This is a genomic window from Trinickia sp. (genome assembly GCF_051954495.1).
Classification (GTDB): Bacteria; Pseudomonadota; Gammaproteobacteria; order Burkholderiales; family Burkholderiaceae; genus Trinickia.
Genome location: NZ_JBQCHR010000033.1, coordinates 1 through 82,905, shown reverse-complemented (window position 1 = coordinate 82,905; position 82,905 = coordinate 1). Strand labels below are relative to the sequence as shown.

Here is an 82,905-nt window from a genome sequence, read left to right as displayed (position 1 = left end):
CAGCGGATAACGCTCTTGTACCTGCGGGTGCCATGCAAGGTCCGAGTTTGGCACCAGCGCGCCGACGCGAAGCCCTCCGCCGGGCGTTTCCTCGATCGTTCGCAGTGGCAGATGCGAAATATCGATTAAACGCGCAGGCCGCTCAACTTCGTATTTCATCAGGTCAACGAGATTGGTGCCGCCGGCGATGAACTTGGCTGATCCGTCGGCGGCAGATTGCCGGACGGCGTCGGCGACGTCTTGCGCCCGTGAATACTGGAAGCTGTTCATGTCGCCTTCATCGCCTCCTCGATTGCAGCGATGATATTGGGATAAGCCCCGCAGCGGCAGATGTTGCCGCTCATCGCTTCACGGATTTCGGCGCGGGTTCTGGCTCTTCCGTCACTGATGAGACCGACCGCCGAGCAAATTTGGCCCGGGGTGCAGTAGCCGCATTGAAAGGCGTCGTGTTCGACGAACGCCCGCTGTATCGGACTGAGCGCTTCTCCTTCGGCGAGTCCTTCGACCGTCGTGATCGATTGACCCTCGTGCATGACAGCGAGCGTCAAACAAGCGTTGATCCGCCGGCCGTCGACGAGCACCGTGCACGCCCCGCACTGCCCGCGATCGCATCCTTTCTTCGTGCCTGTTAAGCCGACGTATTCGCGCAGTGCATCGAGCAGCGTCACGCGCGGTTCGAGCGGCAGCACATAGGGACGCCCGTTGATCGTGAGGCGCACCGGGCGCGCGGGCGGCGTGGGGTAGGCGGCGGGCAGGGGCGGGGGCGCGCTCTGGGCCATTGGCTGTTCCTCTGCGGACAGATGCGGCGCGGCACCGACAGTGGCGGCCGCGGCGGCAGATTGCAGAAAACGTCGGCGCGCGAGGTTCGGCTTGCGTTGCTCGTCGTCGTCGGGGGAGGCGGGCTTGGACATGGCGGATGAACGAAGCTCCGTGAAGGTCGGCGTGCGGCGCGAAGCACAGTGCAGCGACCGCGGCGCCGGATCGAACACGAGCGAGCAAGCGCGATGCCCGGGCGAAGCCCCCGACGTCAGTCGATGCCGTGAAACACCGCGTCGTCGGGCCCGAGGTAGGCGGGCGGCCGCCATGCCGCGTCGCGCATCGAGTGCTGCACGAGGTGATCGACGCCGAGCAGCACCGCGAAGATGGCCATGCGGATAGGAATTCCGTTGTCGGTTTGCCGGAAGATGGCGAGCCGCGCATCGTGGTTGAGGTCGGTGCTCAAATCGTTCGCGCCGGGCCGGCTGTCGCGCGGCAGCGGATGCATGATCAGCGTTTCGCGTCCGCAGACCGTATCGACGAGCGCTTGATTGATTTGAAATTCGGGCGTGTAGCCTTCGAACGATTCGTCGGTGAAGCGTTCTTTTTGAATGCGCGTGGCGTAGACGACGTCGGCGCCGCGCATGCCGGCGGTCAGATCGTTCGACTGCTCCACCACGTGACCGTTGCGTGAAATCTGCTCGACGATGTAGGCCGGCATCTCGAGCGTGGGCGGCGAGACCAGCGTGAATTTGATGCCGCGATACAGCGCGAGCAGCTTCACGAGCGAATGGACGGTGCGGCCGTACTTGAGATCGCCGACGAGCGCGATATGCGCGCCGTCGACAATTTTTCCAAGCCGTGAAAATTCGCGCTGAATCGTATAAAGATCGAGCAACGCCTGGCTCGGGTGCTCGCCGGGGCCGTCGCCGCCGTTGATGACGGGCAAATTCGTCGCCCGGGCGAATTCCGCCACCGAGCCCTGCTCGGGGTGCCGCACGACGAGCGCGTCGACGTAGCCGCTCATGACGCGGCTGGTGTCGTAGATCGACTCGCCTTTCGCCATCGATGAAAACGTGAACCCGGTGGTATCGCAGACCGAACCGCCGAGGCGGCAGAACGCCGCGCCGAAGGACACGCGCGTGCGCGTGCTGGCTTCGAAGAACAAGTTGCCGAGCACCGCGCCCTCGAGCACGCGCGATATCTTCTGGCGGCGGGCGATCGGCTGCATGACGTCGGCCACGCGAAACAACGCTTCGACCGATTCGCGAGAGAACTGATCGACCGACAGCAACTGCGGTTTCCCCTCGAACAGAATCTGGCTAGCCAGCGATGACGTATCTACGCGATGCGTATATCCCTCGTCTCGCGCGACGTTGACGACGATCTCCGAAACGAAGCGTTCGACGATCTCGGGCATCGACCGCGATTCTTGCGAATCCTCGGGCAAAAGCCACGTGTCTAGGGCCCGGCGGCTGACGCCGATACGGTTGGCGAACGCATCGCGCGTCAGGTTCATGCGACGCATGGCGTCGCGCAGGAAGGCTTGCTGGGGAACGGTCATCGGCGGGCCTCGGCAGGGTGGGGTGTGCGCGCTGCGTATAGTACGTCGCGGTCGGCGGAAGTCAAGCCCTATTCATAAAACCGTTGTCCTTGGCCCGCGCAACCCTGTACACTGCGCGGCATGGAAACGCGCCCCGTTTATTTCTCGTCGGTTGTTGCAACGCCCGCTTCGTGCCACGTGCATGACGCAGCGGCGGTGCTTGCCGTTTCCAAAGCGAAAAAACAGTCGCACGTCTGACCGGTGCGCTGTGCCGTCGGACGCGCGACGGGACAGCAACAACGCACCACCTCTTCATTTCTCTGCCGCCCCGGCGCCTCCCTCGGATTCGATTCGGTCACGTCTCGAGGTAAGGCAATGTCGATTTTTTCAGGTATTTGGATTCCGCTCATTACGCCGTTTCAAGCCGGCGCCGTGGATCATCGCGCGCTCGCGGCGCTCGTCGAGCACTATCGCGAAGCGGGCGTGGCCGGGTTTGCCGCGCTCGGCACGACGGGCGAGCCCGCCGCGCTTTCGGGCGAGGAGCAAGACGCCGTGCTGGCGACGGTGCTGCGCGCCGCGCAAGGGTTGCCGGTAATTGCCGGGATCACCGGCAACCGAGCGGTGGCGTTGCGCGAACGCGTGCTGCAGCTGAACGACCAGGACATCGCCGGGGTGCTCGTGTCCGCACCCTATTACATCCGGCCGTCCCAGGGCGGACTGATCGAGCACTTCACGACCTTAGCCGATGCGAGTGCGAAGCCGATCGTCCTGTACGACATTCCCTATCGAACCGGCGTGCGGATCGAACTTGAAACGCTGCTTACGCTTGCGGGGCATCCGCGGATTCAGGCGATCAAGGATTGTTCGGGCGTGTCGGAGACAACGCTGGCGCTGATTCTCGATGGTCGGCTGAAGGTGATGTGCGGCAACGACGACGCCATCTTCACCACCTTGTGCATGGGCGGCGCGGGCGCCATCGCGGCGACGGCGCATGTTCGCACGGACCGCTTCGTTGCGATGTACCGAGCGTTGGCCCAAGGCGACCTGAATACGGGCCGCGCGATCCATCACGAACTGGCGCCGCTGCTGCGCGCGTTGACCTCAGAGCCGAACCCCGCGCCGGTCAAGGCGGCGCTCGCGGGGCAAGGGTGGCTGGCGAACGAACTGCGTTCGCCGATGATGCCCGCGAGCGCGGGGCTGGCTCGTCAGTTAGCGGCGTTGTCGGCGGTGTGAAGCAACGGGCGACGCCGATGGATGACGCGTGAGACAGGCGCGTGAGCGCGGTGCGCTATGCGGTCCGCCCGGCATGGCGGATCGGCTCGGATCGCGCTTCCTCGCGCGTCAACGCGAAGCCTTCGTCGAGCCAACCGGCGATCCCGCCGATCATGACCTTGACCGGACGCCCGAGGCGGGCGAGGCGGATCGCGCCGCGCGTCGCGCCGTTGCAATGCGGGCCCGCACAGTAAGTGACGAACACCGTTTCGGGCGCATATTCGGCGAGCTTCGAGGCGATGATCTTGCCGTGCGGCAAATTGATGGCGCCCGGCACGTGGCCTTCGGCGTAAAGGGCGGGGCCGCGTACGTCGAGCAGCACGAAGTCCGCTTGACCTTTGACGATGAGCGCGTCGTGCACGTCGGAACAATCCGTTTCGAAGCGCAGGCTCGATTCGAAGTGGGCCAGCGCAATTTCGCTCGGTGCGGGGGCGACGACGGTGACGGACGATGCGGTAGGCATAGGCTGTTTCTCCTTGTTAGTTGCATGGGTCGTTGTGCGCTTATCGTTGCTCGCATCGAACCGATCGAGCGGATGGAGACAGTATTGCGCCTGACCGTTGCGCGAGACAGTGGCGCAATCGACAACATCCGGTAACATCGCGCCATGCGCTCTCATCTCGTCGCCGCCGTTGCCTACGATCGGCTTTGCACATTCGAGTTCGGCTGTGTGGTCGAACTGTTCGCGTTGCCTCGCCCCGAACTGGGCGTCGATTGGTATCGCTTCGCCGTTTGCGCGGCGGAGCCCGGACCTATCCGCGCCGCCGGCGGCGTGAGCTTGACCGCTTCTCATACGCTCTCGCTGCTCGACCGCGCCGATACGATCGTGATCCCCGGCTGGCGCGATGCGGACGAAGAGCCGCCCGAACCGCTGCTGCGCAAGCTGCGAGCGGCGGCGCGGCGAGGGGCGAGAATTTGTTCGATTTGCTCCGGGGTATTCGTGCTGGCGGCAGCGGGTGTGCTGGAAGGCAAAACCGTGACGACGCACTGGCGTTACGCCGATAAGCTCAAGGCGCGCTATCCGTCGCTGCACGTCGAGGCCGACGCACTGTATGTCGACGAAGGCGCGATCGTCACGTCGGCGGGTTCGGCGGCGGGACTGGACATGCTGCTGCATCTCGTGCGCCGCGATTACGGCGGCGCCGTGGCCAATCGCGTGGCGCAGCGCCTGGTCGTGCCGCCGCATCGAGAAGGCGGGCAGGCTCAATTCGTTCCGAGGCCCATGCCGCCTGAGGACGACGGCGGGCGGCTCGCCCGTCTCATCGACTGGATGCGCGCGCATGCGGCTTCGCCGCATACGATCGAATCGCTCGCGCGGCGAGCGGCGATGAGCGCAAGGACGTTGCAGCGCAGATTTCGCGAGGCGACGGGGCTAGGGCCTTACGAGTGGTTGATTCGCGAGCGGGTGGCGTTGGCGAAAGACATGCTCGAGACGCGGCCGCGGCTGTCGATCGCGCTCGTCGCGCAGCGCGCGGGTTTCGGCTCGGAGGAATCGATGCGCCGTCATTTCCGTCGCATCGTGATGACGAGCCCCGCGGCGTATCGACAGCAATTTGGCGGGAGTCGCGCAAGCCTTTGAGCGGGCGGGCGCGACGGCCGCAAGTCAGTGTGCGCCCGAATGTTCGTGCCCGGTCGCGAGCGCCGCCAGCGCGTGCGCGACGGCATCGATCACGCTGTCCCAATCGCCGAGCGTGGGCTGCCGAAACAGACGTGCGCTAGGGTACCAGGGGCTGTCTTGCCGTTCGAGCATCCATCGCCAGCAGGTGTCGAGCCGGTTCAGAATCCACACGGGCTTGTTCATCGCCCCGGCCAAATGCGCCGTCGACGTATCCACGGAAATCACGAGATCGAGGTTGTCGACGAGCGCCGCCGTATCGGCGAAATCGTTTAGTTCGTCGGTCCAGTCGATCACGCGTGCACTCGCCGCGTGACGCTCGCGCATCTCGGTCAGCTGCCTTGCGGCGTTTTCTCCCTTTTGCAAGCTGAAGAACTGCACGCCGGGTGTCTCGACGATCGGCGCGAATCGATCGAAAGTCAGCGAACGTCGCGCGTCGTTCTTGCGCAGTTCCGGCACATGCGGCCGGTGGCCGCCGGCCCAGACGAGGCCGACTTTCAGCGCTCGCGGCGGCGCCGCTTCCGCGATCCGCGTGCGCCAGTGCGCCGACGCCGCGGAATCGGGGAAGAGATAGGGCGTGCGCGCCGGAATCGTTTCGATCGTCGTTTGCAATGCGAGCGGCAGGCTCAAGAGCGGACTATGGCAATCGAAAGCGGGCAGCGGGTCGCCTGCCGCGACCCGCTGCGCCACGCCTTCGAGCCCGGCGAGCAGGCGCATGAGTTCGGGCTGAGCCTCGAGCACGACGCGGGCGCCTTGCGCGGCGACGAGCCCAGCATATCGGCAGAATTGCAGCGTATCGCCGAGGCCTTGCTCGGCATGCAGCAAGATCGTCTTGCCCTGAAGCGGCGTATCGCCGAGCCATAGCGGTGCGTCGAACGAGCGCTTGCTCGGCGCGATGCGCTTGCGTTTCCAGCGCCATTCGTATTCGTGGAAACCGCGGGCGAGCTCGCCCGTCTGCAACAGGCAGAGCGCGCGATTCCAGTGCGTTTCCGCTGCATCGGGTGCGATGGCGAGCGCGCGCTCGTAGCAGGCGAGGGCATCGGCGTGTCGATTCATGTCGACGAACGTCAGCCCGAGGTTGTTCCAAGCGTCGGCCAGCGCGGACGACGCGGCCAACGCGCGCTCGTAGCTGGCTTGCGCCTCGAGCGGGCGATTGAGGTCGGACAGCGCATTGCCGCGATTGCTCCACGCTTCGGCATAGTTGGGCCGCAACGCGATGGCGCGGTCGCAGCTCGCCACGGCTTGTTCCGGCTCGCCGAGGTCGCGCAGCGCGCAACTGCGGTTGCTCCACGCTTCCGGAAAATCCGGCTTCGCCGCCAACGCTTTTTCGAAACTGGCGAGCGCCTCAGCGGGGCGATTCAATCCCGCGAGCGCCATGCCGCGATTGTTCAACGCGTCGACGAAGCCGTTCTTGAGCGCGAGTGCTCGATCCGCCGCGGCCAGCGCGGCATCGTGCCGGCCCAGCGCGTTCAGCGCAAACGCTAAATTCGAATGGACGTGCGCCTGCCGCGCATCGACCACGGCGGCCTTGTTCAGCAGCTCGGCGCCTTCCTCGTAGCGCCCCGACTGCAACGCGAGCGCACCGAGCAATTGCAATGCATCGAAATGGCGCGGGCGCAGAGAGAGGATCTCGCGATAGACGCTTTCGGCCTCCACGAAGGCGCCGTTTTGCTGAAGCTCGACGCCTTCCTGAAGCAAGGCGTTGAGGTGTTGCGGCGTGCCGGGCTTGCTGCTCATGGGGGGCGGATAACCTCTTACAACGCGCGGATGTCCGCGATCGGCGTTTCGCCGAATGCATCGGAGAGCAAGTAGCCGACGAATTTGCTCGCGGCATGCTCGGGCGAGCTCAGTTGTCCGGAACGCTTCATTTCCTCGAACCGGCCGCGCAGCGGGAAGCGTGCGTCGTCGGTACCGCGAATCTCGCCTTGCATGTCGGTGTCGACGACACCCGGCGCCACGCTCGCGACACGCAGGCCGCGCTCGGCGTCGAGGGCGGCGGCCCGCGCATGATGATCGAGCGCGGCCTTCGTCGCGCAGTACACGTTCCATCCGGCATACGCATTGCGAGCCGCGCCGCTCGAGACGTGAGCGATGCGCCGGTCCGGCGTCTCGCCCGTGGCTGCGGCGAACGCGCTCGAGAGCATGAGCGGCGCCGCGACGTTCAGCGCGACGGCGCGGCCGACGTCGCCCACCGCTTGCATCGAGCAGGGGCCGATCGGACCGACCATACCCGCGTTATTGATGAGCAAGGCACGGTCGGCGCCGCGCAGAAAGGCGGCGAGCGTGTCGCCGGCCAGCCACTGCGCGAGCCGGTGGCTATCCGCCAGATCGAGTTCGACTTCGGCGAACGCACCCGGCGCCCGAGAGCCGCCCGACAGCGGCGCTCGGCTGGAGCGCGCGAGGCCGAGTACGGCGATGCCTTGCGCAAGCAATGCATCGACGAGGGCAGCGCCCAAGCCCCGCGTGTGCCCGGTGACGATCGCTTTGGTGACGAGACTCGATGTGGCGGTCATATCGATTCAACTCGGGTATGGATCGTTTGGATTTCGCTCAAGCCGTTTCGAGCGCGGGGTAGTCGACATAGCCGACAGGGCCCGTGCTGTAGAACGTTTCCGGATTCGGCTTGTTCAGCGGCGCGTCGAGCTTGAAGCGCGTCGGCAGATCGGGGTTCGCGATGAAGAGCTGGCCCCAGGCGATCGCATCGGCTTCGCCCGCATCGAGCGTTTGCTGCGCCGTTTCCTTCGTAAACTTCTCGTTCGAGATGTAGACGCCGCCGAACGCCGCCTTCAGCGTGGGCCCGAGGCGGTTTTCGCCGAGCGATTCGCGTGCGCAAATGAATGCGATGCGGCGCTTGCCGAGTTCGCGCGCCACATAGCCGAACGTTTCGGCCGGGCTCGAATCGCCCATTGTATGCGCATCGCCGCGCGGCGCGAGATGAACGCCTACGCGAGCGGCGCCCCACACGGCGATACATTCGTCGACGACTTCGAGCAAGAGCCGTGCGCGGTTCTCGATCGGGCCGCCGTAGGCGTCCGTGCGGCGGTTCGTGCTGTCCTGCAGGACTTGGTCGAGCAGATAGCCGTTCGCGCCGTGCACTTCCACGCCGTCGAAGCCTGCGGCCTTGGCGTTTTCCGCGCCCTTGCGGAACGCGGCGACCACGTCGCGGATCTCGTCGAGTTCCAGCGCGCGCGGCGTGACGAACGGACGCTGCGGCCGCACGAGGCTCACGTGACCGCTCGGTGCGATCGCGCTCGGCGCGACGGGCAAATCGCCGTTCAAAAAGATCGGATCGGACACGCGGCCCACATGCCAAAGCTGCAGGAAGATCCGGCCGCCGGCGGCGTGCACGGCATCGGTCACGATCTTCCATCCGGCTACCTGCTCATCCGACCAAATGCCGGGCGTGGCGGCGTAGCCCACGCCCTGCGGCGTGACCGACGTGGCTTCGCTCAGAATCAGGCCCGCCGATGCGCGCTCGGCGTAGTACTGGGCCATCAGCGCGTTCGGCAAGCGTTCATCGCCCGCGCGCTGACGCGTGAGCGGCGCCATGATGACGCGATTGGGCAGGGTCAAGTCGCCGACGACGAGCGGATCGAACAAAGTAGGCATGGCAAGTTTTCCTTTTTTACGCGAGTACGGCGCGCGCGAGTGCGCCGGTCAGCGTGCAAGCAACATAGGTGTGCATCGGGCGCGGCCCCTAGGAGGCCCAACGGGGCCTCCCACGTTCAAAGGTCGTCGCGCAGCGATGCGAGAAACGCTTGAATGACGGTTTCGTTTCGCTTGAAAAAGCTCCACTGACCCATCTTTTTCACGGTTACGAGCCCCGCGCTCTGCAGCGTCGCGAGATGGGCCGACACCGTGGACTGCGACAAGCCGCAGCGCACGTTGATCTGCCCGGCGCATACGCCGCATTCGAGCGGCACTTCCTGCTCCGGAAAGTAGACGCTCGGCTCCTTCAGCCACGCGAGAATCTCGCGCCGCACGGGATTGGCGAGCGCCTTATGGATGGCGTCGATGTCTATCGTCATGTCGAGCGGTCGGGCGAGCCGCACCCCGCGCGGAAAGCGCGGAACCGATACGAATCGCCGTTGACAGAAGTTTATATCGGATTTCGACGATATGAAAAAATCCCGCACTGGCTAAGGGGGTGATAGCGCGGCAATAGCGCCGGGCGATGGTTGCGGCAGCGAAGGTCTGGCCTACTCGAAGGCCGCCGATGGGCGGCCCGGCGACAGCGGCTCGCACTAGGATGGTGCGGAGGAGATGAAATAAAGGGTGGTTAGGCGCGCTCAATGGCATATTGTTAGTGGAAAACGCTACATGACAATTGATTGACGTCATATTTAGCGCAAAATCCCTCCGCATCGCACGGCAAAATATCGGTCCAACACGTCCCAAATTCGAGGTTGCCGTGGTTTCCGCCGATTTGCTTATTGCCTTCATCGCCGCGCTCATCGTCGTCTATGCCATCCCGGGGCCCGACATGGCGCTGATTCTTCAAACGAGCATCGCCCGCGGGACGCGAACCGGCCTGGCTGCCGCGGGTGGGCTGGCCGTGTCGCGCGCGACGCACGTCACGCTTTCCGCCTGCGGCGTAGCGGCACTGCTCAAGGCCGCGCCTTGGCTGTATGAAGTGGTGCGGTATGGCGGCGCGCTATACCTTGCTTACATCGCCGTTCAGATCTTCCGCTCGCCCGTTTTCGCATTGAAGGCCGGTGAGGCGCCGGCGGCGGCTCAAGGAGAGGGCGCGCTGCGGCAGGCGTTCGTCAAGGGGCTGCTGACGAATCTGCTCAATCCGAAGGCACTGTTGTTCTGCTCGGTGCTGCTGCCGCAGTTCATCCGCCCGGCGGCGGGGCCCGTTGCGCTGCAGGTAACGGAACTGGGCGTCGTTCTTCTCGCCGTGGGGATGCTCTTCGACACGCTTTATGCCGTTGGCGCCGCCCGCATCGCCACTGTTTTGCGCAAATATCCGCTTGCCCAAACGTTGCAGCGCTGGACGTTCTCGGCGGCGCTGATCGGCTTCGCGGTGCGCCTGTCGCTGGACTGACCGACGCCGGGTTCGTTCGACGGCGGCTTGCGCGAAAATCACCGGCAAGCCGCCGCCAGTCGTGACGAGAGTCGTTACGACATCCGCCCCAGGTAATCGAACTTGCCCAGTTCGACGCCGTTGTGGCGCAAGATTGCGTAGGCCGTCGTCAAATGGAAAAAGAAATTCGGCAACGCGAAGTGAAGTAGATAGACCTGGCCGGCGAATTCGTGCTTGCCGCTCGGCACCGTCAAGGTCACGGTGCGTGACTCGCTCCCTTCCAACTGCTTTTCGTCGAACCCTTGCAGGTACGCGAGCGTCTTGTCGATGCGCGCATAGAGTTCGTCGAACGTCGTTTCGGTGTCTTCCCACTTGGGCGGCTCGACGCCCGCCAGCCGGGCGATGCAGAATTTCGCGGCGTCCGAGGCAATCTGTACCTGGCGCGTCAGCGGATGCATGTCGGGATACAACCGGCTCGACAATAGGATCGACGGCTCGAAGTGCTTCGTCAGCGCGTGGTCGTGCGCCTTTTGCAGGACCGTACGGAGGTTCGTCAGCCCGCGTGTGAACACGGGCACCGAGGCTTGATAAGCAGACAGGCTCATTGACAGGTTCTTCCTTTTTTCGTTGGCGTCTTACAACGGTTCCGACGGGGGACGAAACGGTAGCGCGATGTTGGCCGGGCGCTGCCGCGGGCGCCATGATATGCCGATGCGACGATCTTTGCTGGCGGCCCAAGCGGACGTTTTCTTCCGCGTCGCCCATTGGCGCAACGGCTAACGACGGACGTTCATCGGCCCTTGCACGGCCGCGATGCACTACACTTTGATCAGTTGTCCGACGAATGCCTTTTTGCCCGTTTGCAGCGTTCGCGTCGTCGCTGGTAGGCAGGCGGCAGGCCGACAGGAACTGTACGACCCAGGCATGTGTCGGAGCTTCGACGTACCCACTACGTGAGGAGCGTCACACATGACCAAAGCGAGGCAACATCTCGCCGGCAGCGATCGCGCGGCCGTGAAGGATTCGAAGTGCCTCGGGCCAGTCGACCCGAGTCAAACGTTGCGCGTCGTCGTGACCTTGCGACGGCGCGGCGCCCGCGAACTGGAGGATCTGGCCCATCGAATCGTCCACGAGCAGGCGGCCCCGCTTTCGCGCGAGGCATTCGCAAAAAGCTTCGCGGTCGCGCCCGAAGATTTCGCCAAGCTCGAGGCTTTCGCGCGCGAATACCAATTGAGCATCGAACGGCACGATCTGAACGCGGCCAAGGCCGTGTTGGGCGGCACCGTCGCCAACTTCCAAGCCGCATTCGGCGTCGAGCTTTCCCACTACGAGCACCCCGCGCTCGGCCGCTTTCGCGGCCGTATCGGCCCTATCACGGTTCCGGCTGAAATTGCCGATGTCGTGACGGCCGTGCTGGGCCTCGACGACCGGCCCCAAGCGCGGCCGCACTTCAGGCTCCGACCCGCGCCGGGGATCATCGCGGCGCGCGCGGCGGGGCAGGCGTTCACGCCTCTGCAACTGGCTGGTCTTTACGATTTTCCCGACGGAGACGGCGCCGGCCAGTGCATCGCTTTGATCGAACTTGGCGGCGGGTATACGCAGTCGGACCTGTCCGCCTACTTCGATTCGCTTGGGCTTCCCGCGCCGGACGTGGTCTCGGTGCCCGTCGACGGCGCGCGCAACAATCCAACCGGCGATCCGAGCAGTGCCGACGGCGAGGTGACGCTCGACATCGAAATCGCCGGCGCCATTGCGCCGAAGGCGAAGATCGCCGTGTACTTCGCGCCGAACAGCGATGCCGGCTTCATCGATGCGGTGTCCCATGCGCTGCACGATTCGGCGAACAAACCCTCGGTCGTGTCGATCAGTTGGGGCGGCCCCGAAACCTCATGGACCGAGCAGGCGCTCACGAGCTTCAACGACACGTTGCAGTCGGCAGTCGCGCTGGGCGTGACCGTGTGCGCGGCGTCGGGCGACAGCGGCTCGAACGACGGGGCGCCGGATGGCGCAGACCACGTCGATTTTCCCGCGGCGAGCCCGTACGTGTTGGCCTGCGGCGGCACGCACGTGACCGCCGCGAAGGGGGGCAAGTCGATCGCGAGCGAAGTTGTCTGGAACGACGGCGCGGCCGGTGGCGCGACAGGAGGCGGCGTCAGTGCGTTGTTCGCCGTGCCGGCATGGCAGCAAGGGCTCAAGGCGGCCCGCGTGGACGGCGCCGCCGTCTCGCTTTCCAATCGCGGCGTGCCGGATGTCGCCGCCGATGCTTCGCCCGCCTCGGGCTACGAAGTGTTGATCGACGGTCAAAGCGTGCCGGTCGGCGGTACGAGCGCCGTCGCACCGCTCTTCGCGGGGCTCGTCGCACGCATCAACGCGCTGGCCGGCAAACCGGCGGGGTTCGTCAACGCGAAACTGTACCGGTCGGGCAGCGCGTTCAACGACATCACGTCGGGCAATAACGGCAGCTTCGCCGCGGCGTCCGGGTGGGATGCGTGCACCGGCCTCGGAAGCCCGAACGGGCGTGGCATCGCGGCCGCGTTGGGCGCTTCGTCCGCATCGGCTGCATCAGCCGCTAGCGGCGGCGCCGGCGGTTCGAGCTAGCGCGTCGCAACGATTTGCCTTATCACTCGCGCGCTCCGGGTGTCGCACCGGGGCGCGCGAGAAAAGCCGCAGTAGTTCGCCAACGCAGCCTGCGCGTGCGCTCGGACTCGCACGCCGGCCACAACAGATGGAGCGATTACGATGAATTCCGATACCGGCAGCCCGCAATCGTCGCCTCACAATGCTCACGCGCCGTCGGCGGGCAGAGCCTCGATGCCGCATGCGTTTCTGAATCGCGCGCAGGACGACCAGCCGTTTTACGATGAAGTCGCTTACGGGAAGGGGCCCGACGACTCCGTGACGGACGCAAGCGAGACCGCCGCGATTACGCACCACACGATCACGATCGGGGGCAGAAAGATCAACTACACGGCGACGGCGGGCCACCTCGTCACCGTCGACGAATCGAGTTCGAAACCGAATGCGAAGATGTTCTACGTCGCATTCACGGAGGACAATCAGACCGAAGAGCGCCGGCCCGTGACGTTCTTCTACAACGGCGGCCCCGGGTCTTCCGCGGTGTTCGTGCTGCTGGGATCGTTCGCGCCCAAGCGCATCAAGACGTCGATGCCGGGCTTCACGCCGCCCGCGCCCTATTCGCTCGAGGACAATCCCGATAGCCTGCTCGACAGGAGCGACCTCGTATTCATCAATCCGGTCGGCACGGGCTATTCGGCTGCGATCGCGCCGAACAAAAATCGCGATTTCTGGGGCGTCGATCAGGACGCGCGCTCGATCAAGCAATTCATCAAGCGGTTCCTGACGAAGAACAGCCGGTGGAATTCGCCCAAATACTTGTTCGGCGAATCGTACGGCACGGCGCGCAGCTGCGTGCTCGCGTACATGCTGCATGAAGACGGCATCGACCTGAACGGGATCACGTTGCAGTCGTCGATTCTCGATTACAGGCAAGCCGGCAATCCGGTCGGCGCATTGACGACCGCCGCGGCCGATGCTTGGTATCACAAGAAGCTCGGCGTAGCGCCGACGCCCACCGATCTCGGCGCCTTCGTCGAGGAAGTGGCGCAATTCGCGCGTACCGACTATCTCGCCGCGCTGCGCAAATTCCCGCAGACGGACGATGCGGTTGTCGAAAAGCTCTCCCAGTACACCGGCATCGACAAGACCACGTTGCTGGCTTGGAGTCTCGATATCGCCGGGTATGACAGCCGAGGCAATTCGTTGTTCTTGACGACGCTGCTCAAGTCGAAGGGCGTCGCGCTCGGCGCCTACGATGGCCGAGTGACGGCGATCGATACGGGCATTGCCGGGCAAATCGATCCGAACTCGGGCGGCAACGATCCGACCATGACAGCCGTCTCCGGCGTCTATACGACGATGTGGAACGAATACTTGAACGAGCAGTTGAAATACACGTCGACGTCGTCGTTTACCGACTTGAACGACCAGGCTTTCCAGAATTGGGATTTCAGCCACATCGATCCGACCGGTGCGCAGAAGGGCAAGGACGCGCAGGGGAACATCATTTTGTATACGGCGGGCGACCTGGCCGCGGTGATGGCGCTCAACGTCGATCTCAAGGTGCTGTCGGCCAACGGCTTTTATGACTTCGTGACGCCGTTCTATCAAACGGTGCTCGATCTGCAGCAAATGCCCCTGATCGAACAAACCGTGCGTAACAATCTGTCGGCGCGTTTCTACCCGTCCGGGCACATGATCTACTTGGACGGCGGCTCGCGCACGGCGCTCAAGGCCGATCTGGCGAAGATGTACGACACGGTCGGCGCCGACGCGCCGGCCATGGCGCGCGTCCGGATGCTGCAGGAGCGGCGTCGCGCATAGCAAGTAGGGCTAGGGCATAGGCGGCGAGCGGCGAGATCGACTCGGCCGCGAAGTACGAGCGGCAGCGTCAAGATGCTTGGCGCTGCCGCTTTTCTTGTCGGCGATAAAGCCTTGTTGCGCCCGCCAAGTACGGGTCTTGCTTGAACGCAGGAGGCAAGCACTTCCTACGATCCCAATTGATGAATGAAGCAAAACTTTCCTGCCCGCTCGTCGCATCCTCCCGAGGTGCGGAACTCGAAAACGGACATGTGTCGGGTAGATGGCCCTATCGACGAAACGATGCCCGGCCAAGACGCGGGCGCGCTGTCGCCATGGCCGTTTGCTGGACGGTATGCACGGTTTGCCTGTGGCCTGCGGTGACGCTGGCAGCGGCCCCGGCGCCGGTCCTAGCCGCAGCCGAGGCGGCCGCGAAGGCCGCGGCGCCCGGCGCATCGAAAGGGCAGGCGGTGGCGACGGCCGCGCCTGGCTCGGCGGCGTCGGCACCGAAGCCCTCATCGGCGTCGTCACCGGCTGATGCGCTCGCTTCCCCGGCCGCAGCCGCGTCCACCGCTTCCGCAGCGGAGGCGGCTTCGGCAGCCGAGGCTGCCTCCGCCGCTTCCGCTGCCGTCGCGGCCGCGGCCAAGCGCGCCGCGGACGTCGCCGCGCACTTGGATCCGCGCGATGCGCTCAAGCTGCGCGATCAATTCGAAAGCGACGTGACGCGACGCCTGGCGGTCCCCCCGGCCGACCAGCAGGCTTATGCGCAACGGCTGCAGGCGGCCTTGGCGGAAAAGGGGCTCGGCGCGCTCGCACGGCAATACGTCGTGCTCGTCGACCGCAACCCGAACGTGCAAGCGCTCTTCCTCTACTTTCGCGGGAATCCGACCGATTCTTGGGCCCTGATCGGCGCCTCGCCCGTGTCGACTGGGTTGCCAGGCCGCTATGACCACTTCGTCACGCCGATCGGCGTGTTCGATCATTCGCCGCAAAACATGGATTTTCGCGCCGAGGGAACGCTCAACGAAAACGGTATCCGCGGCTACGGCGCACGCGACATGAGGATTTTCGATTTCGGCTGGACCGACGCCGAGCGAGGCTGGGGGAAGGGCGGGATGTCGTCGATGCGCTTTCAGATGCACGCGACCGATCCGGAGAAACTGGAGCCGCTGCTCGGGATACGCCATTCGAAGGGCTGCGTCAGAATCCCGAACTCGCTCGATCGCTTCCTCGATCATCACGGCATTCTCGACGCGCAATACCAAGCAATCGCCGATGCGGGCATTGCGCTTTGGGTGCTGCATGCCGACCGGGCGACGACCCCTTGGGCGGGCCGCTATCTGGTTGTCGTGGACTCAGGCGCCACGACGCGGCCGTCTTGGTCGCCGCAGCCTAAGCGCGAGATCCGCGCGCGCATGCCGGATGCGGCCGACACCGCCGATTGAGTGACGGTCGCGAGGGTAACGGCGGGCGAAGGCAGGCAACGGTGTCGCGAAGCGATGCGCGGGGGCGCCGCCGCTATCGCATGAGCCAGACGGCCCCCGCACCGAGCAAGGCTCCGGTCAGGGCGCAGCTCCACAGTAGGCGCCGCGTGGTGCGCTGCTCCTTCCGAAATTGCGCGAACCACGCCATCGTATCGTGCTGGACGCGCGCGTCGTGCCGGTGTTGCAGCCGCTGGACAGCCAGCGTCGGCAGGCGCGGCATCATCGCTAGATGCGGCAGTTCGCGCGAGAGGCGCTTGATCCAGCCGCGATGCCCTACGTCTTCGCGGGCCAGCGCTTTGAGCGTGCCTTTGACGATTTGCCAGGTGTCGATGCTGGGCGATAACGTGCGCGCCAGCGTTTCCGCCCGCACCAGTGCATCGTGGGCGAGTGCGAGCGATTCGGAAATGCCGCCGCCGAAGGGCTCCACAGCGCCCAGCAGATGCTGCAGCAAGGCCCCAGCCGAGCGCTGCTCGCTGGGCACGGAAAAATGAGGTTCGGCGCGCGTGCGCAGCTCGGCTTCGAGCACCTCCTCGCGCGTGTGCGGCGCAACGTGGCCCGCTTCGCGATGCATCGCGGCAAGCCGTCCGTAGTCCTGCTCGATCAGCGCGTTCGCCCCATGAATGAAGAAGGCGCGCTCGGGCTCGGAGAGCGTCGCCATGATCCTGCAGTCGCCGAATACGAGCCTACCGAGCGATTTCGGCTCGACGCTCACGCGAAGCCGCTCGGCATCGAGTGCGGCATGGAAGAAACCGTGCGAGAACGCTTGTTCGACGACGACCTCGACCACGCGCTCGGCCAGCGCTTCCAGATCGACGCCGCGTCGACGCAGCGATTCGATATCGGTGACAGCCAAGGTGTCGATGCGCTCGATGACGAGTGCGTGCTCGGTGGACAGGCCCCAGACGACCTCGGGGACGACGACGCGCTCGTCGTCGTTGAAGCGCTGGCCGGTCTGCGACAGATTCGCGGCTTCCACGCGCAAGTCGAATCGGCGCTGAAGCTCCGCCGCGAGCGCCTGCGTCATGGCGTAAAGCTGCAGCTCCCGCGCGGAAGGCAGTAAGCGCTCGAGTAGGCGCGCTACCCAGTTCAGGACGGCCACGTCGTCGCCGAGTCGCTCCACTTCGTGCACGCGCAGCAGCTTGACCGCCACTTCGCTATACCCGCCGTCTCGCCGGGCCGCATGTTCGGCGGTGCGCAACCGCGCACCGTGCACCTGCTCGGCGATGCCGCTTTCGAGCGCCGTGGGGTCGAGGAACGCGAACGCCGCCTCGGGCGCGCGCCCCATGGCGGCGCCCAGGGCGGGAACGACTTCGGCCGGCGCGAGCGGTTTCACCAAGGACGCTTCGATGCGGGAGACCAAGCCGAAGGCGTCGTGCAGCGAACGGACGACCGCTTGTGGATGTTGCACCGCGTTAGCGGCGAGCGCACTCGCGAGCGGGCCAAGTTGCGGGAGCGCTCTATGCAGGGCTTCTCGTGCGTCCGACGAAGTCCGCAGGCGCGCCGTCAGGCTCGCGATCCAGCTCAGCTTGTGCCCGCGAGGCGCGGCGCGCCAGAGCAGCGCCGCCCCGTAGCGCAGCACGCAATAAAGAAGGAGCAGCCTGCGAAGCGTAATGTGCATGTAAGAGAAAAAAAGCCCAACGAAAGTCGAACGGGTGAGAACGATAAGCATGCCATGCGCACGATGACGCCGTCGCGCCGCCCGTTCGATGCGGGATGGCTACCGCATCGCACAACGGTAAAAAACCAACGTACCCCTAAAGTTGCGGCAAATGCTGCCGTAAAGGGGGCATCGGCCCGGCCGTGCTATCCGCAACGAGCACAGCGTGCGCCTCGCCCGCCGCGACGGGACGCATGTCGTTGTTGTCATCCACGAGAGAGTCAACGATGTCGCATCATGCATTCTTCAATCGGCTATTCCCGCAAAGCGTGGCGGTCGATCTGGGCACGGCCAATACACTCATCTATACGCGCGGGCAGGGCATCGTGCTGAACCAGCCGTCGGTCGTCTGCTTTCAAAAGACGACCGATGCAGGCAAGGGCCGCGTGACCGCCGTGGGCGATCAAGCCAAGCAACTGCTCGGGCGCTCCCCCGGCAACGTCGAGGCCGTTCGGCCGATGCAGCATGGCGTCATCGCCAATTTCTCCGCCGCCGAGCGCATGTTCCGCGAATTCGTCGACATGGCGCGATTGCGTTCGATGTTCGGACGCCGCGCGGAGTTCACTATTTGCGTGCCGTCCAATGCGACCGCCGTCGAGCGGCGCGCGATCCGCGAGGCCGCGTTGGCCGCCGGCGCCGCTAGAGTCACCTTGATCGGCGAATCGCTTGCCGCGGCGGTAGGCGCGGGCTTGCCCGTCGCGGAGGCGCGGGGCTCGATGATCGTGGACATCGGGGGCGGCACGACGGAAGTCGGCGTGGTTTCGCTGGGCGGCATGGCGTATCAGACGTCGGTGCGGGTCGGCGGGGACCAGTTCGATGCGGCCATCATCGCCCACGTACGCAACGTGTACGGCGTGATGCTGGGCGACCAAACCGCCGAGGTCGTCAAAAAAACGATCGGCACGGCGACGATGAACGTACCGCGCGAGCGCATGTGCGCCGTCGGCCGCAGCTTGGCGGACGGCTTGCCGCGTACGATCGAGCTGTCGAACCACGACGTGGCCGAGGCGTTGGCTCTGCCGCTGAAGACTGTGATCGGCGCGGTCAAGAGCGCGCTCGAGAACGCGCCGCCCGAACTCATCACCGACATTGCCGACACCGGCATCATGTTGACCGGCGGCGGCGCGCTGCTGGCCAATCTCGACAAACGACTCGTGGAAGAGACGGGGCTCGCCGTGCGCGTGGCGAACGAGCCGCTGACCTGCGCGGTGCGCGGCGCGGGTGCGGCCGCGGGGTGCGTCGATTCGGCTTCGTTCCTGCAATAGTCGGGGCGTGCGCCGCGGCGAATGCGACGCGGCCGAAGGTGTTTCAAAAGGCGAACCTGCCGCTTTGCGCGCGCCGGCGCATTGACCGTTCGGCTTGGCCGTCCCCGCGCGGCAGCGCCCTCCTCGTGCCGGTGGTACCATCCCCGTTCCGCTATCCGCGTTCCGCCGGCGCCGGCCTTTCATGCCTTCGATCAGCCAACTCAACGTCTTTCCCATCAAATCGTGCGCGGGGATGTCGCGCGACAGTGTCCGTCTCACGCCTCATGGCCTCGAACACGACCGCAATTGGATGGTAGTCGACCTGCAAGGGCGCTTCGTGACTCAGCGTACGCATGCCCGTCTCGCGCTCGTTCGCCCTTCGCTCGAAGGCGATGCGCTGACGGTGCAGGGGCCCGGCATGCCCGCGCTGGCGTTGCCGGTCGATGCTGCCGAGCTGGCGAATAGCCCGACGATCCGGGCGACAGTATGGAAAGACACCGTGGCGGCGCTCGACGCCGGTGACGAGGCCGCGCGCTGGTTCTCCGATTTTCTCGATGCGCCCGTGCGGCTCGTCCGGTTCAATCCGGGGAACGAACGTACGGCCAGCGCCAACTGGACGGGCGACGTGAGGGCTCAGGTGCGCTTTGCGGATGGATTCCCATTGCTCGTCCTCGGCGAAGCGTCGTTGGGCGATTTGAACGCACGCTTGGCGGGCAAGGGCGTCGACCCGATTGCGATGAACCGATTCAGGCCGAACCTGGTGCTTGCCGGCATCGAGGCGTACGAAGAGGACTTCACCGAAACGCTTCGCATCGAGGCCGAGGGCGGGGAGGTTCAGTTGCGCCTCGTTAAACCCTGCACCCGTTGCCCCATTCCGACGATCGATCAAGCCCATGGCGCTCCCGATCCGCGCTGGCCCAACGAGCCGACCGATACGATGAGCGCCTACCGCGCGGATAGTCGCGTCGATGGCGCCGTTTCGTTCGGACAGAATGCGATCGTGATCGCGGGGGCGGGCGATACGCTCACCGTCGGCCAAACCGTGGACGCCGAACTGCGTTTCGATGCGTGAGCGCAGCCATGACCGCTAATCCCCCCGGCCTGCGTCGCGCGGCTTTGGTTCCGGACGACGAAGTTCGTTTCATCGAGGTCGAAGGCGGGTTACGAATGGCTTACGTCGATCGCGGCGCCGGCCCGCTCGTGCTGTTCGTGCACGGATCGCTCTGCGATTATCGATATTGGCAGCCGCAGCTTGCCGGATTATCGAGCCGATACCGGTGCGTGGCCGTGAGCCTCACGCACTATTGGCCGCTCGCCGCTCTGGCGCGCACGGTTCCGTTCAGCTGGAGCAAGCATGCCGACGAGCTGGCGCAATTCTTGGAAAAACTGGGCGGCGGGCCGGCGCATGTCGTCGCGCATTCCCGTGGCGGAGCCGTGGCTTTTCAGTTTGCTACGCGCCATCCCCAGTATCTGCAAACGCTGACGCTCGCCGATCCGGGCGGCCCGCTTTCGTCTCCCGGGCAACCGCACGCCGTGCTGCCCGACACGGTCAATGCGCTTCGCGCCAAGGCCGCCCAACTGATCGAGACGGGCCAAACGGAAGCCGGATTGCAGTTGTTCGTCGATTCGGTGAGCCGCGTGGGCTCGTGGGCGAAGAGCACGACCGCGTTCCGTGCGATGGCGCTCGACAATGCGCCGACGCTGCCGCTTCAATTTCAAGATCCGTTGCCCGCCTATACGCGCGAAGCGGCATGGAGCCTGCGTTGTCCGACGCTCTTGATCGACGGCGAGAAGAGTCCCGACCTGTTCAGGCGCAACGTGAACATGCTCGAAAGCTGGTTGCCCGACGTCCGGCGCCACACCATCCGCGGCGCGTCCCACGGGATGAACCTGGCGCACCCGAGCGCCTTCAATCGGCACCTCGATGAATTTTTCGACGATCATGCGTGAACCGGGGCGCGGGCGTGACGCGCGGGCATCATGCTTGCGCGGCTCGCCCTGTTGTTTCTTTCACGCATCGCTTCCTACAATCGAGGCAGGTCCATTTTCGTAAAGCATTCGGTTGGCGCGGCGCGTGAAAGCGCGGCGCCCACACTCGCACCGATAGGAGCTAGACGATGCTCGACACCGAAGCATTGAGCGACACCCCCTCTCAAGCCGGCGCCCCGCTGCAGGGCGGCCCCGACGGCGCATTCATCGCGCCCGAGCATCCTTACATCGCGCGTACGAGCCAGTACGTGCTGAAGTCCGGCGATACGTTCGTCGTGAACGATCCGCTCGGCGATATCAACGGCCTCGACGACGGCTTGTTCGTCAACGACACGCGGATGCTGTCGCAGCTGCGCCTGACGTTCGGCGGGCGCGCGCCGTCGCTGCTGTCGGGCAACGTCAGCAACGACAATGCTTCGTTCACGGCGCATCTCACGAATCGCCCGCTGCCGCCGATCGGCGGCGAGGGCACGCCCGAAGGCGTGATCCACGTCGAACGGCTGCGCGTGCTGTGCGGCACGGTGCTTTATGAAGCCATTACGTTGACGAACTACGGCTATTCCGACGCCGTCGTGCCGCTGTCGATTTCGTTCGCCAGCGATTTCAAGGATATGTTCGAAGTGCGCGGGCTCAAGCGGACGCAGCACGGAACCACCGAGGCGCCGCGCGTGGGGCGCGACGATGTGCGGCTTGCTTATGTCGGGCTCGACGATGTCGAGCGGCACGTCGACATTTCGTTCGCCCCCACGCCGAACCAGCTGTTCGCCGATCGCGCCGACTATACGATCGATCTTTCGGCGCATGCATGCGTGTCGATCTACTTGTCCGTCGCCACGCACACGCAAGCGATGCCGGCGGCGCGCGGCACGGAGCAGCCGGGCGCGCAGATCGCGCAGCCGCCGCACAGTTCCAACCCCTCGCATTTCACGCAGATCGACGCGGTGCGCCCGCGTGTGGGACGCGCGGCCGTGCGCGCGGCGCTCGCGGACACGCACTTGTCGATGCGCGAGCGCCGTCGCGCCACGGCGCGGCTGCGTTCCAGCAATCCGCTGTTCAACGCTTGGCTCGACCGCTCTTTCGCCGATCTGAGCCTTTTGACGACCGATCTGCCGACGGGCCCTTATCCGTATGCGGGCATTCCGTGGTTTTCGACGCCGTTCGGGCGCGATGCGGTCACGACGTCGCTGCAGACGCTATGGCTGCAGCCGTGGCTGGCTCGCGGCGTGTTGCGCTTTCTCGCCGAGCATCAGGCGCGGGAGGATTCGAAGTTCCGCGACGCGGCCACGGGCAAGATCATGCACGAGATGCGCAAGAGCGAGATGGCCGCGACAGGCGAAGTGCCGTTCGCGCTTTACTACGGCGGGGTCGATACGACGCCGCTGTTCATCGTGCTGGCGGGCGCCTACGCGGCGCGCACGGGCGACGATGCGTTCATCGCGGAACTGTGGCCCGCGCTCGAGCGCGCGGCGCAGTGGGTGTCGAATGTCTGCGACAAGAATCGTCATGGGCTCGTCGACTATCGCTGCGAGTCCGATCGCGGGCTGGCGAACCAGGGCTGGAAGGACAGTCACGATTCGGTCTTCCATGCGGATGGGCGCATGCCGGAAGGCCCGATCGCACTCGTCGAAGTTCAGGCCTACGCCTGCGCGGCCTTCGACACGATGGCCGAATTCGCCACACAGCGCGGGCTGACCGAGGACGCCGCGCGCTATGCGTCGCGTGCGACGGCTTTGCGCGAACGCGTGGAGGCGTTGTTCTGGATGCCGGAGCTCGATTTCTACGGCATTGCGCTCGATGGTCACGGCGAGTTGTGCCGGGTGCTCGCGTCGAATGCGGGGCATCTGCTTGCCTTTGGGCTGCCCGCGCGTGCTCGGGGCGAAGCGGTCGCGCGGCAGTTGCAGTCCACTTTGTTTCATACGGGCTGGGGCGTGCGCACGCTGGCGGCGGGGCAGGCGCGCTTCAACCCGATGGCCTATCACAACGGTTCGGTCTGGCCGCATGACAATGCGCTGTGCGCGCGCGGACTGGCGCGCTACGGCAATAAGCAGGCTGCCGTGCATTTGCTGCAGGCTTTGTTCGAAGCGGCCGTGAGCTTCGATATGCGCTTGCCCGAGCTTTTCTGCGGTTTTACGCGTCAGCGCGGCGAACCGCCGACGGCTTATCCCGTGGCGTGCTTGCCGCAGGCCTGGGCGGCGGGTGCGCCGTTCATGATGCTCGAGGCGTGTCTAGGCGTGACGGTCGACGCGGTGCGCGGTGAAGTGCGCATCGATCAACCGGCGTTGCCCGAGGGCATCGATTGGCTCGAAGTGCGCAACCTGCGTGTAGGGGAAGGCGCTGTGACGATCACGTTCCGGCGTGTGGGAGAAAAGGTCGTGCCCTCGACCGATAGCGGGAACGTGCGGGTGGTGGCGATGTTGTAGGGCGTCGAGAGGCGCAAGGCGGGCCTGCGCTCGTCAAGCCTCCAATGCCAACAACGCAAACGTCGCGAGCCAATGCTCGCCCATGTAATCCCCGGCGACGTGAGCGAGCCCTGCTTTCAAGTGCGCTTGTGCCGCTTGCGAAAGTTCGAACTTGCGGGGATCGCCGTCGGGCAGCGCCGCCGCGAGGGAGCGCTGGCACCAAGCGCGGCTCAAATTGAGCCCGTCGAGATGCGCGATTTTGCCGTCGGCGCGATCGGTGACGGTTGCCGGCACGAATAGCGTGGCCGGCTCGCGCTGCGCCAATCGGGGCAAAAATCGCTCGAACCAGATTCCGAATGCATCGAGCGGCAGCACACGCCGCATCAATTCGGCTTCCATCAGCGAAGGCGATAGAAACTCGTCCCCGCTCGGCTCCCATGCCTGACAGTCGACGTCGCGCTTATGCCAGCGCCAGGCCGTTTCTTCAATCAGCGTCGCCAGGTCGGTGCGTCCGGTATTTCTCGCGAAGTCGAGCGTCAGCGCAAGCGCGAACGCCGTATTGAAATGCGTCCCGACGCGCAACGGATAGGTCGCCTTCGGCAAGAACTCGGTAAAGCGTTCGATGACCAGATGCGTCAACGGCGCAAGCGTCGAGCCCCATCGGATGGCTTCGGGCGAGCGCATGCCGTCGAGTTGCCCCGCTAACGCAAGCAGCCACGCCCAGCCATAGGGCCGTTCGAACCCTCGGTTGTGAGGCAGACTCAAGTAAGCCACCTCGCCGGCCACGTTAGCCTCGGTGAAATGCTTATCGACGACGTCGCGTATTTGCTGCGCCTGCGGCAGCCCCGGATAGCGGTCGAGCAGCCGCAGCAGCAGCCAATAGCCGTGGACACACGAATGCCAATCGTAGCTGCCGTAGAAGATCGGGTGCAATTCGCGCGGCGAGCGCACGTCTTGTGGCCCCGCCAGGGAATGCGTCAGCTTGTTCGGATATTCGCGTGTGAGATGGGACAGGGCGATCGCGGCGAATTTCGAGGCGATCGCGGGGGTGAGTCGGGTGGTCATCGAGGCGGAGAAAACGTCAGGAGCAGTAACGATAGTCGCGTGACGGGCGTTCGGCAAGCGAACGAAGGCCCGGTTACCGTCGTCCGCGCTCCCCGTCTTCGATGTCCCGCTTCAATTGCCCGTCTTGATGGGCTGATCCGCGTGCTTTTTATTCTCTGCGCCGGCGGGCTCGCGTCCCCGTTCGCTGAACTGCACCGCGGCTTCATAGCGCCGCATGGCTTCGTCCAGATCCTCCTTCAACCGCACGAGCGAAGCGAGCGCGGGCGCGGGCGGCTGCAGGGCGGTCCATAGCGTATCGGCGAGTCGATCGGCCGTGACGTCGATATCGAGCGTGCGGTGCGCGAGCGTCGCATCCCACAGCACGTGCTCCATCGGGCCGAACACCATCGAGCGCATCAAGCGCAACGGCAGGTCGGGCCGAATTTGCCCAGTTTGCTGCGCTTGAGACAGCACGCGCATGAGCGGGGCCGTGTAGCGGCGCTGCAAAGAGGTGAGTTCGGCGCTGAGTTCGTGATGTTTCGCGCGCCCCTCGGATAAAACCAGCGAGCACATGCCCGTGCCGTGCACGAGCATCAGGCGCAAGTGCGTCCGGACAATGAAGGAGAACTGCTGACGCGCACTGCCGTCGCGCGGCAATCCCGTTTCGATCGCGGCGATGATTTCGTCGTACCAATCGGCGATCACCCGCGCGCAAAGCTCCCGCTTGCCGCGAAAGTAGCTGAATACCGTGGCCTCGGACACGCCGAGCCGCTGCGCGATCTCCGCCGTCGTCGCGCGCTCATACCCTTTTTCCGAAAACACGTCGCGTCCCGCCTGAAGGATGTCCTTCACGCGTTGCTGAGACTTTCGGCCGGCCGGCTGACGCCGCGCGCCGGCGGTTTCCGCCTTCGATTCTTCCGCCGGTTGAGTCGTATTCAACTTTGGTGTATCCGCTAGATCGTTCGCCTGGATAGTAGCACTGCCAAGCCTGTTCAGCGCTCGATCGCATAAAAATGAGCGTCACTCAAAAAATAGTTGACGCGTACGTAAATGTGGCGTGAAATGCGCGTTGACCGAGCGCACGCGCCGCTCGCAGGCCGCGACCGGCCCCATCGGACATTCGGAATTCGAGGAGACATTTCATGAGCAACGTGCCTGGTTTGCAGTTCGCGCTCGGCGAAGACATCGACATGCTGCGCGACGCCATCGCCAACTTCGCCGCCAAGGAAATCGCGCCGCGGGCGGGCGAAGTCGACCGCACCGATCAATTCCCGATGGACTTGTGGCGTAAATTCGGCGAACTGGGCGTGCTCGGCATGACCGTGTCGGAGGAATACGGCGGCGCCAACATGGGCTATACGGCGCACATGGTGGCGATGGAGGAAATCTCGCGCGCTTCGGCGTCGATCGGCCTGTCCTACGGCGCGCATTCGAACCTGTGCGTGAACCAGATCCACCGCAACGGCACCGAAGCGCAGAAGCGCAAGTACCTGCCCAAGCTGGTGTCGGGCGAGCACGTCGGCGCGTTGGCGATGAGCGAACCGAACGCGGGTTCCGACGTCGTCAGCATGAAGCTGCGCGCCGACAAGCGCGGCGATCGCTACGTGCTGAACGGCACGAAGATGTGGATCACGAACGGCCCCGATTGCGACACGCTCGTCGTCTATGCGAAGACGGATGTGGAAGCCGGCGCGAAAGGCATCACGGCCTTCATCGTCGAAAAGGGCATGAAGGGTTTCTCGGTCGCGCAAAAACTCGACAAGCTCGGCATGCGCGGCTCGCACACCGGCGAACTCGTGTTCCAAGACGTGGAAGTGCCCGAGGAAAACATCCTCGGCCAGCTGCACGGCGGCGTGAAGGTGCTAATGAGCGGGCTCGACTACGAGCGGGCCGTGCTGGCCGGCGGCCCGACGGGCATCATGCTCGCGTGCATGGACGCCGTGGTGCCCTACATCCACGACCGCAAGCAGTTCGGCCAGCCGATCGGCGAATTCCAGCTGATTCAAGGCAAGGTGGCCGATATGTACACGACGCTGCAAGCCTGCCGTGCGTACCTTTACGCCGTCGGCCGCCAGCTCGATACGCTCGGCAAGGAACACGTGCGCCAAGTGCGCAAGGATTGCGCAGGCGTCATTCTCTACACCGCGGAAAAGGCCACGTGGATGGCGGGCGAAGCCATTCAGGTCCTTGGCGGCAACGGCTACATCAACGAATACCCGGTCGGCCGCCTCTGGCGCGATGCGAAGCTCTATGAGATCGGCGCGGGCACGAGCGAAGTGCGGCGCATGTTGATCGGCCGCGAGCTGTTCGCCGAAACCCTTTGATTGCGATCCTCATCAAGCGCGAGACGGAGCATCGAGCCTTATGCCGATCATCGAAAGTAAGTTGAACCCGCGCTCGGACGAGTTTCGAGCGAATGCTGCGGCGCTGGAGGCGGTCGTCGCCGACCTGCGCGCGAAGGTGGCGCATCTCGCGCTCGGCGGCGGACAAGCCGCGCGCGACAAGCACGTTTCGCGCGGCAAGCTGCTGCCGCGCGATCGCATCGCGCAGTTGCTCGATCCGGGCACGCCGTTCCTCGAGTTCTCGCAGTTGGCGGCCTACGGCATGTATCACGATGCCGCGCCCGGTGCGGGCGTCATTACGGGCATCGGCCGTATCGCCGGCCAAGAGTGCGTGATCGTGTGCAACGATGCGACGGTCAAAGGCGGTACGTACTACCCCATGACGGTCAAGAAGCACGTTCGCGCACAGGAAATCGCGTTCGAAAACCGGTTGCCGTGCGTGTACCTCGTCGATTCGGGGGGCGCCAATCTGCCCAATCAAGACGACGTCTTCCCCGATCGCGATCATTTCGGCCACATCTTTTTCAATCAGGCCAACATGTCGGCGGCGGGCATCGCGCAGATCGCCGTCGTCATGGGCTCGTGCACGGCGGGCGGCGCCTACGTGCCGGCCATGAGCGACGAGTCGATCATCGTCAAGAACCAGGGCACGATTTTCCTGGGCGGCCCGCCGCTCGTGAAGGCGGCGACGGGCGAGGAGGTCAGCGCCGAGGATCTCGGCGGCGGCGACGTGCATACGCGTCTGTCGGGCGTGGCCGATCACCTCGCGCAAAACGACGCGCATGCGCTCGGTTTGGCGCGCGGCATCGTCGGCAAGCTGAACCGCACGAAGCAACCGCCCGTGGCGATGCGCGAAGCCAAGCCGCCGCGCTACGACGCGCAAAGCCTCTATGGCGTGATTCCCGTGGATACGCGCAAGCCGTTCGACGTGCGTGAAGTCATCGCGCGCATCGTCGACGATTCCGAATTCGACGAATTCAAGGCCCGCTTCGGCACGACGCTCGTCACCGGCTTCGCCCACATTTGGGGCCACCCCGTGGGCATCATCGCGAACAACGGCATTCTGTTCTCGGAATCGGCCGTGAAGGGCGCGCATTTCATCGAACTGTGCTGCCAGCGCAAGATTCCGCTCGTGTTCCTGCAGAACATCACGGGCTTCATGGTGGGCCGCAAGTACGAGAACGAGGGTATCGCGCGCAACGGCGCGAAGATGGTCACGGCGGTCGCCACCGCGAAGGTGCCGAAATTCACGGTCATCATCGGCGGCTCCTTCGGGGCCGGCAACTACGGCATGTGCGGCCGCGCTTATTCGCCGCGTTTCTTGTGGATGTGGCCGAACGCGCGCATCTCGGTGATGGGCGGCGAGCAAGCCGCGTCGGTGCTGGCGACGGTCAAGCGAGACGGCATCGAAGCAAAGGGCGGCACGTGGAGCGCCGAGGAAGAGGAAGCATTCAAACAGCCCATTCGCGATCAATACGAGCATCAGGGCCACCCTTATTACGCCAGCGCGCGGCTGTGGGACGACGGCGTCATCGATCCGGCCCAAACGCGCGACGTGCTCGGCCTGGGGCTATCGGCGGCAATGAATGCGCCGATCGAGGAAACGCGTTTCGGCGTGTTCAGAATGTAATGCGCGGCGAAACGAACGAGAAAGTAGAGCAGCGCAAGTCGCCCGAGTAGCAGGCACTGGAGACGATCAATGCAATACAGCATGCTGGAAGTGGCGTTCGCCGGACATGTCGCGACTGTGACGCTCAACCGCCCGGACGTGCGAAACGCGTTCAACGAAACGACGATCGCCGAGCTGACCGATGCATTCGCCCAGCTCGATCGCCGCGAGGACGTGCGCGCGATCGTGCTCGCCGCCAACGGTCCGGCGTTTTGCGCGGGGGCGGATCTGAACTGGATGAAGAAGATGGCGACGTTCTCCGACGAAGAGAACTGCGTCGATGCGCGCCGTCTTGCGGACATGCTGTCGGCCATCTACCGAGCCTCGAAGCCCGTCATCGCGCGTGTGTCGGGTGATGCTTACGCCGGTGGCGTCGGCCTCGTCGCCGCGAGCGACATCGTCGTGGCCGTCGACTCGGCGCGGTTTTGTCTATCGGAAGCGCGCCTCGGCCTCATTGCGGCGACGATCGCGCCTTACGTCGTTCGCGCGCTGGGCGAGCGCGCATCGCGGCGCTACTTCACGACGGCCGAGCCGTTCGATTGCGCAACGGCGCAGCGGCTCGGGCTCGTGCATGAGGTCGTGGCGTCCGACGCGCTCGACGCCGCGGTCCAGAAAGTCGCGGCCGCGCTGTGCGCCAACGGTCCGCGGGCCGTGCGCGAATCGAAGCGCCTGGTGCAGGACGTAGCGGGCCGCGCGATCGACGAAGCGTTGATCGACGATACCGCTCGCCGCATCGCTCAGATTCGCGCCGGCGAAGAAGGGCGCGAGGGCGTCGCATCGTTCCTCGAAAAGCGCGCGCCTGCCTGGCGCGATTGATCCGTTCTCGACGGTAGCCGATTCAACCGATTGCAACCGATAGCCGCTTCATTGCGAGATTATTCATGTTCAACAAGATTTTGATTGCGAACCGCGGTGAAATCGCTTGCCGCGTGGCCGCGACCTGCAAGCGGCTCGGGATTGCGAGCGTCGCGGTGTACTCCGACGCCGACGCGAACGCGAAGCATGTCGCCGCATGCGACGAAGCGGTGCATATCGGCGGCTCGGCCGCGGGCGAAAGCTATCTGCGCATCGAGCGCATCATCGAGGCCGCCTTGAGCACGGGTGCGCAAGCCGTGCATCCGGGTTACGGTTTTCTTTCGGAAAACGAAGCGTTCGCGCAAGCGTGCGAGGCAGCCGGGCTCGTCTTCATCGGCCCGCCGGTTTCGGCCATCGCCGCGATGGGATCCAAGGCCGCGGCGAAGGCGCTCATGCAAGCGGCCGCCGTGCCGCTCGTACCGGGCTATCACGGCGATGAGCAAGACGCCGAACTTTTGCACCGCGAAGCCGACGCGATCGGCTATCCGGTGCTGCTCAAGGCAAGCGCGGGCGGCGGCGGCAAGGGCATGCGCGTGGTCGAAAAGAGCGAGGATTTCGCCGCGGCGCTGGCGTCGTGCAAACGCGAGGCGGCCAGCAGCTTCGGCAACGATCGCGTGTTGATCGAAAAGTATTTGTTGCGCCCGCGTCACGTCGAAGTGCAGGTCTTCGCCGATCGACTCGGCGGCGCGGTCTACCTGTTCGATCGCGATTGTTCGGTGCAGCGCCGTCATCAGAAGGTGCTCGAGGAAGCCCCCGCGCCGGGCCTATCGGACGAGGTGCGCCGCGCCATGGGCGAGGCCGCGGTGGCTGCTGCCCGGGCTGTGTCGTACGTGGGCGCGGGCACGGTCGAATTCATCATGACCGACAGCGCGTTCTACTTCATGGAGATGAACACGCGGCTGCAGGTCGAGCACCCGGTCACGGAGATGATCACCGGGCAAGACCTCGTCGAATGGCAGTTGCGCGTCGCCGCGGGCGAGCCGCTGCCGTTGCGGCAGGATCAACTGCGCATCGACGGCCACGCGATCGAAGCGCGCGTGTACGCGGAGAACCCGGCTCGCGGGTTCCTGCCGTCGACGGGCACGCTAAAGTATCTGCGGATGCCCGAAGCCGTCGAATTCTCGCTTGGTGCGCCTTCGCGCGCGCCGGTGCGGATCGACAGCGGTGTGCGCGAAGGCGATACGATCACCCCGTTCTACGATCCGATGATCGCGAAGGTGATCGTGCACGGCGCCGATCGCAAGGAAGCGCTCGCGCGCATGAGCCGCGCGCTGCAAGGTTGCGAAGCGGTCGGTCCGCAGACGAATGTCGCGTTCCTGCAGCGTATCGTGGAATGCGAGCCGTTCGCCACGGCCGATCTCGATACGGGGCTCATCGAGCGCAACCACGCTCAATTGTTCGCCCCTGCCGAGCGGCCCTTCAAAGAGGCGCTGGCGCTGGCTTGCGCCGCGCTGCTGACGCGCGAGGGCGGTGTCGCGCATGGGGCGTCGCCGTGGGATGCGCTCTCGCATTGGCGCCTGAACGGCGGCTATCGGCAAACGATCGAATGGCGCGACGTCGAAAACGACGCGACGTTCAAAGCGACCTACGTGCGCGAGAACGGGACGCGCTCGCTCGAGCACGACGGCGTATCGGAAACGTTCGACTGGTGGCAAGGCAACGAGCCGCATACGTTCGGCGCGCGTTTCGGCGAGCGGCGCGTGACGGGGCGGGTATTTCTCGACGGCGACGTGTTTCATGTCTTCTGTCAGGGCTTTGCGCTCTCGTTCGAATGGCAAAATCTGTTGGCCCACGCGGCCGATGCCGAGCATGGCGAGGGACGCCTGACCGCGCCGATGCCGGGCAAGGTCATCGCGGTGCTCGTCGAGCCCGGCGCGGTCGTGGAAAAGGGCGCGCCCTTGATCGTCATGGAGGCGATGAAGATGGAGCACACGATCGGCGCGCCGGCTTCGGGCAAAGTGGCCGAGGTGCTCTATGGGGTCGGCGATCAGGTCGCCGACGGGGCGCAGTTGCTCGTCATGGAAGCGCAGTGAGGGCGTAGCCGATCATCGATGCCCGATGGCGTCGATGTCGTATCGGCACGTCGCGGCTAGCCCGGCCGGTTGGCTTCCATGTCTTCCGTAGCCCCTACTGCAACGTCCCCCATCGGTCGACCGCGGGTTCCGCCGACGCCCATTTCCACCGTCCGCCTTGCCGGCACGCGCTTGCGGTAAACCAGTCCACCGGCGCGTTCGGTTTGTCGCCGTCGACGACCGAGAACGCAAATTCCTTGCAGCTCGTCAGCGCCGTGTCGAATACGCGGGTGACGCGCACCTCGCCGTGGCCGTTTTCGATCGGCAGGGTATGCTCGACTCGCCATGGCTGGGACGCACCCAGCGGCATCTCGCCCACCAGCATCGCGATCCTATCCTGCTGGTCGCGGTGCATGCTTCGCATGTAGCGATTCACGGCTTCGTCCGTCGCGGACTGCACAGCGATGCCGACGCCGATTCCCACCGCCGGGTTTGAAGTGACGGCGCCCGTCGCGACGCCCGCCACCGCGCCGCTTGCCGCGCCGATCGACGAACAGCCCGTCATGGCAGCGCTTGCGCCCACGCAGGAAAGCACGAGGGCGATCAGCCTCATGCGCGCGTTCATTGCAGTGCACCCCAGCGTTCGGTTGCCGGCTCCGCCGACGCCCATTTCCATGCGTTGCCGTCGCGGCAGACCGAGGCCACATAGAACGCGCTCGTGGCCGGCTTGTCCTTGGTCGCGTCCGCGTCGACCGAGAAGACGATTTCCTTGCAATCGAGCGCACCGGTGCTGATGGCGCGGCTAACGGTCACGCGGCCATGTTCGTCGGGCTCGATCGCCACGGTGTGCTTGACGCTCCAGGGCGCAACCGCGCCGACGGCCAGCGGCCCGGCGGCGGTCGCGATCATGTTTTGCGTATCCCGGTGCACGACGCGTTCGGTGTATTGCACGCCGGCCTTCGCGGCGGCGACGGCGCCAAGGCCGATACCGGTCGCGACAGCTGCGTTGCGTGTGACCTTCGACGCGAGCGCTGCGCCGGCGATACCTGCGCCGGCCGTGGCGCTTTCGGTATAGACCGACGTGCAACCGTTCAAATTGGCGATGGCCGCCGCCGCGAGCGCGGCGACCGCAAATCGGCGCGTAATGTTTTGCATTGTCTTTGCCCTAATCGCTTGCCTGTCTTTATCGATGGCGAATTGCTGTCCCACCGCATGTAGCACGCCTCGCGCCGCCGGCTGGCTTCAACTCGCGGCACGCGGCGCGACGCCGCCATGCGGCGGCATTTTGCAGCATGGCGTTTGACAAAGGCATTCAAAAAAGTGCAAAAAATTGCAAACGAGCGGTGCAATGCGCCGATTCGATAGAAAACAACGTGAAATCGTGCGGCGACCGGTAGTGCGGCCTCCACGTCTACTTACAACCTGCAAGCATCAGGACGACTGCCCGCATCGATGATCGAGCAGCGTTTCGGCCGAGCCGGTCCCGCCATCGGTATCGAGGCTGCTGTTGACGATGAACCATCCGGCGTCTGTGCCTTGCGCTCCCGCACCGGTGACGAGAATCGTCTGCGACGCCATCCTGTCGGGGCCCGCTCGATCTCGCGCGACGATGTCGAACGGATTGAAATCGAACGCACCGCCCGGTATGCGCATGACGCGGTAGCGTGCGCCGTCGATCGCGGCGTCGGTCCAGACCCGCGGCGGGTCGTTTCGATGCGAGGCCAGCGCGGCCGTGGCGCTCGCACTCATGCAATCGATGTGAATATGAAGCTGCTCTTGCGAGCGACGCATGGCCGAATTGATTTCGAGCCCGATCTCGTCGTCGGGCAGCGGCGCCCGCCGAGCTTTTTGCAGCGCGCGTTCCACATAGCGCCGCGCATTCCAAGCATCGGCCCAATAGTTCGGGGCATCGGGTGCGAGCAGCAGGGGGCTTTCAATGCCGGAGACGCGATCGGTCGGAATCAACAAATGCTGTGCCGCGCCATTGCGATCCCGCAAGATGGCGAAGCGCCCCGGAAGATCGACGCTCGCGCAGATCCCAGGATTGCCTTTCGTGCGCGCAGCCGGCACGCAGTCGAGACTGACGATTTGCCAGAGCGCGTTAGGGTCTGCCGCGGCGAGGATGGAGCACCCGGCGGCGACGAGCGCCGCGCAGGCAGCGAGGACGAGAGAGCGGCGACGCTTGAGGGGAGGATCGACCGAACGGAGTGAGTCTGACATGGCCTTTGGCGTGTTGGCGGTAGCACGACGCGGCCATTCTGTCATGGAAACAAAAACGGACGGCGCGAAGTCCTACCCGCGCCGTCCGTGCTTGGCGGCAAGACTCAAAAGACCTTCGTAATCGTCGCAAAGAACGTCGTTTTCAACGGATTCGATACGGCGATGTTGCCCGATGAATCCGGCGCGCCGGTTGTGTAACGGTCGTAGACGTTGGTGGCGCCCCAAGCCTTCGTGACGGCTCCGGTCAGCGTCCATCCGCCATCGAATGTTTTGGACACCGCAATCTTCCCGTCTTGCCAGTTGTAGGCCGAGAAGTTCTGCACGCGCTCCCAGCCGTAGTGCAGCAGCAGCGAGAAGCCGTGCGTGAGATCGATGTTCGTGTTCAGGTCGAGGTAGCCCGAACCGCGGCTGCCTTTGCCGTTGCCGATGCCGAGCGATTGGCTGTCGTAGCCGAAGTAATTAGGCGTGTAGGTGAGCCAATACTTCGCCGTGAACCACTTGTACGTGAGCCCCGCGACGAATTCGCCGTAGTTGTAGCTCGTATTGGCCGCCGACATGCGCGCGCCCGGATACACGTAGTAGTAGATCGTGCCGGTGTACGACAGATCGCCGAGCGCGCCGCCGTACCCGCCGTAGAGATCCCATTCGACCGTGCCGCCTTCGATGAACTTGCCGCTGACGCTCGACAGCCAAGTGCCCGCGAATAATCCGCTCGGGTGGGTGTAGTCGAAACCGCCTTGGATTGCGGGTTTGCCCCAGGTTTGACGGAAACCGCGCGACACGTACTGCGAGGCAAGCGTAACGTTGGCGGTAAACGGCGAGGCGGGCGGCGCTGCCGCCGGAGCCGCCGGAGCCGCGGCTGTCGCCGGCGGCGTGGCCGAAGCGGGATCGGCGGCCGCCGTGGCGGTGGCCGCGGCCGGAGCGCTCGCGGCGGCGCCGCTCGCATCGGCGGCTTGCGCGAGCGCCGCCGGCGCATGGAGCGATCCGATCAATAGCGCCGCGGCGCCGAGCGCCGTGGACGTTAGGCGTGACTGTATCTTCGGGTGAGTCATCGTGCGCTCCGTCGTCGTTATAGTCGGTACGGCCGGCTGGCTGCCCGGCTCGCCTGGTCGGATTCCATTCGGGTACGGATCCGGTTGGGCTGAGTATTGCCAGCCGATATGCGCACTGCTGACGCGTTTTCGGACGCGAATCTGCCGTTTCGCGACATGCGCTTCGCATGCGGGGATTGCATTCGTCGCGCAGAGCCTTATGCTACGGCCCTCCGCCGGGAAAAATGCTCGGCGAGGCGACATGCTCGTGTCGCTTTTTCGCAAGCGTGCGTCGGAATTCGTCGGCTACTTGGGGATTTTTCTGGCAACCATGTAGGCAGACTGTGCAGGCATTGGCCTGCCGCAAGGAGACGGAAGAGATGAGTTCACCGAAGGTAAGAGTGCAGGGGCTTTGCAAGGTATTCGGCGCAAATCCCAAGCAAGCGCTCGACATGCTGGCCGGCGGCGCGACGAAGGACGAGATCTTCGCCCGCACGGGGCAGGTCGTCGGCGTGCACGACGTGTCGTTCGATGTGCCCGAGGGCGAGATTTTCGTGCTGATGGGGCTGTCCGGCTCCGGTAAATCGACGTTGATTCGTCTGGTGAACCGTCTGGTCGACCCGACCGCCGGCAAGGTGCTGATCGACGGGCGCGATGTCGTCACGGCGCGGCGCGGGGAGCTGACCGCACTGCGCCGAAAAGACATGAGCATGGTGTTCCAATCGTTCGCGCTCATGCCGCAGCGCACCGTGCTGTCGAACGCCTCGTTCGGGCTCGAAGTGGCCGGCGTGGGCCGCAAGGAGCGCGAGGCGCGGGCGATGACCGTGCTCGAGCAAGTGGGCCTTGCGCCGTTCGCGCACAAGCTGCCCGCCGAGCTGTCCGGCGGCATGCAGCAGCGTGTCGGCCTGGCGCGCGCGCTGGCGGTCAACCCTTCGCTCATGATCATGGACGAAGCGTTTTCCGCACTCGATCCGCTCAAGCGCAAGGAAATGCAGAACGTGTTGCTGCAGCTGCAAAAGGAGCAGCGGCGCACGATCATGTTCGTTTCGCACGACTTGGAAGAAGCGCTGCGCATCGGCAACCGGATCGCGATCATGGAAGGCGGCCGCCTCGTGCAGCTCGGCACGCCGCAGGAAATCATCAGCAATCCGTCCAACGAGTATGTGCGCGCGTTCTTCGAGGGCGTGGACACCAGCCGGTATTTGACGGCGGGCGATCTGATGCAGACCGATGCCGTGCCGCTCGTGCGGCAGTTCGATGCGGCAGGTGTAGCGGCGTCGCTGAACGGCAGCGCCGACTATGCGTTCGTGCTCGATGCACAACGCAAGATTCGCGGCTTCGTGACGCGCGAGGCGCTCGGCGACAGTGCGCCTCGTCTCGCGCAGGTCGAGTGCATCGCGCGCTCCGCGACGCTCGAGCAGGTCGTGTCGCGCGTCGTGGCCCACCCGCGCGCGCTGCCGGTGGTCGACGACGACGGCTGCTACTGCGGCTCGGTCGATCGCGCCGTCGTTCTTCAAGCCATCACCCGTACGCGAGGTTCTCATGTCTGAAATGATCCCACTCGGTACTTGGGTCGACCAATCGGTTCACTATCTGCTCGACCATGACAGCCGTGCGTTCGACGCGGTCGGTCGCGCGATCGAAAGCCTTGCCGCGCTCGTCGAGCATGGCTTGCAGGCCATTCCGATGTGGGCGCTCATGGCGTTCTTCATCTGCATCGGGCTTTGGCGGGTAGGCTGGCGCTTCGGATTGTTTACGACGCTTTCGCTGTTGTTGATCTACGCAACGGGCTTCTGGGATCAAACCGTCATCACGCTCGGGCTCACGCTCTCATCCACGTTGATCAGCCTGCTGTTCGGCATTCCGCTCGGCATTTGGACGGCCAAGAACAAGCACGTGGCGCTCGTCGTGCGTCCGATCCTCGATCTGATGCAGACGATGCCGGCCTTCGTCTATCTGATCCCGGCCGCGATGCTGTTCGGGCTCGGCCGTGTCCCGGGTATTTTGTCGACCGTGATTTTCGCCATGCCGCCCGCCGTGCGTTTGACGAGCCTCGGCATCCGCCACGTCAATCGCGAAATCGTCGAAGCGGGGCAGGCGTTCGGCTGCACGCCCTGGCAATTGCTCTATAAGGTGCAATTCCCGAACGCATTGCCGTCGATCATGCAAGGCGTCAACCAGACCATCATGATGGCGTTGTCGATGGTGATCATCGCGTCGATGGTGGGCGCGGGCGGGTTGGGCAACGACGTTCTGGCGAGCATTCAGCGGCTCGACATCGGGCTCGGCTTCGAAAGCGGCTTGTCGGTCGTGTTGCTCGCCATCATTCTCGATCGCATCACGGAAAGCTTCGGCCGCGCGCCGGGTACGGTGAAAGCGCCGCTCTTGAGCGGGTTGCGCAGCGCCATGCGCTCGCGCAGCGGGGCCCAGCAGCCCGCGGCGCAGAGCTGAGCCAGGCGAGGGCAAGCATGACGCCGGCTACCGTGATGCAGCCTGACCTTGCAGAGTCGACGCCCGCTCACTTCGGGTTCTTGACGCTGCCGAACTTCTCGATGATCGCTTTCACGAGCGCCGTCGAGGTGTTGCGAATGACGAACTACGTCAGCCGCGCGACGCACTACCGATGGTCCGTCGTGTCGGCGGACGGCGTCCCGGTGCGGGCGAGCAACGGCGTGACCGTCACGCCTACTCGAACGCTCGAGGAGGTGGGCATGCCGGACGTGCTCATCGTCTGCGGCGGCACGCAGATCCGCAGCGCCGTGGATACGCGCGTGAAGGCGCTCCTGGCCGATCTCGGCGACCGCGGCGTGCGGCTCGGGGCGATTTGCACGGGCGCTTACGCGCTCATGAGCGCCGGGCTGCTCGACGACTACCGGTGCACCGTCCATTGGGAGGACATGTCGTCGCTGCACGCCGAGTTTCCGCGCGTGAAATTCACCGACGAACTGTTCGTCATCGATCGCGACCGATTGACTTGCACGGGCGGCACGGCGCCGCTCGACTTGATGCTGCATCTGGTCGGTCAGCGTTTGGGCACCCATCTGGCCGCGCAGGTGTCGGCACAATTCATCCTCGAGCGCATTCGCAGCGCGTCCGATCATCAGCCGATTCCGGTCGACGCGCGCATCGGCTTCTCGCGCGCCGAACTGATCGAAGTCGTGCGCCTCATGGAAGCCAACATCGAAGAGCCGCTTTCCCTCGAGGAACTCGCGCGGCTCGTCCGGCTGTCGCAACGCCATCTGCAGCGCATGTTCAAGGTGTATCTCGACGTATCGCCCACCCACTACTATCTGTCGCTGCGATTGCGCCGAGCGCGCGACTTGCTGCGCACGACCGACGCATCGGTCGCCCGTGTGACGACCATATGCGGCTTTCAGTCGCCGTGCCATTTCAGCAAGGCCTATCGCGCGCAGTTCGGTTATGCGCCGAGCCGGGAACGCCGGCAAGTGAATTGATTCGAAGGCAACGATTGAGAGTCCTCCGGCTGTGTAGTTAGGACTCCTTCGTATTTGGATGGACGTTTTCCGAAAACGGCGCTAAGCCGATATAACTGTACGAACCGTACGAAATGAGGAGAGTCTGATGAATCGACGCTTGATGAAAGCCGGCTGGGCTTGCGCGGCTGCCGCGCTGGTGACGACGAGCGCCTATGCGGCCGATCCGGCCGTGTGCCGCAATGTGCGGTTCGCCGATGTGGGATGGACCGATATCGCGGCGACGACCGGGCTCGCCTCGGCCGTTTTCCAAGGGCTCGGCTACAACCCGACGAAGACGATCGCCTCGGTGCCGATTACGTTCGCGGGCATCAAGAGCAAGCAGATCGACGTCTTCCTCGGCTACTGGTCGCCCACGATGGATCCGATGATCGAGCCTTTCGTCAAAGCCAAGCAAATCGAAGTGCTCGGCACGCCGAATCTCACGGGCGCGAAATATACGCTGGCCGTACCCGATTACGTTTATAACGGCGGCTTGAAAACGTTCGCCGATATTCAAAAGTACGCCGATAAGCTCGACGGCCGCATCTACGGCATCGAGCCGGGCAACGACGGCAATGCGTTGATCGACAAGATGATCAAGGGCAACCAATTCGGTCTGGGCAAGTTCAAGCTCGTGGAATCGAGCGAAGCCGGGATGCTCGTGCAGGTGCAGAAGGCCATTCGCGAAAAGCAATGGATCGTATTCCTCGGGTGGGAGCCGCATCCGATGAACGTGCAGATGAAGATCGACTACCTGAGCGGCGGCGACGCGGTGTTCGGGCCGAACTATGGGGAGGCGAAGGTCTTCACGGCCACGCCGCCCGATTATGCGGCGCGCTGCCCGAATGCGGCGAAGCTCGTGTCGAATCTGCGGTTTACGACGGATATCGAGAACCACGTGATGATGCCGATCATGGATAAGGAAGATCCGAACAAGGCCGCGGCGCAGTGGCTGAAGAAGAACCCGCAGGTGCTGGACAAGTGGTTGGCAGGCGTGACCACGATCGACGGCAAGGATGGGTTGGCGGCGGTCAAGTCGTATATCGCGGCGCATTGAGGCGTGGGCCGGCCGAGTTCGGCCGGCAGTGGGGCGAGGTCAAGACATCGCCCCCGACGCCGAAAAATACGCTTCGTACTCTTTGTCTTCCGATTCGCTGCCGGTGCGTTGTTCTCGGAACGCCACCGGCGGCATGCCGTATTGCTTGCGGAATTCCCTGCCCAGATGCGACGCATCGGAGAACCCGCAGCTCGATGCGATATCGGCCACGGATCGATCCGAACTCGTCAGCAGCCAGGCAGCCGTCCGCAGGCGCACGTGCTTGGCGAACGTCTGCGGCGTCTTGCCCGTCTGCGCTTTGAACAAGCGCTCCAACTGACGCGGCGAAAGATCGAGCTTGCAAGCGAGTTCCTCCAACGGCAACGCCCGCCCCACATGCTGTTCCATCAACAGAATCGCCCGCTTGATTTTCGGGTGCGTCGCCGGCTCCAACCCCGGCGGATGCGGCTGTGGCGCATTGCCTTTCTGCATCTCGCCGACGAGCAGAATCCGTAGCGCTTTTTGCACCGTCGCGTGATCGAAATGCCGCAACAAAATTGCGGCGGCCACGTCGATCGAAGCGCGTCCGCCGGAGCACGTAATCCGGCGTCGATCGATGACGAAAAGGCGATCCGCCACGAGCATGTCGGCATTCGTCGACGGAAAGCGCTCGATGAAATCCCAGTAGTGAAACCAGCTCACGCACACCCGGTAGCCGTCGAGTACGCCCGCCCGCATGAGCGAGAACACGCCGGTACAGATCCCGACGATCGTCGCCCCCGCGGTTGCCGCGCGGCGAACGAAAGCAAGCGTTTCATCGTCGGCTTGCGGCCCGGAGTGCAGCAAGCCCCCTACGACGACGACGTAATCGAACGGCTCGGCCTCGTCGAAGGTTTCCCATGGAGTGATCTGAATGCCGCAGCTGGCCCGCACGGGCGAGAGGGTCTTGCCTACGACGCTCCACGCGCAGCGAACCGGCTTGCTGAAATCGCTGTCGTCTGCCGAAAGCCGCAGCATGTCGACGAAGCCGGAAAACGCAGTCAGCGTGAAATTCGGCAGCAGCACGATCCCGAAGCGAATGCGTTCGCGCGAAGCGGGGGCGGGGGAAACCAGCGGTGAGGGATCGACGGCGTTCATGCGAAAGAAGAATAGGGGTGCAACCGGTGATGCATACGTCCAGCGTCGCCGATAGCGACCGCGCTCGTTTGTGTTTTTCCGCCGCGAATCATAGTGGAAACGCACGTGGCCGCCCAGCGGCCGGACGTTTGGCGACGGCATCCCACGGCGATGCCGTTTTTGTTCTATCGGTGGATTTTACGCTTTGGTGTACTGGCGTCCATGGGTGGCGGTGCGTGCGCCGCCCCAGGATGTCCCCCACGAACACTTACTTGCGAGGCAGACACATGAACGTGAGCGTCTTCGATCTGTTCAAGATCGGCGTCGGCCCCTCCAGCTCGCATACCGTCGGGCCGATGATTGCCGCGTGCCGCTTCGTGCAGCATGTCGAGGATGCCAACCTGCTCGCTTATGTGCGTCGCATCAAAGCCGAGCTCTATGGCTCGCTCGGCGCGACCGGCAAGGGCCACGGCACCGACAAGGCCGTGTTGCTGGGCCTCGAAGGCAACCTTCCCGATACGATCGATCCCGACTTGATCGAGCCGCGGCTGGCCGCGATTCGATCGGGGAAATCCCTGAAGCTGATGGGCAGCACCGAGATCCGCTTCGAGGAAAAGGAGGATATCTCCTTCTTCCGCAAGATGATGAGCGGCACGACGATCGTCCATCCGAACGGCATGCGCTTTCAAGCCTTCGACGAACACGGGCAATTGCTCGTCGAAAAAGAGTATTACTCCGTGGGCGGCGGTTTCGTCGTCAACCGGGAGGGCGACCGCGTCAACGGCGTGCGTGCGGGCGCCGAGGTACCGCATCCGTTCCGCACGGGTGCGGATCTGATGCGTGCGTGCAACGACAGCGGTTTGTCGATCGCGCAAGTGGCGTTCGAAAACGAATGCGCTTCGCGTTCCCCGGCCGAGGTGAGAGAAGGTTTGCTGGCCATTTGGCGCACGATGGCCGCCTGCGTCGAGCGCGGCTGCCGCACCGAGGGCGAGCTTCCGGGGCCCATGCGCGTCAAGCGCCGCGCGGCGGAACTTGCAAAGAACCTGCGCGCACGTTCCGAGGAATCGCTGCGCGATCCGCTGTCCATGCTCGACTGGGTCAACCTCTACGCCATGGCGGTGAACGAGGAGAACGCGGCGGGCGGGCGCATCGTCACGGCGCCGACGAACGGCGCGGCGGGCGTCATTCCGGCCGTGCTGCATTACTACGTCAAGTTCGTGCCGGGAGCGAACGAGAACGGCATCGTCGACTTTCTGCTGACGGCCGCGGCGATCGGCATCATCTACAAGGAAACGGCTTCGATCTCGGGCGCCGAAGTGGGTTGCCAAGGCGAAGTGGGCGTGGCCTGCTCGATGGCCGCGGCGGCGCTCGCGGCCGTCATGGGCGGCACGCCGCGTCAGGTCGAAAACGCCGCCGAGATCGGGATGGAGCACAACCTCGGCATGACGTGCGACCCCGTGGGCGGCCTCGTGCAGATTCCCTGCATCGAGCGCAACGCGATGGGCGCAATCAAGGCGCTGAACGCATCGCGCATGGCGCTCAAGGGCGACGGGCAGCACTACGTGTCGCTCGACTCGGTCATCAAGACGATGCGCGAAACCGGCGCCGACATGAAGACCAAATACAAGGAGACGTCTCGCGGCGGGTTGGCCGTGAACGTCATCGAATGCTAACCGACCCTTCGGGACACCCACCGCTATGAGCCGCTTTTCAATATTCAGTCTGGTACGCAACGGTTTGTCGTACCACGAGAACTGGGAACGCCAATGGCGCAGCCCGGAACCGAAGCGCGAGTACGACGTCGTGATCGTCGGCGGAGGCGGCCACGGGCTCGCCACGGCCTATTACCTCGCCAAGGAACACGGCGTGCGCAACATCGCCGTGCTCGAAAAAGGGTGGATCGGCGGCGGCAACACGGCGCGCAACACGACCATCATTCGCTCGAACTATCTGTGGGACGAATCGGCCGCGCTGTACGAAAAAGCGATGAAGCTTTGGGAAGGGCTGTCGCAGGACGTCAACTACAACGTGATGTTCAGCCAGCGCGGCGTGATGAACCTCGCGCACACGCTGCAGGACGTGCGCGACACGCAGCGGCGCGTGAATGCGAACCGGCTCAACGGCGTCGACGCCGAGTTCCTGACGCCCGAGCAAATCAAGGAAATCGAGCCGACGATCAACTTGAACGCACGCTACCCGGTACTCGGCGCATCGTTCCAGCGACGCGGCGGTGTGGCGCGGCACGATGCGGTGGCCTGGGGCTTCGCGCGCGGCGCCGATGCGCACGGCGTCGACATCATCCAGAACTGCCAAGTGACGGGCATTCGCCGCAATGGCGACACGGTGGTCGGCGTGGATACGACGAAGGGCTTCATCAAGGCCAAGAAGGTCGCCGTGGTCGCGGCCGGCAATACGACGACGCTGGCCGATATGGCCGGCGTGCGCTTGCCGCTCGAAAGCCACCCGCTCCAAGCGCTCGTCTCGGAGCCCATCAAGCCTGTCGTCAATACCGTGGTGATGTCGAACGCGGTGCATGCGTACATCAGCCAATCCGACAAGGGCGACCTCGTCATCGGCGCCGGCATCGATCAATACACGGGCTTCGGCCAGCGCGGCAGCTTCCACGTGATCGAAGGCACGCTCGAGGCCATCGTGGAAATGTTCCCCGTGTTCTCGCGAGTGCGCATGAACCGGCAGTGGGGCGGCATCGTCGACGTTTCGCCCGACGCCTGCCCGATCATCAGCAAGACCGACGTGAAGGGCCTTTACTTCAACTGCGGATGGGGTACGGGGGGCTTCAAGGCCACGCCCGGTTCCGGCTGGGTGTTCGCGCACACGATCGCGAACGACGCGCCGCACCCGCTCAATGCGCCGTTCTCGCTGGACCGATTCTATACGGGCCATCTCATCGACGAGCACGGCGCCGCCGCCGTCGCGCACTAAACAACCATTCAAGCACACACGCTGTGTGGAGAACGACATGCTGCTGATCGAATGCCCTTGGTGCGGGCCGCGCGCCGAAAGCGAATTCTCCTGCGGGGGCGAAGCCGACATCGCCCGTCCGCTCGAGCCCGAGAAACTGACCGACCGCGAGTGGGGCGATTACCTCTTCATGCGTAAGAATCCGCGTGGCGTGCATCGCGAACAGTGGCTGCACACGCAAGGCTGCCGGCGCTGGTTCATCGCCACGCGCGATACGGTTTCGTACGCGATCCAAGGCTACGACACGTTCGGGGACAAATAATCATGAGCAATCAATCGAACCGCCTGGGCGCGGGCGGCCGCGTCAATCGCGCGATTCCGCTCACGTTCTCGTTCAACGGGAAAACCTATCAGGGCTATCAGGGCGACACGCTCGCCTCGGCGCTGCTTGCCAACGGCGTGTATTTCGTTGCCCGAAGCTGGAAGTACCACCGGCCGCGCGGCATCGTGGCCGCGGGCGTCGAAGAGCCCAATGCGGTCGTTCAGCTCGAAAGCGGCGCCTATACGGTGCCGAACGCGCGAGCGACCGAAATCGAGCTGTATCAAGGCTTGGTCGCGACGAGCGTCAACGCCGAGCCGTCGCTCGAGAACGACCGTCTGGCCGTCAACCAAAAGATCGCCCGCTTCATTCCGGCCGGCTTTTACTACAAAACGTTCATGTGGCCGCGCAAGTGGTGGCCGAAGTACGAAGAGAAGATTCGCGAGGCGGCCGGTCTGGGCAAAGCGCCCGATACGCGCGACGCCGACCGTTATGACAAGTGCTTCGCGCACTGCGACGTGCTCGTCATCGGCGGCGGGCCGGCGGGACTCGCCGCCGCGCACGCGGCAGGCAGCGCGGGCGCGCGTGTCGTGCTCGTCGACGATCAGCGCGAACTGGGCGGCTCGCTGCTTTCGTGCCGCGCTCAGATCGACGGCAAGAGCGCCCTCCAGTGGGTCGAGAAGACGGAGCAGGCGCTGGCGAGCATGCCCGACGTCAAGATTCTGTCGCGCGCCACGGCGTTCGGCTACCAGGACCATAACCTCGTGACGGTCGTGCAGCGTTTGACCGATCATCTACCGGTTTCGATGCGCAAGGGCACGCGCGAGCTCATCTGGAAGATCCGCGCCAAGCGCGTGATTCTCGCCACCGGCGCGCACGAGCGGCCGCTCGTGTTCGGCAACAACGATCTGCCCGGGATCATGCTCGCATCGGCCGTGTCAACGTATATCCAACGCTACGGCGTGCTGCCGGGCAGGGAGGCGGTGGTTTTCACGAACAACGACGACGGCTATCAATCCGCGCTGGACTTGAAGGCCGCCGGCGCGAAGGTCACCGTGGTCGATCCGCGTGCGCAGAGCGACGGTTCGCTGCCCGCCGCCGCGCGTCGCCATGGCGTCGTCGTGATGAACGGCGCCGTCGTGACGCAGGCAAACGGCAAACGTCGCGTGGCCTCGGTCGAGGTGTGCGCGTACGCCAAGGGTGCGGTCGGCGCTAAAACCGCCACCTTGTCCTGCGATCTCGTGGCGATGTCGGGCGGATGGAGCCCCGTGCTGCACTTGTTCGCGCAATCGGGCGGCAAGGCGCATTGGCACGACGAGAAGGCTTGCTTCGTGCCCGGCAAGGGCATGCAGGCAGAAGTAAGCGTCGGCGCGGCGGCGGGAGAATTCAGCCTGGCCCGCGGCTTGCGTTTGGCGATCGATGCGGGTGTCGAAGCCGCGCATTCGATCGGCTTGAAGGGCGCGACGCGGCCGGCGTCGCCGCAAGTGGCCGACATCAAGGAAGCCCCGATCCTGCCGCTCTGGCTCGTGGGCAGCCATGCCGCGGCGTCGCGTGGGCCGAAGCAATTCGTCGATTTCCAAAACGACGTGTCGGCCGCCGACATTCTGTTGGCCGCGCGAGAAGGCTTCGAATCGGTCGAGCACGTCAAGCGCTACACGGCGATGGGCTTCGGCACGGATCAAGGCAAGCTCGGCAACATCAACGGCATGGGCATTCTTGCCCAAGCGCTCGGCAAGTCGATTCCCGAGACGGGCACGACGACCTTCCGGCCGAACTACACGCCGGTGACGTTCGGCGCGATCGCGGGGCGCGAGATCGGCGATTTCATCGATCCGATCCGTAAAACCTGCATTCACGAATGGCACGTCGAGAACGGCGCGTTGTTCGAAGACGTGGGCAACTGGAAGCGCCCCTGGTACTTCCCCAAAGGCAACGAAGATTTGCACGCCGCCGTCGCGCGCGAATGTCTGGCGGTGCGGACGAGCGTGGGCATCATGGACGCGTCGACGCTCGGCAAGATCGACGTGCAAGGCCCGGACGCGGCGAAGCTGCTGAACTGGGTCTATACGAACCCGTGGTCGAAACTCGAAGTGGGCAAGTGCCGCTATGGACTCATGCTCGACGAGAACGGCATGGTGTTCGACGATGGCGTCACGGTGCGCCTGGGCGAGCAGCACTACCTGATGTCGACGACGACGGGCGGTGCAGCGCGCGTGTTGACCTGGCTCGAGCGCTGGCTGCAGACGGAGTGGCCCGACATGAAGGTGCGGATGACCTCCGTAACCGACCATTTCGCGACGTTCGCGGTTGTGGGCCCCAATAGCCGCAAGGTGCTGCGCAAGGTCTGCCGCGACATCGACTTTTCGAACGAAGCGTTCCCGTTCATGACGTTCCGCGAAGGGACGGTGGCCGATGTGCCCGCGCGCGTGATGCGGATCAGCTTCTCGGGCGAGCTCGCCTATGAAGTGAACGTGCCGGCCAACGCGGGCCGCGCCGTATGGGAAGCGTTGATGGCCGCGGGCGCCGAATTCGACATCACGCCTTACGGCACGGAAACCATGCACGTACTGCGTGCGGAGAAGGGGTACATCATCGTCGGCCAGGACACCGACGGCTCGATGACGCCGTTCGACCTCGGCATGGGCGGGCTTGTCGCGAAGACGAAGGATTGCCTCGGCAAGCGGTCGCTGACGCGCTCGGACACGGCGAAGGAAGGACGCAAGCAATTGGTGGGACTCTTGACCGACGATCCTTCGTTCGTCTTGCCCGAGGGCAGCCAGATCACCGCACTCGGCGTCAAGGGGCCTGCGGCGAACCAGGTGGCTGACCAGCCGGTGCCGATGCTCGGCCATGTGACCTCCAGCTACTACAGCCCGATCTTGAAGCGTTCGATCGCAATGGCCGTCGTCAAGGGCGGCCTAGGCAAGATGGGCGAAAAAGTGTCGATCGATCTGAACGGCAAATCGATGGCGGCGACGATTGCCAGCCCCGTCTTCTACGACGTCGAAGGAGTGCGTCAGCATGTGGAATGAAAATAGGAAGAATGCGGCCGCAGCCGGCGTTCGTACGCGCGTCGAGTCTCCGCTCGTCGGCGCCCAAGGGTTGCTCGACGCGAATCAGGCATTGCAGTCGAAGCTGTTCCGCCTGCGCGAGCGCCCTTTTCTCGAACTCGTGAACGTGCGTGGCGACGCCGGCGACCCCGCGTTCGTCGCGGCCGTGCAGGATGTCGTCGGCGCCCGATTGCCCACCAAGCCGAACACGATCGCTCAGGGTCCGGCGTACGACGTGCTGTGGCTCGGCCCGGATGAATGGCTCGTGCGCTCGAACGAAGCACGCACACCGGAACTCGAAGGGAAGCTGCGCACGGCGTTCGGCACGTTGTTCGCATCGGCGGTCGACGTCGGCAGCGGCTATACGGTGCTCGAGGCCAGCGGCGAACGCGTGCGCGACGTCATCTCGCGAGGGTGTCCGCTCGATCTGCATCCGAAAGTGCTGCAGCCCGGGCAGTGCGCGCAGAGCCATTTTTTCAAGGCGTCGATCGTGTTGATCCCCACGGCTTACGATGCGTTCGATCTCGTGGTGCGACGCAGCTTCGCCGATTACTTCTGCCGCATCATGCTCGACGCGGCCGCGCCGATCGTATCGTGAAGCCGGCCGAGCCGTTCACCGTTCGCGATGCGCTGCTGCACGAAGCGGCCGCCGCGCGTCGCGGCCGTGGCTGGCATGTGTTCGTCGACGGATTGATCGCCCACACGCGTGTGGGCATCCACGCGCACGAATATGTCGCGCCGCAGCGCGTAATCGTCGATGCACGTCTCGGCTATCGGTGCATGCCCGCGGAAGCGGTCGACGGATGGATCGACTACGAACGCTACTGTCAGCAGGTCACGACGTTCCTCGCCGACAAGCCGCATACGCGTCTGCTTGAAACGTTGGCCGTCGAGATTGCCGCGCTGTCCTTTTCGGAATGGGCGGCGCTCGATACGCTCACGCTTGCGTTGCACAAGCCGAAGATTCGAGAGGGAACCCGACGAATCGGGTTGGAACTCGATTGGACTCGCGCCGATTACGAGGCATGGCGCGCCGCGCAGGAAACGATGGCGGCGCGCGCCACGTGCTGAGCGCTTCGCTCGGGCACGCGGCGAGCGCCGCTTCACCGATTACTTGGCGCTGGAGTCAGCCTTCGGCTGCGGCCGAGCCTTGAGTTGCCCTTGATAGAACGGCAAGCGACGCACGATCGATTGCTGCGGCGTCATATCGAGGCGCTGCATGCGGGCCGCCACCGTCGGTGCGAGCGAGAGCGAGCCGATGCTCGTTTCGCGCGACGGATCGGCCAACCCCGCGCTCACGAGCAGATGCGCCTCGAGCTTCAGGTTCGTCAGCCGCGGCGGATCTTGCAGCGCATTGCTTTGACCGAGCAATTGCCCCCAGGCGTTGTCGCCGTAATTCACGACGTAATAGTCCTGCCCGCTCGGATCCGCCAGCACCGCGCCGCAGCCCGGCAACCGCACCTGCATGCTCGTATCCTTCATCGCGATCATCTTGCGGTTGGCCAGCTCGTTGCCGTAAGCGAGCGTGAGCGGAATCGTCCACTGCGTGCCCGGATATGCGTTTTTGTTCGGGAACGCTTGCTGTTTCAACGAGACCACCGTTTCGTCGCTCGTCAAATCGCACTGCGTTTCGAGGGAGACGAGCGGCACGCCCGTTTGCCGCACGAAGCTGTCGCCGATCGCGTTCATCGGCTGGCCGCTGGCTTTCGCCAGTTCGTCCCATAGCCGCTTCGGCGTGGCGTTGCCGAGCGCATAGTCGGCCAAGTATTGCTGCAGGCCTTTGCGCATCACGTCGTCGCCCATATAGCCTTCCATCATTTTCAGCACTTGACCGCCCTTGTCGTAGACGAAGTTCGCCGCGTTGATGACGAAATCGTTCGACGCCCAGGCGTTGAAGTTCGGCTGAACGGGGTACGAGGTTGAAGCCAGATCCGCGTTGATGATCCGATACTTGTTCTTGACTTCGCCTTCCCAACTGAACCGATCGGGGAAGAAGGCGATCTTCGTCTTGTTCTCGAAGAACGTCGCGAACGATTCGTTGAGCCACACGTCGTCCCACCAATCGAGCGTGACGAGATCGCCGAACCATTGGTGCGCGGCTTCGTGCGTCAGCACCGTGACACCGTAGTTCGACAGCGGGGTGCCGGGCGGCGGCACGATGTCGTCGGCAAACTCGAGAATGGCGCCCCAGTTCTCCATGCCGCCGAAGTTCAAGTCCTTCTCGGCCTTGAACGCGTCGTTCGCCGCGATCGTGTCGAATTTTTTGAGCGGCAGCGGGATGCCGGTGTAGCGGTAGTAGAAGTCGAGCGCTTGCTTCGTCTCCTGCATCGCGGGCTTGGCCCAGTCCTTCATGCCCGGCGGCGTGAAGATGCGCAGATGCAGGCCTTTGCCGTCAGGCAGGGGGCTCGAGAAGTCGTCTTCGAGCACGTCGAATTGACCGCCGCCAAAAAACAGCAGATATGAGGGCATCGGCGGCGTCTTCTCGAAGCTCACGCGCTTGTAGCCCTGATCGACGTTGACCTCGTCCGTCTCGGCGGCGTTGGAGACGACGCGCCAGTTTTGCGGCACGTCGGCGCTCACTTCATAGGTGGGACGGAACGCGGGCTCGTCCCAACCAGGGAACCATTGCCGCGCGAGATCCGACTCGCCCTGCGTGAGGATGGCGCCGCTCGTCTTGCCTTCCGGCGATTTCAAGTCCACGCGGAACACGCCTTCGGCGGCCGAGCAGCCCGGATAGTTATCGTTGCCGCAACTGCCGCCGGTTTTCGTCGCCGGATCGTCGTACGTCTTGAAGTTGATGATGCCTTTCCACTCCATGTGCAGCGAATAGGTGCCCGCGGCGATCTGGCCGCTCGCGGGACGCAGCTGATAGTAATCGCCGTCGTCTTGCGGCGTGGCGATCAGGGGAATATTGCCCGGCTGCAAGGTCAGCGCGCCGTTCGTGAACGACAGCCGATGCGCGGCCACCACGATCGCGTTGACGGGCTTGCGCACTTTGATTTGAACGTCGGCGCGGCCGTCGAATGCATTCAAAGCCGTATTCGGCCGGAACCAGAGCTTGTAGTTGATCGGCACGACCGTGTCCGGCATCTCGACGGGCGGCACCGTCTTGTCGATGCCGGGCGCCGCCGCGACGGGGCCCGAGGGCGCCGTCACCATCGGCGTGGCCGACGTGCCGCCGCCTGGCGTGGCCGCGCCCGCTCGGGCGCTCGATCCGGATGTGCCGTCGCCACCCCCGCATCCGGCCAAGGCCAATGCGGCGGCAAGTGAAATGCAGTGCAATTTTGCATTCAATGGGATACGCATTTTCAACCCTCTGATGGAAATTGTTTAGTTCATTTTCGGTATGAACTTCTTTTCCCTGCTATCTCGAAGAAAGGCATAGCGATACCATGCGAGCATTTGAATACTCGCTGACGACGGGCGTGCGTCACCCGCGGCTCAGTTCTCACTGAAACCTATCGGTTCATAGCTATTTAGGACTGCTAATAAAATGCGTTAAACCGAAACGACAGGATAGGACAGGCCTGTCTTTCGAGAGGATCGCCGGTGCGCCGCTTTGGCGAAACAGTCGCGCTCGCGGCGGTTTGCCTGCGCGGAGGTTCGACGATGCAAGAGAGATTAGGGGTGTACGCCGCGACGTGTCAACTTCCTTTCACCATTTTTATTTTCGATTAGAGGTGATCGGTGGTTTCCTACGTTAATTTGTAGGGCGTGAAGATGGGTATGTCGATTTTTTTAGGTAATTGATTCCCGTCGAAAATAAATATTGGAAAGATTGACTGGGTCAGCCAAGTTCCGTGAATGGGCATTCGATAATAAAAAATAAATCAGGCGCGCTCACGGAGTTCGCCGTCCGGCATGGCGGGCGACCGGACTAGACGTTTGCTTCCGCGATCTCGCGGGCGAGCTGCTGCCGTTCGAGGGCGCGCGCCGCCTTGCCGGCGCGCTTGTTGATGTACATGGCGTGATCGGCTACGTCGATCAGATCGGCCACCGACGATTGGGCCGACAGGTCGTACGGCGCCAGTCCCACGCTGAAGCGCAAGTCATAGCCGCGCTTGTGCAACTGGTTGTAGCGTTCGACGCCTAAGCGAACGCGCTCGATCACGCGTGCTTCGGAACCGGCGTCGGCCCCCACGACGAGTGCGACGAATTCGTCGCCGCCGAGCCGCGCGAGCAAGTCGGTTTCGCGCAGGGACGCGCGTAACACGTCGGCGAACCCGGTGATGGCGCGATCGCCTTCCGCATGGCCGAACACATCGTTGATGCGTTTGAATCCGTCCAGATCGAAGAATAGCAATGACGCGCTCGATTGGGCGCGTTTGCATAGCTTGAGAGAATGCAGCGCAAGCGCTTCGAAGCCGCGCCGATTCGACAGACCGGTCAGATCGTCGGTCGCCGCCAGTTCGAGCATTTCGAGTTCGCGCTCGGCAATGCGCCCCAGATCGCGCAGCATGCCGCGCTCGACCTCGTTCAAGGCGCGCGGTTTCGTGTCGACGAGGCAGAACGCGCCGATGCGGATATCGCCGTGCAGCGTCAGCGGGTAGCCAGCGTAAAAGCGAACGTGCGGATCGCCGGTGACGAGCGGGTTGTCGGCGAACCGCGAATCGGCACTGGCGTCTTCGATGACGAACAGCTCGCCGTCGAGAATCGTATGGCCGCAGAACGACACGTCGCGCGGCGTTTGGTTCGTGCGCACCCCGTCGCAGGACTTGAACCATTGGCGGTCGCTGTCGACGAGCGACACCACCGAAATGGGCACGCGGAACATGTGCTTGGCCAGCCGAGTCAGCCGATCGAAGCGCTCTTCCGGGGCGGTGTCGAGAACGTTGAGCGAGTGCAGTAGCGCGATGCGAGCAGCTTCGTTCGTCGGAAAAGCGGGTTTCTGCATGATCGATCCAGGTAAGACGGCGGTGCTGACCGTGCGCAGCACCCTCTGCGACCCGTTCAGAATACGGCGTCGCAGTCATGGGCGATCGGCCGAATAAGGCTGCGATTACCGGCTGATTCACGCCATTGGACCGACCCTGAATTGATCCGATGATATGAAGGCTCTGACGAAAGGCCAGTCTGGCTTGCGGGCCCGAGCGCCGATTTTCGAAAGAGGGTTTATCCTGATGCCTTTGCCGCGCAATGCGGCACGCATCGGGGGAATGGATGGAATATCGCAAGTTCGGCGCGACGGGGCTCAGCGTTTCGCGCGTGTGCCTGGGGACGATGACGTTCGGCTTTCAGATCGAAGAGGCCACGTCGGTCCGAATCATGGACAGGGCGGCCGATGCCGGGGTCACGTTCTTCGATACGGCGAACGTCTATCCGCTCGGCGGCGGCGAGGCGCGCGTCGGCCGCACCGAGGAGATCGTCGGCCGCTGGCTCAAGGGAAAGCGAGAGCGTTTCGTTCTCGCGACGAAGGCCGTCGGAAAAATGGGGCCGTCGCCCTGGGACCAAGGCGCCTCGCGCAAGCATTTGCTCGATGCGATCGACGCTTCGTTGCGGCGCCTCGGCACCGATTACGTCGACCTTTACCAATTGCACTCCGACGACCGAGAGACGCCGCTCGACGAAACGCTGGAAGCGCTCGATGTCATTGTCCGTTCGGGACGTGCCCGCTATATCGGCGTGTCGAACTTTTTGGCCTACCGCCTTGCCCGAGCGCTCGGCCGCGCCGATGCGCTGCGCACGACGCGCTTCGTCTCCGTTCAGCCCCGGTACAACCTCCTATTTCGCCAGATCGAGCGCGAGCTGCTGCCGCTCGCGAAAGAGGAGGGTCTTGCCGTGCTGCCCTACAATCCGCTCGCGGGCGGGTTGCTGACCGGCAAACATCGGGCCGATGCGCCGCCCCCCGAAGGCCGCTTCACAGTCGGCACGGCCGGCGAACTGTATCAGGCGCGCTATTGGCACGAGCGCGAATTCGCGACCATCGAAGCGCTCAAGAAGCTGACGGCCGACGCCGGAATGTCGCTTCCCACGGCCGCGGTCGCCTGGGTGCTCGCCAACGATACGGTCACATCGGCCATCCTCGGTGCGAGCCGGCCCGAGCAGTTGACCGATACGCTGGCGGCCGTGGAACTGAAGTTCGATCGGCAATTGAAAGCTAAGCTGGACGAACTCACGCACGAGTATCGATTCGGAGACGCAACGCGGTAACTGAACGGAGCAGGGCGCGGCGCTTTGGCGGCGCGCGCCTCGTCAATCGGATATGACGCAGCCTGAAGGGGCTAGGCGTGCGCGCGGCGGCGGGGCTTCGTCGCCACGCATGCGCTTGACGTCGTCCACCGGGCTCACGCCGAAGAGCCGCTTGAATTCCCGGCTGAACTGCGAGGCGCTTTCATAGCCCACGCGCGTTGCGGCCGCGCTGACGTTCAGCCCGTTCTGCACCATCAGCAGCCGCGCGTGATGCAGGCGTGTCGTCTTCACGTACTGCATGGGCGAAGTTTCGGTTACCGCTTTGAACTGCGCATGGAAAACGGCCAAGCTCATGCCGGCTTCGCGCGCGAGCGTCGGCACGTCTAGCTCATGGGCAAAATCCGTGTGAATGCGACGTAAGGCCTTTGAAATTCTGCCGAAATGATCCTGATGGGTCAGCGCCGCGCGAATCATGTCGCCTTGCGAGCCCGTCAACACGCGATAGCAGATCTCGCGCACGATAGCGGGGCCGAGAATGCTGGCATCGTGCGGCGAAGCCAACGATTCGAGCAGCCGCAGCACCGCGTCGCTCAGCGTGCGGTCGAGCGGCGTTGCGTAGACGGCGCGCGGCTCGCTGTCGATCGGTCCGCGCGTATCGTTGAGCGTCATGAGAATCTCGGCGATGACGCCCAGATCGATCCGGATCGAAATAGCCAGCATGGGCTCGTCGAATGTCGCTTCGGTTTCGCATTCGAACGGCAGCGGCACGGACAGCACGAGATAGTGCTGCGCATCGTAGATAAAAGCCTGGCTGCCGAGAAAGCCGCGTTTGCGCCCTTGCGCGACGATGACGATGCACGGCTCGTACATGACCGGCACGCGAGGTATCGACACGTTCGTCCGCATGAACTTCACGCCGTCAAGCGCCGACTGGGTGAAGCCCTCGGCGGGCGCGAGCGTCGCCAGGAGTTCTACCATGCGCGCTTGCGCGGGGCTGACGAAAGAGGAGGTCGAGGCAAGAGTGGACATGGCCGTCGAGCACGCAATCAGGAGAATCGGGCTCGAAATATAGCGCCGATTCGACTTTCTCGCTGGCGGCCGAGAGAAAAAGGCAAACGTTCGATAGATTCAGGCATTCCTTAGGGCCGCCTCGATTCCTACCATGTGCTCCTACGCAGCTCCACGCCGGAGAGCCGCGTTTTGCAGGAGCCATACCTCATGTACACGACCCACGGATACGCAGCGAAGGACGCCGATTCTCCTCTTGTTCCGTTCGATATTCAACGCCGCGACCTGCGCGAGCACGATGTGCAGATCGATGTGCAATTTTGCGGCGTCTGCCACTCCGACTTGCATCAAGCGCGCAACGAATGGCGCAACACGATGTACCCCGTGGTCCCCGGCCACGAGATCGTCGGCCGGGTGACGAAGGTGGGCCCCGCCGTGACGCGCTACAAAGCGGGCGACCTGGTGGGCGTGGGCTGCCTCGTCGACTCGTGCCGCACCTGCGCGAGCTGCGCGGAAGGCCTCGAGCAGTATTGCGAAAACGGTTTTGTCGGCACCTACAACGGCGTCGACCGCCAAACGGGCGAAACGACGTACGGCGGCTACTCGACGAGCGTCGTCGTAGACGAAGCGTTCGTCCTGCGCGTGCCGGCGAACCTCGATCCGGCCGGTACGGCACCGCTTCTGTGCGCGGGCATCACGACCTATTCGCCGCTGCGCCAATGGGGCGCGGGACCGGGCAAGAAGGTGGGAATCGTCGGCTTGGGCGGCCTTGGGCACATGGGCGTGAAGCTCGCCCGCGCGATGGGCGCGCACGTCGTGTTGTTCACGACGTCGCAATCGAAGGTCGAAGATGCGAAACGCCTCGGTGCGCATGAAGTCGTGATTTCGAAAGACGAGTCGCAAATGCAGGCGCATGCGAATACGTTCGACTTGATCATCAATACGGTGGCGGCGCAACACGACCTCAATCCGTTCATTCAATTGCTCAAGCGCGACGGCACGATGACGCTCGTGGGCGTACCGGAATTCGATCACCCGTCGCCGCAAGTGGGCAACTTGATTTTCAAGCGCCGCCGGCTTGCCGGATCGCTCATCGGCGGCATTGCCGAAACGCAGGAAATGCTCGATTTCTGCGGCGAGCATGGGATTACGTCGGAGATTGAAATCATTCCCATGCAGAGCATCAACCAGGCTTATGAAAGGATGTTGAAGAGTGACGTAAAGTACCGCTTCGTAATTGATCTCAATTCACTTCGACAATAAATAGGCGGATCATAGATGACGACGCTGACGATCAATGGCAAGACCCACACCGTGGACGCGCCCGATGACATGCCGTTGCTGTGGGTGCTTCGCGATCTCGTTGGATTGACGGGCACCAAATTCGGCTGCGGCATCGCGCAATGCGGGGCATGCACGGTGCATTTGGACGGCGCGGCCGTTCGTTCTTGTGTCTTGCCGGTCGCGGCCGTCGTCGGCAAAAAGATCACGACGATCGAGGCGGTCGGCGAAACGCCCACTGGCCGCAAGGTTCAGGAAGCGTGGCGCGCGCTCGACGTCGTGCAGTGCGGCTATTGCCAATCGGGGCAGGTGATGTCGGCCGCTTCGTTGCTCGCGACGAATCCTCACCCGAGCGATGCCGACATCGACGCCGCGATGTCGGGCAACATCTGCCGGTGCGGGACGTACAACCGCATTCATGCGGCCATCAAACACGCAGCGGAGGCCTGACATGTCACAAGGTCTTCTCGAGGCGGGACGTGCAAGCCGCGCGGTCGTTCAAGAAACGGAGCGCGCCGGCCTAGCGGATTCATCGCGACGCACATTCCTTAAGTACGGCATGACGCTGGGCGCCGCGGCGGGCGGCGGCTTGCTGCTCGGCTTCAGTGTGCCTGCCGCCGCGCAGCAGAAAGGCCGCAACGCCGCGCGCGGCGTGAAAATCGGCGACACCGAACCCATGCCGCGGGCAGGCGTGTTGGCGCCGAACGCGTTCATCCGGATCGATCGTCACGGCGGCGTGACATTGATCATGCCGAAGGTCGAGATGGGGCAGGGCGTGTATACGTCGATCCCGATGCTCATCGCCGAAGAGCTGGAGGTGCCGCTCGAGCGTGTCGCGCTCGATCATGCTCCACCCAATGCGAAGCTATACGGCGATCCCTTGCTGGGCGGTGGACAACTCACGGGCGGTTCGACCTCGATCCGCTACGCCTGGCAGCCGATGCGGCAGGCTGGGGCCACGGCGCGCGTGCTGCTCGTCACTGCCGCCGCGCAACAGTGGAAGGTCGATCCCTCGACGTGCCGGGCGCAGGCGGGCGCCGTGATTCATACGCCGACGGGGCGCCGCATCGGATATGGCGAGCTCGTCGATTCGGCCGCGAAGCTGCCCGCGCCAACCGAGGTCAAGCTCAAAAGCCCGGCGCAATTCACACTTGTCGGAAAGCCGACGAACCGGCTCGATTCGCCGCAAAAGGTGGATGGGTCCGCGAGATTCGGCTTCGACACGCATTTGCCCGGCATGCGCTATGCCGCCATCGTCCATTGCCCGGTGCTCGGCGGCACATTGGCTAGCGTCGACGACACGAATGCAAGGAAGATTCCGGGCGTGAGGCAGATCGTCAAGCTGAGCCATGCCGTCGCCGTAGTGGGCGACCATACGTGGGCGGCGAAAAGCGGCGCTTCGGCACTCGATATCAAGTGGAACGAAGGTGAGGGCGCGACGCTATCGACGAAAGACATCGTCGACGACTTGGCCGCGGCAGCGAATAAGGACGGCGCGGTTGCGCATCGGGAAGGGGATATCGGGAAAGCGTTCGGCAGCGCGAAACAACGCGTCGATGCGGTGTACGAGCAGCCGTTTCTTGCCCATGCGACGATGGAGCCGATGAACTGCACGGTGCACGTGCGGCGTGACGCTTGCGACATTTGGGTGGGCACCCAAGTACCCGGTTTCGCCGCGCAGGCCGGACAAAAAGTCACGGGCTTGCCGGCGGACAAGATCACGTTGCATAACCATTTGATCGGTGGAGGCTTTGGGCGGCGGCTCGAAGTGGACATGATCGAGCAGGCGCTCGAAATCGGCAAACAGGTCGATGCGCCCGTCAAAGTATTTTGGACCCGCGAGGAAGACATCCAGCACGACATGTATCGGCCGTATTACTACGACCGCATCTCGGCCGGACTCGACGAACACGGTAGGCCGGTCGCGTGGCAGCACCGGATCGTCGGCTCTTCCATTCTGGCCCGCTTCGTCCCTGGGTCGCTGAAGAACGGGGTGGACGCGGATGCGGTCGAAGTCGCCTCCGAATTGCCGTACGCGATACCGAATCAGCTCGTCGACTACGTACGCCAAGAACCGCGGACGGTGCCGACGGCGTTCTGGCGCGGCGTGGGTGCGACGCGCGGGACGTTTGTCGTCGAGAGCTTCGTCGACGAACTTGCGGCGCAAGCGCGCATCGACCCCGTGCAGTATCGTCGCGATTTGCTGCGCGAGAAGTCTGCTCGCGCGCTGAATGTCTTGGAGGTCGCCACGCAGGCCAGCGGCTGGGGCGATCCGCTGCCGAAGGGAGAGGGCCGCGGCGTGTCGGTGATGCACGCCTTCGGCAGCTACCTGTCGATGGTGGCGCACGTGGCCGTAGATCCTCAGGGGCAGGTAACTGTGAAACGGGTCGTTTGCGCGGTTGATTGCGGGATGACCGTCAACCCGAAAACGATCGAGGCGCAGATCGAAGGCGGCGTCGTATTCGGGATCAGCGCGGCGCTATACGGCGAGATCACGTTGAAGAACGGCCGCGTCGAGCAAACGAACTTCACCGACTATCGCGTGCTGCGGATGAACGAAACGCCGCGGATCGAGGTGCATATCGTGCAGAGCGCGGAGGCGCCGGGTGGCATTGGCGAGCCGGGCACGGCGGCGCTCGCGCCCGCGGTGACGAATGCGATCTATGCGGCGACGGGTAAGCGATTGCGCAAGCTGCCCGTGGGAGAGCAGTTGAGAAACGCCTAGCTGGTCAATGACAAGGCGAGACTGCCAGTGACCGGTGGCGGAGGTATCGATGCGAAGGCGGCTTGCTCTCGTTGCGGCGAAGCAAGCCGTTTTACGTTCGACATCGTTGCCCGACTCGGTGCAGGCTCAGCCTCTTTGCGCTACCAGCTAAACCGATACCCCGCCTGACCAAATACGTTGCGCCGATAGGCGCCGCCCATGCTGTGCTCGTACTTTACGTTGACGTGCACCTCGGAGTGCTTGCCGAACGTGCCGCTCATGCCGACGCCGATGTCGTACCAAGTCTTGGCCAAGGCATTGGTCAGGGGCGTACCACCGACCACGACCTGCCCCGGGGAGAAGAAGTCATGCAGCACATCGGCCGTGAAGTAGGGCGTCGCGGTCGATGTCTTCGAATCGTTGCTTAGATTGGCCCAAAAAAGCTTGAACCCGAGGCGCCCGCGCAAGGCGTTGCTGGTGTTCGCGCTAATCGGCGAGATAGCGTCGTCGAAGGCGTTCAAGTGCAGATATTGATAGAGCAATTGTGCTTGCGGTTCGATCGCCATGCTCGTCGAACCGATCGCGAACGGCTTGCCCACCTCGCCGGATGCGCTTGCGCCGAAGCCCTGCTGGCTGCCGCTGCCGCCGAAGATGTCGCCGTATCGGTTTTGGTAGTGCGTCAGTTGCCCCACGCCGTCGAAATAGCTTCCGTCTGGCAAATACTTGGTCCAGTAGCCGCCGATCGATTGCGCCTGCGTTTCGACGGTGCCGGTCGTGTCCGATCCGGTCACGCTTCGAGCGCTGTCGCTGAACGAGGCCGAGGTCGAACCGAACGTCAGCATCGCGCCCGCATACGTGCTGCCGCCGTTGGCGCCGCGCGAGAGCGTCCAATCCTTGCCGAACTGCGCGAAGAACGTGCGCTCGTCGGCGGAGAATCGATCGCTTGCATTGGCGTCGACGCTTTGTCCGCCGATGCGGCCCCAGACGCCGTTCATGTTGGCCGATTGTGACGACTGCGCGCTGGCGATGTCGTTCGCGCGTTCTTGCAAGCGGCCGACGACGCTGAAGCCGTAGTCGACGTTCAGCAGCGGCGTCATCGCATAGCCGATCACGGCAGGACGGTAGGCGATCGGTGCGGGCGTCGCTATCGTCGAGGGCGTAGACGCCGGTGCGGAAGCGCCGGTCGTTGCTTGGGCAACGAGTTGCGAGCGCAGATACCAGTCGTTCGCATCGGTCGTACCGCCTTGATACAGCAGGTACTGATACGCACCGGCTTGAACCGGTCCTGCCAACTTGAAGCTGTTGGCCGCCGACGTGCCGGCGACTTGCACCACTTCAATGCCGTCGCCCGCGGTCAACACACCCGAGCCTGACTGATTCAGCTTGATGGCCGTTGTTCCGCTTGCGTTGCCGCCAATCACGAGGCGGTCGCTTTGCGATGCGGGGCCGCCCTGATTGAGCAGCGTGTTCAGCACGACCAAGCCGTTCTGACCTACGTAGTTGCCGCCGACATTGAGCACGTTGCCGATTTGGCCCGAGGCCGCGGCGAGATTGACTGTGCCCGCGTTGCTCAGATCGCCGCCGATACGCAGCGCGCCCGTGCTGCCGGAGGCGAACGCCGCGAACGCGTTGGCTGCCGCTACGGTGCCGCTGTTGTTGACTGAGCCCGCGACGGTGCCGTAGCCGCCGAGCATGGCGCCCGCGGCGACGCTGGCTAGCCCCGAGCCGATCGAGGCATTGGCATGGGCCGCATCGCCGACCGCGAGCGAGCCGGCGATCACATTGGTGCCGCCGGCGTAGGTATTGGCGCCGGTCATGATCGTCGTACCCGAGCCGACTTGATTGACCGAGCCCGTGCCGGAGACGAGATTGTCGAAGGAAAACGTATCGCTGCGATTGAACGCGAGCGCTGCGTTGTTCGTGATGTTGCCGAGGGTGCTGCCGCTCGTGCCGCCGTTGCCGATCTGCAGCGTCCCTTGGGTAATCGTCCAGGGGGTGGAGGCCGTGCCCGCACCCGTCAATGCCCAGATTCCCGTGCCGGTCTTCTGGAATGTGTTGAAGTTTCGATACTGTGCGCTCGCGCCGATGGACGATATATCGAAGGAAGCGTTGGTGCTTCCGCCTAAGCGAAAGACGTTGGACGTCGACGCGGTATTCGCGACGACATTGCCTACGATGACCGAACCGGCTTGCACCTCGAGCGTGAGGCCGCCGGTCCCGCCCGTGAACTGGATCGCATTGGCTTGGCCGCTGCCGGCTTGAATGGTGCCGCTATTGACGACGCTGAAGGCGGCATTGGACGTAATGGCCGCGGCGCCGTTTCCACCGGCGATCGTTCCGGCGTTGACGATCGGTGAAGCGCCGGTGCGCACGAGGATGCCTGCGCCGCCGACGTTGGCGCCGGTTAGATCGGAACCGCCACGGATGGTCCCGTTGCTGTTGTTGATGAGGGTGCCGCCACCCACAGTGTAAGCGACGCCTGTGCCGTTCGCGTCGCTGGAGCCGTTCGAATTCCCGCCCTGAATGATCGCGTTGTTGATTAGCGTCCCGCTCCGTTCGATCGAGACGCCGCTGCCTCCGCTGCCCGATCCAAGTGTCGCTGCGTCGCCACCGCCAATCGTTGCGTTGTTCGTCAACGTTGCAGCATTCAAAATCAAACCCGTTCCGCCCGTCCCAGTCGTGGCCGCGCCGCCTTTCAGCAACGCGCTATTGACGGCTGATGTCGTGGCGGAAACGCCATTCAGTTGTATCCCCGCGCCCCCCGCGGTTCCACCCCCGGCGATGCCTTGCAGCGTTCCCGAAAAGCTCAACGACGCGCCCGCCCACGTAAAAAGCGAGCCGGTCAACGTGAAACCTTGCGTATCGAGCGTGACGGGCCGAGTGGCTGTCGGCAAGGTGCTTGTGACCTGGAAACTGCTGCCTAAACGGATCGTTGAACTGCTGTCGGTCGACGCGTTGATCTGGTTGATGGCGTTGACGATATCCGCCTGGCTGTTCACCGTGATATCCAACGCCCACGCTGACCGTGGGAACATCGTGGCGATATCGATTGCGAGCACCGAGAGGGCCAGGAGCGTGCCGCGTTTCGCGCTTGCGCCGGACGTCGACCTAAAGGGTTTGCGGCGCCTATTCGCACCATTGGCTATTTCCACTGCGCCGCTGATCGTATTTCCCCGTCGATGCACGCGATTTTTCATTATGATTCTCAGTGTTTACATATCCGGAACTCGCAGACATTGCCATGATTTCGTGATAATGGCATGAACAATTGTAAATTGTCGTTGCATTGCAACGCGCTCGCAAGATATGAAAGGCAATAAATGCTCGGCGCACTCGCAGCCGGGCCGGGCAATGTCTGCACGTGGATCGAAAACGACAATGCCTCGGCCACCGAGCCGAGGCATACTCGTGCAACGCTTCACCGAGAAGCGTTGACGCTTGAAGCTACCGTCGAAAACGATCAGCGCATGCCGCCGCTCGCCACGATCCGCTCGCCGGTCAGCCAGGCCGAGTCGTCGGATGCGAGGAACACGGCAATGGACGCAATATCGTCGGGCTTGCCTACACGGCCGAGCGGCGTCTGGCTTACCGCCATCGTTTCGAAGTCCGATCCTGCGATCCCTGCCGCATGCGTGCCTTCGGTGATGACGATGCCCGGGTTGATCGCATTGACGCGAATCTTGCGCGGCCCGAGTTCGCGCGAAAGCACGCCGGTGATCGCATCGACGGCCCCTTTGGTGCCGCTATACACCGCGCTTGCCGGCGGCGTGATCGTGGTCACCACGGAGCTGACGTTGATGATGCTCGCACCCTCGCCGAAATGCTTCAGCGCGGCTTGCGTCGTGAGCAGCAAGCCGAGCACGTTGACGTTGAACTGTCGATGGAATTGATCTTCGGTGAATGCTTCGATCGGCGCCAATTCATAGACGCCCGAATTGTTGACGAGGATGTCGATGCGGCCGTAGGTTTCGATGGCCGCATCGATGATGCCTTGCGCATCCGCAGCTTTGGAGACGTCGCCACCCACCGCGGTTGCCTTGCCGCCCGCCGCCGTGATCGCCGCGACGACGGCGTCGGCTCCTGCCTTGCTGCTCGCGTAATTGACCACCACCGACGCCCCTTCCGCCGCGAGGGCCTTGGCGATACCCGCGCCGATACCCTTAGACGCACCCGTCACCACAGCCACTTTGCCCGCAAGCTTGCTCATATCCGTTTCTCCAGTCGATTCGAAAGCATGAAAAGGGAGCCGGCTGCTATCGAGTCAACCGGCCCAAGACGGAGTCAATGTAGACATTCGCTGCTGGGCAATAAAGCGGCTCTAGACGAATTGACCTGCGGGATCCGACGAACAATCGCGGGAAGCGCGGTTCGCTGCGGTCACGGCCTCCGCGCGCCGCCTGCTTCCGGATGAAGCAATGCTGCATCGAGCCTCGTCGCTGCCGGCGCGCCAGGCAGTGGAATGCGCACGTCGATCGATGTCCCATGCCCGGGCGACGACCGGATACTGACCTCGCCCGCGACGAGGTAGGCCCGCTCGCGCAAACCCGAGAGTCCGAATGAATTGAGCTTGCGCGGCGTTGAAAGATCGAAGCCGACGCCGTTGTCTTGCACGACCAACGACACGTGATCGTCGTGGCGCGTCAAGCTCAGGGTCGCCCGGGAGGCGCGCGCATGCCGCCCGATGTTGGTCAGCGACTCCTGCATGATGCGAAACACGGCGGTCGCTTGCGGTTCCTCGAGATCGAGGTCCGGCGGTTCGATGATCAATTCGCATTCGATGCCGTGGCGCTGCCGAAAATTTTGCGCGAGCCATTCCGCGGCCGCAACGAGACCGAGATCGTCTAGCACGAGCGGCCGAAGGTCTGCCGCGATGCGGCGCGTGGCGACGACTGCTTCGTCGAGCAGCGAATTCACGGGAGCGAGTTCGGCCGACAAGGCCTTTCTTTCGGCAACCAATTGAAGCTCGAGCCGCGATGCCGCGAGCGTCTGGCAAAGTTCATCGTGCAATTCGCGAGCGATGCGTCGATTTTCCTGCTCGCGCGCGGACGTTCCGATCGACGCGAGTTCGCGCAACTCCTCGCGCGAGTGCTGCAGCGCGGCTTGTGCGCGCTTGCGCTCTAGCACTTCATTGACTAGATCGCGATTCGCCTCCGTGAGAGCGGCGGTGCGCGATGCGACACGGTGCTCGAGCAGCGCGTTCGCTTCGTTCAGCTGCACCGTCTGCAACTGAACGCGTTGCCGCTCGATGCGTTCGCTCTCGAGAGACTGAACGACCCGTGCGTAAAGATCGATGTTCTCGAGCGTCAACATGACCAGTACGAAGCTTGCGGCGCATAGGCTGTAGATGCGGCCGGCATAGAAACCGAGATCGAAACGGCTGTGATTGAGCACGCCCGCGAATGTGATATCGAAGAGCCATGCGCACATGACGACCATGAGCCATAGGTCGAGCACGGAGTGCGGCCGCCGCCGCAGCAGCGTCGCGAGCGCAAGCAGGCTGATGGACCAGGTGAGCGTCAGGACGACGGCGTGCGCCACGGTGTAGCGGGGCGCCAGCGGCGGGCCGGACAACTGTTGCGGCAGCCAGTCGTAGCCGCGGGTGGCCAGTAGCGCGAACGCGACGGCGACGAGCGCGGCTAACGCAATGGCGCCGAAGGCTGCCGGTGCGCAAGCGCGTTCACGGTGCGTCGCCATTTGCGCGGCGTCGCCCTTTAGCCACGCATAGACAATGATGACGACCGGAAAACTCGCATGCCAGAAAACGTAGAGCCAGGCCGTGCTTTGGCTGCGAGCGCCTAACCAGCCTGTATCGGAGAAGACGCCTGGAAACGTGAGCAGGTGTGCCGTGGCCGTGAACGCGGTCAGCAAGTATCCCGTCGCCAAGACGAGCAGTGCTTTGGACCGCAAGATGCGGTGCTGGCCGATCAGGAGTGCTGCCGTGAGCAGATCGCAAACGATCACCGCGGATTCGTAGACGGGGATAAACGCCCAAACCCGGGGTAATTGCACTTTCGCGAACGGCGCCGCGCAAATGAAGGCCACCGCCGTGATCAAGACGACAGCCAGCGCGAGTCGCCGCTCGCGGCGTCCGGGCGGCAAGGTCGAGAGGAACACCCGCGAATCCGAACCGGTCGTCAACTCGTTCACGCTCGCCCCCGTGGTCGCTAACGCGTTGATTGTGGGTATACGTGGGGATATCTTACTACCAAAGAATGCGACGCCCACGGGCTTCATTGCGCGGCGGCGACGAAGCGTTTGCACCGTAGCTTCCTTAGGCCAGTGCGGCGATGGCCCTTTTCTCCGTTACTTCAAACGAATTTTCCCGGGACCAGCGATGTTCTACTCTCAATTCGATCATGGCCGCGCGACTCGGCCGCGCTTCACCCGCTCGGGCAGATCCGCCTGCAGATAATCGACGAACGATCTCAGCCGCACCGAAAGTTGATGCCGTTCGAGATACACCGCGAAAATATCCGCATTAGGCAACGACCACGCCGTGAGTAGCGGAACGAGCTGCCCGCTCGCGAGATAAGGCGCAATCTCCCATTCCGAACGCACGACGATGCCCTGGCCGTCGAGCGCCCAGCCCAGCACGATCTCCCCGTCGTTGCTGCTCAGCTGGCCGCGGATCTTGACGGTCTCCACGTTTTTTCCGCGAGTGAAGTGCCACGTGCCGTAAGCGGATTCGTTCTCGCGCAGGACGAGGCAATTGTGTTTCGCCAAGTCGTGCGGCGTGCGCGGCAGCCCGTTTTCTTCGATGTAACGCGGTGACGCGCACACGAGCCGCGTGTTCTTGAGAAGCAAGCGGGCATTGATCCGCGCATCCGGCACGGGGCCGAAACGAATGCCGACGTCATAGGCCTGCTCCTGCAGACTCAACGGGCGATCGGTGAGCTGCAACTGAAACTCCATCGCCCGGTGGCGGCGTGCGAACGCCGATATCGCGGGCGCCACATAGGCGCGTCCAAACCCGAACGACGCATTCACGCGCAGCAAACCGGACGGCTCGACGCTGCTGCTGCTGACCATCTGCTCCAGCTCATGCAGTTCGGCGAGCAACCGCGACCCGTTCGTCAAATACACCTCGCCCTCCGTCGTCAGGCTGATGCGTCTCGTGGTGCGGTTCAAGAGTCGCACGCCGAGGCGGCGTTCGATCTGTTTCAGCCGCTTGCTTACCGACGGCGTCGTCACGCCCAGCTCTCGCGCGGCCGCCGTCAGGTTGCCTTCGCGCACCACGAGTTCGAAGACGGCGAGATCTGAAATGCTGTCCATTGTTTCCTTTAGGGAAAGGGCGGTTTGCTTTATGCGACACCTTATCGCATAAAGCACAAATTAGACTATCAAAAAACATGTGGAGGCACGGATGTTCATGGAATTTGAGCCGTTCTCGGCTGTGACCGATGGCATCGCTATTCGCGGTGTCAAGGGCGGGGCGGGACCTGCGCTGCTGCTGTTGCACGGGCATCCGCAGACCAAGGCGATATGGCACAAGGTCGCCGGGCAACTCGCCCAGTCGTTCACGGTGATCGCGACCGATCTGCGAGGCTACGGCGATAGCGACAAGCCCGATGGCGTGCCTGACCACTCGAACTACTCGAAGCGCCGCATGGCCGCGGATCAGGTCGACGTCATGCGCTCGCTTGGGTTCGAGCGTTTTGCGGTGCTCGCGCACGATCGTGGCGCAAGGGTGGCGGTGCGAATGGCGCTCGACCATGCCGAATCCATTACGCGCCTCGCGATCTTGGACATCGCGCCGACGCTCGCAATGTACGAGCAGACGTCGCTCGAATTCGCGCGCGCCTATTGGCACTGGTTTTTCCTCGTGCGGCCTGCACCGTTCCCCGAAACCCTGATTCGCAGCGACCCGGACCTCTACCTGCGACAGACGATCGGCGCGCGCAGCGCCGGGCTCGTGCCGTTCACCAAGGAGGCTTACGCGGAGTATCTGCGCTGCTTGTCGAACCCCGGGACGGCACACGGTCTATGCGAGGACTACCGCGCGTCGATCAGCTGCGATCTCGACGATGACCGCGCAAGCCTGGCCGCAGGCGAGCGGATTCGCTGCCCGGTGCTCGCGCTCTGGGGCGCGGACGGCGTAATCGGTAAATGCTTCGACCCGCTGCGCGAATGGCGGAAATGGGCGCCCGACGTAAGGGGCGGCGCGCTCCCATGCGGGCACTACATCCCGGAGGAGGCGCCTGACGCGCTTCTCGAACAGGCGCTGCCGTTCCTTCGGGCCGGCGCGGCGGCATGAATCGTCCAATCTCTCCCGTTCTTCCGACTTCCATGTCCAGAACCACTCTCTACCAAAAGCTGGTCGATTCCCACACGGTCAAACGGATCGACGAGGACACCGTGCTCCTTTACGTCGATCTTCATGTCATGAACGAATACACGAGTCCGCAAGCGTTCAGCGGGCTCGACGCGCGCGGCCGGCAGGTGCGCCGCCCTGCTCAGCAACTGGCGGTGGTGAGTCACATCATTCCGACGCATGCGGAGAGCCCGCGCGTGATTCGCGATGCCGCATCGCTCCATCAGGCGGACAACCTCGCGAGAAACTGCGCGCGCAGCGCAATCCGATTGTTGGACGCCAACGATCCGCAACAGGGCATCGAGCATATCGTCACGCCGGAACTGGGTCTCGTCCGGCCGGGCATGGTGATCCTGTGCGGAGATAGCCACACGACCACCTACGGCGCACTCGGTGCGCTCGGCTTCGGCATCGGGACATCCGAAGTGGAACACGTGCTCGCGACGCAGACCCTCGTCTATCGCGTCGCCCGCACGATGCGCATCCATGTCGACGGCGTGCTGCCTTTCGGCACTTCGTCGAAGGATCTGATCGTCTGGATCATCGGCCGCATCGGCGCCCAGGGCGCACGGGGCTACGCCGTGGAATTCACCGGTTCGATCTTCGAGACGATGTCGGCCGAAGCACGCATGACGCTTTGCAATATGACTGTCGAAGCGGGCGCCCGTGCGGCATTGATCGCGCCGGACGATATCACGTTCGACTACGTTCGCGCGCACACCGCGTTTCCCGACGCGCAGTGGCGCGAGGCGCTGCAGGCGTGGCGCACATTGAAGACCGACGACGACGCGGTGTACGACGCGCAGTTCGCGTTCGACGCCAGTCTTTTGGCGCCCTGCGTCACGTGGGGGACGAGCCCCGACCAGGCCATGGCGATCGATGCGCTCGTGCCCTCGCCGGAGGACTTCGACACCGTCGAAGGCGCTGCGTCCGCGAAGCGGGCCCTCGACTACACCGGGCTGACCGCCCATCGGCCAATTGCAGGCACGCCGATCGATCGCGTGTTCATCGGATCGTGCACTAACGGCCGCATCGAGGACCTTCGCACGGTGGCCGCGATCGTCGCGGGAAAACGCGTCGCCGACGGTGTGCGGGCCATGGTGGTGCCCGGTTCGGGCCGCGTCAAGCGGCAGGCCGAGGAGGAGGGCGTGGCGCGGGTGCTCATTGAGGCAGGCTTCGAATGGCGCGAGCCAGGCTGTTCGATGTGCCTTGCAATGAACGACGACGTCCTGGCCGAAGGCGAGCGCTGCGCGTCGACTACGAATCGCAATTTCGAAGGCCGGCAGGGACGCGGCGGAAGAACGCACTTGATGAGTCCGGCGATGGCCGCCGCCGCTGCCATTACCGGCTGCATCACCGACGTACGGAAGATGGGAGGCACGCAATGAGCACCTACACGCACATCGAGGGCAGCCTCATGCCGCTGCCCGTCGAAAATCTCGATACCGACCAGATCATGCCCAAACAGTTTCTGCGCATCGTCGACAAGGCCGGCCTCGCGGACGGCTTGCTATACGACCTGCGCTATGACGGTGCGGGCAAGCCGCGCCCCGGCGCGATCCTGAACGACAGCCGCTATCGTCAAGCGAAGGTGCTCGTGGGCGGGGCCAATTTCGGTTGCGGGTCAAGCCGCGAGCATGCGGTGTGGGGGCTTCGGCAATACGGCTTCGAGGCAGTCATCGCGCCGAGCTTCGCGGAAATCTTTTACTCGAACGCGATGAACAACCGTTTGTTGCTGGTTCAGTTGCCGCGCGCACTCATCAACGATTTGGTGACCCGTTCGCTGGCCGATCCGACGACTCGCGTAAGCATCGATATCGACTCCCTCACCGTCAAGCTGCCGGAAGGCGGGCGTAGCGCGTTTCCGCTTGCCGCGCGGCATCGGACCATGATCATGCAAGGCATCGACACGATCGATCTGACCATGCAGGACGAAGCGGACATTTGCGCCTTCGAGCGGCGGCATTTCGCCGATCGACCGTGGGCGGCCGTCTTCTGAGCGCATCGTGCGGCAGGACGAAGAGTGGCGTGCAAGCCACCTAAACATTAGGAAATGGAGCGAGACATGAAACAGCGAACCGGAAGCACTCCGTTCTACAAAATCCTTTACGTGCAGGTCATCGGCGCGATCGCGCTCGGGATCCTGGCCGGGCATCTCTGGCCGACGTTCGCCGAAAGCGCCAAGCCGCTCGGCGATATGTTCGTGAGGCTGATCAGGATGATCATCGCGCCGGTGATCTTCTGCACGGTGGTCGGCGGCATCGCCAGCATGCGCGATATGAAGGCAGTCGGACGCGTTGGCGGCAAGGCGATGGTTTACTTCGAGGCCGTGTCGACGTTCGCGCTGGCGGCGGGGCTGATCGCAGGCCATGTGATCGAGCCGGGAGCCGGCTTCAACGTGTCGATCGCGTCGCTCGACGCATCGGCTGTCAGCGGCTATGTGTCGAAGGCGGCGCATGGCGAGGGACTCATGGGTTTTCTGATGCACGTGATCCCGCAGACGTTTCTCGGTGCGTTCACGCAGGGCGACATTCTTCCGGTGCTCCTCGTCGCCATTTTGTTCGGGTCGGCGCTGTCGCTGATCGGCGAGCGGGCGAAGCCGATGAACGACCTGATCGAATCGGCCACGGCGGCCATGTTCAGTGTGGTCGGCATCATCACGCGCGTCGCGCCGATTGGTGCGTTCGGGGCGATGGCCTTCACGGTCGGCAAGTACGGCATCGTGTCGCTGCTGCCGATGCTCAAGCTGATCGCGACGTTCTACCTCACGGCCGGTTTCTTCGTGCTGGTCGTGCTTGGCGTCGTGGCGCGCCTGACGGGTTTCAGCATCGTCCGGTTTCTCGTTTTCATCAAGGAGGAGCTGCTCATCGTCCTCGGCACGTCGACCTCCGAAAGCGCGCTGCCGCAATTGATGAGCAAGCTCGAGACGCTGGGCTGCTCGCGCGCGGTGGTGGGCCTGGTAGTGCCCACGGGCTACTCGTTCAATCTCGACGGCACGAACATTTACATGACGCTCGCCGTGCTGTTTCTCGCGCAAGCGACCAATACGCATCTCACGCTCACGCAAGAGATCACGCTGCTCGCGGTGACGATGCTCACGTCGAAGGGCGCAACGGCCGTGGTGGGCGCCGGTTTCGTCACGCTCGCGGCAAGCCTTTCCGTGGTGCCCACGGTGCCCGTCGCGGCGATGGTGCTCATTTTGGGTATCGACCGCTTCATGGCCGAATGCCGCGCGCTAACCAACATCATCGGCAACGGCGTCGCGACCATCGTCGTGTGCGCTTGGGAAGGGCAGCTCGATCGCGCGAGGTTGAAGGAAGGCCTGAAAAGCCGGGGCACACGCGCTTTCGACGAAGCACGGTCGACCGAAACGTCGACAGCGTCGCTGGACTACGACAAACCGGCATCCACACAAATGCAATAACGCATCGCACAAGAGGAGACAATCATGAAAAGAACCATCTGGCCGCTCGGTCTAGCAGCGGGGACGACACTCGCGCTTGCACCCGTCGTGCAGGCATATGGGCAGAACAGCGTGACGCTGTATGGCGTGATAGACGCGGGCATCGGCTATTCGAACAATGTCGCCCCGACGCTCGGCGGCGTGGGCGGCCACAAATTTCAGCTCACCTCCGGCGTCGGTAGCGGCTCTCGATTCGGGCTGCGCGGAACGGAAGATCTGGGTGGCGGAAATGCGGCGATCTTCGTGCTTGAAAACGGATTCAGCGCGGCGAACGGAACGATGCTTCAGGGCGGCAGGCTGTTTGGACGGCAGGCATACGTGGGACTCTCTAATGCTCGATTGGGCTCGGTGACGTTCGGTCGGCAATACGATTCCGTGGTGGACTTCGTCAGTCCCTTCACATCGGCCAAGCAGTGGGGCACGCAATACGGCGCTCACGTTGGCGACGCGGACAATCTGTACAACGCTTTTCGGATCAACAACTCGCTGAAGTACACGAGCAGGACGTGGCGCGGGTTCACGCTGGGCGCGTTGTACGGCTTCAGCGGCCAGGCGGCCGGCGGCAGCGGAACCGGTTTTGCCAACGATCGCGCCTGGAGCGTCGGCGCGGGCTATCGCATGGGCGGGTTTTCCGCCGGCGCGGGGTATCTCCTCGTGAACAACCCCTCGTCGGGAAATACGAACGGGACCAACTTGAACGGCGCGGTGGCGGGCGACTACATCGGTGCGACGAACATCTTCTATGCACGGCCGGTCGCGCGCCAGGCCGTCGTGGCGGCGGGAGCCGCCTATCAGTTTGGGCAGGCGAGCGCCGGCCTGATCTACAGCCATAGCAAGCTGGATTACGCGGATCGCTCCTCTTTCGGTATTCACAATATCGAAGCGAATCTTTCGTGGCGGTTGCAGCCCGCGCTCGTGACGGGTATCGCCGCGATCTACAGCGATGGCTTCGTCGATGGAGCGCGCGGGATAGCGAATGTCGCAACGACGACTCATCCGCGCTGGCTGCAGATCAACCTCGGGACGGACTACTCGATCAGCAAACGAGTCGACCTATACGCCGCAGTGGTTTGGCAGAAGGCGGAAGGAGGCGCCGCGGCGGCCGCGATCGACGCGGTGGGCGGGCCGACCGGCGCGGGCGGCCGATTTCAGATTGCCAGTCAATTTGGCGTTCGCGCGAAGTTTTGATACGCGAACGGGCAGGGTGCTTGCCGGCATTCCCCCGGCGCATTCTCCGGCTGAAGCCCGTTGCCAGGCCGGGGCCACTTCGACGACCATTCACAGGCCGCTAATGAGCGAGCGATGCGCCGCAACGCCCGCTGCAACCCCGGCCGCCGAGGCGAACGTCGCGTTGGACCATGCGCTCGCCGCATCGCCAGCGGCGAACACGCCGGGAACGGTGGTCTGCTTCCATTCGTCCACGCGAATAAGGGGACCTATCGGACTGTTGTCGAAATCGCATCCGAGTTGCTCTGCGAGCGGACTGGCCATCTGGGTGCGCGGCCCCACGAACAGTGCATCGATTTCGACGACGCGGCCGTCGGCGAGACGCAATCCCGCCATATTGGGTGCGTCGCCCAGCACTTGTACGACTGGCGCCCGTTCGATCTGCACGTTGCGGGCTGCTAGCAACGCGGTCTCTTCGGGCGATGGCTCGACGATACCTTGCGTAAACCAGGTCGTCGGTCCCCAGTCGGGAACGAGCAGCGCCTGATGAATCGATAGTGAGTGCGTTGCCAGGACACCGAGCCGTTTGTCCGCGACTTCGTAACCGTGACAATACGGACAATGCAGTGCGCTGACGCCCCATCGTTCCTCCAGACCGGGGAGAGCGGGCAGTTCGTCGCGAATGCCCGTTGCAAGGATCAATCGATCCGCGCTTGAGCTGCTTCCATCGCTTTGCGTGACGATGAAGCGGTCATCGACACGCTCCGCCATGGATGCTTCGCCTATCGCGACGTGCGCCGTCGGATACGCAGTGAGTTGCGCCGTCGCCTCATCAATGATCTCGCCGGGCGCCTTGCCGTCCTGCCCGAGAAAACCATGAGCGTGTGTCGCGAACCGGTTGCGTGGCCTTCTGCTATCGAGCACGAGTACACGCCGCCTCGCGCGCGCCAGCTGCATCGCGGCCGAAAGACCGGCGAAGCTGCCGCCGATCACGATGACATCGTAGTGCGCGTCCATGCGTTTCATCTCCACTCATTACGTAACGTTCAAAGTTACATGATAGCGCCATGTTAAACTCTCATGCAACTTAAAAAGTTTCTTGAGATCGACGCCCACGATGAAGACCGATAGCCGCATGTCTCGCGTCTTGCACGCATTGATTCACATGGCGCATGCGGATGGCCCGCTCACCTCCGAAGCGCTCGGCGAAATGCTGTGCACGAACGCCGTCGTGGTGAGGCGTTTGTTCAGCGGTCTGCGCGATATTGGATACGTAACTTCGGAGAAAGGGCACGGAGGCGGTTGGGTGCTGGCCAAACCGCTGGAAAGCATTACGTTACTGGACGTGTACCGTGCGGTTGGCGAGCCCTCGCTTTTCTCGCATCTTGTTTCCGATGATCATCGGGAATGTCTTGTCGAAAAAGCGGTGAATGCCCACCTTTCTGCGACGCTTCTCGAAGCCGAGGCTGTCCTGTTGAAAAAATTCGAGACCGTTACCATCGCGATGCTTGCGGGAGAAATCGAAACATCGGCGTTTCGGTCGAAATTGTCTCGAGCCGGAAGAAAATAGCGGCTGTCGCATGCATTCGCGGGCTTTGGGCAAGCCGACGCTGATCGAAACCGCGGAACGTCGAATCGTGGCGATCTCGGGAATCAGTCGGTTCTGCGGTTGGGGGAGGCGATTGGGAGGTTAGGGATGCGAGCCCGTCGTTTATCCAGCGAATGCCCCTCAAGATTCATCCGCATCACTCCCATCGATGTTGAGCTATCGCACCGCGATCGCGACCGCGGCACCAGCCATTACCGTTGCACTCGTCCGGTTTGCGATCTTGACGGCACGTCGGCTCTTCAACAATTTTCGAGCGCGGACGGCAAGCAGAGCCCAGCCGAAATCCACGGCTATCAGCACCGCGAACATCGTCAGTGTCAGTTCAAACCAAGCGACCGCCCCAACGCTGGAGAGATCTATGATCGTAGGCAAAAGCGCAAGATAGAACACCATGATCTTCGGATTGCCGAGCGTGACGATCAGACCGGCGATGAACATGCGGAACGGGGATTGCCCACTTGGCAAAAGTCCGTCGGGCAAGCTAGCGGGGGCGAACCACATTTTCCAAGCAAGAAACAATAGATAGGCAACGCCAACAAGTTTCAATGCGAGAAATGCCCAGGCAAATGCATGAGCCAGAACAGTGAGACCCGCGACCGCGCAGGTAAGCCACAACGCTTCGCCGAGCCACATTGCGGCGAGAAAGGGGAATATCTCACGAAAGCCATTGGTGAGAACGCGTGCAACAAGAGCGGCGACACTGGGTCCCGGCGAACCGGCAACAATGACCAATGCGAAAGCAAATACGAGCAGACTGGAAAAACTCACTGGCAGCCTCCTTCGATCAGTGAATCTTCTGGGGTCGCTCGGATTATATACTTGCGACTTGCTGGCCTAAGTCTGGCCCGGCTGCGTGCCGCGTGCGGAGCCGGAACCTCGTGCAAGGGATAAATTCGTGGAGGCAAGCTGCTGTTGTCTGTATGACGGCTGGACGGCGGGAGCAGGATTTTCGCTGCTTTCCGTCATGATCTGCGTGGCGAACTTCCTCGGCACAGCCTTGACCAACCGTCAGTATGCGGACGTTTGACAGCTCCAGACGGCGGCGCTAGGCACTGGCGGCTTTATCGCGGCGCTACCCGCCAGACCGCGTTGCCGACGTCGTCAGCCACCAGCAAGGCACCCCTCTTATCCAGCGCAACGCCAACTGGTCGTCCGACAGCGCGGCCGTCCGGTGTAAGAAAGCCGGTCAGGAAGTCTTCAGGGAGTCCCGCAGGCTTGCCGTTCGCAAACGGCACGAAAACCACCTTGTACCCGGTGCGCGGCTTGCGATTCCACGAGCCGTGCTGGCCGATGAAAGCGCCTCCGCGGTAATGCGGTGGGAAAAGATCGCCATCGTAGAAGACGAGGCCGAGCGACGCGGTGTGGTTGCCCAATCCATAATCCGGAGCAATGGCCGTCGCAACGAGTGCTGGGCGTTGCGGGGTGACTCGAGTGTCGACGTGCTGGCCCCAGTAGCTGTACGGGAAACCGTAGAACGCGCCGTCCCTGACCGCCGTCATGTAATCCGGAACGAGGTTGTTGCCGAGATCGTCGCGCTCATTGACGGCTGTCCATAAGGCGCCGCTTTGCGGCTGCCACGCGAGGCCGTTCGGATTACGCAGTCCAGTCGCGTAGGGCCGCAAGGTGCGGCTTTGCACATCGAACTCGAGGATGCGCGCGCGGCCTTCTTCCGCTGCGATTCCGTTTTCGCCGGCGTTGCTGTTCGATCCCACCGTGATGTATAAATGCTTGCCCGATCGATCCGCGATAATGTTCTTCGTCCAGTGGTGATTGATTGGCCCGGCCGGCAAGTCGGCCACCTTCGTTGCCGGGCCGTCGATCGTCGCCGCGCCCGGCGCATAGTTGAAGCGCAGCAATGCATCGGTGTCGGCGACGTAGAGGTAACGGCCGATCAGCGCCATGCCGAACGGCGAGTGCAAGTGACTTAGAAACACGGTCTGCATTTGCGCGGTGCCGGTACCTTGCGCATCACGCAAAAGCACGATGCGGTCGGGACTCGGCACACCTGCGCCCGCCCGCTTCATCACTTTCTTCCGGAGCCAGCCGAACAGGCCGCTGCCTTTGTCGTGCGCTTGCGGCGCATCGCTTTCTGCGACCAGCACGTCACCGTTCGGCAACGTGTAGAGCCAGCGCGGATGCGACAGCCCCGCCGCAAACTTCGTCGCCACGAATCCGCTGGCGGCGGTAGGGGTGAATTCAGCGGATGGCGTCTGCACCGGAGCGATATTCACTGTGGGAAGCAATGACTCGTGCGGTGGCCCTATAAGCGGAGATGTACCGAGCCCAGTATCCACAGCAGCCGATGGGCCGAGCGCACATGCGCCAAGTGGAAGAACCGTTATTGCGATCAGACGCTTCAGCATGTGGTGTCCCATCCGGGCGATGCCGGCTCAAGAAGATCGCATTGCATTGGTTCGTGTCACGAGAAGTTCATGGCGGCCAGATCTAGCCGTCGTTTATCTCGGTGGAAAAGCAATTCTCGATCCTGCACAGGAACTGCATCAAGCCTGCCATGGCTCCGCCAGCAACCGTGCCGGCAGGTGCATCGATGCCGCCTGAATGCACCGCCACCCTGCGGGCGCTTGCCATGCGACCCGCAATGCGCACGAGGGCAACAAGCGCGAGGATCGCGCCAGCGGCCCACCAGCGAAACCACGGTTTCTCGAAGGAAGCTGGCTGAACGCCAAAAAAAGCAATACAGACCAGAGCCACGATCTGCAGAAGCATCGCACTGACAGCAGCACTCTTCAGATATGCGCGAGCCGCGCGAATACGAATGCGTCTCAAGCCAGTCTCCCAGATCAGTCAAACCTTACAGTTGGGCCTATCGCAGCGTTCTCATTGTTACGGTTGAAGCTGAAGCCTTCCTGAGGCGGTGCGATGATCTGGGGCCGGCGGTGCGAACCTAAGACGAAGGACAACTGCAAACAATTCTCACTTTCGATGACGGTCGAATGTAGGTCTATGGCGGCGGTGCGGCACGGGCGCTGTGCTGTTCATTGCCGTTCTCCCGCCTTTTGGGCCTGCTCGCTGCGCTTATTGAATTCCTCGCCGACGATGCGCATGCTTTCCTCGACTGCCGGATATCCACGATAGGGAAGGAGATTCAGCAGCGTTTCGACAATTTCAGCCTGCGTCGCGCCCGCTGTCAGCGCCGCATGCGCGTGGACCCGCAGCGGCGTCTCCGTCGCTTTGCTTCCCACCGCGGCGAGCGCCGAGCATGCGGCGAGTTCGCGCGTCTTCGCGTCGAGCCCGGGACGGCTGAAGATGTCGCCGTAGGAGTGCTCGACGATCGCGCGGCCGATATCCGGCGCCAGGTCGTTGAAGCTGTTGACCACGGCCTCGCCGGCCTGAGCAGAGGTCTTGGCGAGCGTCGCCAATCCGCGTTCGCCGCGAGCTTTGTGAGTTTCAGAGACGATTGCATTCGCGCTTACCCTGGCGCCTGCCTCTTCTTTCTCGTTTTGCTCCGGCTTCGTGAAGACGGCGTTCGCAACTGCAAAAGCATTGAGAGCGCTCGGGAAGCCGGCATAGACGGCCAGTTGCATCAGGGCTTCGGTGATCTCGGTGCGGGACAGGCTCCACTTGACGCCGGCTTCCATATGAAGGCGGAGCTGATCGCTGCGATTGCCGGCTGCCGCGAGCATCGAGATGATCGCGATTTGTCGTGCCTTTGGATCGAGTCCTTCGCGAGCGAAAATCTCACCGAATGCAAATTCGACCGACCAGCGGGCGAGCTCGGGTGACGTGCTTTCCAGCTTTGCCATGTACTCCTGCGGATTGGCCATCAAGTCGTCGAGCACCTCGAGACCCCGCTGATATCGCGCGGCGCCATCGTCGGACACTGGGGCGATCGGATCGAAAGCCAGATCGCGCTCCCGAAAGATCTCGCGAACGATGCCCACGGCGTTGATCGCGACCGGAAACCCCAGGATAGCGACCGCCTGGAACAGCATTTCGACCAGTTCTGCCGGCTCGCCGCCGGCATTGAGGAAGCCGGTCATGTGATATTTCAGTTGCGGTTGCAAGCTGCCATGGGCCATCAGCGCGGCAACGGTGGCGACCTGACGAAGGCGCAGATCCAGCCCCGGTCGCGACAAGATGTCCCCATAGGCAAATTCAACGGTGAATCGCGCCAAATCCGGGGCGACCTGCGCCAGACGGTGGACTGGGATATCGTAGCCCGCGCCGCCGATCCGCTTCAGCATTTCCATACCCCGGGAATAACGTTCTGCGCCGGTTCCGCCAGCGCAAGCGCCCAAGAGAGCGGTCATGCCTGTCTGAGCCGTGGATCCATTCATTTGTGTTTCGCCTTCGGCCGCTGCCGGCGTTTCGGCTGCGGTGATCGTTTGCAGAGAGTCGCTGTGCTTGCACGTATCCATGTTTGATTTGCTCCTTCGAAGTCAGTGGAACGGAGCATACGGGCGGGAACATGCAATGGGCCAAGACCAAATTCGTGATACCTTTTCTGCATGAGGATACGAATCGATTTGCGCCAGTTGGAGTGCTTCGTCGCAGTGGCTGAGGAAGGCACCTTTCGCGCCGCAGCGGAACGGCTGCACATGTCACAACCGCCTCTAAGCCGCCAGATCAAACAGCTCGAGAGCGAACTGGGGGTGACATTGCTCGATCGCGGTTCGGCGGGCGCCGAACTTACGACGGCGGGCAGCGCGTTCCTGAAGGGGGCGAGGAAGACGCTGTTTCAAGCCGCGGAGGCCATCGAAATCGCGCGGCGGCATTCGAAGGGAACGCCCCGGCAGCTCAGGGTTGGCTATACCAAGGTCTTCGACCCGGAGGTCTTTCCTTCCCTCGAGCCTGCCTTCAAGAAAGCGGTTCCAGACGGGTCGCTGGTTTTCGTTGCCGCCATTTCCGTCGAGCTTATCCGGCGCCTGCAGCGCGGCGCGCTCGATGTCGCCTTGATCGGGCTGCCCAGCGCAACAGGGGAGCTGGTGGTTGAGCCGCTGCACAAGGAGCCGCTGGTCGCGGTCATCCCCGCGCGGCATCCGCTCGCGCGACACAAAGTCCTGTCGATCGCGCAGTTGAACGACGAACCGCTGTTCTGGCCGCAGCGCCGAACAAATCCCGGATTCTTCGATCACTACGAGGAAGTGTTTGCGAAGCTCGGCCATGCGCCGAGCCGCAGACTGACGGAACCCGCGGATCACCACCTCCTGCTGGCCGAAGTGGCGAAAGGACGGGGTATCGGCTTCATACCGAAGTCGATGACGAAGGTGCGGCGCGCCGGTGCGATTTTCAGGCCGCTCAAGGAAAAGGAATTCTGGATCGGATTTGGCCTCGCCTACAGGAATGCGCAACGCTCATCGGAGGTGGATGCGTTGTTGCGGATCGTGCGGCGCAAAACGGCATTGCTTCCTCCGGGCATAGCATAGCCACGGCCGTGCCGTTCGTCCTATGACGCTTCTGGCGCTTCTGGCGCTGTGACGGCGCCCAGTGGGCGACTTAGCAGAATTTCCACGACAGCCTCGGGAGCGAGTCTCGGAATATCGTGTGCGCAGTCGAGGCGATGCGTGACCCATTCGGGGTCTCGTCGTAGACGTTCGTACAACTCGACGAATGGGCTGTCCTGCCAGCCGAATGCGGCGACGAAGGCTTTGCTAGGCACTTTGCGCCAATTGCCCGTCAGCTTTATCGCTTGCAGAAAGGTGGCGATGGGATGCGGCCGGCATCGGCTGTCGAGATGCCCAGGCGGGGCGCAGTTCAAACCATCCGCCGCCACGCCCGCGATAAAGCGTTCGCGATACTTCTGGGTGGTGAGCGACCAAAGCGATTCGCCGTTTTCCGGCACATAGGCATCGAGGTAGACAATCGCGGCGACGCGCGACGGTTCCTTGTCTGCCGCGCCGGTGATCACCATCCCCCCATACGAATGACCGACGAGAACGACGCTCGTATCGCCCGCGCGAATCGCCCGGACCACCTCGTCAATGTGACGTTCGAGATTGACCCCCGTCGAAGCTTCGTCACCCAGTCCCGAGAGCGTGAGCGCCTGTACCTCGTGGCCTTCGCTCGATAGCGCCTTGCTAACGGCATCGAAGGCCCAGCCGCCGTGCCAACCGCTCGGCACCAAAACGAATCTTGCCATCTGATTTGTCCTCGCAAATGCGCTAGTCCAGCCAGCGCTGGGTGACTGGGCGCCATCATGTGCTGGAGCGCGCGCGTTGAGCAACCAGCAACCCGTAGCGTAGCGTAGCGACCTTCCACCATGCACCTAATGATCGAATCGGTCATAAAAATGATCGATTTGCGCATCCAAGCAGGATGCGTTACGATGCAAATGATCGATTCAATCAAAACGGCGACTGATCCAATCACGCCGACCTAAAAGGAGACTCGCATGGCCCAGATACGCATCAAGCGCGGAATCGAGCGCATCCCCGGCGGCATGATGATCGTGCCGCTGCTGCTTGGATCTGTTGTTGCGACCTTCCTTCCGGGCATGCCGAAGTTCTTCGGCTCGTTCACGAGCGCGCTGTTCACCGGCGCGCTGCCGATTCTCGCGGTTTTCTACGTCTGCATGGGCGCGAGCATCGACGTCAAGGCAACGCCCTATTTGATCAAAAAGGGCGGCGCGTTGTTCGTGACGAAAGTTGGTATGGCCATCGTGGTAGGCATCGCGCTCGGGCATTTTCTCGGCGAACAACCGGTCTCGTCCGGCCTCTTTGCCGGCATCTCGACACTGGCCGTCGTCGCTGCGATGAACGACACCAACGGCGGCCTCTATATGGCCTTGATGGGCCAGTACGGGCGAAAGGAAGACGTCGGCGCCTATACGATCATGTCGCTGGAGTCGGGCCCGTTTCTGACGATGGTGACGCTCGGGGTCGCGGGTCTGTCGGCTTTCCCCTGGCCGACGCTCGTGGGCAGCATCCTGCCGCTGGTATTCGGTATGCTCCTCGGCAATCTCGATCGCGAGATGCGCGAGTTCCTCGGCAAGGCCGTCCCAGTCATGATTCCGTTCTTCGCGTTGGCGCTCGGTGCGGGGCTCGATCTGCACAAGGTCTGGCAGGCCGGCCTGCTCGGTATCGGCCTCGGCATCGCGGTTATCGTCGTTACCGGCATTCCCCTTTATCTAGCGGACCGTCTGACGGGCGGAACTGGCGTGGCGGGCGCGGCGGCCGCCAACACGGCGGGCAACGCGGCGGCCGTGCCGGCGCTGATTGCGGCGGCCAATCCCGTCTACGCCGATGCCGCCAAGAGCGCCACCCTGCTGGTTGCCGCTTGCGTGGTAGTGACGGCGATCCTTTCGCCGATCCTGACCGCCGCAGTCGCCAAGCGGGTGGAGGAACGACGCCGCCCGGCAGCGGAACTCGCGCGATGAGCATGCTGATCATCGCGGACGATCTCTCCGGCGCGGCCGATTGCGCAATCGGTTTCGCAAGTGTCGGCCATCGAACGGTGGTCACGCTCGATGCGAACGACGATCCGGACGCCGATGTGATCGCGGCGGACACCGATACGCGCCGCCTCACACCGGCGGAAGCCGGCAGGCGCGCGGCCGCTGCGTGGCAGGCGCTTCGCGCACCGGGACGGCGTTTATACAAGAAGATCGATTCGACGTTGCGCGGCAATTGGCCGGCCGAGGTGGCCGCGTTGCAACCGCTCGCGGGCCTCGCTATCGTCGCGCCCGCGTTCCCGGCGACGGGCCGCACGGTGCGCGGCGCTCGGGTGTTCGTGCATGGCAAGCCGCTCGAATCGACGGACACGTGGAAGCTGGAGAACGCCGGCCGCCAGGCCGACGTGCAGGCGATGCTGGCGGAGGCGGGCTTGTCCACCGCGCGACTCGACGTGACGGCGTTGCGCGAGGGCCGCGACACGCTCGCGGCGCAAATTGCGACGGCGGCTAAAAGCGGCGTTCAGGCGCTGATCGTCGATGCCGAAACGACCGAGGACCTGCGCGCGATCGCGCAAGTGACGGCATGTGCGGACGGCGCGCTGTTTTGGGTTGGCTCGGGCGGCCTCGCACGCGAGATGGCAGGCCTGCCGGACCTGTTCGAAGCGAACACCCGGCGCGAGCGAACGGCATATGCGAACCCGGCTTCGCACCACGCGCCGGTGCTTATTGTCGTGGGCAGCCTGTCGGCCACTTCCGAACGACAGTGCGCTGTGTTGCGCGAACGCGCGCACATGCAAGAGCTGACTATACCGCCTGCGGTGCTGCGCCGACGCGAGTCTCACGCCGAGTGGCCCGCGTGGCAGGCGCGCATCGCCGCGACGCTCGGCGCCAATCGGGATCTGTTGCTGCGCATCGGCCGCGACGATGCGTTCGATGCAGCCGAAGGCGTGACGCTTTCCAGTGCGCTAGCGGCGCTCGTGAAGCCGCATTTCGCCGCGTTGGGTGGTCTCGTCGCCACCGGCGGCGAGACGGCGCGGGCGATGCTGAGCGCGGTCGGCGTGAGCGGTCTCGAACTGCTTGCGGAAATCGAAGCGGGGGTCGCTGTCGGACGGCCATTGGGCGCCGGCCTCGAGCAACACCTTCGCATCGTCACCAAAGCCGGCGCATTCGGGACTGACCAGGCGCTGCTCACGGCGTGGCTTCACTTCCGCGAAGGCGCCGAAGCGGGCGCGGTTCCGCGCAATTCCATCTGATCGTCATCCACGATGCGATCGGGTACACAAGGCAAACGCAGTCGAGGATTCAGACGAACATGACGAACAACCTACTTCCCGTCATCGGCATCACGATGGGCGATGCCGCCGGTGTCGGTCCCGAAATCATCGTCAGAAGCCTGACGCACGAAGTGGTTTATCGGCAATGCCGTCCGCTCGTGATCGGCGACGCACGCCGCCTCGAGCGGGCGAGCGCGATTGTCGGCGCCAACGTCGAGATCCGCCGTATCAAAGAAGCATCGGATGCGCGGTACGAGCCGGGCACGATCGACTGCATCGACCTCGGCCTGATTCCCGATGACATGCCGTTCGGCCAGCTTTCGGCTGTGGCGGGCGATGCCGCCTATCGGTATATCGCGCGCGCGGTCGAGCTGGCGCAGGCAGAGCAGATCGATGCGATCTGCACCGCGCCGCTCAACAAGGAAGCGCTGCACGCGGGCGGCCACAAATTTCCGGGCCATACGGAAATGCTCGCCTATCTGACGGGGGTGGACGAAGTGTCGATGATGCTGGTCGCACCGAACCTGCGTGTGATCCACGTGACGACGCACATCGGGATCATCGATGCGATCCGTAAGATCGAACCCGGCCTCGTACGACGCACCATCGAGCGCGGCCACGCGACGCTGGTCAAGGCCGGAATCGCCAATCCGCGCATTGGCGTGTGCGGCATCAACCCGCACGCAGGCGAAAACGGCCTTTTCGGTTACGGCGAGGAAGAAGAAAAGATCATCCCCGCGGTCACGGTGTTGCGTGAGCGAGGTTGGGACGTCACCGGCCCGTTGCCGGCCGACACGCTATTTTTCCGCGCCGGGCGCGGCGACTTCGACCTTGTCGTGGCGATGTACCACGACCAGGGGCACGGCCCGGTAAAAGTGCTCGGACTGGAAGCGGGGGTGAACGTGACGGTCGGGCTCAGGGTGATCCGCACATCGGTGGATCACGGCACGGCCTTCGACATCGCTGGCAAGGGAATCGCCGACGAGCGGAGCCTGCTCGAAGCATTGCGCCAGGGCGCCGAGCTCGCCACGCGGCGTGGTTGATTACAGAGCGTTCGTGCGCAGACCTTGGTGTAACATCGGCGGCGTTCTTTCCGCACGACGAAAACCATGAAAGCCTCCGAACGCCATCGCGCGATTCTCGATCTCATCGTGACCCGCGATGCCAGCGTGGAAGAGCTGGTCATTGCGCTCGGCGTATCGGAAGCGACGATCAGGCGCGATCTCACGACGCTTGCCAACGAGCGGCGACTCGTGCGCACGTACGGCGGTGCGACGGCGCTGATCGGCTCGCACGAACCCGAAGCCTCGCTCGATGAACGCAAGGCCGCTCAGCGCGATCAAAAGGAGGCGATCGCCAGAGCAGCGGCTGCCCACGTTCATGACGGCGACACGGTGCTGCTTGACGGCGGGACGACGTGCGCCGCGTTGGCCCGGCATCTAAGTTCGCGGCTCGACTTGAAGGTCGTGACTAACAACCTGCTCGCGCTGATGACGCTCGCCAATGCACCGGGCGTGCATTTGACGCTGATCGGCGGTGACTTGCGCACGTCGAGCATGAGCACGCTCGGGCCGCTTGCGGAGCTGTCGCTGAGCCGGCTGAGCGTGGACAAAGCGTTCCTCGGAGCCGATGGCGTCGTTGCCGAGTTCGGACTGTGCGAGGCCACCGCGGAACAGGCTTACCTGAAGGACTGCATCATCCGCCGGGCGGCGCAGATCGTCGTGCTGGCGGATGCCGATAAGCTAGGTCGCGCACGCCAACAGCACTGGACGCCGATAGAACGCGATTGGCGTCTGATCACTTCGTCAGCGGCCGATCCAATGCGTCTTGCACCGTTCAGAGCACTGGAGCGCGTGACTGTGGAGACCGCGGCGCTCGATGAGGCTGAAGAGAATGCATGAACGCGGGCGACGCTTCGCTTGTGCCCGACGAAGGTCACCTTGGGTCAGCTTAGCTTAGCGTCCGCGCCGTCAAGCGAGCGCCTTACAGCGAACTCGCTTCCAGCCCTCCCGCTTTCGACGCACGCGCGCGCCATTTCGCCGGTGTCATTCCCACCTGCCGCTTGAACACGCGTTGAAACGCCGCTTCCGATTGGTACCCGACGGCTTCGCCGATTTCTGCGACCGACATGCCGGTTTGCGCGAGTTTTCGTCC

At 63.7% G+C, this 82,905-nt stretch carries 69 protein-coding genes and 1 pseudogene; 39 read left to right on the top strand and 31 right to left on the bottom strand.

The features are described from left to right. The 3 genes from ACTHNR_RS05355 to ACTHNR_RS05345 form a co-directional block, all read right to left on the bottom strand. On the bottom strand, positions 1-270 hold a 270-nt coding region (locus tag ACTHNR_RS05355), incomplete at its 3' end, for an FAD binding domain-containing protein (protein WP_440546495.1). After that, entirely contained in the window at positions 267-911 is a 645-nt protein-coding gene (locus ACTHNR_RS05350; protein ID WP_440546494.1) for a (2Fe-2S)-binding protein, read from the bottom strand. The genes ACTHNR_RS05350 and ACTHNR_RS05355, both read right to left, overlap by 4 nt. Positions 912-1,027: 116 nt before the next feature. Further along, positions 1,028-2,320, bottom strand: coding sequence for an aspartate carbamoyltransferase (locus tag ACTHNR_RS05345; protein WP_440546493.1), 1,293 nt, complete (start codon positions 2,318-2,320; stop codon positions 1,028-1,030). A 354-nt stretch (positions 2,321-2,674) separates the two neighbouring features. Here ACTHNR_RS05345 and dapA point away from each other — a divergent pair, with 354 nt between their 5' ends. After that, positions 2,675-3,532, top strand: coding sequence for a 4-hydroxy-tetrahydrodipicolinate synthase (dapA, locus tag ACTHNR_RS05340; RefSeq protein WP_440546492.1), 858 nt, complete (start codon positions 2,675-2,677; stop codon positions 3,530-3,532). 55 nt (positions 3,533-3,587) lie between these two features. On the opposite strand, the gene ACTHNR_RS05335 is transcribed toward dapA, so the two are convergent. After that, positions 3,588-4,034, bottom strand: coding sequence for a rhodanese-like domain-containing protein (locus ACTHNR_RS05335; RefSeq protein WP_440546491.1), 447 nt, complete (start codon positions 4,032-4,034; stop codon positions 3,588-3,590). Between the two features lie 144 nt (positions 4,035-4,178). On the opposite strand from ACTHNR_RS05335, the gene ftrA reads away from it, so the two are divergent. Beyond that, on the top strand, positions 4,179-5,150 hold the full coding sequence (ftrA, locus tag ACTHNR_RS05330; protein WP_440546490.1) for a transcriptional regulator FtrA: 972 nt from the start codon (positions 4,179-4,181) through the stop codon (positions 5,148-5,150). 24 nt (positions 5,151-5,174) lie between these two features. Here the strand turns inward: ftrA and ACTHNR_RS05325 are convergent, their stop codons facing one another. From ACTHNR_RS05325 to ACTHNR_RS05310, 4 genes are all read right to left on the bottom strand, one after another. Continuing rightward, positions 5,175-6,923 (bottom strand): tetratricopeptide repeat protein, encoded by a 1,749-nt coding sequence (locus ACTHNR_RS05325; RefSeq protein ID WP_440546489.1) that lies wholly within the window; start codon positions 6,921-6,923, stop codon positions 5,175-5,177. A 17-nt stretch (positions 6,924-6,940) separates the two neighbouring features. Continuing rightward, positions 6,941-7,699 (bottom strand): SDR family oxidoreductase, encoded by a 759-nt coding sequence (locus ACTHNR_RS05320; protein WP_440546488.1) that lies wholly within the window; start codon positions 7,697-7,699, stop codon positions 6,941-6,943. 37 nt (positions 7,700-7,736) lie between these two features. Beyond that, positions 7,737-8,795 carry an alkene reductase gene (locus tag ACTHNR_RS05315; protein WP_440546487.1) on the bottom strand — a complete coding sequence of 353 codons (1,059 nt, stop codon included), beginning with the start codon at positions 8,793-8,795 and terminating at the stop codon, positions 7,737-7,739. Between the two features lie 116 nt (positions 8,796-8,911). Beyond that, complete coding sequence (locus ACTHNR_RS05310) at positions 8,912-9,214, bottom strand: ArsR/SmtB family transcription factor (RefSeq protein ID WP_440546486.1); 303 nt, start codon at positions 9,212-9,214, stop codon at positions 8,912-8,914. A 383-nt stretch (positions 9,215-9,597) separates the two neighbouring features. Between ACTHNR_RS05310 and ACTHNR_RS05305 the strand changes: the two genes are divergently transcribed. Next, positions 9,598-10,233, top strand: coding sequence for a LysE family translocator (locus ACTHNR_RS05305; RefSeq protein WP_440546485.1), 636 nt, complete (start codon positions 9,598-9,600; stop codon positions 10,231-10,233). Positions 10,234-10,307: 74 nt separating this feature from the next. On the opposite strand, the gene ACTHNR_RS05300 is transcribed toward ACTHNR_RS05305, so the two are convergent. Continuing rightward, entirely contained in the window at positions 10,308-10,817 is a 510-nt protein-coding gene (locus tag ACTHNR_RS05300; RefSeq protein ID WP_440546484.1) for a DUF1993 domain-containing protein, read from the bottom strand. A 364-nt stretch (positions 10,818-11,181) separates the two neighbouring features. Between ACTHNR_RS05300 and ACTHNR_RS05295 the strand changes: the two genes are divergently transcribed. From ACTHNR_RS05295 to ACTHNR_RS05285, 3 genes are all read left to right on the top strand, one after another. Continuing rightward, entirely contained in the window at positions 11,182-12,810 is a 1,629-nt protein-coding gene (locus ACTHNR_RS05295; protein ID WP_440546483.1) for a S53 family peptidase, read from the top strand. 141 nt (positions 12,811-12,951) lie between these two features. Continuing rightward, positions 12,952-14,613 carry a S10 family peptidase gene (locus tag ACTHNR_RS05290; RefSeq protein ID WP_440546482.1) on the top strand — a complete coding sequence of 554 codons (1,662 nt, stop codon included), beginning with the start codon at positions 12,952-12,954 and terminating at the stop codon, positions 14,611-14,613. A gap of 179 nt (positions 14,614-14,792) precedes the next feature. Further along, entirely contained in the window at positions 14,793-16,034 is a 1,242-nt protein-coding gene (locus ACTHNR_RS05285; RefSeq protein ID WP_440546481.1) for a L,D-transpeptidase, read from the top strand. Positions 16,035-16,107: 73 nt separating this feature from the next. On the opposite strand, the gene ACTHNR_RS05280 is transcribed toward ACTHNR_RS05285, so the two are convergent. After that, the gene (locus ACTHNR_RS05280; RefSeq protein WP_440546502.1) at positions 16,108-17,691 is read right to left on the bottom strand and encodes an ABC1 kinase family protein; all 1,584 of its coding nucleotides are present in this window, start codon (positions 17,689-17,691) and stop codon (positions 16,108-16,110) included. Positions 17,692-17,957: 266 nt separating this feature from the next. On the opposite strand from ACTHNR_RS05280, the gene ACTHNR_RS05275 reads away from it, so the two are divergent. From ACTHNR_RS05275 to ACTHNR_RS05260, 4 genes are all read left to right on the top strand, one after another. Further along, a complete protein-coding gene (locus ACTHNR_RS05275; RefSeq protein ID WP_440546480.1) occupies positions 17,958-18,995 on the top strand; it encodes a rod shape-determining protein in 1,038 nt (345 codons plus the stop codon). A 181-nt stretch (positions 18,996-19,176) separates the two neighbouring features. Then, complete coding sequence (locus ACTHNR_RS05270; protein WP_440546479.1) at positions 19,177-20,046, top strand: MOSC domain-containing protein; 870 nt, start codon at positions 19,177-19,179, stop codon at positions 20,044-20,046. 95 nt (positions 20,047-20,141) lie between these two features. Further along, positions 20,142-20,924, top strand: coding sequence for an alpha/beta fold hydrolase (locus tag ACTHNR_RS05265; RefSeq protein WP_440546501.1), 783 nt, complete (start codon positions 20,142-20,144; stop codon positions 20,922-20,924). 167 nt (positions 20,925-21,091) lie between these two features. Continuing rightward, on the top strand, positions 21,092-23,383 hold the full coding sequence (locus ACTHNR_RS05260; protein ID WP_440546478.1) for an amylo-alpha-1,6-glucosidase: 2,292 nt from the start codon (positions 21,092-21,094) through the stop codon (positions 23,381-23,383). A 33-nt stretch (positions 23,384-23,416) separates the two neighbouring features. Here the strand turns inward: ACTHNR_RS05260 and ACTHNR_RS05255 are convergent, their stop codons facing one another. Then, a complete protein-coding gene (locus ACTHNR_RS05255) occupies positions 23,417-24,427 on the bottom strand; it encodes a DUF2891 domain-containing protein (RefSeq protein WP_440546477.1) in 1,011 nt (336 codons plus the stop codon). Between the two features lie 111 nt (positions 24,428-24,538). Beyond that, entirely contained in the window at positions 24,539-25,345 is an 807-nt protein-coding gene (locus tag ACTHNR_RS05250; RefSeq protein ID WP_440546476.1) for a TetR/AcrR family transcriptional regulator, read from the bottom strand. A 203-nt stretch (positions 25,346-25,548) separates the two neighbouring features. On the opposite strand from ACTHNR_RS05250, the gene ACTHNR_RS05245 reads away from it, so the two are divergent. From ACTHNR_RS05245 to ACTHNR_RS05230, 4 genes are all read left to right on the top strand, one after another. Continuing rightward, a complete protein-coding gene (locus ACTHNR_RS05245) occupies positions 25,549-26,730 on the top strand; it encodes an isovaleryl-CoA dehydrogenase (RefSeq protein WP_440546474.1) in 1,182 nt (393 codons plus the stop codon). Positions 26,731-26,770: 40 nt separating this feature from the next. After that, positions 26,771-28,378, top strand: coding sequence for a carboxyl transferase domain-containing protein (locus tag ACTHNR_RS05240; RefSeq protein WP_440546473.1), 1,608 nt, complete (start codon positions 26,771-26,773; stop codon positions 28,376-28,378). Positions 28,379-28,447: 69 nt separating this feature from the next. Next, complete coding sequence (locus ACTHNR_RS05235; protein ID WP_440546472.1) at positions 28,448-29,233, top strand: enoyl-CoA hydratase/isomerase family protein; 786 nt, start codon at positions 28,448-28,450, stop codon at positions 29,231-29,233. A gap of 65 nt (positions 29,234-29,298) precedes the next feature. After that, entirely contained in the window at positions 29,299-31,305 is a 2,007-nt protein-coding gene (locus ACTHNR_RS05230; RefSeq protein ID WP_440546471.1) for an acetyl/propionyl/methylcrotonyl-CoA carboxylase subunit alpha, read from the top strand. A gap of 94 nt (positions 31,306-31,399) precedes the next feature. Here the strand turns inward: ACTHNR_RS05230 and ACTHNR_RS05225 are convergent, their stop codons facing one another. From ACTHNR_RS05225 to ACTHNR_RS05210, 4 genes are all read right to left on the bottom strand, one after another. Next, the gene (locus tag ACTHNR_RS05225; RefSeq protein ID WP_440546470.1) at positions 31,400-31,897 is read right to left on the bottom strand and encodes a hypothetical protein; all 498 of its coding nucleotides are present in this window, start codon (positions 31,895-31,897) and stop codon (positions 31,400-31,402) included. 8 nt (positions 31,898-31,905) lie between these two features. After that, on the bottom strand, positions 31,906-32,439 hold the full coding sequence (locus ACTHNR_RS05220; protein WP_440546469.1) for a hypothetical protein: 534 nt from the start codon (positions 32,437-32,439) through the stop codon (positions 31,906-31,908). Positions 32,440-32,715: 276 nt separating this feature from the next. Continuing rightward, a complete protein-coding gene (locus tag ACTHNR_RS05215) occupies positions 32,716-33,504 on the bottom strand; it encodes a CDP-diacylglycerol diphosphatase (RefSeq protein WP_440546468.1) in 789 nt (262 codons plus the stop codon). 104 nt (positions 33,505-33,608) lie between these two features. Continuing rightward, positions 33,609-34,556, bottom strand: a complete 948-nt coding sequence (locus ACTHNR_RS05210; RefSeq protein ID WP_440546467.1) for a TorF family putative porin — start codon at positions 34,554-34,556, stop codon at positions 33,609-33,611. A 245-nt stretch (positions 34,557-34,801) separates the two neighbouring features. On the opposite strand from ACTHNR_RS05210, the pseudogene ACTHNR_RS05205 reads away from it, so the two are divergent. The 4 genes and pseudogenes from ACTHNR_RS05205 to ACTHNR_RS05190 all read left to right on the top strand — a co-directional run. Next, a pseudogene (locus ACTHNR_RS05205) lies at positions 34,802-36,085 on the top strand (quaternary amine ABC transporter ATP-binding protein); the annotation flags it as partial. Continuing rightward, positions 36,078-36,986, top strand: coding sequence for a choline ABC transporter permease subunit (gene choW / locus ACTHNR_RS05200; RefSeq protein WP_440546466.1), 909 nt, complete (start codon positions 36,078-36,080; stop codon positions 36,984-36,986). The pseudogene ACTHNR_RS05205 and the gene choW, both read left to right, overlap by 8 nt. A gap of 17 nt (positions 36,987-37,003) precedes the next feature. Further along, positions 37,004-37,990: a GlxA family transcriptional regulator gene (locus tag ACTHNR_RS05195; RefSeq protein WP_440546465.1), complete on the top strand. Its 987-nt coding sequence runs from the start codon at positions 37,004-37,006 to the stop codon at positions 37,988-37,990. Between the two features lie 142 nt (positions 37,991-38,132). Then, positions 38,133-39,068 (top strand): choline ABC transporter substrate-binding protein, encoded by a 936-nt coding sequence (locus tag ACTHNR_RS05190; RefSeq protein WP_440546500.1) that lies wholly within the window; start codon positions 38,133-38,135, stop codon positions 39,066-39,068. A gap of 39 nt (positions 39,069-39,107) precedes the next feature. Here the strand turns inward: ACTHNR_RS05190 and ACTHNR_RS05185 are convergent, their stop codons facing one another. Continuing rightward, a complete protein-coding gene (locus tag ACTHNR_RS05185; protein WP_440546464.1) occupies positions 39,108-40,184 on the bottom strand; it encodes a GlxA family transcriptional regulator in 1,077 nt (358 codons plus the stop codon). Between the two features lie 266 nt (positions 40,185-40,450). Here ACTHNR_RS05185 and ACTHNR_RS05180 point away from each other — a divergent pair, with 266 nt between their 5' ends. The 6 genes from ACTHNR_RS05180 to ACTHNR_RS05155 are packed head-to-tail and all read left to right on the top strand — an operon-like array spanning position 40,451 to position 47,525. Beyond that, on the top strand, positions 40,451-41,836 hold the full coding sequence (locus tag ACTHNR_RS05180) for an L-serine ammonia-lyase (protein ID WP_440546463.1): 1,386 nt from the start codon (positions 40,451-40,453) through the stop codon (positions 41,834-41,836). Between the two features lie 25 nt (positions 41,837-41,861). Beyond that, positions 41,862-43,106: a sarcosine oxidase subunit beta family protein gene (locus ACTHNR_RS05175; protein WP_440546462.1), complete on the top strand. Its 1,245-nt coding sequence runs from the start codon at positions 41,862-41,864 to the stop codon at positions 43,104-43,106. Positions 43,107-43,143: 37 nt separating this feature from the next. Next, complete coding sequence (locus ACTHNR_RS05170; protein ID WP_440546461.1) at positions 43,144-43,407, top strand: sarcosine oxidase subunit delta; 264 nt, start codon at positions 43,144-43,146, stop codon at positions 43,405-43,407. Positions 43,408-43,409: 2 nt separating this feature from the next. Next, positions 43,410-46,436, top strand: a complete 3,027-nt coding sequence (locus tag ACTHNR_RS05165; protein ID WP_440546460.1) for a sarcosine oxidase subunit alpha family protein — start codon at positions 43,410-43,412, stop codon at positions 46,434-46,436. Beyond that, positions 46,426-47,052 (top strand): sarcosine oxidase subunit gamma, encoded by a 627-nt coding sequence (locus tag ACTHNR_RS05160; RefSeq protein ID WP_440546459.1) that lies wholly within the window; start codon positions 46,426-46,428, stop codon positions 47,050-47,052. Before ACTHNR_RS05165 ends, ACTHNR_RS05160 begins: the two co-directional genes overlap by 11 nt. Then, complete coding sequence (locus ACTHNR_RS05155; protein WP_440546458.1) at positions 47,049-47,525, top strand: dihydroneopterin aldolase; 477 nt, start codon at positions 47,049-47,051, stop codon at positions 47,523-47,525. Before ACTHNR_RS05160 ends, ACTHNR_RS05155 begins: the two co-directional genes overlap by 4 nt. Positions 47,526-47,564: 39 nt before the next feature. Here ACTHNR_RS05155 and ACTHNR_RS05150 read toward each other — a convergent pair whose 3' ends face one another. Both ACTHNR_RS05150 and ACTHNR_RS05145 read right to left on the bottom strand, forming a co-directional pair. Continuing rightward, entirely contained in the window at positions 47,565-49,613 is a 2,049-nt protein-coding gene (locus ACTHNR_RS05150; protein WP_440546499.1) for a M1 family metallopeptidase, read from the bottom strand. Between the two features lie 718 nt (positions 49,614-50,331). Further along, complete coding sequence (locus ACTHNR_RS05145; RefSeq protein ID WP_440546456.1) at positions 50,332-51,348, bottom strand: diguanylate cyclase; 1,017 nt, start codon at positions 51,346-51,348, stop codon at positions 50,332-50,334. Positions 51,349-51,614: 266 nt separating this feature from the next. On the opposite strand from ACTHNR_RS05145, the gene ACTHNR_RS05140 reads away from it, so the two are divergent. Further along, positions 51,615-52,604: an aldo/keto reductase gene (locus ACTHNR_RS05140; protein ID WP_440546455.1), complete on the top strand. Its 990-nt coding sequence runs from the start codon at positions 51,615-51,617 to the stop codon at positions 52,602-52,604. Positions 52,605-52,646: 42 nt separating this feature from the next. Here the strand turns inward: ACTHNR_RS05140 and ACTHNR_RS05135 are convergent, their stop codons facing one another. Beyond that, entirely contained in the window at positions 52,647-53,612 is a 966-nt protein-coding gene (locus ACTHNR_RS05135) for an AraC family transcriptional regulator (RefSeq protein WP_440546454.1), read from the bottom strand. Positions 53,613-53,801: 189 nt separating this feature from the next. Here ACTHNR_RS05135 and ACTHNR_RS05130 point away from each other — a divergent pair, with 189 nt between their 5' ends. From ACTHNR_RS05130 to ACTHNR_RS05120, 3 genes are read left to right on the top strand one after another with little or no spacing between them, the layout of a single operon-like run. Beyond that, positions 53,802-54,854, top strand: coding sequence for an NAD(P)-dependent alcohol dehydrogenase (locus ACTHNR_RS05130; RefSeq protein WP_440546453.1), 1,053 nt, complete (start codon positions 53,802-53,804; stop codon positions 54,852-54,854). 15 nt (positions 54,855-54,869) lie between these two features. Then, positions 54,870-55,322 (top strand): (2Fe-2S)-binding protein, encoded by a 453-nt coding sequence (locus tag ACTHNR_RS05125; protein ID WP_440546451.1) that lies wholly within the window; start codon positions 54,870-54,872, stop codon positions 55,320-55,322. Between the two features lies 1 nt (position 55,323). After that, the gene (locus ACTHNR_RS05120) at positions 55,324-57,597 is read left to right on the top strand and encodes a molybdopterin cofactor-binding domain-containing protein (protein ID WP_440546450.1); all 2,274 of its coding nucleotides are present in this window, start codon (positions 55,324-55,326) and stop codon (positions 57,595-57,597) included. Positions 57,598-57,737: 140 nt separating this feature from the next. Here ACTHNR_RS05120 and ACTHNR_RS05115 read toward each other — a convergent pair whose 3' ends face one another. From ACTHNR_RS05115 to ACTHNR_RS05100, 4 genes are all read right to left on the bottom strand, one after another. Beyond that, positions 57,738-60,611 (bottom strand): autotransporter family protein, encoded by a 2,874-nt coding sequence (locus ACTHNR_RS05115; RefSeq protein WP_440546449.1) that lies wholly within the window; start codon positions 60,609-60,611, stop codon positions 57,738-57,740. A 425-nt stretch (positions 60,612-61,036) separates the two neighbouring features. Beyond that, the gene (locus tag ACTHNR_RS05110) at positions 61,037-61,783 is read right to left on the bottom strand and encodes a glucose 1-dehydrogenase (RefSeq protein ID WP_440546448.1); all 747 of its coding nucleotides are present in this window, start codon (positions 61,781-61,783) and stop codon (positions 61,037-61,039) included. 170 nt (positions 61,784-61,953) lie between these two features. After that, positions 61,954-63,810, bottom strand: a complete 1,857-nt coding sequence (locus ACTHNR_RS05105; protein ID WP_440546498.1) for a sensor histidine kinase — start codon at positions 63,808-63,810, stop codon at positions 61,954-61,956. A 120-nt stretch (positions 63,811-63,930) separates the two neighbouring features. Continuing rightward, positions 63,931-64,848 (bottom strand): LysR family transcriptional regulator, encoded by a 918-nt coding sequence (locus ACTHNR_RS05100; protein WP_440546447.1) that lies wholly within the window; start codon positions 64,846-64,848, stop codon positions 63,931-63,933. Between the two features lie 91 nt (positions 64,849-64,939). Here ACTHNR_RS05100 and ACTHNR_RS05095 point away from each other — a divergent pair, with 91 nt between their 5' ends. From ACTHNR_RS05095 to ACTHNR_RS05075, 5 genes are all read left to right on the top strand, one after another. Continuing rightward, positions 64,940-65,830, top strand: coding sequence for an alpha/beta fold hydrolase (locus ACTHNR_RS05095; RefSeq protein WP_440546446.1), 891 nt, complete (start codon positions 64,940-64,942; stop codon positions 65,828-65,830). Between the two features lie 32 nt (positions 65,831-65,862). Further along, complete coding sequence (gene leuC / locus ACTHNR_RS05090) at positions 65,863-67,275, top strand: 3-isopropylmalate dehydratase large subunit (RefSeq protein WP_440546445.1); 1,413 nt, start codon at positions 65,863-65,865, stop codon at positions 67,273-67,275. Then, the gene (gene leuD, locus ACTHNR_RS05085; protein ID WP_440546444.1) at positions 67,272-67,886 is read left to right on the top strand and encodes a 3-isopropylmalate dehydratase small subunit; all 615 of its coding nucleotides are present in this window, start codon (positions 67,272-67,274) and stop codon (positions 67,884-67,886) included. The genes leuC and leuD overlap by 4 nt, the downstream gene beginning before the upstream one ends. Positions 67,887-67,952: 66 nt before the next feature. Next, positions 67,953-69,311, top strand: a complete 1,359-nt coding sequence (locus ACTHNR_RS05080) for a dicarboxylate/amino acid:cation symporter (RefSeq protein WP_440546442.1) — start codon at positions 67,953-67,955, stop codon at positions 69,309-69,311. A gap of 24 nt (positions 69,312-69,335) precedes the next feature. Further along, positions 69,336-70,538 (top strand): porin, encoded by a 1,203-nt coding sequence (locus tag ACTHNR_RS05075; RefSeq protein WP_440546441.1) that lies wholly within the window; start codon positions 69,336-69,338, stop codon positions 70,536-70,538. 90 nt (positions 70,539-70,628) lie between these two features. Here ACTHNR_RS05075 and ACTHNR_RS05070 read toward each other — a convergent pair whose 3' ends face one another. After that, the gene (locus ACTHNR_RS05070; RefSeq protein WP_440546497.1) at positions 70,629-71,534 is read right to left on the bottom strand and encodes an NAD(P)/FAD-dependent oxidoreductase; all 906 of its coding nucleotides are present in this window, start codon (positions 71,532-71,534) and stop codon (positions 70,629-70,631) included. 100 nt (positions 71,535-71,634) lie between these two features. Here ACTHNR_RS05070 and ACTHNR_RS05065 point away from each other — a divergent pair, with 100 nt between their 5' ends. Further along, positions 71,635-72,087 (top strand): Rrf2 family transcriptional regulator, encoded by a 453-nt coding sequence (locus tag ACTHNR_RS05065; protein ID WP_440546440.1) that lies wholly within the window; start codon positions 71,635-71,637, stop codon positions 72,085-72,087. A 195-nt stretch (positions 72,088-72,282) separates the two neighbouring features. On the opposite strand, the gene ACTHNR_RS05060 is transcribed toward ACTHNR_RS05065, so the two are convergent. The 4 genes from ACTHNR_RS05060 to ACTHNR_RS05045 all read right to left on the bottom strand — a co-directional run bounded on the left by ACTHNR_RS05060 (position 72,283) and on the right by ACTHNR_RS05045 (position 76,505). Further along, positions 72,283-72,894 (bottom strand): LysE family translocator, encoded by a 612-nt coding sequence (locus tag ACTHNR_RS05060; protein WP_440546438.1) that lies wholly within the window; start codon positions 72,892-72,894, stop codon positions 72,283-72,285. A 293-nt stretch (positions 72,895-73,187) separates the two neighbouring features. Then, positions 73,188-74,489, bottom strand: coding sequence for a PQQ-dependent sugar dehydrogenase (locus tag ACTHNR_RS05055; RefSeq protein ID WP_440546437.1), 1,302 nt, complete (start codon positions 74,487-74,489; stop codon positions 73,188-73,190). Between the two features lie 82 nt (positions 74,490-74,571). After that, on the bottom strand, positions 74,572-74,913 hold the full coding sequence (locus ACTHNR_RS05050; RefSeq protein WP_440546436.1) for a hypothetical protein: 342 nt from the start codon (positions 74,911-74,913) through the stop codon (positions 74,572-74,574). A gap of 209 nt (positions 74,914-75,122) precedes the next feature. Continuing rightward, on the bottom strand, positions 75,123-76,505 hold the full coding sequence (locus ACTHNR_RS05045) for a carboxymuconolactone decarboxylase family protein (RefSeq protein ID WP_440546435.1): 1,383 nt from the start codon (positions 76,503-76,505) through the stop codon (positions 75,123-75,125). A 90-nt stretch (positions 76,506-76,595) separates the two neighbouring features. Between ACTHNR_RS05045 and ACTHNR_RS05040 the strand changes: the two genes are divergently transcribed. Beyond that, the gene (locus ACTHNR_RS05040) at positions 76,596-77,513 is read left to right on the top strand and encodes a LysR family transcriptional regulator (protein WP_440546434.1); all 918 of its coding nucleotides are present in this window, start codon (positions 76,596-76,598) and stop codon (positions 77,511-77,513) included. Between the two features lie 20 nt (positions 77,514-77,533). On the opposite strand, the gene ACTHNR_RS05035 is transcribed toward ACTHNR_RS05040, so the two are convergent. Further along, entirely contained in the window at positions 77,534-78,226 is a 693-nt protein-coding gene (locus ACTHNR_RS05035; protein ID WP_440546433.1) for an alpha/beta fold hydrolase, read from the bottom strand. Between the two features lie 252 nt (positions 78,227-78,478). Between ACTHNR_RS05035 and ACTHNR_RS05030 the strand changes: the two genes are divergently transcribed. The 4 genes from ACTHNR_RS05030 to ACTHNR_RS05015 all read left to right on the top strand — a co-directional run bounded on the left by ACTHNR_RS05030 (position 78,479) and on the right by ACTHNR_RS05015 (position 82,652). Then, entirely contained in the window at positions 78,479-79,462 is a 984-nt protein-coding gene (locus ACTHNR_RS05030; RefSeq protein WP_440546432.1) for a 2-keto-3-deoxygluconate permease, read from the top strand. Then, entirely contained in the window at positions 79,459-80,730 is a 1,272-nt protein-coding gene (locus ACTHNR_RS05025; RefSeq protein WP_440546431.1) for a four-carbon acid sugar kinase family protein, read from the top strand. Before ACTHNR_RS05030 ends, ACTHNR_RS05025 begins: the two co-directional genes overlap by 4 nt. 59 nt (positions 80,731-80,789) lie before the next feature. Continuing rightward, entirely contained in the window at positions 80,790-81,794 is a 1,005-nt protein-coding gene (gene pdxA, locus ACTHNR_RS05020) for a 4-hydroxythreonine-4-phosphate dehydrogenase PdxA (protein WP_440546430.1), read from the top strand. 66 nt (positions 81,795-81,860) lie between these two features. Beyond that, a complete protein-coding gene (locus ACTHNR_RS05015; protein ID WP_440546429.1) occupies positions 81,861-82,652 on the top strand; it encodes a DeoR/GlpR family DNA-binding transcription regulator in 792 nt (263 codons plus the stop codon). 82 nt (positions 82,653-82,734) lie between these two features. Here ACTHNR_RS05015 and ACTHNR_RS05010 read toward each other — a convergent pair. After that, a partial coding sequence (locus tag ACTHNR_RS05010; protein WP_440546496.1) for a helix-turn-helix domain-containing protein occupies positions 82,735-82,905 on the bottom strand: 171 nt, incomplete at its 5' end.

What these genes read in the sequence shown, in the direction of transcription:
- ACTHNR_RS05350 (WP_440546494.1), bottom strand. Translation starts at nt 911, where the DNA reads ATGTCCAAGCCCGCCTCCCCCGACGACGACGAGCAACGCAAGCCGAAC.
- ACTHNR_RS05345 (WP_440546493.1), bottom strand. Translation starts at nt 2,320, where the DNA reads ATGACCGTTCCCCAGCAAGCCTTCCTGCGCGACGCCATGCGTCGCATG.
- dapA (WP_440546492.1), top strand. Translation starts at nt 2,675, where the DNA reads ATGTCGATTTTTTCAGGTATTTGGATTCCGCTCATTACGCCGTTTCAA.
- ACTHNR_RS05335 (WP_440546491.1), bottom strand. Translation starts at nt 4,034, where the DNA reads ATGCCTACCGCATCGTCCGTCACCGTCGTCGCCCCCGCACCGAGCGAA.
- ftrA (WP_440546490.1), top strand. Translation starts at nt 4,179, where the DNA reads ATGCGCTCTCATCTCGTCGCCGCCGTTGCCTACGATCGGCTTTGCACA.
- ACTHNR_RS05325 (WP_440546489.1), bottom strand. Translation starts at nt 6,923, where the DNA reads ATGAGCAGCAAGCCCGGCACGCCGCAACACCTCAACGCCTTGCTTCAG.
- ACTHNR_RS05320 (WP_440546488.1), bottom strand. Translation starts at nt 7,699, where the DNA reads ATGACCGCCACATCGAGTCTCGTCACCAAAGCGATCGTCACCGGGCAC.
- ACTHNR_RS05315 (WP_440546487.1), bottom strand. Translation starts at nt 8,795, where the DNA reads ATGCCTACTTTGTTCGATCCGCTCGTCGTCGGCGACTTGACCCTGCCC.
- ACTHNR_RS05310 (WP_440546486.1), bottom strand. Translation starts at nt 9,214, where the DNA reads ATGACGATAGACATCGACGCCATCCATAAGGCGCTCGCCAATCCCGTG.
- ACTHNR_RS05300 (WP_440546484.1), bottom strand. Translation starts at nt 10,817, where the DNA reads ATGAGCCTGTCTGCTTATCAAGCCTCGGTGCCCGTGTTCACACGCGGG.
- ACTHNR_RS05295 (WP_440546483.1), top strand. Translation starts at nt 11,182, where the DNA reads ATGACCAAAGCGAGGCAACATCTCGCCGGCAGCGATCGCGCGGCCGTG.
- ACTHNR_RS05290 (WP_440546482.1), top strand. Translation starts at nt 12,952, where the DNA reads ATGAATTCCGATACCGGCAGCCCGCAATCGTCGCCTCACAATGCTCAC.
- ACTHNR_RS05285 (WP_440546481.1), top strand. Translation starts at nt 14,793, where the DNA reads ATGAATGAAGCAAAACTTTCCTGCCCGCTCGTCGCATCCTCCCGAGGT.
- ACTHNR_RS05280 (WP_440546502.1), bottom strand. Translation starts at nt 17,691, where the DNA reads ATGCACATTACGCTTCGCAGGCTGCTCCTTCTTTATTGCGTGCTGCGC.
- ACTHNR_RS05275 (WP_440546480.1), top strand. Translation starts at nt 17,958, where the DNA reads ATGTCGCATCATGCATTCTTCAATCGGCTATTCCCGCAAAGCGTGGCG.
- ACTHNR_RS05270 (WP_440546479.1), top strand. Translation starts at nt 19,177, where the DNA reads ATGCCTTCGATCAGCCAACTCAACGTCTTTCCCATCAAATCGTGCGCG.
- ACTHNR_RS05265 (WP_440546501.1), top strand. Translation starts at nt 20,142, where the DNA reads ATGGCTTACGTCGATCGCGGCGCCGGCCCGCTCGTGCTGTTCGTGCAC.
- ACTHNR_RS05260 (WP_440546478.1), top strand. Translation starts at nt 21,092, where the DNA reads ATGCTCGACACCGAAGCATTGAGCGACACCCCCTCTCAAGCCGGCGCC.
- ACTHNR_RS05255 (WP_440546477.1), bottom strand. Translation starts at nt 24,427, where the DNA reads ATGACCACCCGACTCACCCCCGCGATCGCCTCGAAATTCGCCGCGATC.
- ACTHNR_RS05245 (WP_440546474.1), top strand. Translation starts at nt 25,549, where the DNA reads ATGAGCAACGTGCCTGGTTTGCAGTTCGCGCTCGGCGAAGACATCGAC.
- ACTHNR_RS05240 (WP_440546473.1), top strand. Translation starts at nt 26,771, where the DNA reads ATGCCGATCATCGAAAGTAAGTTGAACCCGCGCTCGGACGAGTTTCGA.
- ACTHNR_RS05235 (WP_440546472.1), top strand. Translation starts at nt 28,448, where the DNA reads ATGCAATACAGCATGCTGGAAGTGGCGTTCGCCGGACATGTCGCGACT.
- ACTHNR_RS05230 (WP_440546471.1), top strand. Translation starts at nt 29,299, where the DNA reads ATGTTCAACAAGATTTTGATTGCGAACCGCGGTGAAATCGCTTGCCGC.
- ACTHNR_RS05225 (WP_440546470.1), bottom strand. Translation starts at nt 31,897, where the DNA reads ATGAGGCTGATCGCCCTCGTGCTTTCCTGCGTGGGCGCAAGCGCTGCC.
- ACTHNR_RS05220 (WP_440546469.1), bottom strand. Translation starts at nt 32,439, where the DNA reads ATGCAAAACATTACGCGCCGATTTGCGGTCGCCGCGCTCGCGGCGGCG.
- ACTHNR_RS05215 (WP_440546468.1), bottom strand. Translation starts at nt 33,504, where the DNA reads ATGTCAGACTCACTCCGTTCGGTCGATCCTCCCCTCAAGCGTCGCCGC.
- ACTHNR_RS05210 (WP_440546467.1), bottom strand. Translation starts at nt 34,556, where the DNA reads ATGACTCACCCGAAGATACAGTCACGCCTAACGTCCACGGCGCTCGGC.
- choW (WP_440546466.1), top strand. Translation starts at nt 36,078, where the DNA reads ATGTCTGAAATGATCCCACTCGGTACTTGGGTCGACCAATCGGTTCAC.
- ACTHNR_RS05195 (WP_440546465.1), top strand. Translation starts at nt 37,004, where the DNA reads ATGACGCCGGCTACCGTGATGCAGCCTGACCTTGCAGAGTCGACGCCC.
- ACTHNR_RS05190 (WP_440546500.1), top strand. Translation starts at nt 38,133, where the DNA reads ATGAAAGCCGGCTGGGCTTGCGCGGCTGCCGCGCTGGTGACGACGAGC.
- ACTHNR_RS05185 (WP_440546464.1), bottom strand. Translation starts at nt 40,184, where the DNA reads ATGAACGCCGTCGATCCCTCACCGCTGGTTTCCCCCGCCCCCGCTTCG.
- ACTHNR_RS05180 (WP_440546463.1), top strand. Translation starts at nt 40,451, where the DNA reads ATGAACGTGAGCGTCTTCGATCTGTTCAAGATCGGCGTCGGCCCCTCC.
- ACTHNR_RS05175 (WP_440546462.1), top strand. Translation starts at nt 41,862, where the DNA reads ATGAGCCGCTTTTCAATATTCAGTCTGGTACGCAACGGTTTGTCGTAC.
- ACTHNR_RS05170 (WP_440546461.1), top strand. Translation starts at nt 43,144, where the DNA reads ATGCTGCTGATCGAATGCCCTTGGTGCGGGCCGCGCGCCGAAAGCGAA.
- ACTHNR_RS05165 (WP_440546460.1), top strand. Translation starts at nt 43,410, where the DNA reads ATGAGCAATCAATCGAACCGCCTGGGCGCGGGCGGCCGCGTCAATCGC.
- ACTHNR_RS05160 (WP_440546459.1), top strand. Translation starts at nt 46,426, where the DNA reads ATGTGGAATGAAAATAGGAAGAATGCGGCCGCAGCCGGCGTTCGTACG.
- ACTHNR_RS05150 (WP_440546499.1), bottom strand. Translation starts at nt 49,613, where the DNA reads ATGGTGACGGCGCCCTCGGGCCCCGTCGCGGCGGCGCCCGGCATCGAC.
- ACTHNR_RS05145 (WP_440546456.1), bottom strand. Translation starts at nt 51,348, where the DNA reads ATGCAGAAACCCGCTTTTCCGACGAACGAAGCTGCTCGCATCGCGCTA.
- ACTHNR_RS05140 (WP_440546455.1), top strand. Translation starts at nt 51,615, where the DNA reads ATGGAATATCGCAAGTTCGGCGCGACGGGGCTCAGCGTTTCGCGCGTG.
- ACTHNR_RS05135 (WP_440546454.1), bottom strand. Translation starts at nt 53,612, where the DNA reads ATGTCCACTCTTGCCTCGACCTCCTCTTTCGTCAGCCCCGCGCAAGCG.
- ACTHNR_RS05130 (WP_440546453.1), top strand. Translation starts at nt 53,802, where the DNA reads ATGTACACGACCCACGGATACGCAGCGAAGGACGCCGATTCTCCTCTT.
- ACTHNR_RS05125 (WP_440546451.1), top strand. Translation starts at nt 54,870, where the DNA reads ATGACGACGCTGACGATCAATGGCAAGACCCACACCGTGGACGCGCCC.
- ACTHNR_RS05120 (WP_440546450.1), top strand. Translation starts at nt 55,324, where the DNA reads ATGTCACAAGGTCTTCTCGAGGCGGGACGTGCAAGCCGCGCGGTCGTT.
- ACTHNR_RS05115 (WP_440546449.1), bottom strand. Translation starts at nt 60,611, where the DNA reads ATGTTCCCACGGTCAGCGTGGGCGTTGGATATCACGGTGAACAGCCAG.
- ACTHNR_RS05110 (WP_440546448.1), bottom strand. Translation starts at nt 61,783, where the DNA reads ATGAGCAAGCTTGCGGGCAAAGTGGCTGTGGTGACGGGTGCGTCTAAG.
- ACTHNR_RS05105 (WP_440546498.1), bottom strand. Translation starts at nt 63,810, where the DNA reads ATGAAGCCCGTGGGCGTCGCATTCTTTGGTAGTAAGATATCCCCACGT.
- ACTHNR_RS05100 (WP_440546447.1), bottom strand. Translation starts at nt 64,848, where the DNA reads ATGGACAGCATTTCAGATCTCGCCGTCTTCGAACTCGTGGTGCGCGAA.
- ACTHNR_RS05095 (WP_440546446.1), top strand. Translation starts at nt 64,940, where the DNA reads ATGTTCATGGAATTTGAGCCGTTCTCGGCTGTGACCGATGGCATCGCT.
- leuC (WP_440546445.1), top strand. Translation starts at nt 65,863, where the DNA reads ATGTCCAGAACCACTCTCTACCAAAAGCTGGTCGATTCCCACACGGTC.
- leuD (WP_440546444.1), top strand. Translation starts at nt 67,272, where the DNA reads ATGAGCACCTACACGCACATCGAGGGCAGCCTCATGCCGCTGCCCGTC.
- ACTHNR_RS05080 (WP_440546442.1), top strand. Translation starts at nt 67,953, where the DNA reads ATGAAACAGCGAACCGGAAGCACTCCGTTCTACAAAATCCTTTACGTG.
- ACTHNR_RS05075 (WP_440546441.1), top strand. Translation starts at nt 69,336, where the DNA reads ATGAAAAGAACCATCTGGCCGCTCGGTCTAGCAGCGGGGACGACACTC.
- ACTHNR_RS05070 (WP_440546497.1), bottom strand. Translation starts at nt 71,534, where the DNA reads ATGGACGCGCACTACGATGTCATCGTGATCGGCGGCAGCTTCGCCGGT.
- ACTHNR_RS05065 (WP_440546440.1), top strand. Translation starts at nt 71,635, where the DNA reads ATGAAGACCGATAGCCGCATGTCTCGCGTCTTGCACGCATTGATTCAC.
- ACTHNR_RS05055 (WP_440546437.1), bottom strand. Translation starts at nt 74,489, where the DNA reads ATGCTGAAGCGTCTGATCGCAATAACGGTTCTTCCACTTGGCGCATGT.
- ACTHNR_RS05045 (WP_440546435.1), bottom strand. Translation starts at nt 76,505, where the DNA reads ATGGATACGTGCAAGCACAGCGACTCTCTGCAAACGATCACCGCAGCC.
- ACTHNR_RS05040 (WP_440546434.1), top strand. Translation starts at nt 76,596, where the DNA reads ATGAGGATACGAATCGATTTGCGCCAGTTGGAGTGCTTCGTCGCAGTG.
- ACTHNR_RS05035 (WP_440546433.1), bottom strand. Translation starts at nt 78,226, where the DNA reads ATGGCAAGATTCGTTTTGGTGCCGAGCGGTTGGCACGGCGGCTGGGCC.
- ACTHNR_RS05030 (WP_440546432.1), top strand. Translation starts at nt 78,479, where the DNA reads ATGGCCCAGATACGCATCAAGCGCGGAATCGAGCGCATCCCCGGCGGC.
- ACTHNR_RS05025 (WP_440546431.1), top strand. Translation starts at nt 79,459, where the DNA reads ATGAGCATGCTGATCATCGCGGACGATCTCTCCGGCGCGGCCGATTGC.
- pdxA (WP_440546430.1), top strand. Translation starts at nt 80,790, where the DNA reads ATGACGAACAACCTACTTCCCGTCATCGGCATCACGATGGGCGATGCC.
- ACTHNR_RS05015 (WP_440546429.1), top strand. Translation starts at nt 81,861, where the DNA reads ATGAAAGCCTCCGAACGCCATCGCGCGATTCTCGATCTCATCGTGACC.